The sequence below is a fragment of the Herbaspirillum rhizosphaerae genome, assembly GCF_001189965.1.
GTDB lineage: Bacteria > Pseudomonadota > Gammaproteobacteria > Burkholderiales > Burkholderiaceae_D > Herbaspirillum > Herbaspirillum rhizosphaerae.
Window position 1 is genome coordinate 227,542 of record NZ_LFLU01000003.1, and the last position, 111,976, is coordinate 339,517.

Consider the following 111,976-nt stretch of genomic DNA (forward strand, 5'->3'; position numbering starts at 1 on the left):
CGATTTGAGGCGTGTCGAACCGGGCGTCAGTTTCAGGCTGACCTGGCTGATTGCAATCGATCCGGCTATCCGCACATCTGCCGCCGCAAGTCGCTGAGATGCATACTGCACAGCGCTTTCGCCCGCGGCCAGGAGGTCGAAATACAAATCCGCAAGGCCGAGTTTGCTTTCCAGTACGCGCGCTGCCTTTTCGCCGAAACTCTGGCCGTCCCGATACGACGACGAGAGCAGTTGCGCCAGGCGCGATTCGCTCATCTCCGCCGCATCGCAAAAGGTCTTGCGGTCACCGCCGTAGTGGTCGGCAATGAGTGTCTGCAGCCGGCGGCGTCGATGTTCATGCATGTTCATGTCGGCATTTGAACGCATATTTAGCATTTGGTAAATTAGCTTTTGCTTGACTTGTGTGTAGCAAATGCTAAATTATCAATATGACACTGATTGCCTATCTCAATTCTTTACCGCCGGGAAAGCGCCGCGAACTTGCCGCACGTTGCGGTACGTCGTTCGAATACCTGCGCCAGATCGGCTACGGCAATCGGCCTTGTTCCCCTCTGATTGCGGTTTGCCTGGAGCGCGAATCGCAGGGCGTGATCACGCGCAAGATGCTGTTTCCCGATGACTGGAACAAGCTTTGGCCGGAGCTGGGAGGTGAGGAGATGGATGGCTGAATCTCATTTCCATGTTGATTTTCCTGAACCTGTTCTGACTGACGCCAAGATTTTTCTTCCCGTTTTTTGTGCCCGCTGATGTTCTCGCTCATGTCCCTGTTTTTCACAGCGCTGTGCCGTACTCCCGGAGCCTATGCGGCACAGGTGGCCTCACTGTTGCAGTTGTTTCCACGCGACGGGCGCGTTCCCGGAGCGGCGGCGCTGGCGCTGTTGTTGCTGGCGGCCGTGGCGATGGCGGTATTGCCGGCGATTTTTTACTGGCAATACAGGAATCGGCGCTGGTGGCCGCTGGCGACAGGACTGACGGCGTTCATTCTGATGCAGGACTACCTGATGCGGCAGGACAAAGGCAGTCTCGGTGAGACTTTTATCGGTGCGACGACCTTGTTCGGTTGTTTGTATCTTCCCCTCGTTGCCCTGTGGGAGGGCAATCGCCGTCTCGCCCGCATCATCGCCGGCGACGCTGCCGCATTGCCTTTGCATGCGTCCGAGCGCCTGATCCTGGTCGCCCTGGCGATACCGGTGCATCTGTTTTTGTTCATCGTCGTCAATGTCCTGGATATCCTTGACGCCCGGCTTTTGCAGCGCGGCGACGATGTTGTGAAATGCCTGTTCAGCTTCGCTCAGCCGGTCAATTTGCAGGCCTATCGCGATACGTTGACCATGCTGTTGGCCGCCGCGCCGGTGCTGTTGCTGGCGACGATGTTGGCGGCCTGGTTGCGCCGGCGGCGAAGCAATGACCTCGCGATGCCGTGGCAGCTGTATTGTGCGGCGTTGCCGGGGGTGTTGTGCAGCGGCCTGCTGCTGGCCTCGCTGTTCATGCGCTAGCGGGACATCGATGCCGGACGCCGGTATCAGATGGAATGGCGATGCCGATAAAAAAAGCCGTCATCGCAGAGATGACGGCTTCGCAAGTTACCGCGTCAGACGCTGTGAAACTTATGCGCGCGCTTTTTGCGCCTTCTTCGCCTGGTTCAGCAAGAACGTCGTCAGCAGCGGCACAGGACGGCCGCTGGCGCCCTTGGTCGCGCCGCCGCGCCATGCGGTGCCGGCGATGTCCAGATGCGCCCAGGTGTACTTCTTGGTGAAGCGTTCCAGGAAGCAGGCGGCGGTGACGCTGCCTGCCGGTTGACCGCCGATGTTGGCGATGTCGGCGAAGTTGGACTTCAGCTGTTCCTGATAAACATCCTGGATCGGCATGCGCCATGCGGTGTCGCCGCTGGTCTTGCCGGCTGCCAGCAATTCGTTGGCGAGCGCATCGTGGGCGTCGTCTTCGCGTGTGAACAGGCCGGAGTTGTGATGGCCCAGCGCCACCACGCAAGCACCTGTCAGCGTGGCGATATCGACCACGGCCGCCGGCTTGAAGCGTTCCACATAGGTCAGCGCATCGCACAGGATCAGGCGGCCTTCAGCATCGGTGTTCAACACTTCGATGGTCTGGCCCGACATCGAGGTCACGATGTCGCCCGGCTTGGTGGCGCGGCCCGACGGCATGTTTTCGCAGGTAGGGATGACGCCGATCACGTTGAGCTTCAGCTGCAGCTCGGCGATGGCGCGGAAGGTGCCCAGCACCGAAGCGGCGCCGCACATGTCGTACTTCATCTCGTCCATGGCTGCGCCCGGCTTGAGCGAAATGCCGCCGGTATCGAAGGTGATGCCTTTGCCGACCAGCACGGTCGGGGCTTCCTTGGCCTTGCCGCCCATGTGCTTGAGCACGATGAATTTCGGCGGCTCGTCGCTGCCGTTGGTGACCGACAGGAAGCTGCCCATCTTGAGCGCTTCCAGTTGCTTGCGGTCGAGCACTTCGACGCCCAGCTTGTATTCCTTGGCCAGCTTCTTCGCCGTATTGGCGAGGTAGGTCGGGGTGCAGACATTGCCCGGCAGGTTGGCCAGGTCCTTGCTCAGTTCCATGCCGTTGGCCAGCGCCACGGCTTCCGCCAGGCCGGTCTTGGCGGCGGCCGTCGCGGTGGCGGAGACGCCGACGGCGATCTTCTTGACGCCGGTCGGAGCAGGATCTTTCTTGCTCTTCATGGCGTCAGAGCGGTAATTGTTGTCGCGTGCAGCCAGCACCAGGGCGCGGATGGCCCAGGCAGCGTCGCGGCCCTTGATCTTGTCCAGCGGCAGCACGACCAGCGCATCGTTGGCGCCGACGGTTGTCAGCGCGCGCACGGCGGCTTGCGTTGCAGAGGAGAAACTTTTGTCTGCGATCTCTTCATCGGCGCCCAGGCCGACCAGCAGCACGCGTTCTGCGGCGACGCCGGTCAGGCCGCGCAGCAGCAGGGTGGTGCCGGGTTTGCCGGTGATGTCGCCGGATTTGAGCGCGCTGGCGATTGCGCCCATCTTGTCCAATGCTTGTGCAGCCGGTGTCAGCTTGCGGTTTTCAAAGACGCCAACCACGAGCGTGCCGGTCTTGGCAGCGGTGACGGAGGTTTTTGCGTCCAATGTTTTTATGCTAAAGTCCATCGCTTGTCCTTAGTTTGCTGTTTCGCTTCGTCTTCAGCAGTATTTGCTTCGGATTCTGCTTCATGTTTTTGCTTCGTTTTTTGTTTCATTTCCTGCTTCATTGACCCTTGTGATTATAAGCCCCGAATGATTTTTGAGCGCGCTCTTCGACGCGAATTGATGAGCACCGCCGGCGCAGTGTTCACAACGCTATTTACCATCATCCTCACCGTGATGCTGATCAAGATCCTCGGTCAGGCGGCCGGCGGACAGGTCAACTCGCAGGACGTGCTCGCGCTGATCGGTTTCCAGGCGCTGAACTACATGCCCATCATCCTGATCCTCACCGGCTTCATCTCGGTGCTGCTCGTTGTCACTCGCAGCTATCAGGATTCCGAAATGGTGGTCTGGTTCGCCTGCGGCCTGAGCCTGACGCGCTGGATCAAGCCGGTGCTGCGTTTCGGCTGGCCGATCATCCTGCTCACCGGCATCCTGAGCTTTGTCGCGACGCCCTGGGCCAACCAGCAAAGCGCGCAGTTCCGCGAACGGTTTGAAAAGCGCGAAGACATCGCCCGCGTTTCACCCGGCAAATTCCAGGAGTCGGCAACGGCCAACCGCATCTTCTTCGTCGAAGGTATTTCCGGCGACGCCAGCAAGGTCAAGAACATTTTCGTGAACACCTTCCGCGACGGCAAGAACAGTATCGTGGTCGCCAAAGAAGGCGAGATGGAAGTCGACAAGGATGGTGAAAAATTCGTCGTCATGAGCAAAGGCCGGCGCTACGACGGCGTGCCGACGCAACCCGATTTCCAGATGGTGGAATTCGAACGCTACGGCCTGCTGGTCGGCGGCCAGTCCCAGGCCGCAGCCGGCGAGAAATCGGTGCGGGCATTGCAAAGCTGGGACCTGCTGATGCAAAACAACAGCTTCAGCCGGGGCGAGATGCTGTGGCGCATGGCCTTGCCGCTGATGGCGCTGACGCTGATCCTGCTGGCGATTCCGCTGTCCTTCGTCAACCCGCGCGCGGGCCGCTCCATCGGCCTGCTGGTTGCGTTGCTGCTGTTCGTCGTCTATAGCAATACCGTCAGCGTGTTCCAGTCGTCGGTGGGACAAAACCGCATCTCGTTCATGCTGGGATGGTGGCCGCCGCATCTGGTGGTGGCGCTGATCGTGGTCGCGTTGTTCTTCTGGCGGCTGAAGGTCAACAGCCGCTATCACCCGGCCGTCCTGTGGTCCGGCATGCGCCGTGCGCTTACTCTGAAACGGCAGGGCTGATGAGAGTCTTACAACGTTATATCACCGCCGAGATCGTGCGCTCGGTGGCCTTTGCACTGGCTGCTTTTCTGGCGCTGTTTGCTTTCTTTGAACTGATGGGGCAGCTGGAAGCGGTCGGCCGCAACGGCTACCAATTGCAAACCGCGTTGCTGTATGTGGCAATGGGTTTGCCGGGCAACGTCTATGAACTGATGCCGACAGCGGTGCTGATCGGCACTATCTATGCCTTGGCGCAATTCGCCGCCAATTCGGAGTTCACCATCATGCGCGTGTCCAGCATGTCGACGCGCATGACTGCCAAAGCCCTGGCCAAGATCGGCTTGGGCTTCGCCATTTTCACGATCTTGTTCGGGGAACTGGTTGCTCCGAAAACGACCGAGTTCGGCGAGAAGCTCAAACTGCAGGCGCAAGGTTCTTCGCTGTCGCAACAATTCCGCTCCGGTCTGTGGGCCAAGGACGTGATCAAAGACGCCGGTCTCGAAGGCAATGTCATCGGCACGCGCTTTCTGAACATCCAGCGCATGACGCCTGACGGCATGCTGGAAGGCGTGAAGATCTACGAGCTGGACAAGGATTTCCACATGTCCGACATGATCGTTGCCGCGCGCGGCGATTATCAGGGCGATCATGTGTGGCAACTGACCGACGTGCAGAAGACGACTTTCATCACCGACAACAAGGCCAGCGCGATCACCTCGCCGATCACGACCAGCAAGAACAAGACGATCACCTTCGTTTCCGAGGTGACGCCGGAAATTCTGTCGGTGCTGTTTGCCGATCCGGACCGCATGTCGGCCTACGATTTGCGCGCTTACACCAAGCATCTGGAAGCCAACAACCAGCGCACCGAGCGCTATGAAATCGCGTTCTGGAAAAAGGTTGTCTATCCGCTGTCGATCTTCGTCATGATGGCGCTGGCGTTGCCGTTTGCGTATCTGCATTTCCGCGCCGGCGGCGTCAGCCTGAAGATCTTTACCGGCATCATGATCGGCGTCAGCTTCCAGCTGATCAACAATCTGTTCTCGCATCTGGGGCTGCTCAACAGCTGGCCGGCGCTGTTGACGGCGGCCTTGCCGAGCACCTTGTTCATGCTCATGGCGATTGTCGCGCTGCGCTGGGTTGAACGGCGTTGACCACGATGAAAAAATCGCTGATCCTGTTCGCGCACGGCGCCCGCGATCCCAATTGGGCCGAGCCGTTTCGCCGCCTGCGCGCGCTGACGCAGGCCAGCCTGCCGGAGGTGGCGGTAGAGCTGGCTTTTCTGGAATTGATGACGCCGGACTTGCCGCAGCTCGCCGCGCAACAGATTGCCGACGGCGCGCAGCAGGTGACGATCGTACCGGTGTTCTTGGGGCAGGGCGGACATGTCCGGCGCGATTTGCCGGTACTGGTTGAACAACTGCAGCAAGCACACCCCGGCATCCGATTTCAGGTGGCGGAAGCGGCCGGCGAAGATGCCGGCGTGCTGCAGGCATTGGCGAACTACTGCATCGCCAAAGTCGGTTCTTGATCGATCAGAACAAACGCGAACCGTCAGGCACGGCCTGATCGGGCGCGAACAACACCACTTCTCCCCGGGCATCCGGGAATCCCAGCGTCAACACTTCCGACATGAACTTGCCGATCTGCCGCGGCGGAAAATTGACCACGGCCGCCACTTGCTTGCCCACCAGTTGATCAGGCTGATAGTGCGCCGTGATCTGCGCGCTGCTTTGCTTGATGCCGATGGCCGGTCCGAAGTCGATCTTCAGCTTGTAGGCCGGTTTGCGGGCTTCAGGGAAGGCATCGGCGGAGATGACGGTGCCGATGCGGATATCGACCTTGAGGAAATCGTCGAAGGCGATCGGTGCGGCGGCGGGGGCGCTGGAGTCGTGTAACAGGTGCATGGGATGTGCTCAGAGAAATAAGCGTCGTTGCAGGGCGGTTCAGCTGCTGTTCAGTTGCGGTTGGCCAGCGCTTCTCCGATCATGACCAGCACCGGGCCGCTGCACTGGGTCAGGCCCTGTTCCAGCGTGCCGAGTTCCAGATCGAGGATGCGCTCGTTGTCGCGGCTGCAATTTTCCACTACCACCACCGGCGTCGTCCGGGCATACCCGAGCGACAGCAGGCGTTGCGCCGTCGCCGTCGCTTCGCGGCCGCCCATGTATTGCACCAGGGTGTCGCCGTTGGGCATGATGAATTCGCCCGGTTCGTCCGGCGCCGTGCTGGAGGTGAACAGGGACACGCTGCGGGCGATGCCGCGTTTGGTCAGCGGGCGCTGCGCCGACGATGCGGCTGCCAGCGCGGCGGTGATGCCTGGGACGATTTCGTAAGCAATATTCTGGCTGTCGAGCGCGCGCAATTCTTCATCGGCGCGGCCGAACAGCATCGGGTCGCCGCCTTTCAGGCGCACCACCAGGCGGTACTGGTGCGCACATTCGATCAGGCGTTCATTGATGACTTGCTGCGCAGTGGAGCGCTGGCCGCTGCGTTTGCCGACGGAGATCTTGACGGCTTGCGGGCACAGCTCCAGCATCTCTTCGGTGACCAGCGCATCGTGCAGGACGACATCGGCCTGGGCAAGCAGACGCGCCCCCCGCACGGTGATCAGGTCGGCTGCGCCGGGACCGGCGCCGATCAGATAGACCTTGCCGATGGGCTGGACGGATACAGGAGGCGTTGACAGATTGGCTGGGGCTGAGCTCATACGAAAAAATGAAAAAGATCGCAGCCCGGCTGATACCGGCTGCTGCGCGTTCCGTCCAAATCGGCGGGTAGAACGCGACAGCAGAGATTATCAGGCATCCAGGCGGATCATGCCAGCGGCAACCGTCTGATGCGTGACTTCATCGATCAGGATGAAGGCGCCGGTGGCGCGGATGGCGTCGTAGCTGTCCGCAGCAATCGGCTGTTGCACGTTGATGGAGACGCGGGCAATGTCGTTCAGCTTGAGCGATTCGGCCGGATGGCGCTGCTGCGTATTGATGTCGAGCAAGGTGTCGACCTTGGACACGCGCGCCGCTACTTGCTTGGTGGTGTGCTTGAGCCAGTATTTGCGGCGCGGATCGAGCGCATCTTCGGACAACCAGCACAGGTCGGCGTTGACGGTCTTGAGCAGCGTTGGCGCTTGCTCAGCGGATGCCAGCATGTCTCCGCGTGAAATGTCCAGATATTCGTCCAGCAGGATCGTCACCGACTGGCCGGCCGTTGCCGACTGCAGCGAACCGTCCAGCGTCAGGATGTCCTTGACCGTGGCGCTCTGGCCGCTCGGTTGCACCAGCAGCTTGTCGCCCTTGCTGACTTTGCCGGCTTCGATGCGGCCCATGTAGCCGCGGAAATCGTTGGCCTCATGGCCGTTGTGGCGCGCCACCAGTTGCACCGGGAAGCGGAACGGCTCTTCGTGCGCGTCTTCGTACACCGACAGCGACTCCAGCAGCTCGATCAGCGTCGGGCCCTTGTACCAGGACAACTTGTCGCCGGCGCTCACGACGTTGTCGCCGGCCAGTGCTGACAGGGGAATCGGACGCACGTCCTTCAAGCCCAGTTGCGCCGCGAATTCCTGATACGCGCCGACGATGCGGTCGTATACGGTCTGGTCATAGTTCACCAGATCCATCTTGTTGACCGCGACTACCACGTGCTGGATTTGCAGCAGGTGAGCGATGGTCGAGTGGCGCTTGGTCTGCGTCAGCAATTCCACGCTGCCGTCGTCACCTAGCTTGACCTTGGAGACGTCGATCAGGATGATCACCGCGTCGGCGGTCGAGGCGCCGGTCACCATGTTGCGAGTGTACTGCTCGTGACCCGGGGTGTCGGCAATGATGAACTTGCGTTTGGGCGTGGCGAAATAACGATAGGCCACATCGATGGTGATGCCTTGTTCGCGCTCGGCTTCCAGGCCGTCAGTGAGCAAGGACAGATCGATGGTGTCGCCCACGGTGCGCTTGTGCTTGGCGCGCGAGATGGACGCGAGCTGATCGGCGAAGATGCCCTTGCTGTCGAACAGCAGGCGGCCGATCAGCGTGCTCTTGCCGTCATCCACCGAACCGGCGGTGATGAAGCGCAGCAGGCCGCGTTCGTGCGAGGTTGTGTTCAGGTCTTTTTCGGCAACAGCGGCATTCATCAGAAATATCCTTCTTTTTTACGTTTTTCCATCGACGCTTCGGAGGTCTGGTCGTCCATGCGCGTCGCGCCGCGTTCGGTGATCTGGGTGACGGCGGTTTCGGCGATGATGGCTTCCACCGATGCGGCATCGGATGCCACCGGGCAGGTGCAGGAGATATCGCCGACAGTGCGGAAGCGCACGATGCGGTTCTCGACGGTTTCGCCTTCCTTGGCCGGGGTCAGGTCGGTCAGCGGCACCAGCAGGCCGTTGCGCGGGATCACCTGGCGCTCATGCGCGAAGTAAATCGGCGGCAGCGCCAGTTTTTCGCGGGCGATGTATTGCCAGACGTCGAGCTCGGTCCAGTTCGAGATCGGGAACACGCGCATGTTTTCGCCCGGATGGACGCGGGTGTTGTAGAGATCCCAGAGTTCCGGGCGTTGCGCCTTCGGATTCCATTGGCCGAACTCGTCGCGGAAGGAAAAGATGCGTTCCTTGGCGCGCGCCTTTTCTTCATCGCGGCGTGCGCCGCCGATACAGGCGTCGAACTTGAATTCTTCAATCGTTTCCAGCAGCGTCACGGCTTGCGCAGCGTTGCGCGAATCGGTCAGCGGATTGCGCAGGCGCACGGTGCCGCGCTTGATCGAATCTTCGACCGAGCGCACGACGAGCCTTTCGCCGAGTTCGGCGGCGCGCTGGTCGCGGAAGGAAATCACTTCCGGGAAATTATGGCCGGTGTCGATGTGCACCAGCGGGAACGGGAATTTGCCGGGGCGGAACGCCTTCTCGGCGATGCGCAGCAGCACCACGGAATCCTTGCCGCCGGAGAACAGCAGGGCAGGGTTGCTGCACTCGGCCGCGACTTCGCGCATGATGTGGATGGCTTCCGACTCCAGCCAGTCAAGATGACGGCTGCTGGCGTTGTCCAGGAAAAGTTGTTCAACTGCTGTGTTCATACGATGACCTTTGGTTCAAGTCGAATGTAAAACGGATATCGGAATATCGTGTACTGCGATGGCGGCAATACCGCGCATCGACATGTGTTGTTTGCTGCGGAAAAAATCAGGCCGGGGCGGTCTGCGACTTGATGCGGATCAGCTTGCCGTCCACCACGTGCAGGCCGCATTCCTTGGAGTCGGGATTTTCCCACCACCAGCGGCCGGCGCGCACATCCTCGCCCGGCTGGATGGCGCGGGTACAGGGTTCGCAGCCGATCGACGGATAACCCTGGTCGTGCAGCGGGTTGTACGGCACCTTGTGGTCGCGCAGGTATTGCCAGACGTCTTCTTCCGACCAGTCTGCCAGCGGATTGAACTTGGCCATGCCGTGCGCCGGATCGTCCTCCTGCACGTCGAGCGCCGCGCGGGTGACCGACTGCGCACGGCGCTGGCCGGTGATCCAGGATTTGTTGCCGGCGAGCGCGCGGTTGAGCGGCTCGATCTTGCGGATGCGGCAGCATTCCTTGCGCATCTCGACGCTGTCGTAGAAGGCGTTGAGACCGTTCTGCGCGACATATTGCTCGACGGCGGCAGGTTCCGGACGATACGGCGTGACGTCGTAGTCGTAGGTTTCCTTGATGGTGTCGAGCATGCCCAGCGTCTCTTTGTGCAGGCGGCCGGTTTCCAGCGTGAAGATGCCGATTTTGTCTTGCAACTTGCCGCGCAGGATCATGTCGGTCAGCACCATGTCCTCCGCCGCCATGCTGGAGGCGAACACGGCCGGGGTGTACTCGGCGGCGATCTTTTCCAGCGTGGCGCGGGTAGCTCCAATGAGCGCTTGCAAAGCTTGTTCGGACATGGCGTTACTCTCTCTTCCCTTGATTTGACAATTAATCGCGGGTGGCAACCGTCTCACGCTTGGCGCGACGGAACAGCGGGTTCTTCTCATCCCACGAGGTCTGGTACTTTTCCGAAAAATCGGTCAGGCCCTTCAAGGCATCGTGGATGTCTTTGTCGGCACGCACGGCGAAGGCGTTGAAGCCGACGCGCTGCATGTAGAACAACTGGTCGCGCAGCACGTCGCCGACGGCGCGCAGCTCGCCGGTGTAGCCGAGGCGGGCGCGCAGGTTGTAGGCGATGGAGTAACCGCGGCCGTCGGCGAACTTGGGGAAGTCCACGGCGATGACCTGGAACGGACCCAAATCGTCTTTCAGCTCTTCCGGACGCTCGTCGCTGGCAAACCAGACGCCGAGTTCCTTGCGACCTTGCAGCGCGGCGCGTTGCGCCTGCCATACCTTCAGCGGCACGATGATCTTGCCTGCGGGGACGGCGACGCCTTCCGGCGTTTCGCCTTCGGTCAGGCGCAGTACGGTCCAGTCATCGCTGATGACGACTTTGTCTTTAATCAGATTAGGCACAGACGTCTTCTCCAGTGACATGATCGGCTTTGATCGGGCTTGCATAGACGAAATCCTTGAACGGCGTGACGCCGACGCGGCGCACGGTGTCGATGAAACGTTCGTCTTCGATGCGTTGTTTGACATAGACCTGCAGCAGGCGGTCGATCACGGTCGGCATCTGATGCGCCGAGAACGACGGGCCGATGATCTTGCCGATGCTCGAGGTGTTGCCTTGCGCGCCGCCCAGCGAGACCTGGTACCACTCGGCGCCGTCCTTGTCGACGCCCAGGATGCCGATGTTGCCGACATGGTGGTGGCCGCAGGCGTTGATGCAACCCGAGATGTTCAGCTCGATGTCGCCGATGTCGTGCTGGAAGTCGATGTTGTCGAAACGTTCTGCAATGGCTTGCGCAATCGGGATCGACTTGGCGTTGGCCAGCGAGCAGAAATCGCCGCCGGGGCAGCAGATGATGTCGGTCAGCAGGCCGATGTTCGGTGTCGCCAGGCCGTGCGCCTTGGCTTCTTTCCACAGCGCGTAGAGTGCGCTTTGCTTGACGTCGGCCAGCACCAGATTCTGCTCATGCGTGACGCGCAGTTCGGAGAAGCTGTAGCGGTCTGCCAGGTCGGCGACGAAGTCCAGCTGGTCGGCGGTGATGTCGCCCGGCGGCACGCCGGTTTTCTTCAGCGACAAAATCGCGGCTGCATAACCGGGGACCTTGTGTTCCTTGACGTTGCGCTTGATCCAGTTGGCGAAGCCCTTGTCTTCGGCCTTCAGGCGCTCGTATTCAGCGTCCGCGGCCGGCAGGGTTTCATAGGCCGGCTCGGTGAAGTAGTTCGCCACGCGTTGCAGTTCTTCTTCGGTCAGCGTCGACGGGCCGTCCTTGATGTGCAGCCATTCTTCTTCGACCTGGCGCGCGAATTCTTCAGGGCCGATGGCCTTGACCAGAATCTTGATGCGGGCCTTGTAGATGTTGTCGCGGCGACCGTACTGGTTGTACACGCGCAAAATCGCTTCCAGATAGGACATCGCGTGCTTCCACGGCAGGAAGTCGCGGATCTGGCTGCCGAGGATAGGCGTACGGCCCATGCCGCCGCCGACCAGCACGCGGAAACCGACTTCGCCGGCTTCGTTCTTGATCACATGCAGGCCGATGTCGTGCACGGCAGTCGCCGCACGGTCTTGCTCGGAACCGCTGATGGCGATCTTGAATTTGCGCGGCAGGTAAGCGAACTCGGGGTGGAAGGTGCTCCACTCGCGGATCAGTTCGGCGTACGGACGCGGATCGACGATCTCGTCGGCGGCGACGCCGGCCAGTTCGTCCGAAGTGGTGTTGCGGATGCAGTTGCCGGAAGTCTGGATGGCGTGCATTTCGACCGTGGCGAGTTCGGCCAGGATGTCCGGCGACTCTTCCAGCTTGATCCAGTTGAACTGGATGTTCTGGCGTGTCGTGAAGTGACCGTAGCCGCGGTCGTACTTGCGCGCGATGTGGGCGAACATGCGGACCTGGCGCGACGCCAGCAGACCGTAGGGCACCGCGATGCGCAGCATGTAGGCGTGGCGTTGCAGGTACAGGCCGTTTTGCAGGCGCAGGATGCGGAATTCGTCTTCGATCAGTTCATCGGAGAGGCGGCGGCGCACTTGATCTCGATACTGTGCAACGCGCTCTTTGACGATCAGGTGATCGTATTGGTCATAGCGGTACATCTTGTGGTCCCTGTTAACGTCTTGTCGGAATCTTGCAGTCGAGATTCCGTGTGATTAAAAAACCTAAATCAGCCTACCAAACCAACTTCAAGGCAACGCTCGTCAGCGTAACTGCCAGCAGGCCACGCAAAAACTTCTCCGGTACCGCACGCGCAGCGAGCGAACCGATGGTGATGCCCGGCACCGAACCCAGCAACAAGGCGCCCAGCAGGCTCCAGTCGATCGAGCCCAGCCACCAGTGGCCGAATGCGGCGATGGCCGTCAGCGGTACCGCATACGCGATATCGGTGCCGGCGATCTCGGCGGGCGACAAGCGCGGATACAGCAGCACCAGCAGCGTGGCGCCGACGGCGCCGGCGCCGATCGACGAGATCGTTACCAGGATGCCGAGCACGGCGCCGGCCGCGATGGTTGCATTGGTCAGTTGCCGGCCTTGCAAGTGGCGCTCCGGATGGGCATTCAGCCATGCCTGAAGTTTACTCTTAAACAGCAGGGCGATCACGGTCAGGAAAACCGATACCGCGATGGAATAGCGAATGACGAGGCTGATGCTGTCGCTGACGGCGCCGAAATACTTCAGCAACAAGGTGGCGACCACGGCCGCCGGCAGCGCGCCGTAGGACAGGCGGCGCACGATGTCCCAGCGCACGGTGCCCTTGAAACGATGCGCAAACGTCCCGGCCGTCTTCGTTGCCGAAGCGAAAGCCAGGTCCGTGCCGACCGCCACGCTGGGGTGGATGCCGAACAGCAGCGTCAGTAAGGGAGTCATCAGCGAACCGCCGCCGACTCCGGTCAATCCGACCAGCAATCCGACAGCAAAACCGCTGACTACATAAGAAACAGTCATAACACCTCGTCTATAACAGGTCGAATCGTAATAAACTTAGGCCCTAAACCAAACTACTTACTATTTATTTGCTTATATGCACATTCGGCATATGCAAATACGGTCGCCGAGAATCGGCTCAAAGCCTTGTTGCGAGGCCGTGAGACCTCGCGCTACAGACATTGAACTGGTTTTGAATACATTGAAGGACGGGTCATGAATCTGCATCAATTCCGCTTCGTCAGGGAGGCGGTAAGGCAAAACTACAATCTCACCGAAGCCGCCAAGGCGCTGTACACCTCGCAGCCGGGCGTCTCCAAGGCCATCATCGAACTGGAAGAAGAACTCGGCGTCGATATCTTTACGCGTCACGGCAAGCGCATCCGCGGCCTGACCGAGCCGGGGCGCGCGGTGTTGCGCTCGGTGGAGCTGATCATGCAGGAAGTCGACGGCTTGAAGCGCATCGGCAAGGAATTCGCCGCCCACGACAGCGGCAGCTTCACCATCGCCACCACCCACACCCAGGCGCGCTATTCGCTGCCGAAGGTGGTGCAGGCCTTCACGCAGAAGTATCCCAAGGTCAGGTTGTCGTTGCTGCAAGGCAATCCCAAGCAGATTACCGAGATGGTGCGCAACGACCAGGCCGACATCGCCATCGCCACCGAGGCGCTGGCCTCGGGCGAAGGACTTGTCTCTTTGCCATGTTATCAATGGGAACATGTGGTCGTGGTGCCGCCCGAGCATCCCTTGCTCAAGTCCAAGAACCTGTCGCTGGAAGAAATCGCCAGCTACCCGCTGATCACCTACGACGCCGCCTTCAGCGGCCGCAGCAAGATCGACCACGCGTTCACCCTGCGCGACCTGAAACCGGACATCGTGCTCGAAGCCATCGACGCCGACGTCATCAAGACCTATGTCGAGCTCGGCATGGGCGTGGGCATCATCGCCGGCATGGCGTTCGACGGCGAGCGCGACCGCGGATTGCGCTCGATCCCCGCCGGCCATCTGTTCGGCACCAATGTCTCGCGCGTGGCGATCAAGCAGGGCGCTTACCTGCGCAGCTATGTCTACACTTTCATCGAATTGCTCGCCCCGACCCTCAATCGCAAGTTGATTGCGCAGGTCATGGAAGGCGAGAAGGACATGTACGAACTTTGACGAATTTTGATTGAGTTTGCTTGCAGTCTGTTTGCTGTAGCGCAGGCCGATGATCCGGAACTGATGCAATGATGCGAATGCTTGCCGGCCTGCATGGCCACACCTTGCGCCGTGTGCGCCGACTCTGGCTGCAATACGGGATACTCTGGACCGGAGCGGTGCTGGTCGGTCTGGTGGCGGTGATGTACGCCTGGCTGATTGATTTCGGCTTTGAGATGTTCCGCATGATGCAGCGCGGCCACGAATGGTTGCCGCTGATCCTGACGCCGGCCATGAGCGCCTTGTGCGTGTGGCTGACGCGGCGCTTCTTCCAGGGGGCGGAAGGCAGCGGCATTCCGCAGGTCATCGCCTCGCTCGGCGAAGAGGGCGAGCTGCATGCCAAGCGCGCCCCCAAACTGCTGTCCCTGAAAATCCTCGCCGGCAAGATCGGCGTGTCCTTCCTCGGCATCCTCGGCGGCTTCACCATCGGCCGCGAAGGACCGACAGTGCAGGTGGGCGCCGCCCTGATGTTCCAGATGCGGCGCTTTTACCCGCGGCCCAGCGCCTTGCTGGAAAAACGCCTGATCCTGGCCGGCGCGGCCGCGGGTCTGTCGGCCGCCTTCAATACACCGTTGGCCGGCATCGTGTTCGCGATTGAAGAGCTGTCGCGCAACTTCGAGCAGCGCGCCAGCGGCATCGTCATCACCACCATCATCTTTGCCGGCGTCGTCGCGCTCGGCCTGAACGGCAACTACACCTATTTCGGCACCATCAACGCAGGCAACGACAGTGCACGCGAGCTGATCGTCGCCGTGGTCGTCAGCGGCGTGCTGATGGGCGTGGCGGGTGGCATCTTTTGCTGGCTGCTGCTCAATACGCACAAATGGATTCCCGCGCCCTTGCGCACCTTGCGCGCCGAACGGCCGGTCATGTTTGGCGCATTGTGCGGGCTGGTCGTGGCGATTGTCGGCATCTGCGCCGGCGGCATGACCTTCGGCAGCGGCTATGCCGAGGCCAAGGGCCTGTTGAGCAATCAGACGCAATTGTCGGCGTGGTATCCGCTGGCCAAGATGGCGTCGATGGTGGGGTCGTACCTGCCGGGGATTCCGGGCGGCATCTTCGCGCCGTCGCTGTCGATCGGCGCCGGTTTCGGCAACCTGCTGCACATGGTGTTCGACCACACCTCGCTGTCGATGCTGATTGCGCTGGCGATGGTGGGCTATCTGGCGGCGGTGACGCAGTCGCCGATCACCGCCTTCGTGATCGTGATGGAGATGATCAACGGCCACGCGCTGGTGATTTCACTGATGGCCACAGCTTTGCTGGCCAGCCGGGTGTCGCGCTTCTTTGCGCCGCCGCTGTATGAGGCGCTGTCGGCGCGGTACGCGCCGCCGCATCACTGAAGATTGCCCTGGCCTGAGGCCATAAAAAAAGCTGAGACCGCGAACGGCCTCAGCTTTTTTATTTTGCTTCCGAGCTTTCTGTTCAGACTTGTGCGACAGCCTTGGCAGAGGAGCGGCAGCCTTCCAGCAGGAAGGACAAGCCCACCACCAGCACCAGTTCGCCCTCGGCGGAGCGCGCGGTACCAGTAATGCCGTTGGTCTGGATTGCGGTCAGCGGTTTGATGACCAGATCGGCGGTGCCTTCCACGGCTTCGACGCCGAGGATGTAAGGATGCGGCACAGCCATGACGATACCAACGCGTTCGCTGCCCGGCTCATAGCCGAGCACGCCGGCCAGCGAATGCACCGGCAGCGGACGGCCCTGGTCGCGCAACACCGGCGCGCCGCCGACTTCGTCGAAGTCGGCCGGCAATTCCACCACGCGTTCCACAACAGCCATCGGCAAGGCCAGCGCCGCACCGGCGGTGCGCACCAGCATGGTCGGGATGATCGACAATTCGATCGGCAGGCGGATCGAGAAGCGGGTGCCGACGCCCAGCGTGGAATCGATGCGGATCGTGCCGCGGTGTTTTTCCACCGCAGTCTTCACCACGTCCATGCCGACGCCGCGGCCGGACACGCTCGAGGCCACTTCCTTGGTCGAGAAGCCCGGCAGGAACACCAGTTGCAGTGCTTCGTCGTGGCTTTGCGCTTCGTGTTCGCCGATCAGACCCTTGCCGATCGCCTTCTTGCGCAGGAAATCGGGATCCATGCCCTTGCCGTCGTCGAAGATTTCAATCATGACGCTGCTGGCTTCCTGCCATGCCTTGAGCGAGATGGTTGCCTTGTTCGGCTTGCCGGCGGCGGCGCGGTCGGTTTCGATACCGTGATCGAGCGAATTGCGCAGCATGTGGACCAGCGGATCGTAGAGGCTGTCCACGACGACGCGGTCGACTTCGGTTTCCGCGCCGGAGATCGCCAGATCGACGTCTTTGCCCAGATCCTTGGCCAGTTCGCGCACCAGTCGCGGGAACTTCTGGAACAGGCGGCCGACCGGCTGCATGCGCGTCGACAGCGTGGCGCGTTGCAGTTCGCTGGAGTAGCGCGATGCACGGCCGAGCGTTTCGGCCAGCGTCGACATCAGCGAAGCGGCGGTGCCTTCGAACTTGAACTGTTGCAGCTTTTCCAGCAGCACGGCAGCCTGGTTGGCGGCCTGCACCGATTCGCCGGCAACTTCCAGCAGCGCGTCGAGCTTGCCGGCATCGATACGGATGCTTTCTTCCTTGGCGTTGCCGGGTTGGTTGTCGGTGGCACGACGGGCCGGAGGCGCTGCGGCAGCAGCCGGCTTCGGCGTGGCCGAGGGCAGCGATTTGGGATGGCTGGAGACCGCTGCGCTTTCTTCAGGCGCAGCGTCAGCGGACGCATCGGCAACAGCCGCCGCAGTCGCAGCCGCGCTGGCAGGTGCATCGCCTGCGCCGCCGGAAACCGCCTGATACAAGGCATTCCAGTCGAGCGAACCGTCTGCTCCGAGCACGCTGGCGCCGCCGTTGGCGGAAGGCGTCGACACCGCAGCAGGAGCTGCAGGCGCAGCAGCAACCGGAGCGGCCGCAGGCGCTGCCGCGACCGGCGCATCCTTGCCTTCGATGGCTTGCGTCAGAATGTCTTCCAGATCTTGCGGCATGGAAGCCAGGCTGGCAGGGTCGGCGCCGTTGGACAGCTCATTGAGCTGATCGGCGACAAAACCGCTGGCCTGCAACGCCGCTTCGATCGCCAGCGGCGTGACCGGCGCTTTGCCGTTACGCAGGGCGTCGAACAGGTTTTCCGTCAGGTGACAGGCCGATACCATGGCCGGCAGATTGACGAAGCCAGCACCACCCTTGATGGTATGGAAGGCGCGGAAAACCGCGTTGAGAATTTCCAGGTCGTCAGGATGACGTTCAAGAGTCAACAGATGCTCTTCAACGTTAGTCGCGAGGTCTAAGGCCTCAACGACAAAATCCTTGAGCATTTCGTCATCCATTAGAACCCCAGGTTAGCGAGTAAGTCATCCACATCATTCTGCACCATGGCCGAGCCTGGCGAGGAAGGGCCGTTCAGCAGCTCCACCGGTTTTTCAATCGCCGCCTTGACTTCCGGCGGCGCATTGTCGCGCAGCAGTTGCGCCAGCTCTCGTTCAGCAATGGCGGTGATGCCGACAATCTTTTTGATCAGTTGGCCGGTGATGTCCTGGAAGTCCTGCGCCATCATGATTTCCAGCATGCGGGCCTTTTCGACCTCGGTCGCTTCGATGACGGCGGCGGAGAATTTCTTGGAATCGTTGGCCAGGTTCTTGAATTCGTCGATGGTCATCTGACCTGCGAACAGGCGTGCCCAGCGATCGTCGATGTCCTTGGCCTTGCTGGCTAGCGCGTCCTGGGCTGGCATGCCGGCATCGATCGAATTGAGCACCTTGTTGGCGGCTTGTTCGGTCAGTGTGGCGACGTGTTCCAGACGGCCTTGTGCGTCGCCGATCTGCGATGCGACGTCCGATAGCGAGCGGTCATAGCCGAGTTCGCGCATGGAGTCGTGCAGCAGGCGGACGATGCCGCCCAGACGTTCGTACATGGGTTTGTCGGACTGATCTTCCACCGATGCAGCCGGGCTCGCGGACGAGGCGGGCGCCGCTGCTGCAGTCGCCGCAGGCAGCGATTGCGCCGAAATCTCGTCGAATAGTGCCTCTAAATCAACATCGTCACTCATGATCTTCTTTTCTCCATACAAATTTGATGCGTTATTTGCTTCTGCCGCAGATGCAGACAATCTTTCACAACTGAATTACATGGGGTTTCGACGAGATGGTCCGGTGATAGAAGCTCCTGTTCTGACAGATGGCTCAGGCAATGCATGTCGTCAATGGATATCGGCCGGGAACGCCAGACCTGTAGGACACGCGTCCGCCCAGTCTGCTTGCCGCACCGATGTTTACTGTTGCTGATTTCCCCGAGTGACGCCTCGGTCGAGGCGGACTCCCGCTATTTGTTGAACGGATTATAAGGCCCTGTCAAGCTGCTCCATCGGCGAAAAAGCGATGAAAATTCCCCATTTCAATGGCGTTATGACAGGGATGTTGGTTTGCAGACAATCTTACTGCAAGCGCCCTTTGTTTGTCACAACAGTTTGCCGGGAGTGGCGTTGCCGCATACAATTGCGCCGTTTTGGTGCTCGCCGGCGCATGCGCGCCCACAGTTGCGCGAGTTAAACGGGAAGTACGGCGCGGAGATGTCATCGTTGCATTGTCTCTCCGCCAACGTACGCTGCCCCCGCAACGGTAAGCAAGCGCTGTCGCCTCCGACAGCAGACTGCCATGGTTCGCCACTGTGCTTGTCCCGGCCGGAAGCAAAGCCCGGACGCATGGGAAGGCATGGCAGTCGGCGCGGCTGTTGTTTTTTCGGCCATTTTTTGCCTGCTTGCAGCCCGGATACCGGCCAGACGAGGGAAGGTCATACCTTCAAATTTAATCCGGCTTGCGGGGAGGCAGGCCGGAGGTGCTTATCAGAAACAGATCATGAAACATTCCGCTTTATCCTGGCGTGCCGTCGCCGGTCACGCCGTCGCGGCGTCTGCCGCCTTGCCGCTATGTTCAATCCAGGCTGCCGCAGCGCAAACCGCAGCAAACGCTGCAGCAGATGCCAATCTCACGCCGGTCGTGGTGACGGCGTCGCGCTTTCCCAACGACCCCGCATTCAGCCCGGTGGGGGCCACCGTCATCAGCGCCGATGAGATCCGCAACGCCGGCATCGACAACGTCAACGAAGCAATCCGCAAGCTCGGCGGCGTGTATGGCCGCCAGAGTCTGGCAGGGCCGGGAGACTACGCGCTCGACATGCGCGGCTTCGGCAGCAACGGCGATCAGAACATGGTGATCCTGATCGATGGCGTGCGCCTGTCGGAAAACGAATTGTCGACCGCCTTGCTGTCGTCGGTGCCCATCGACAGCGTCGAACGCATCGAGATCGTGCGCGGCGGTAGCAGCGTGCTGTACGGCGGCGGCGCTACCGGCGGCACGATACAGATCATCACCAAACGGCCGGCGGCCGACGCCGTGCACGGCGCCATCGTCGGCGAAGCCGGCAGCTACGGCCTGCGCAGCGGCCGCGCCAGCGTCTCCAAAGGATGGGACGGCTTTGCGCTCAACGCCGCCTACAGCAAACAGCACGCCGACAACTATCGCGACAACAACTACAGCAACCAGGAAAATTTCAGCGGCGCAGCCCAGTGGTTTTCCAATCAAGGCCGCTTCGGACTGCGCGTCGATCTGGCGCGCGCCAACTACGGTCTGGCCGGTTCGCTGTCGATGGCGCAATTCCTCGCCAATCCGCGCCAGGCGAGCAGTCCGAAGGACTACGGCGCTTACGACAGCGATCGCATCACTGCTTTCTTCGAACGCAAACTGGGCGCCTTCGATGTCGCTGCGGAGCTTTCCCATCGGGAGAAAATTTCCCGTTCCAGCTATAGCGGCGCCGCCGTCACCGAAGTGCGCAGCCGCACCACGCAATTCTCGCCGCGCCTGCGCCATGTCGCCGAAGGCCGCATGCTGAAGAATGAGCTGGTCGCCGGGATCGATTATTCCGAATGGCAGATCGGCAATGTCAACGGCAGCAGCGACGCCTCGCAGACGGCGCGCGCCGCCTATGTGCGCGACGAATTGCAGATCGCCGGGGACACGCGCATCGCGCTCGGCGTGCGGCGTGAAGTATTCGACAAGAAGAGTGTCGCCGGCGGCTACGACAAGGGGCAGGGCGTCAACGCCTGGGATGCGCAGGCAAGCCATGCGATCGTGCCTTCCGTGCGCATGTTCGGTAAGGCCGGGCAAAGCTATCGTCTGCCGACTGCCGACGAGAACGGTTTCACTGCATTGGCGACAGGGCAGATCCTCAAGCCGCAGACTTCGCACGACCTGGAGTTCGGCGCGACGCTGGGCGGCGCAGACAACAACGCCACGCTCAAGTGGTTCCGCCATCGTCTCAAGGATGAGCTGTTTTTCGATCCGACTGTCGGCGCGTTCGGCGCCAACGTCAACCTCGATCCGACCAAGCGCCAGGGCGTCGAGCTGGAAGCCGCTGCGCGCCTGAATCAGGACTTCAGCCTGAAAGCCAATTTCCAGCATGTCGTCGCCACCTTCACCGGCGGCCCCAATGCCGGCAAGGAAATGGTGCTGGTGCCGAAGAACACGGCATCCGCCCGCCTGAACTGGAATTACGGCAAGCAGACCGCCAACGCCGGCGTGCTGTGGGCGGCTGCACAGCGCTACGGCAGCGACTTCAGCAACACCTGCAATGCGCGCATGCCGTCGTACACCATCTTCGACGCGCGTTACGCCGTGCGGGTGAGCGCATGGGAGTTCGCGCTCACGGGCAGCAACCTGACCGGCAAGGATTATTTCTCGCAGGCTTTCGGTTGCGCCGGCGGTATCTATCCGGATAGCGGGCGTGCAGTAAAATTCACCGCACGTTACGACTTCTGACGTTATCTTCCAAGGACTTCATGCGCCGAGCAATCCTGCTGCTTTCCTGCCTGACGCTGCTCGCCGGGCTGGCGCTCGTGCTCTCAAGCCTGTGCGGCAGCACCGGTTGCCTGCGCCTGAACGGCGATCCGGACCACATCGCGATGCTGCTGCAATTGCGCGTTCCGCGCGCGCTGACGGCGTTCACCGTCGGCGCCTTGCTGGCGATGGCGGGCGCGCTGATGCAAGTCCTGTTGCGCAATCCGCTGGCGGAACCCTATGTGCTTGGCGTCTCCGGCGGCTCGGCGGCAGGCGCTTTGCTGGCGATGCTGCTGGCCGCTTCCATCAGCCTGCCGCGCCAGAATATTGCCGCTGTCGGCGCGGCGCTCGGCGCAGGCCTGGCCGTCGTGCTGCTGTTCGGCCTGGTCGGAAAATCGCTGCGCCGTCTTCCCGTGTCGCCGATGGCCGCCGGTCATCGTTTGCTGCTGACCGGCGTGATGCTGGCCGCCGGTTTCGGTGCGGTGATCACGCTGGTGCTGACACTGGCGGCCGATGCGCAATTGCGCGGCATGGTGTTCTGGCTCATGGGCGATCTGGAAGACAGCCGTTTCTTGCCGGTGGCGGCCATCGTCGCGCTGGCGGTGTTGCTGTGGTCGATGTGGAATGCGCCGCGCCTAAACCTGCTGGCGCGCGGCGAGAGTTTTGCCCAGTTGCTGGGTGTGCCGGTGGTGCGGTTGCGCGTGGCGACCTTGTGCGCAGCTTCGCTGGCGACTGCGGCGGCCGTGACGATGGCCGGGACGATCGGTTTCGTCGGCCTGGTAGTGCCGCACGGTTTGCGTCTGCTGATCGGCAACGATCAGCGCGTGTTGCTGCCGGCCGCGGCACTGGCCGGCGGCGGCGGTCTGGCGCTGGCCGATCTGGCGGCGCGCACCATCGTTGCACCGACGCAGTTGCCGGTCGGCGTCATTACCGCACTGATCGGCGTGCCGCTGTTTCTCTGGCTGCTGGGAAGGAGCCGCGCATGATGACGACGACTGCCGGGGTCTTGCTCAGCACCGAAAAACTGACGTTGCAGGCCGGTGGCGCAACGCTGCTGGCGCAGCTCGACTGGCAAGTCCACGCCGGCCAGTTCTGGTGCGTGCTGGGAAAAAACGGCATCGGCAAAAGCACCTTGCTGCACGCCGTTGCAGGCTTGCTGCCGCCAGCAAGCGGTCGCGTGCTTTCACCGGATGGCGATATTGCGCAAGCGACGCCGCAGCAACTGGCGCGCTGGCGCGGCTTGCAGGCGCAGCAGCAAATCGATGCGTTTTCCTGCAGCGTGCTGGACTGCGTCATGGCGGGTTTGCATCCTTATCGCGCGGGCTGGGGATGGCCTTCGGCTGAGGATCGCGCAGCGGCGTTGCAGGCGCTTTCACGGTTGGGGATGGCGGCATATGCCGATGCAGACGTGATGCGCTTGTCGGGCGGCGAGCGTCAGCGTGTCGAGATGGCGACCTTGCTGCTGCAGGCGCCGCAACTGTATCTGCTGGACGAACCCGCTTCGCACCAGGACGTCGCCGCGCAGCAGTTGGTGATGCGCATCATGCGCGAGCTGGCCGATGAGCGCCACGCGGTCGTCGCCAGCATGCACGACATCAATCTGGCGGCGCGGTTTGCCACGCACGTTTTGTTGATTGCGGACGAGAACGTCTGGCAGGGCGCTGCGGCAGAGATGCTGAGTCCCGAACTATTGAAAATCGCCTACGGCTGCGACTTCGACGTCGTGGAATCTGCCGCCGGCAGATGGCTGATGCCCGCTTCGCCGATGGCGTAAAACGGATCGCTATTTGATCTTGCGGCGGCTGCGCACGGTGTCGAGGATTTTGCAGACTTCTTCCGTGGCATCAAGGATGCGCGGGCCGGGACGGTTGAGCCAGTCGGCGTTGACGGTGAAAAGCGTATCGGCCGCCACCGCCTTCAGTTTGCCGAAACGCCGCCAGTTGTCCAGCGGATGGTCTTTGACGTCGTCGGGGGCGAGGATGGCGTCCGGATCGGCGGCGATGACTGCCTCGATGCTGACGGTGGGCGCAAGCTGCGGCAATCCGGCGAAGATATTGTTGCCGCCGCAGGTGCGCAACACATCCGACACCATATGCTTGCCGTTGAGCGTCATCAGCGGCTGTCCCCAGATCTGATAGAACACGCTGACCGGTTTGCGATCGCGATAGGTCTGGCTCAGGGCTTGCCAGCGCAGGCGGAAATCGGCAGCTGCCTGGTTGCCCTCGCGTTCCGTGCCGCTCAGCGCCGCCAGCCGTTCCAGCGAGCTTGCAATCGTTGCGTAGTCGGCCGGCTGGCTTTCGAATACCGGTATGCCGAAGGCGCGCAGCTTCTGCAATTGCGTTGCCGCATTGCCGCTGTGCCAGGCGACGATCAGGTCGGGTTTGAGGGTGAGGATTTTTTCGACGTCGACTGCACCGATGCGGCCGATGGACGCAACTTGTTGGGCAGCCGGAGGATAGTTGCTGTAGTTGCTGACGCCGATGACGTAAGCGCCGGCGCCGGCTGCGTAAAGAAGTTCGGTCGTGTGCGGCGACAGGCTGATGATGCGGCGAGCGGGGCGCTCAAGACGGACCTCGTTGCCGAGATCGTCCTTGACGCCGATGCCTGCTGCGGCGCTTGCGGTGGCGGCGCAGAGCGCCGTAACTATCCACGTCGCCCGCCACATCGCCCGCCATGTCGACGGCCGCGTCGGCAACAGCGGGCCACGCCGCATCAGATTTCCAGGTTGTCGATCAGGCGGGTCTTGCCGAGTTTGGCGGCGGCAACGACCACCAGCTGTGCGCCTTGTTCGAGCTCGGCGGCTGACGGCGCCTGCAAGTCCATGCGCTTGCGGATCGAGATGTAGTCGGGTTGCCAGCCGCGCTGCGCCAGTGCATCCATGGCCTTGCGTTCAAGCTGCGCAACATCCGGACGGCCGCCGCGCATTTCGTCGGCGACCTGATTGAGTACCTTGTACAGTTCCGGCGCTTCGGCGCGTTCGTCGGCCGACAGATAACCGTTGCGCGAGGACAGCGCCAGGCCGTCGTCGGCGCGCCAGGTTTCGGCGGCGATGATTTCGGTCGGCAGGGCAAACTGGCGCGCCATGTTGCGCACGATCATCAGTTGCTGGTAGTCCTTCTTGCCGAACACGGCAACCCGCGGCTGCACACAGGAAAACAGCTTGAGCACGACGGTGGTGACGCCGGTGAAGAAGCCGGGGCGGAACTCGCCTTCCAGGATGTTGCCGAGGTCGTCCGGCGGTTGCACGCGGTACTCTTGCGGTTCCGGATAGAGATCTTTCTCGGTCGGCGCGAACAGGACGTAGACGCCTTCTTTTTCCAGCTTCTCGATATCCGCCTGGAAGGTGCGCGGATATTTGTCGAAATCCTCGTTCGGTCCGAACTGCAGGCGATTCACGAAAATCGATGCCACCACCGGATCGCCGTGCGTGCGCGCCAGGCGCATCAGCGACAAATGGCCTTCATGCAGATTGCCCATGGTCGGGACGAAGGCGGTGCGCAGCTGGCCGCGCAGTTGATCGCGCAATTCTTCGATGGACGAGATGATTTTCATGTTGTGTTTCTTTGAGTGGGGTGCGGAGGCGGGCTGAGCAGATACTGAGCAAATACGGCAAGCTGAAAAATCAGCTCGGCGAATACGACAGCCGCACGTAAATCGGCGCGAAGGCTTCCGCCTGGGTGATCTCGATCAGGGTTTCCTTGGCCAGTTCGAGCAGGGCGATGAAGTTGACCACCACCACGGGCACACCGCGCATCGGATCGAACAGATCGGCGAACTCGACAAAGCGGGCCGATTGCAGGCGGCGCAGGATGCCGGTCATGTGCTCGCGCACCGACAGTTCTTCCCGGCTGATGTGATGGTGGGCGGTGAGTTTGGCGCGGCGCATGATGTCGCTCCACACCGATTGCAGGTCGTCGAGGTTGACGTCCGGCCAGCGGGTGACCACGGTTTGTTCGACGTAGACCTGGGTGCGCACGTAGTCGCGGCCGACTTGCGGCAGCGAATCGAGTTCTTGCGCGGCCAGTTTCATCTGCTCGTATTCCAGCAGGCGGCGGACCAGCTCGGCGCGGGGATCTTCGGCTTCTTCGCCGGTGTCGGCTTTCTTGACCGGCAGCAGCATGCGCGATTTGATCTCGATCAGCATCGCGGCCATGAGCAGATACTCCGCGGCCAGCTCGAGGTTGTGCTGGCGGATCTGATCGACGTATTCCAGATATTGCAGGGTCACCTGCGCCATCGGGATGTCGAGAATATTGAAGTTTTGCTTGCGGATCAGGTACAGCAACAGATCCAGCGGACCCTGGAAGGCTTCCAGGAACACTTCGAGCGCATCCGGGGGGATGTACAGGTCGGTCGGCAGCTTGAACAGCGGCTCGCCGTACAGTTTGGCGAAAGCGACGCCGTCGACCACATCCGGCGTCGTGTCCGGCTGGCCTGCCAGCGTCAGTTCAGCAGCGTCGGAGGATTGATTCCCGGCGTTTTCGATCATGCTCTGGCGAATCAGTGGTTTTGATAGACGTAGGGTTGTTGCTTGACGCGGGAATCCTTGTCGCGTGCGGTCGTGTCCAGATTCAGAGGCGCCTTGTCCCACAGCAGGGCGCGGCCGGCGCGTTGTTGTTCTTCCAGTTGCGGATTCTTTTCCTTGAGTTCGGCGATGAACTTGGTCGCTTCGGATTCGTAGGATTTGAAAAGTTTGAAGAATGGCATGGTTTTTCCTGGAAATTCTTATTAACTGGCTAATAGGCGCTATTCTACCCTGTCTTGAAGCCCGAGAATCAAAGATGGCAATGATGAGAAACAAGGTGTTGGCGTGGTGCATGGCCGCTTGCGCGGCGTTGCTGTCGCTGGGATGTGATCGCGACGGCAATCCCATACAGGAGTTCGGCTTGGACAAACTGAATAAAGGCGTCTCGACCGAGGCGGACGTACGCGGCGTCATGGGGCAGCCCGACAGCGTGCGGGAGGAAAGCGGCGAGCGCATTCTGGAATACCCGAAGGGGCCGCAGGGCGTGCGCACCTGGATGTTTCGCATCGGCGCCGACGGAAAATTGACAGACTATCAACAGGTGCTGACGGACGAAAACTTCGACAAGGTGCAAAAGGGCATGACGCGCGAGGAAGTGCGCAACATGCTTGGGCGGCCGCGCACCGTGGTGCCGTTTGCGCGCAAGCAGGAAGAAGTGTGGGACTGGAAATACCTGCACGTCCACGAAGAACGCCTGTTCAACGTGCATTTCGACATGCAGACCGGCAAGGTCGTGCGCATGTCGATTTCCGAGATTTCCGGGCACTGACCCTGCTGATCGTTCCGGTCGATATCAGGGCGGATGCGAATAGTCGCCGAATTCCTGCCGCGCCTGGGCCGCCACCGGATCGTCGCCGACGTTCATGCGGCTCCTGCGCAGCATGCCGGCGTCGTCCAGCACGGAATAGGCGGTTGAGCAGAACAGCGAATGCATGCGGCGCATGTCGCTGATCAGGTCCAGATGCAGCGAGCTGGTTTCGATGCTTTGCTGCGTTTCGCCGGCGAGGCGGATCAGGTGGGTCTTGGAATAGGCGCGTTCGAGATCGCGGAAGGCTTCTTTCTCCGCCAGCAGTTTTTGCGCGCTTTTCAGGTCGCCGTCGAGAAACACCGACAAGCCCAGTTGCAGGCTGGTTACCAGCCGCGCATGCATTTCGCAGACCTCGGTCATGCCGGCGTCGGAGAAGGTGCGCTGCGGCGCGATCTTCTTGTTCTCGATTCCTTTGACGATGCGTTCGATGATGTCGCCGGCCTGTTCCAGATTGATGGTCAGGGTGACGATGTCGGTCCAGCGGCGCACTTCCTTGTCATTCAGCTCTTCGCGCGAGACGCGCGCCAGGTACATCTTCACGGCGGTGTAGAGCTTGTCGACGTCGTCGTCGAGCTTGCGGATCTGTTGCGCACGCAACTGATCGTTGTTGCGGATGACCGGCAACAGGCTCAGCAGCATCTTCTCGATCAGGTCGCCGATACGCAGCACTTCACGCGACGCGTTGGCCAGCGCCAGCGAAGGCGTGTCGATGGCGCCCGGGTCGAGATGGCGGGCGGCGATGGCGGCGTCATCGTCTTTTTGCAACTCGGGCAGCAGGCGTGTGCACAGGCGCGCCATCGGATCGACCAGCGGCAGCAGCAGGCCGCAACGCACGGTGTTGTACAGCACGTGGAACGCCACCACGCCGAAGCGCAAGTCTTTGGTCAGCAGGCTGATCCACACTTCCAGATAATTGATGAAGGGCAGTACGACAATTGCGCCGGACAGCCGGAACAGCATGCTGCCCAGCGCCACGCGCCGGCCGGCCACGTTCTGGCTGGCGGCCGTCAGCAAGGCCAGGATGCCGCTGCCCAGATTGGCGCCGATCACCAGGCACAGCGCCACCTTCAGCGAGATGATGCCGGACGTCGCCAGCGTCGCCGCCAGCAGGACGGCGGCCAGGCTGGAATAGGTCAGCATCGCGAAGATGGCGCCGATCAGCGCATCGAGGACGATGTCGCCGGTCAGCGTCGAGAACAGCACCTTGATGCCCGCGCCCTGGATCATCGGCCGCGTGGCGGCGGTGATCATTTCCAGCGCCAGCAGGATCAGGCCGAGGCCGATCACGGCGCGCGCCATGCGCCCGATCGAGGTGTGGCGGCGCGACAGATAGACCACCACGCCGCCGAAAATCAGCAGCGGCGAAATCCAAGACAAGTCGAAGCTCAATACGCCCGTCATCAGCGCCGTGCCGACATCGGCGCCGAGCATGATGGTCAGCGCCGGCGTCAAGGTGACCAGGCCTTGGGCAACGAAGGAGCAGACGATGACGGCGGTGGCGTTGCTGCTCTGGACCAGGCTGGTGACGCCGACGCCGGCCAGGAAGGCGAGGCTGCGGCGCTTGATGCTGGTGCTCAGGATGCGGCGCAGCTGCGCGCCGTACACGCGCAGCACGTCGGTGCGCACGATGTGCGTGCCCCAGACCAGCAGGGCCAATGCAGAGAGCAGGTTGAGTAGGGTAGTCATGGCTCCAGCAAGTGTTGCGTCAGCTCAGCGAATCCGGCGCCGCTGGGCTGGTGCGTGATGAAACGGGGCGGATGCGGCAGGCGGCCGGCAAAGTTGAGCACGTTGGCCACGCCCACCGACAGCGGGAAATAGGCGAACATCGGCGCATCGTTGGGCGAGTCGCCGGCGAATACGCAGCGGCGGCGTTCGGCTTCGTCGTCCAGGTCGATGTCGTAGCGCTCCTGCATCATCAGGCGCGCCATGCTGAGTTTGTCGTAGTCGCCGAACCAGCCGTTGACGTGAATCGAGCTGATCTTGGCGGTCATGCCTGCGTCTTCCATAATCCTTACGATGCAATCGATTACATCAAGTTCCAAAGGAGAGACGTCTTCGCAGAAATCAATCGCGAGATCGTACTGGCGGCAGAACTGATCCGACGCAACGGCGCAGCCGGGGACGTCGCGCAGGATCTTGTCGCGCACTGCAGCAAGGCGCACCGTGTTTTCGCGCCGGATGCTTTCTTCCAGCAGATGACGGGTATGCAATTTTCCGGTGCCGCTGTCATGCCACATGTAGAGCGCGCCGTTCTCGCCGATGACGCCGTCCACCGGCCACATGCGTGCGATGTGATCGCACCAGCCGGCCGGACGTCCGGTCACCGGGATGACGCGCAGGCCGCTGCGCTGCAGCGACTCCAGCGCTTCGTATGCCTGGGCGCTGAGCTTGCCGTCCGTGGTCAGCGTGTCGTCGATGTCGGTGAAGACGGTGCGGACTTCTTTGGCCAGTGCCCGCGGCAATTGATTCAGCGCTTGCATGTCAGCTCCGGCGCGCGCAGCGTTCGTTGAACCAGGCGGCAAAATCGGCGCGCTGCTGTTCGCTCATGTGCAGGCCGCACTTGGTGCGGCGCCACAGCACATCGTCCGGCTGGTAAGCCCATTCATGCGTGATCAGATAGTCGACTTCGCGCTGCACCAGTCCGCCGCCGAAATCGCGGCCGAGTTCTTCCGGTGTTTGCGCTTCTTTCAGGATCACGTGCGCGTTGCGGCCGTGGCGGCCGAACAGGCGCGTCAGGAAATGGGCGTCGAGGCGGGCGTATTTCTTCTTCAGGTAATCCAGTTCCTGTGCGCGATCGGCGCGCTTGAACTTGCCGCCGGGCAGGGCTTCCTGGTTGGTCCACGAACCGCGGCGGGTCTTGGTCCAGGGCGCCAGTTTTTCCAATACGGATTCGGCGAGGCGGCGATAGGTGGTGATCTTGCCGCCGTAGACCGATACGCACGGGATGTTCCCGGCGTCTTGCAGCACCAGCGTGTAATCGCGCGTGACGGCGGAGGGGTTGTCCGACTCGTCGTCGAACAGCGGACGCACGCCGGCGTAGCGCCAGACGATGTCGGCGTGAGCGATCGGTTGGGCCAGGTATTGATTGACGGCGCGCAGCAGATAGGCTTCTTCTTCCGCGCTGATTTTGGCGCCGTTGTCCATGTTCTCTTGCGGGACGTCGGTGGTGCCGATCAGCGTGAACTTGTCTTCGTAAGGAATCATGAAGACGATGCGCTTGTCGTCGTTTTGCAGGATGTAGGCATGCTCGCCCGCGAACAGGCGCGGCACGATGATGTGGCTGCCGCGCACCAGCTTGACGGCGGCGTGCTTGCTGCCTTGCTCGGTCGGATTGAGCAGGTGGTCCATCTTCGCGACCCAGGGGCCGGCGGTGTTGACGATGGTGCGCGCGGTGACGCTTTGGCGTGCGCCGCTGATGCTGTTTTCCAGTTCGCATTGCCAGACGCCGTTGTTGCGTTTGGCGTCGGCAAGGCGGGTGCGGGCGAAGATGTCGGCGCCGTGTTCCTGGGCGCTTTGCAGATTCAGGATGACCAGGCGTGCATCGTCGACCCAGGCGTCGGAATAGGCGAAGCCGCGCGTGATGTCGGCGCGCAGGCCGCTGGGTGCATCCATGCGGTCCAGTTCGATGCCGCGTGAATGCGGCAGCGTGATACGGCCGCCGATATGGTCGTACATCCACAAGCCGAGACGGATCATCCAGCGCGGGCGCAGGCCTTTGACGTGCGGCATGACGAAACGCAGCGGCCAGGCGATGTGCGGCGCGATGTTGAGCAGGTGTTCGCGCTCGGCCAGCGCTTCGGCGACCAGGCGGAATTCGTAGTATTCGAGATAGCGCAGGCCGCCGTGGATCAGTTTGGTGCTGGCCGACGAGGTGGCGCCGGCGAAGTCGTTCTGTTCGCACAGGGCGACCTTCAGGCCGCGCCCGGCGGCATCGCGCGCGACGCCGGCGCCGTTGATGCCGCCGCCGATGATCAGGAGGTCGTAGGTTTCCGGACTGGCTGTAGGAGTCAGTGAGGTCATTGCTTTGCTCGCTTGCGGTTGGTTTTGTTGTTGGTTGTCGTATTCGCTGCTTCGCTTGCGGCGCTTGTTTCTTCCGGCTGTTCCAGCTCTTCCACCAGCAGTCTGGCGGTGGGTTCGTCGATCACCAGTTCGTTGATGTAGCCGCCGGCCAGCGCTGCACGCAGGCCGGGGATCTTGCCCTTGCCGCAGACCACGCAGATGGAATGCGCGGCGCGCTGGAAGCGATCCAGGTCCGGGCCGCTGCTGCGCGCATTCAATGCCACGTCTTTCCAACTGCCGTCTTCACGGAAGAACACCGTGGCGATGTCGCCGACCACGCCGTCCTTGAGGATGTCTTGCCGGTCGTGCTTGTCGAGATAGCCGCCGGTATGGATGTGGCTGCCGGTTTCCGCCGCGCCGATGCTGAACAGCAGGATGGAGGCGTTGTTCTGCAAGGTGCGGATGGCCTTGATGCTGCGTTCGCGCCAGAGCGCGTTGCGCGTGTCGGCGTAATCGAAAAACGCCGGCACCGGAAAGCTGTGCGCCTGCGCGCCGTAGTTTTGTGCGAAGCGCGAGACGATGGATTCGCCGAAAGTATTGACGATGTTGGCGCCGGCGCCGGAACCGTTGAGCTGGACGACGGCAACGCCATGGACATGCTTGGGCACAAGGTTCTCGGCGATGGCGGCGACGGTGTTGCCCCAGGCCAGGCCGATGACGGTGGAGGGCAGCACCAGCGAGTTCAGGTAGGCGGCGGTGTGTGCGGCAACGCGCTGCATGCTTTCGCGTTCGTTGGCCGATGCCGGCACCGGCACCACCTGGATCGAGCGCAACGCATAGTGTTTCCTGATGACAGCCTCGAGATTGCCGGACAGCTCCAGCGGATCATGCACGCGGATTTCGACCAGGCCGTTTTCCATGGCGTAGGACAGCAGTCGCGACACGGTCGCGCGCGAGGTGCCCATCTCTTCCGCGATGGCGGCCGTGGTCATGTTCTGGAAGTAATACAGACGCGCCACGCGGACGGCGGAATGCGCGATGCTCTGACGATCTGCTGTAGCCATATTCTGATTTGGACAAATGATCATTTGTGTTGAACGTTTGTACAATAATCCAACTGGCCGCAGAAATCAAGCCGCAGGCAGGGGCTTGTGGTGCATCGGTATAGCGTGGCGGGTCGTCCGAAAAATGACGTATGGAAACGATGAAGGAAAGCTGATGGACGGCGGACGGACGTAAAAAAACCGCTATGCGCCGGCAAATGCGGGCGGATAGCGGCTTGAGATATGGAGAGGTCTGCTTAGTTGCGCAGCCAGCGGCGCATCACGATGGGCGAGGGCTCCATCGGATTGGCGCGGGTGTATTCCAGTTCCGGTGCGATTTCAAAACCGAAGGCGGCGTAGACGTCGAGCAACTGACCCTGGTCGGTCCTGACCGCCAGGCGCAGTTCGCCGATGTCGGCCGCCAGCGCGCGGTGGATCAGCGCTTCCATCAGGTGCTGCGACAGGCGTTCGCCGCGATAGCTTGGCAGAATGCCCATGCGCAGGATTTCCCAGACGTCGAGCTCGGTATCCAGCGGCAGCCAGCGCACCGAGCCGGCCGGCACGTTGTCGCGCAGCAGAACGAAGCCGCCGCCGCGCTGCAGGTCTTCGGCGACGCGTTTCGGGTCTTCGCGGTGGCCGCTGGAACTCGGCGCCACCTTGTTGGCCCAGCTGCCGCGCGTGATTTCGGCGATCAGTTCGGCATCGTCGACGGTGGCTTCGCGGATCAGGAGATCGATGTCTGACATGGTGCGCCGTATCGGATTAACGAACCCGCATGCCAGGCTCGGCGCCCGGCCATGGGTTCAACACATAGATGCCCGGCTTGGCTTTTTCGTCCTTGGCGGAGGCGGCCAGCACCATGCCTTCGGAGATGCCGAACTTCATCTTGCGCGGCGCCAGGTTGGCGACCATGACCGTCAGCTTGCCGACCAGCTCTTCCGGCTTGTAGGCCGAAGCGATGCCGGAGAACACGTTGCGCATGCGGCCTTCGCCGGCGTCCAGCGTCAGGCGCAGCAGCTTGGTCGAGCCTTCGACGGCTTCGCAGTTCACAATCTTGGCGATGCGCAGGTCGATCTTGGCGAAATCGTCGATGCTGATTTCGGGGGCCAGTTCTTCGATGCCGGCATCTGCCGTTTCGGGGGCGGCGGCGGCATCGGAGGCCGCCGCTTCAGGCGCATCGAACAGCGCGTCGAGCATCTTCGGGTCGACGCGTTGCATCAGGTGGGCGTACGCGTTGATGACGTGGCCGTCAGGCAGCGCAGTTTGCACGTCGGTCCAGCTGAATGGCGTAACGTTGAGGAAGCCTTCCACCTGCGCGGCCAGTTGCGGCAGCACCGGTTTCAGATACACGGTCAGGATGCGGAAGGCTTCCAGCAGGCGGCTGCAGACTTCATGCAGTTGCGCGTCCTTGGCGCTGTCCTTGGCCAGTTCCCACGGCTTGTTGGCGTCGACGTAGGCGTTGATGACGTCGGCTTGTTCCATGATCGCGCGCAGGGCCTTGCCGTATTCGCGTTGCTCGTACAGCGCCAGGATGTCCGGTGCGATGCCGCGTAGTTTCGCCAGGAAGGCGTCGTCGGCAGTCGCCCATGCGGTCGACAGCTTGCCGTCGAAACGCTTGGCGATGAAGCCGGCAGCGCGGCTGGCGATGTTGACGTATTTGCCGATCAGGTCGGCGTTGACGCGCGCCACGAAGTCGTCCGGGTTGAAGTCGACGTCTTCGACCTTGGCGTTCAGTTTGGCGGCGATGTAATAACGCAGCCATTCCGGATTCATGCCGATGTCGAGATAGCGCAGCGGCGAGATGCCGGTGCCGCGCGACTTGGACATCTTCTCGCCGCTGACGGTGATGAAGCCGTGCGCGAACACGTTGTTGGGCACCTTGCGGCCGGCGAACTTCAGCATGGCCGGCCAGAACAGGGTGTGGAAGTAGGTGATGTCCTTGCCGATGAAGTGATACTGCTCGGTCTTGTCGTCGACCATGAAGGCGTCGAAGTCGCGGCCGATCTTGCCGAAATAATTCTTCAGCGACGCCAGGTAGCCGATAGGCGCGTCCAGCCAGACGTAGAAATACTTGCCCGGCGCGTCGGGGATTTCAATGCCGAAGTAGGGAGCGTCGCGGCTGATGTCCCAGTCGCCCAGGCCGGTATTTTCTCCATCCTTGCCGTCCAGCCATTCACGGCATTTGTTGGCCACTTCCGGCTGCAGGCGGTTGTTGTCCAGCGCCCATTCGCGCAGGAAGGCGACGCACTTCGGATCGGACAGCTTGAAGAAGAAATGTTCCGACGACTTCATCACCGGCGTGGCGCCGGAGAGGGTCGAGTAGGGATTCTTCAGGTCGGTCGGCGCATACACGGCGCTGCAGTTTTCACAGGAGTCGCCGTACTGGTCCTTGGTGCCGCACTTCGGGCATTCGCCCTTGATGTAGCGGTCCGGCAGGAACATGCTTTTGACCGGATCGAAGAACTGATCGATGGTCTTGGTGGTGATCAGCTTGGCATCGTCGCGCAGCGCGCGGTAGATGTCTTGCGACAGCTGATGGTTTTCTTCGCTGTCGGTCGAGCTCCAGTTGTCGAAGGCGATATGGAAGCCGTCCAGGTATTGCTTGCGGCCGGCCGCGATGTTGGCGACGAACTGCTGCGGCGTCACGCCTGCTTTTTCAGCCGCGATCATGATCGGTGCGCCGTGGGCGTCGTCGGCGCCGACGAAATGGACTTCATGGCCCTGCATTCGTTGGAACCGGACCCAGATGTCGGCCTGGATGTATTCCATGATGTGGCCGATGTGGAACGCGCCGTTGGCGTAGGGGAGGGCGGTGGTAACGAAAAGTTGGCGTGGCGATGAAGTGCTCATTGGCAATGCTTGCTGGGTGGGTGAAAAGAAAAGAGGGTCATTTTAGCAGCCGCGAGGCTTTTGGCGCAGGCTTGATGGACAAACAAGGCGCAAACCGCAGTCGCCGCAGCGCCGGTTTGATGTCTTTAAGGCAACTTTTGGCGGGCAAGCCTTTGTCGATCGGTCTGTGACGGCGGCGCGATTGGTTTAGACTTGCGGGTGTCTTTCAAGGAGAGGTAATGAGCATCACCACCGAAGCAGTCAAAACAGCGCTTTCCCAGGTCGTCGACCCCAACACCGGCAAGGATCTGGTGGCAGGCAAATCGATCAAGAACATCCAGCTCGATGGCGCCGATGTCGCCTTCGACGTCGAATTGGGCTATCCCGCCAACAGCCAGATCGAACTGATCCGCAGCGCCGCCGAGGCAGCCGTGCAAGGCGTGGCCGGCGTCGGTTCGGTCAAGGCCAACGTGTATTTCAAGATTGTTGCGCATGCAGTGCAGCGCGGCATCAAGCTCAAGTCCAACGTCAAGAACATCATCGCGGTGGCGTCCGGCAAGGGCGGCGTCGGCAAGTCGACCACCGCCGCCAACCTGGCGCTGGCGCTGGCCGCCGAGGGCGCGCGCGTCGGCATCCTGGACGCCGACATCTACGGCCCTTCGCAGCCGATGATGCTCGGTATCGACGCCAAGCCGGAAACCAAGGACGGCAAAACCATGGAGCCGCTGGAAAACCACGGCCTGCAGGTGTCGTCCATCGGTTTCATGATCGATCCGGACGAGCCGATGGTGTGGCGCGGCCCCATCGTCACGCAAGCCTTGCAGCAACTGCTCGACCAGACCAACTGGCGCGATCTGGATTACCTGATCGTCGACATGCCGCCGGGCACCGGCGACGTGCAACTGACGCTGTCGCAAAAGGTGCCGGTCACCGGAGCGGTGATCGTGACCACGCCGCAGGACATCGCCTTGCTGGATGCGCGCAAGGGCCTGAAGATGTTTGAAAAGGTCGGCATCCCCATCCTCGGCATCGTGGAGAACATGAGTACGCATATCTGTTCCAACTGCGGCCATGCCGAAGCAATCTTCGGCAGCGGCGGCGGCGAGAAGATGTGCGCCGACTTCAACGTCGATTTCCTCGGCGCCTTGCCGCTGACGATGGCGATCCGCGAGCAGACCGATTCCGGCCGTCCGACCGTGGTGGCCGAGCCGAACGGGCCGGTTGCGGAAATTTACAAGAACATTGCGCGCAAGGTCGCTGTCAAAGTGGCGGAAAAAGCCAGGGACATGACCAGCAAGTTCCCCAGCATCGTGATCCAGAACGATTGACCTGAAACTGCTGATGCGGCTGGAATGCCGGTGACGCCTGCAGGGGTTGTCGGCGTATCTTGCCTGCATGTCCGGCCTTTTTGCCGTCGCTGTATTTGACCAATGTAGTGTATTGAGGAGACATGTAATGACAACCCTGGCATCGCGTTTGATTCAAACCTTGTTCTGTTCGGCTGTGCTGCTGGTATCGGCAGCATCGACGGCATCCCTGGCGCAGGCGGCGGATCCTTCCGTTTCCTTCACCGCGCCGATGGACGGCGCCACCGTCACCAGCCCGTTCGATGTCAAGTTCGCTGTCTCCGGCATGGAAATCAAGCCGCTGGGCGACATGACCCCGAACACCGGCCATCACCACCTGCTGATCAACACGGGGCCGATCCCCAAGGGCGCGCCGATTCCGATGGACGACACGCACCTGCATTACGGCAAGGGGCAGACCGAAGCCAAGATCACGCTGCCGCCGGGCAAGTACACCCTGACCATGCAATTCGGTGACGGCGCGCATCAATCCTATGGTCCGGCCATGAGCAAGACCATCAATATCACCGTCAAGTAAATCCCGCCCGGCGCGCAGCATGATTCCATGACTGCGCCCGACGCGGTAAAATGGCGGCTTTCCGATCAGACTGACAACGGCTTTGGCGTTCCAAGGCCGTTTTTATTTATCATGACATCCACAGACCAGACTGCTCCTTCCGCCGAATCCGTCCCGACCCAGGTCCGTACCCGCTTCGCCCCCAGCCCGACCGGCTATCTCCACCTGGGCGGCGCGCGTACGGCCTTGTTCTCGTGGGCCTATGCACGCCGTTTCGGCGGCACCTTCATCCTGCGTATCGAAGACACCGATCTGGAACGTTCCACCCCGGAAGCGGTGCAGGCCATCATCGACGGCATGCAATGGCTGGGTCTGGAGCATGACGAAGGCCCGTTCTATCAGATGAAGCGCATGGAGCGTTACCGCGAAGTCGTGGCGCACATGCTGCAACAGGGCACTGCTTATTATTGCTATTCCTCGCCGGAAGAAGTCGAAGCCATGCGCGAGCGCCAACGCGCCGCCGGTGAAAAGCCGCGTTACGACGGCACCTGGCGTCCTGAGCGCGGCAAGACCTTGCCGGACATCCCGGAAGGCCGCAAGCCGGTGGTGCGCTTCCGCAATCCGCTCGACGGCGACGTGACCTGGGACGACGTGGTCAAGGGCCCGATCACGATTTCCAATCGCGAGCTGGACGACCTGGTGATCGCGCGTCCGGACGGCACGCCGACCTACAACTTCTGCGTCGTGGTCGATGATTGGGACATGAAGATCACCCACGTGATCCGCGGCGACGACCACGTCAACAACACGCCGCGCCAGATCAACATTCTGAAAGCACTCGGCGGCACGCTGCCGCTGTACGGCCACGTGCCGATGATCCTCGGCGCCGACGGCGAGAAACTGTCCAAGCGTCACGGCGCTGTCAGCGTGATGGATTATCCGGCGCAAGGTTTCTTGCCGGAAGCCATGCTCAACTATCTGGCGCGTCTGGGCTGGAGCCACGGCGACGAAGAAATTTTCTCGATGGAACAATTCTGCAAATGGTTCGACCTCGACCATCTGTCGAAGTCGCCGGCGCAATTCAATCCGGAAAAGCTGGCCTGGCTCAACAATCACTACATCAAGCTGGCCGACAACGAGCGCCTCGCTGCGCTGGTGCGTCCGCTGCTGGAAAAAGAAGGCGCACAGTTCGACGGCGCGCCGGCGTTGGCGCACACCATCGCGCTGCTCAAGGAGCGCGCCAACACGGTGAATGAACTGGCGCCGGCCGTCATGATGTTCTATCGCCAGCCGGCACCCGATGCTGCACTGGTGACGCAACACATCACCGACGCCATCAAACCGGCGCTGCAAGACTTCGCCGTACGCTGTGCGACGGTGGAGTGGAACAAGGCTGCACTGGGCGCGATGATCAAGGAAGTGCTCGCCGCCCACACGCTGAAGATGCCGCTGCTGGCGATGCCTTTGCGCCTGATCGTTGCTGGTCAGTTGCAGACGCCGGCAATCGATGCGGTGCTGGAATTGTTCGGTCGTGAGGTCGTGCTGGCGCGTTTGCAAAACTATTTGTAATAAAGAAGAGGGTTTTTCCGAAAACCCTCTTGCTATTTACCAATGCATGTTGCATAATCTCGCTTCTTCGCAAGGGGGTATAGCTCAGCTGGGAGAGCGCTTGCATGGCATGCAAGAGGTCAGCGGTTCGATCCCGCTTACCTCCACCAGCGACTCAGTAGTAACTGAGTAGTAGAAGTAAAGTAGTAAATGCTAGTAATAAACTGTGATGCCACACAGTCGGTAGTAAGGTAACAGCTGCGGGACAACACAATGTCCCCATCGTCTAGAGGCCTAGGACATCACCCTTTCACGGTGAGTACGGGGGTTCGAATCCCCCTGGGGACGCCAGCGTTATCGAGTACTATCTGAATTACTGCAACCGGACAATTGTCCCCATCGTCTAGAGGCCTAGGACATCACCCTTTCACGGTGAGTACGGGGGTTCGAATCCCCCTGGGGACGCCAAAATAAAAATGCCCGCTTTGCGGGCATTTTTTTTTGACGTCACCAAGTGATGTGCCTGCGCACATCACGCGGGGGATTCGAAGGGTTTCGCCTGCTGGCGAAACCGCGGCCTGCCGAAGGTAGGCGAATCCCTCGGACGCGCAGCGTTCGTTAGCCGGCGGGCGATAACGCTGAAAAGAAAATAATCCCAAGAACAAACAGCAATGTTTCGGCAAAGCCGAAACGAGCCCGTCCGCAAAGCGGACGAAGCCGACGCCAAATCCAACGTAGTCATTAATCAACCCAAGAACAGCAGCGAAGTTCCGGCAAGCCGGAACCAGCAGCGCGCCCGCAAAGCGGGCGAAACCGGCGTGCGATACAACGCGGTAGTCAGCTAAATCCATCAGACGAAAAAACACCATCGCGCCAGCACACTGCAAGCGTCAACGCCGTAAGCCGCCATCACCAGCAACGCCACTGGATTCTCGCGTTCGCGAGAACGACAGCGTGGAGAATAGAGAGGACGATCGCATCCATGTCTCAATCCATCAATCCATCAGATCACCACCAAATCAGCAATTCTTCAGCCCACTTTTTCTCGCCCAGCATATCGCTCTCCCGCAAACCAAACTTTGTCCTCCCAAAGACAAACCATCTCCCCATTTCCCGCTAATCTCCCTCCTCAAATTCCACCAAGTCCATTTTTCTTTTACTATCTCCGCATAGCCGCACCAAAACCAGACGCCCAAAGCGCACCGAAGAACCAACACCGAAGGAGTCCGCCATGAGCCAAGCCGCCGATCTCGTCATCGACGCGCGTGGGGTAGCAACCGTCACCCTGAACCGCCCCGAAGTCCACAACGCCTTCGACGACCTGCTGATCGCGCATCTGATCGATCTGATCGCTCAGGCCAGAAACAATCAGCAAGTCAAGGTATTGGTGCTGGCCTCGACCGGCAAATCCTTTTCCGCCGGCGCCGATCTCGGCTGGATGCGCCGCATGGCCGATGCCTCACGCGAAGACAACATCAAGGACGCGCATCAGCTGTCGGCCTTGATGGAAAGCCTGAACAATTTTCCCTGCCCGACGGTCGCCAAAATCCAGGGCACGGTCATGGGCGGCGGTGTCGGCCTGGTAGCTTGCTGCGATATCGCCGTCGCCAGCGACAATGCGTTCTTTGCCCTGTCGGAAGTCAAGCTGGGACTCGCGCCTGCCGTCATCAGCCCGTATGTGATCGCCAAGATCGGCGTCTCGCAGGCGCGCCGTTATTTCGTTTCGGCAGAACGTTTCTCGGCCATTCGCGCCGCCGCCATCGATCTCGTGCATGAAGTGGTGCTGGTGACCGAACTCGACGCCAAGACCGAGCAGATCGTCGCCACGCTGCTGGCCAACGGCCCGCAGGCCATGCGCCGCGCCAAGGAGCTGGCGCAAGTGGAAAACCCGCTGCCGTGCACGCCGGCGCTGCGCGACTACACCACGGGCGTGATCGCCGATCTGCGCGCTTCGGAAGAGGGCAAGGAAGGGCTGCGCGCCTTTCTCGAAAAGACGCAACCAGGCTGGATCGCCAAACACTGAGCCGGCATCTTTGCCTGCATCAAAAAGAAAAGCCGCCGTCCATTGCAGACGGCGGCTTCTTTTCATCGTAAGGAAATCCTAGAGCTTGATTTCCGTACCCAGCACCTTGAGGAACTGCGCCAGCCATTCCGGATGTGCAGGCCATGCCGGCGCGGTCACGAAATTGCCGTCGGTGACGGCGCTGTCGACCGGGATCTCGGCGTAATGACCGCCGGCCAGTTTGACTTCCGGCGCGCATGCAGGATAGGCCGAGATCTTCTTGCCTTCGATCACGCCTGCCGCAGCCAGCAATTGCGCGCCGTGGCACACGGCGGCGATCGGCTTCTTCGCTTCGGCGAAGTGGCGCACCATGGCAATCACCTTGGCGTCCAGGCGCAGATACTCGGGCGCACGGCCGCCGGCGATGACGATGGCGTCGTATTTGGCCGGATCGACGTCGTCGAAGCCGGCGTTCAGCGCAAACTGATGGCCGGGCTTTTCGGTGTAAGTCTGGTCGCCTTCAAAGTCGTGGATGGCGGTCTTGATCTTGTCGCCGGCTTTCTTGCCGGGGCAGACCGCGTGTACGGTGTGACCGACCATTTGCAGCGCCTGGAACGGCACCATGGTTTCGTAATCTTCGGCAAAGTCGCCCGTCAACAATAGAATTTTCTTTGCTGCCATGCTGATCTCCTTGGTTGCGAGCCGATTGCCGGCTCGTTGAGGTGGTTTCACTTCGGTCTTGTGCGCGCTGGTTACGCGTTCTCATTCATCCAGGTCATCTGACGCGACTTCCCCATTAAAAATTCCTTGTTCGGCTCCATGCAGTCGCGCAGATAACTCCACAGCGCGGAAACTCTTGCCACATGGCGCTGTTCGCTGGCGGCGACGAGCCAGAACGAACGCATGATTTGCACCTCGTCGGGCAGCACCGGCACCAGATCGTCGGACTGCTGGGCGAGGAAGCAGGGCAGGATCGCCAATGCCTGGCCGCTGCGCGCCGCCGTGTACTGCGCGATGACGCTGGTGCTGCGGAAGGCGCGGAAGGCTTCCGGCGCGATGTTTTCCTTGTAGCGCAATTCCTCGCTGAAGACCAGGTCGTCGATGTAGCCGATGAAGTTGTGGCGTTCCAGGTCGGCGACCTTGCCGATGGCGGGGTGATTCTCCAGATAGCCCGGCGTGGCGTAGAGCTTCAGGGCATAGTCCGCCAGTTTCGTGACAACGTAATTACCGCTGACCGGCCGCTCGATGGTAACGCTGATGTCGGCCTCGCGCTTGGATAGATTGACGAAGCGCGGCATCGGCAGCATGTCCACCGAGATGTGCGGATTGCGCGCGCAGAAGTGGGCGATATGCGGCGCCAGCACAAAGGTGCCGAAGCCTTCCGTGGCCCCCAGCCGGACCTGGCCGGACAGCAGGCGGTTGTGGCCGCCCAGCTCTTCGGCGGCGGCGTAGACGGTGCTTTCGATCTTTTCGGCGTATTCGACCAGGCGGTAGCCGTCGGCGGTCAGGCTGTAGCCGTGGTTGTTGCGGTCGAACAGCTGGCTGCCGACCTGTTCTTCGAAGCGTTTGATGCGGCGCGATACGGTCGAGTGATCGATGCCCAGTTTCTTGGCGGCATCGACCAATCCCTGACTGCGCGTGAGTTCCAGGAATACTCGCAGGTTGTCCCAATCCAGCATGGCGTCTCCATTTGTGCCGTTTTGTTTGGACTTTGCAATTATGCAAAGGCATTTTGAATTATTGGTTATTGTAACGATATTAACGCACATGCAAAATGAGTCTCGAAATCGCCGCAGAGCAATTTCAGAAAACATATAACGAGGAGACTCCATGCAAAAAAACATCCGTGCCGCCCTGGCAATGGCTGCGCTTTCCCTGACCTGTATTTCCGCCGCCGTGCAGGCGCAAAACTCCGACACCGTCAAAATCGGCATCCTGACCGACATGTCCGGTCCTTACTCCGCCATGGGCGGACAGGGCTCGGTGGTCGCCGCCAAACTGGCGATCGAGGATTGCCTCAAGGCCGAATGCAAGGGCATGAAAATCGAGGTGCTGTCCGCCGACAACCAGAACAAGCCCGACGTCGGCGTCACCCGCGCCCGTGAATGGCTGGACCGCGACAAGGTCGAGGCGATTGCCGACCTGACCAATTCGTCGGTGGCGCTGGCGGTGCAGAAGCTGATCAAGGAAAAGGGCGGCATCGCCATGTACAGCGGCCCGGCAACCGGTGCGCTGACCACGGCTGAGTGCGCGACGAACGGCTTCCACTGGATGTTCGACACTTATTCGCAGGCAGCCGGCGCAGCGGCCGCGCTGACCAAGCTGGGCAACAAGTCCTGGTATTTCGTCACGGTGGATTACGCCTTCGGCCACTCGCTGGAGAAAGACGCCTCCGACGTGGTCAAGGCCAACGGCGGCACTGTGGTCGGTTCCGTGCGCCACCCGCTGAACGCTTCGGACTTCTCGTCCTTCTTGCTGCAGGCCCAGGCTTCCAAGGCGCAAGTGATCGGCCTGGCGGACGGCGGCACCGATGTCGTCAACGCCATCAAGCAAGCACGCTCGTTCAGCGTCGGCGACAAGAACCAGCGTCTGGTGGCCTTGCTGGTGTTCCTGTCCGACGTCCACGCGCTCGGTCTGGATGCCGCACAAGGCCTGGTCTACACCGACGGTTTCTACTGGGATTACGACGAACAGACGCGCGGCTTCTCCAGGCGTTTCGAAGCGCAGTTCAAGAACAACAAACCGACCATGGTGCAGGCCGGCGTGTATTCCAGCGTCTATCACTTCCTGAAGGCCCGCGCGGCGGCCAAGACCTCGGACTGGAAGGTTGTCTCGCAAAAGATGCGCGAGATCCCGATCAGCGACGTCGTCATGCGCAACGCCTCCATCCGTCCTGACGGCCGCGTGATTCACGACATGTATCTGTACCAGGTCAAGTCGCCGGCCGAATCCAAGGCGCCCTGGGATTATCTGAAATTGTTGTCGACCATTCCGGCACAGCAGGCTTTCCGTCCGATGGATGCCGCTTGCCCGCTGGTCAAATAAATCAAGCAAGGATTCACGCTTTCCCGGGAGTCGGGTGTCGACATTGCCAGTCATCTCCGACCCGATTTCCGGCTTCTACTTCATCACTATGGAAAACGCATCATGAGCCAAGCCAACATTCCTAACGTTCCCCTCTACATCAACGGCGAGCACGTGCAGTCGACTTCGAAAGAATGGCGCGACGTGCTCAATCCGGCCACGCAGGAAGTCGTGGCGCGCGTGCCGTTTGCGACCAAGGAAGAAGTCGACCGCGCCGTCGCCAATGCCAAGGAGGCCTTCAAGACCTGGCGCAACACCTCGCTCGCGCAGCGCATGCGCATCATGCTCAAGTTCCAGCAACTGCTGCGCGACAACATCACACCGCTGGCTGAACTGATCACGCGCGAACACGGCAAGACCCTGCCGGACGCCGAAGGCGAAGTCATGCGCGGCCTGGAAGTCGTTGAGCACGCCTGCTCGATCACTTCGCTGCAACTGGGCGAGCTGGCCGAGAACGTGGCCGGCGGCGTCGACGTCTACACCATCCATCAGCCGATCGGCGTGGGCGCCGGTATCACCGCGTTCAACTTCCCGGTGATGCTGCCTTGCTTCATGTTTCCGATCTCGGTCGCCTGCGGCAACACCTTCGTGCTCAAGCCGTCCGAACAGGATCCGACCTCGTCGCTGTTCCTGGTGGAACTGGCCAACAAGGCCGGCCTGCCGCCGGGCGTGTTGAACGTGGTGCATGGCGGACCTGACGTCGCCAACATGATCTGCGACCATCCCGATATCAAGGCGGTGTCCTTCATCGGCTCGACCAACGTCGGCACCCATATCTATCGCCGCGCCAGCGAAGCCGGCAAGCGTGCGCAGTGCATGATGGGCGCCAAGAACCACTGCATCGTGCTGCCTGACGCACCGAAGGATCAGGCCATCAACAACTTGCTCGGCGCGGCATTCGGCGCCGCCGGTCAGCGTTGCATGGCGAACTCGGTGGTGGTGCTGGTCGGCAAGACCAAAGAATGGATTCCGGAAATCGTCGAGCGCTCCAAGGCCATGAAGGTCGGCCCGGGCAGCGATCGCAAGGCCGATGTCGGCCCGCTGGTTTCCAAGGCCGCCAAGCAGCGTGTTGAGCGCCTGATCGGCGTCGGCGTGGAGCAGGGCGCCAAGCTGCTGCTGGATGGCCGCAATTGCAAGGTGGCGGGGCATGAAGACGGCAACTTCGTCGGCCCGACCGTATTTACCGGCGTCAAGGCCGGTATGGACATCTACGAACAGGAAATCTTCGGACCGGCGATGTGCATCGTCGAAGTCGAAACCCTGGACGAAGCCATCGCTTTCATCAACGCCAACCCGAACGGCAACGGCACCTCAATCTTCACCTCGTCGGGTTGGGCTGCACGCAAGTTCCAGAACGAAATCGACGTCGGCCAGGTCGGCATCAACGTGCCGATTCCGGTGCCTGTGGCGTATTTCAGCTTCACCGGTTCACGCGCCTCCAAGCTCGGCGATCTGGGCCCGAACGGCAAGCAGGCCGTGCTGTTCTGGACACAGACCAAGACCGTGACGGCGCGCTGGTATGCGCCGGATGAAGAAGCCGGTCAGGTCAATACCACGATTTCGCTGAAATAAAGCGCATCTGAAAAGGAGAACAACATGAGCGCCGATATTACTTTCATTGGCCTGGGCAACATGGGTTTGCCGATGGCGCAGAATCTCGTCAGGGCGGGGTACTCGGTCAGCGGCCATGATCTGGTCAAGGCCAGCGTCGACAAGCTGGTCGAGACCGGCGGCGTGACCGAAGCCGACGCCATGGCGGCAGTCGCCAAGGCCAAGGTGGTGATCACCATGCTGCCGGCCAGCAAGCATGTGGAATCCATCTACCTCGGCGACAAGGGCATCCTGGCCAACATCAAGCCCGGCACCTTGCTGATCGACTGCTCGACGATTGCGCCGGAAAGCGCGCGCAAGGTCGCCGCCGCAGCACTGGAGAAGGGCTTCACGATGCTCGATGCGCCGGTCTCCGGCGGCACCGGCGGCGCGACGGCCGGCACGCTGACTTTCATGGTCGGCGGCACCGACGACGGTTTCGGTCTGGCCAAGCCTTATCTGGAAAAGATGGGCAAGGCGATCTATCACGCCGGCGCCAGCGGCAGCGGGCAAACCGTCAAGGTCTGCAACAACATGCTGCTGGGCATACTGATGATCGGCACCTCGGAAGCGATCCGCCTCGGCATCGCCAACGGCATGGACCCCAAGGTCCTGTCGGAAGTGATGTCCAAGAGCTCGGGCCGCAACTGGACACTGGAAGTCTACAACCCTTGTCCCGGCGTGATGGAAAACGCGCCGGCATCGAAGGGCTATGCCGGCGGCTTCGGCGTCGACCTGATGTTGAAGGATCTGGGGCTGGCGGTAGAGAACGCCTTGGCCACCGGCAGCAGCGTGCCGATGGGCGCGCTGGCGCGCAATCTCTACGACATTCACAGCAAGTCGGGTGCAGGCGGATTGGATTTTTCCAGCGTGTTCAACATGTTGGCGAAAGCGAAGTAGCAGGGAAGCAGTTGCTGTAATGCTGTGCGCCGTGGCGGGGGAAACGACACGGTTTGCAGTCTCCAGTTGGTGCCGGATCTGGCGCGGATTTCTTTCGGGATTTCCGCGCCTTTTTTATTCCCGCAAACGAAAACGGCGTCATCGCTGACGCCGCTTCGGGAACGATGCCGTGAGAAATTACTTTTTCACTTCATCTTCAATATGCGCTTTCACGATGCTGGCGAAATCGCTGTCTGCAATGAAGCCCAGCGCCTTTGCGCGTTTTGCTTCAAAGTCGCCCGGCCACGAATTGACGATGCGCTTGATGGCTTCGTCTTCCTTCCATTCGATCAGCTTGACGACGTCGGCGCCGGCCACTTGTTCCAGCGCATCGACCATCTGGCGCACAGTGACCGACAAGCCGTCGATGCTGAGGAAGCGCGCCAGGCCGAGATCGGCGCCGTTGATTTCGTGGCCGTGGATCAGGTTGTCGATCGCCTTGCGCGGCGACATCAGCCACATGCGGGTCTCAGGGCTGACCGGGCACACAGAGGGCTGGCCGTTGAGCGGTTCGCGGATGATGCCGCTGGCGAAGCTCGACGCCGCCTTGTTCGGCGCGCCGGGACGCACGGAAATAGTCGGCATGCGCAGCGCGCGGCCATCGATGAAGCCCTTGCGGCTGTAATCGTTGACCAGCAATTCGCCCATCACCTTTTGCGCGCCGTAGGAGCTTTGCGGCATCAGCAGCGCGTTGTCCGGCACTTGCGCCGGCAGGGCGCCGCCGAACACCGCCACCGAACTTGTGAACACCACGCGCGGCTTGCTGCCCAGCGCACGGGCGCGTTCCAGGATGATGCGGGTGGCGTCGAAGTTGATCTTCATGCCGAGTTCGAAATCGGCTTCGGCGTGGCCGCTGACGATGGCGGCGAGATGGAAGATCGATTGCGTGTCCTTGGTGATGACGCGCTCGATGACGGCGGCGTCGGCGATGTCGCCGACCACCGATTCAATGCGCGCATCGTCGAAGCCTTGTGCTGCGACCACGTCGAGCAGGGTGATGCGGCTGATGGTTTGCTGCTTGCCGTCGCTGCCGGTCAGCTGACCGCGTTTGAGCAATTGACGCGCCAGACGGCTACCCAGAAAGCCGGCGCCGCCGGTGATGACGATATGCATGAATATTCTCCTGAGCCTGTCTCGGGGCCTGCTGCGAGGCCATGAACAGGTTTGTTAGTTAAGTGAAATCTTAAAGTTGTCATACAACTTTGCTGCCAGTGTAAAAAGAAAGCGGTATCATGTCAATCAACATGAAAAATACTCAGCTTTCCAAAAACACTTCCCGGGCGTCGCAGGCAGCGGGCGCCGATTCGGCCAAAGGAACCCTGGCCGATCGCGTCACATCGACCTTATACGAGCAGATTCGGCAGGGCGACTTTGCTCCCGGCGCGCGCATGCCGTCGGAGAACGAGCTGACCGAACGTTTTCAGGTCAGCCGCACCGTGATTCGCGAAGCGATCTCACGGCTTAAATCGGAAGGCCTGGTCGGTTCGCGCAGAGGCAGCGGCACCGTCGTCCTGGCGCCGAACAACGCTACGCCGTTCCGGCTCGACATCGATGTGCAGGATTCGATCCAGGCGGTGCTGCGCGTGATTGAGTTGCGGCGCGGCGTGGAAGGCGAGATGGCGGCGCTGGCGGCGCAGCGGCGCACCAAAGCGCAGAATCAAAGCATCCGGCAAGCGTTGAAGAGCATCGACAAGGCGGTGAGCGAGGGGCGGGACGGCGTGGAGGAAGACTTCGCCTTTCATGCCGCCATCTCCGCAGCGGCGCATAACCCGCTATACACGTCCTTGCTGGAATTCCTGAGCCAGTTCCTGCAGGCGGCGATTCGGGTGGCGCGCATCAACGAAGCGCGGCGCGAAGATTTCGGGCAGCAGGTTCGCAACGAGCACGCCGTGATTGCGCAAGCCATTGCCGATGGCGATGCCGACGCCGCGCGCGCAGCAGCGTTACGTCACATGGAGAATTCTGCGGTGCGCATTCAGGCTGCCGATACAGAGTTCTGGGCCAGCGAGGGCGGCAAGGCGGCGCGGCGTCTGGCGCAGACCAAGGGGCTGGAATAATGCGCAGACCGGCGCAAAAGAATATTGCCGCCTGGCCGGTCCGGTTGCGATCGGTGTGCTGCCGATCAGGCTGCGAGTTCCTTCTTCAGGGCCGGTGCGGAAAGGTGAGCCACTTCAAAGATTTTGCTGCCCTGCGATAACGCGGGGCGTGTTTGCCACAGCGATATTTTCATCAGCTTCCACGCATTGGTGTCCAGCCCGAGAAAGACAGAATGCAGGCCGTGTTCGTTGACCATCGCTTCTGCATCGACAGCATGCAGCGCGCATAACTCGGCCAGATCGACGTCGGCCGGGATGTCGATGAATTGCTGGGTTGCGAAGACCGGCGTTTGCGCGATGGCCGGTCCTTTGAAGAACGCGACTTTATTCCAGCGTTGCACAACCGGGCGACCGTACTTGGCGACGACCGCGCGAAACGCATCCGACAGCAGGAAATCGCTCATGCCGTCGAGTTCGTCCCAGAGATAGAAGGGCGTATAGCGCGCCGGATTTCCATCGATTGCATCGGCGACGAGGAAGGCCTTTGTATAGAGTCCCGGCAATTGATCGAAGCGGCTGCCGATTTCCCTTACGCGCGCTCTGACAGGTTCTGCGTCGGCGACGTCAAATCCGTATTGCATTGCGAACATGGTGTTCTCCTTGAGTTAAAAATGGAGTGTCGATGAATCAGGCTTGCGCTTGTCGGGTGGTGGCTGCCGGCAAAAAGCGAAAAGCAGGCCTCTTTATATAATTAGCAATACAACTATCTGGCATAAAAATAAGCGCAACAATGCGCATGAAACATCACTCAAGGGCTGAGCGTACATCTCTGATTTTCAGTACGGCATCGGCAAATTCTTCCTTGCCCAGAATCTTGCGAATCTTCTCCGCCGCACCGCCTGCCGACGCATTCAACGGTACTTTGATTTCAACGGCGGCGGCCGTCGGATAAACCGAGATTTCCCGGCCGTCGCCTTCCGTCCTGCGCCGCTCCAGCAAACCTTTTTGCTCCAGCGTGTCCAGCGCGCGCGTGGTGGTGGAACGCGCAATGGCAAGCTCTGTCGCCAGTTCGCTTTGCAGCATGCCGGGCCTGTCGATGATGGCTCTGAGCATGAAGCCCTGCGGCGCCGTCAGGCCGAAGGGGGCGAATGCTTCCGCCCACTCGCGCTCGAGCCGGCGGGATAATGCTGCGGTATTGAAATAGAGGCAGTGATCAAACATGGATCTACGATACTGCAATTTAGTTCGCAATGCAACTATATGTGAAAAATGATGAGCTCAATGGCATGCGCCGGCTATGGTGAGCTTGGGATTGATGTGCAGCAGACGCCTGGCGTTGTGCGGGAGCAGGGCGTAACAGAGACGGAGGAGGATGAAAAAAAGCCGCAAGATCGCGGCTTTTTTGCTTGCACGTCTGAATCACTGAAATCAGTTACGAACGACTTTCTTGTATTCGTTGGTGCGTGTGTCGATTTCGATCTGGTCGTCCTGGCTGACGAACAGCGGGACCATCACGACGATCTGATTCGCTTCAATTGCATTTTCGATCTTGGCTTCTTTCAGGACGTTGCCCGAAGTGTTGCCCTTGACTGCAGGTTCCGAGTACACGACCTGACGCACGATGGTGGTCGGCAGTTCGACGGAGATTGCCTTGCCGTCGTAGAAGACTGCTTCGCATTCCATGCCGTCTTTCAGGTAACCCAGGGCGTCGCCCAGGTTTTCGCCTTCGATTTCGAACTGGTTGTATTCGGAATCCATGAACACGTACAGCGGATCGGCGAAGTAGGAGTAAGTCACTTCCTTCTTGTCCAGCACGACCACGTCGAACTTGTCGTCGCCGCGGAACACGTTTTCTTGCGGGCTGTTGGTCAGCAGGTTCTTCATCTTCCACTTGTAAGTGAAGCCGGTGCGGCTCGAACCGTTGACGTCGGAGCGCAGGACGATCATTGGCTTGCTGTCAACCATAATGATGTTGCCGACGCGAATTTCTTTTGCAAATTTCATAGCGAATATACGTAAAAAGTAGGTTGCGTAAAAATCTTCTGTAGCCTACTGGCAAAAAACACCGCAAGCCCACGTACGATTAAATTGTTGATGCATTGATGCGTAAAAATTAGCCCTATATTTTAACCTAATTTTTTACCGCTTCAGACTCTCGGCGGAACAGTTTCTGCAAACTTCAGCAAATTCGTCGCCAAATCGCCGTTTGCCAGCAACACTCGCTCCCAATCCATGGACAGCCTGGCAATGTTTGGCAGGTCGGCCTGCATGTTGCGCCATAGCGCCGCGATGTCGATGCCGTCGCCGGTCGCGCCGTTCCAGGCCAAGGCCAGCGCCGTCAGACTCGGCGTTGCCGCCGGCGAGGTGCTAAGGAAAGCCTTCAGCTTGACGTGGTGCAAGTTCTCGTCTTGCGGATAGATATGCCAGATGAAGGGTTTGGCAGCCCATTGCGCGCGCACGAAAGAATCTTCGCCGCGCACGAAATTGACGTCGCAGGCCCACAGTAATTTGTCGTAGTCGGGCTGCGGCACGAAGGGAAGGACGCGCACGGTCAGGGCGCCACGCGTAGCATGCGCCCCCGCGGTCGACGGCTGGCCGAGAAAGTCCGTCACGGCATCGCCGCCGACGCCTTCCGGCACCAGGCAGAGGACGGCTTGCCCGCTTGCTTGCCACGCCGCGAACAAGGCCGCGATCGGCGCCTGCGGGTAGCAGAACAGCGATACCTTGAGCGCGCGCATCTCTGTCTCGGTCACGCCGAACTGCGCCAGGAAATCGCTGGCGGCGCGCGGATCGGCAAGGAAGGCCTCGCGTTGCGCAATCAGGCCGGACTCGAGTTGCAGGCCGCCGGTGCGCCGGTTGAATCCGGGAAAGAAAAAATACTTCGTCAACGGCAGTTGCGGATGCGGCGAGGGCAGCGTGTGGCAGCCTTCCACCCAGGTTTCTGCCGTCAGGCCTTCCAGATTCAGCCACACCGGACGCGGCGCGCATTCCGACATTGCCTTGATATAGCCGGGCGGGATGTCGCAGGCGAAGAACTCGACAACGATGTCGGCCACATCGCCGGCGGCAAACACGCCGTTCTGATCGCGCCAGTGTTGCACGGCGATGCCTTGGACATCCTGTACATCGGCGCTGCTGTCGACCTCCGGGCAGATGCTCCTGAAGCTCGCCAGATCGTCCACCCATAAGGTCACGGCGACGCCATGCTCATGCGCCAGTTGCCGCGCCAGTCGCCAGCAGATGCCGATATCGCCGTAGTTGTCGACGACCTTGCAGAACAGGGTGAGCGAGATGGCGTGAGAGGTCTGCGAGGATGTTGTCGAATGCATTTCCGGCGTGTTCGGGAGGTTGGATGGCAAGCAATAAGTATCATCAATAAGCGGCATTTTTGCAGCCGCAATCATGCTGGTCCGCATGATACAGGGGATTCGCGGCGGCGCAGAATGCCGTTGCACGCAGGGCCGTTGAACTCACGATGCGAGGAAGCCGCCATCTGCCGCCAGCACGTGGCCGACAACATAAGACGCTGCGCCGGATAGCAGCCATAGCACGGCTTCGGCGACTTCTTCCGGTTGCCCCATGCGTTTGAGCGGCAGGCCGGCGGCCACTGCGGACATGTCGGCGATGCCCGATGAGAGCATCATGTCGGTGACGACCCTGCCCGGGGCAATGGCGTTGATGCGAATGCCGTGGGGCGCGTATTCCATGGCAGCCGAGCGCATCAGTGAAATGGCGGCGGCCTTGGAGGCGGAGTAGAGCGCAAGCCCGGGATTGGGATTGCGCACGCCGCTGACGGACGTATTGATGACGATGCTGCCATGGCCGCGCGCCAGCATGGGCGGCAATTGGTATTTCATGCACAGAAACACGGCGCGGACATTGGCATCGAAGATGGCGTCGTAAACTTCGGGGTCCTGCGCGTGCAGGGATGCCCGCCGTTCCTGGCGACCGGCGTTGTTGAAGGCGGCATCCAGGCGTCCGAATTGCGCCAGTACGGTGTCGATCAAGCGCCGGACGTCGCTTTCCTGCATGACGTCGGTTTGTACATAAAGGCTATGTGCGCCGGCGGCGCGGCATTCGGCGACGACGGCTTCTCCCTCCGATCGACGCCGGCCGGCAATCACTACGGCGCTGGCGCCTGCGTGCGCCATGCGGATCGCCGCGGCGCGACCGATGCCGCTGCCGCCCCCGGTCACCAATGCGACTTGTCCGGCCAGGTTGTTCGGGCTGGTACGCCACTCATTTTTCGCCATCGTTTCCATGGTATTTCTCCTGAGGAAAGCATGTTGATCGTAATGATTATTTTGCGATTTATAGTTGTATAATACAACTATGTGAAAAGAGGGATGGAAAATATGCAAAAAGCAGGCTCTTCACCGGATTTTTCTTTTGTCGACGGCATCCGTACCGCTTCGCGTCGGATGGTGCGCGAGCTGGGTTTCATGCAATCCACGCTGGCGGCGACCGACTATCCGCCGTCCGCAGTACACGCCATTATCGAGATCGGTGCGCGCAAATCGATGAGCGCCGCCCAGCTTGCCGAATTCCTCGGTCTTGAAAAATCCAGCGTCAGCCGTATGGTGCGCAAGCTGATTGAGGCAGGGGAATTGCAGGAGCAGGCCAGCGACCTCGACGGCCGTGTCAAATGGCTGGCATTGACGCCGCAAGGCCGGCGCACGCTGACTGCCGTGCAGGCGTTCGGCCGCAAGCAGGTTGTCGGTGCGCTCGAACAATTGAGCGCAGATCAGCAGGACACCGTGGCGCAAGGACTGAGCGTCTATGCGCAGGCGCTGGAAGCGCGCCGATCGGGCGCGGGCGTCGTGCAGGCCGACGAGATTCGCATCGTCGCCGGCTATCAGGCCGGCGCGATCGGCCGCATGGTTCAGATGCATGCAATGTTTTATGCGCGCAGCGTCGGTTTCGGCAGCTTCTTCGAGAGCAAGGTGGCGGCTGGCATGGCGGAATTCGTGCCGCGCCTTGAGCATACTCGCAATGGTTTGTGGCTGGCGATGCAAGGTCAGCGCATCGTCGGATCGGTGGCCATCGACGGCCAGGATCTGGGCGACAACAAGGCGCACCTGCGCTGGTTCATTGTCGATGATGGCCTGCGGGGCGCGGGCGTGGGGCGACGCCTGATGGATGCAGCGATGGCGTTCTGCGATGCGCAGGGATTTACCTCGGTGCAGTTGTGGACTTTTCAGGGACTCGATGCGGCGCGTCGTCTGTATGAGAGCTACGGCTTTCAGCTCAAGGAAGAGTGGCCGGGCGTGCAGTGGGGCAAGGAGATGGTGGAACAGCGTTTCGAGCGGTGAAGTGGATCGGATGGGCGATCAACTTGCCCATCCGCAAGTTTGTTGTATTTTTAAATTCATGCAGATTTTTATTTAAATTGCTTGCAATTTAATTTTTGGCTATGTATTATTCACTCCATGGCAAACGCAAACACATCGACGACACCGGCAGCAGCGATTGATCAGGCTCTCATGCTTGAAAATCAATTGTGCTTCGCCATGTACTCGGCGTCGCTGGCGATGACCAAGGTGTACAAGAAGATACTGAAAGACATCGACCTGACGTATCCGCAATATCTCGTGATGCTGGTCTTGTGGGAAAAGGACGAAGTCACGGTTTCCGATCTGGGCGGCAAGCTGTTCCTCGATTCGGGCACCCTGACGCCTTTGCTCAAGCGCATGGAAACGATGGGTTTGCTGCATCGTGCCCGTGACGTGGAAGACGAGCGCCGCGTGGTGGTGCGCCTGAGCCAGGAAGGCCGCGCTCTGCGCAAGCGAGCGATAGCGGTTCCGGAGCGTCTGATGTGCTCCTTGCCGCCGCTGGAACAAGTTGCTAATCTGCGTGAACAGCTGAAAGTGCTGCGCAAGGGTTTGCTGGATGACGCAGACGATTAAGCCGTACGGGTTTGCCGTTTTCACGATTGCTGTCGTTGCATGAATGACAGTAATCGGTAGGTAGCAGAAGTGAGTTTTATCGCATATTATTTATATTGTTAGCAATTTTATTGTTTGAAATTTGTTTGTAATTCATTGTTAATTTAATCGATGCTCCCCGGCATCATTCTTCATACCACTCGAAAGGAATCAAAATGAAAATCGAAAAAGCACTCTACCAAGCGACTGCAACAGCAACCGGCGGCCGTGAAGGCTCTGCCAAGTCGTCCGACGGCATCCTGGACGTCAAGCTGACCACACCGAAAGAACTGGGCGGCGCTGGCGGTGCAGGCACCAATCCTGAACAACTGTTTGCAGCCGGTTATTCGGCTTGCTTCCTGGGCGCACTGAAGTTCGTCGGCGGCCAGGAAAAGGTTGCGATTCCAGCGGATGCCAGCATCACCGGCACAGTCGGCATCGGCACCATCCCAGGCGGTTTCGGCATCGAAGCGGCACTGAACATCTCCCTGCCAGGTCTGGACCGCGCCGTTGCGCAATCGCTGATCGAAAAGGCGCATCAGGTTTGCCCATACTCGAACGCGACACGCGGCAACATCAACGTCACACTGACATTGGTATAAGCCGGCTGCCAGCTGACTGTATCGCTGGATGTAAAAACGCCCTTCCTGGAAGGGCGTTTTTCATTGTTGCGATTTACGATAGCGGGGCGCCTCAGGCGCCGCTCACGCCGGCGCCAGCCTGAAGTCGTAACGCAAGGCTGCCGTCGCCGCCGCAATCGTATTGCCGCGTGCAGTCACGCCTGCGGCTTGCGTTTCAAGCTTGCAGATCAAGGCGTCTTTCACGCCGAACACCACGTCTGAATCAAGGTAAGGGTCCTCGGCCAGGAACAGGTGCGTCACCAGTGTGTCGCAACCCGGTGCGCTGATCATGAAATGCACGTGCGCCGGACGATAAGGATGGCGGCCTTGCGCATCCAGCATCTTGCCGACCGGGCCATCGTTCGGGATGGGATAAAACGCCGGCACGATGGAGCGAAACCAGAAATTGCCGTCGCGGTCGGTGACGAAGCGCGCACGGTCGCTCAGATGCTGCAGGCCATCCTGGCGCTGCACATCGTAGTAGCCGTCGCTGTCCGAATGCCAGACATCGACCACGGCGCCGGCGATGGGTGTGCCGTCGAGCGCGGCAACGCTGCCTTCGACCAGCAACGGCGCGCCGTCGGCATCGTGCGAGATCATGTCGCCCAGCGCATGTTGCCGTGCATTCTCAACATAGAACGGACCCAGCACCGTGGTTTGCGTGGCGTCTCCGGGATGGCGGTGGTTGATGGCGTCGACCAGCATCGACGCGCCCAGCGTATCGGACAACAGAATGAATTCCTGGCGCGTGTCGCTGCACATCTGTCCGGTCGCGGTGAGAAATTCGATGGCCGCCAGCCACTCTTGCTGACTGGGTTCGACTTCCTGGATCAGCGCGTGCAGATGGCGGACCACGGCTTCGCTGATCTGGCGCGTGCGCGGCGAGGCGGTGTTTTGCAGGCGCTCCAGCACGGCGCGGGTGATATTGTTTTCGTCAAAATTTCGCATGGTCTCTTCCTGCTCTTCCTGTTTTTCCTGTTAATGCAACTCAGCTGGCCGGCGCCTCGCCGGCCCAGGCGCGCGCCAGCATGGCGGCGATGGCTTGCTGTTCCAGCGGGCGCGGGTTCCAGTAGGCGTCTTGCATGACCAGTTCAGCCGCGCGCGCAACGCCGCTTTCCGGCATGCCGATATCGCGCAAGGCTAGCGGCGTATCCAATTGCTGCGCCAGCGCATGCATGCCGCGTACGGCATCGTCGGTACCGAGCGCATCGGCGATCACGCGCATGGCTTGCGGCGCCGCCGGCGCGTTGTAGGCGAGCGCATGCGGCAGCATGACGGTATGCGTGGGCGCATGCGGCAAATCGAAGGTGCCGCCGAGCACGTGACAAATCTTGTGATGCAAGGCCATGCCGACTGCACCCAGGCAAGTGCCGCACAGCCAGGCGCCGTATTGCGCGTCGCTGCGGGCGGCCAGGTCATCCGGCTGCGCGACCACGCGCGGCAAGCTGCGCGCCAACGCGCGTATGCCTTCGGCCGCCATCAGCGAAACGATGGGGTTGGCGTCCTTGGCGTACAGCGCCTCGACGGCATGCGCCAGCGCGTTCATGCCGCTCGTGGCGGACAAGGCGGGCGGCAGCGTCAAGGTCAGGTTGACGTCGTAGATCACGACCTCCGGCAAGATGCGCGGCGAGCGTTGCGTGGTCTTGAGGCCGTTTTCGGTCTGGCCGAGGATGGCGGTGACTTCCGAGCCTGCGTAAGTGGTCGGCAGCACCACCTGCGGCAGGTCGGTGCGCAAGGCCAGCGCTTTGCCGAGGCCGATGGTGGAGCCGCCGCCCAGGGCCACGATGCTGTCGCATTGCTGCGCCTGCAGATAGGCCAGGGCTTTTTCAGTGACGGCGACCGGCGTATGCATGACTGCTTCGGTGAAGCTGCCGCCGTAGAGTTCGCCCAGTTGCTGCGCGATTTGTTCCGCCAGCTGCTGCTGTGCCGGCGTCGATAAAATCAGTGCGCGCCGGCATCCGAGACGGCGCAGCTCGTCGGCGATTTCCGCCGCGCGGCCGGCGCCGAACAGGATGCGCGCCGGCGCTGCATTATAGGTAAAGCTCTGGGAGGCAAAGCTGAAGGTCATGATGCTGTCCGTTCAAGGAATGTGCCGATACCGCGCTACTCTACACGGGCGCGGCAACAAGACTAGTTGAAGTGGTAATCGACCTGGTGCCGCGCGATGCGGATGTCGCCTATCTGCTGCTTGGCGGCGGCGTGGGCTGGATGTTGCTGATAGACGGCCAGCGCTTCGGGACTGTCGAATTCGCTGAACAAGACGACGTCGCAGGCATAGTCTGCCGCGCTGTAGTCGATGCCGATTTCAAGCTTGAGCAAACCGGGAATCGCACCGCTTGCGGCGAGCGCCTCAAAGGCTTGTTTCAGGATCGCAAGGTTGGCTGCGTGCCCGGGGCTGCCGCGTGTACCGGCCACGTCCCACATCACGATGTGTCTCACTTTCATTATTACCTCATGGTTTTTGGGTAATATAGTTGATCAAATAATGAAAAAGAATGCCTTGTTTGAAATTCTTATTTTCATTTTATGAAAAACTGAGTGTGAAATCCTGAAACCCTGACTCCCCGACCCCGAGCGCAAAGACCCCATCATGGATCGCTGGACCGAATACGAATTGTTCGTCAACACCGCCGAACTCGGCAGTCTCTCCAAAGCTGCCGAGCAGATGGACATCTCCAACGCCACGGCCAGCCGCTACCTCGCTTCGCTGGAGCAGCGCCTGGGGGCGCGACTGATCGAGCGCAATACGCGTCGCCTCATGCTGACCGAAGCCGGCGAACATTTTTGCCGCAGCTGCAAGGCCGTGCTGGCCGAGATCAGCGACGCCGAAGCCGCCGTCAACGCGACCACGGTCGCCGCCAGCGGCACCTTGCGCATCACCGCCTCGCTCTCGTTCTGCCTGAAGCACATCACGCCCTTGCTGCCGGAATTCACGCAGCGCTATCCTGACATCGAAGTCCAGATCGTCGCCGCCAATCGTTATTTCGACCTGATTGAAAGCGGTATCGACATCGCCATCCGCACGCGCGAATTTGAGCCCGACTCCGCCATCACGGTGCGCAAACTGGCCAGCACGCCGCGCGTGTTGGCGGCCTCGCCGGCTTACCTGCGACAACACGGCACTCCCGCCGCGCCGGACCAACTGGCGAGTCATAAGCTGCTGCTCTATACCTATGCCAACAACATGAACGAGCTGCGCTTCACGCGCAAGGGCAAAAGCGCCAATGTGCGCGTGCGCCAACTGCTGGAAGCCAATGACGGGCAGATCCTGCGCGCCGCTGCGCTCGACGGTCTGGGCATTCTGGTGCAGCCGAGCTACATCGTGCATGAGGACCTGGAAGCAGGGCGATTGATCAAGATCATGCCGGACTGGGAGTTGCCGGTATTGGCGATCAACATCGCCTATCAAAACCGGCGGCACCTGCCGGGCAAGGTGCGTGTTTTCATCGATTTCCTGGTCGAGCATTTCAGGCGCGTCGACTATGAAAAACGCTGGAAGGGTGCGGAGCGATAAGCATGCCGACGGCGCGCTGCCTGCCGCCGGCATGCATGGTTAAGGTAGAAGCGGCAAGCTTGCGGATTTGTTATTGCAGCAGGTAATGCCCGCTTCAGCTGCGCAAGCGATTGAGCATCGCCGGCACGATGCGGCGGTGAAACGGTTTGATCACCTCAAGATAGACACGGCCGAGCAACTGATTGGTGCGTACAACAGTCGTCACCGTCAGCTGCGCCGACAGCTCCGCGGTGCCGGGCTCGCGCCGCACCCAGATCCGGAAATCCAGGTGTTTGTCGTCAAAGCCCAGTTGCACCTGTTCTTCGCTTTGCGCCACTATCGGAAAGCCCGCTACCGACGATGATGCCGAGGATGCATCGCCATCGATATGCAAGCCGGCCTGCTTCAGGCCAAACAGGGCAACCACACGATTGCGGGTCGCCAGCAGCAGCGATACCCATTCGGGCGTGCGGCTGAACATTTGCCGGGTCAGCTCGCCGGCCGACAAGCGACTTTGTTCATCGGTTAGCGCGATACGGAAAGTGTCCGCAAAGCCGGCGCCGGGCAGCGCTTGCAACAGCGCCGGATCGGTGGCGGCAAGGCGCGCTGAATGAGATGAGCATGCAGAGGTTGCGCTCATGATGGCCTCACTTTGTACCGGGACCAGGACGAGGGCCAGGAGCAGAACCAGAAATGGCGCCGGGGGTGGGGCGTTTTTTGGCGAGCTCAGCTTTGGCGTTGGCCGAAGCAAAGCGCTCATTGGTTTCATCCTCCTTGCGGCGGCCGAAGGCGTAGTTGGCTTCGAGCCACATGACGTTGATGATGCCGAAGGCCAGCGCCAGGCCGACGCCGAGTATCCAGGCGAAATACCACATGATGTTCTCCTTCTCTGAATCAGTTATTCAGTCAATTAGTAAGCGGTGTGTTCGTTATCGGCGATGTGCTTGAGCGTCACCTTGCCGCGCATCACGCGATATACCCAGGCCGTGTACAGCATGATCAGCGGCAGGAAGAACAACACCAGCCAGAACATGATGCCCAGCGTTTTCTGGCTCGATACGGCGTCCCAGACGGTCAGGCTGCTGCGTGGATCCAGCGACGACGGCAGGATGAACGGGAACATCGCCGTCGCTGCCGTCAGGATGATGCCGGCCACGGCGATGCCGCTGCAAATGAAGGCCAGGCGCGCCTTGCGCCAGGCGCCGAACGCAGCGACCAACAGCAATGCAACGATCGCGACGACAGGAATTGCTTTGGTTTCAGGCCAGCGCACATAGTTGTCCATCCAGGCGCCCGAAGTGATTTCCACCGTTTTCGCCAGTGGCATGAAGGCTGAGTTCGCGCTCGGCATGGAGGTGATGCTGTAGCCGTCGATGCCGCGTGCCACCCAATAACCGCCGATCACGAACAGCGCGAGCGTCGCCAGCGAGGCGTAGATGGCGATCTTGCGAACACGTGCGGCGATTTCCGCTTCGGTCTTCACCATGGCGAAGGTCGCGCCATGTGTCAGCAGCATCGCTACGCTCATCAGACCGGCCAGCAGGCCGAAGGGATTGAGCAGCTGGAAGAAGTTGCCGGTGTATTCCACGCGCATGGTGTCGTCGTAGTGGAAGGGCACGCCCAGCAGCAGATTGCCGAACGCCACGCCGCAGATCAGCGGCGGTACGATGCCGCCGGCGAACAGGCCCCAGTCCCAGGCATTGCGCCAGCGTGGATCGGCCACCTTGCTGCGGTAGTCGAAGCCGACTGGGCGGAAGAACAGCGAAAACAGCAGCACCATCAGCGCAATGTAAAAGCCCGAGAACGCCGTCGCATACACCAGCGGCCAGGCCGCGAAGGTGGCGCCGCCCGCGGTGATGAACCAGGTCTGGTTGCCTTCCCAGGTCGGGCCGATGGAATTGATCAGCACGCGGCGCTCGGCGTCGGTCTTGCCGACGAAGGGCAACATCATGCCGACGCCGAAGTCGAAGCCGTCGGTCAGGGCGAAGCCGATGATCAGCACGCCGACGAATGCCCACCAGATGATTTTTAAAGTTTCGTAATCGAAGATCATGATTGTTTCCTTGGATATTCTTCTGCAATCAACGGCTTGGTTTCGGCAGCGGCGGGCGCGGAGGCGTCCTTGTCGGGGCGGCCGGTTTCTTGTCCAGCAGCTCCCAGTGGTACTTGCCGGTGTGCAGGCTGCTTGGGCCGCGCTTGGCGTACTTCACCATCAGCACCATCTCGACCACCAGCAGGAAGGTGTAGAACAGGATGAAGCCGGCCAGGCTGAAGTACAGGCTCGACGGTTGCAGGGTCGACGCCGACAGGTGCGTGGGCAGGATGCCGGCGATGGTCCACGGCTGACGGCCGTATTCGGCAACGATCCAGCCCAGTTCGGCGGCGATCCATGGCAGCGGGATGCTGAACACCGCCAGGCGCAGCAGCCAGCGTTGCGGCGCAAGCTGCTTGCGGATCAGGAAGTAGAACGAGGTTGCGAAGATGAACAGGAACAAGATGCCCAGCGCCACCATGCCGCGGAACGACCAGAACAGCGGCGCCACATTCGGGATGGTGTCGTCGACCGCCTTGGCGATCTGTTCCGGCGTGGCATCGATTACGTTCGGCGTGTATTTCTTGAGCAGCAGACCGTAGCCGAGGTCATGCTTGAGCTTGTCGAACTCGGCGCGCGCCGCCGGCGATTTGTCGCCCGACTTCAGCCGCGTCAGCGCTGCGTAGGCCAGCATGCCGTTGCGGATGCGGACTTCGTGTTCCTTCTTCAGGTCCTTGATGCCGACCACCTGCGTATCGACCGAGCGTGTTGCGATCAGCCCCAGCACATACGGCACCTTGAATGCGTAGTCGGTGCGTTCGTTCTTGCTGTCCGGCATGCCGAACACGGTGATGCCGGCAGGGGCGGGGTGGGTTTCCCACTCGGCTTCGATGGCGGCCAGCTTGACCTTGTTGACCTCGCCTGCGGTGTAACCGGATTCGTCGCCGAGCACGATCACCGACAGCGTCGACGCCAGGCCGAACCCGGCAGCAACGGCAAACGAGCGCAAGGCGAATTGGGTGTCGCGCGCCTTGAGCAGGTAGTAGGCCGACACGCCCAACACGAACATCGACGCCGTCACATAACCCGCGGCCACGGTGTGCACGAACTTTACCTGCGCCACCGGATTGAAGATCACGTCGGTCATGCTGACCAGTTCCATGCGCATGGTTTCGAAATTGAATTCGGCGCCGACCGGATTGTTCATCCAGCCGTTGGCGATCAGGATCCACAGCGCCGACAGGCTGGAGCCAAGCGCCACCAGGAAGGTCACCATCAAATGCTGCACGCGGGTGAGGCGGTCCCAGCCGAAGAAGAACAGGCCGACGAAGGTCGATTCGAGGAAGAACGCCGCCATGCCCTCGATCGCCAGCGGTGTGCCGAAGATGTCGCCGACGTAGTGCGAGTAATACGACCAGTTGGTGCCGAACTGGAACTCCAGCGTGATGCCGGTAGCCACGCCCATGGCGAAGTTGATGCCGAACAGCTTGCCCCAGAAACGGGTCATGTCCTTATAGATCGGACTGCCGGTCATGACATACACGGCCTCCATGATGACCAGGATCCAGGACAAGCCCAGGGTAAGCGGAACAAACAGGAAGTGATACAACGCCGTCACGGCAAACTGCAGCCGCGACAGACTGACGACCTCGTCAATGGGAAGCATGGGTGACCTCGGAAGTGGATGTAAATGTGGAGACGGCGCTTGTCGTTATTGTTGGTGCAGTGACTGCGGTGGCAGGCGCCGGCGCCAGCAGATGCTGCTCCACCTGTTCGGTGGGCATGCGCATCTTTTTGGCTTGTGGTTCAGAGAAAAAAGTTTTTGCCAGCACGGTCAGGATCGCAATCTTGACCAGCAGGATCAGCGCGATTTCAGCGCCGAGCGGCAATTGCGTGAGACGAGGCAGGCGGGACAGACGATGAATACGGAGCAACCATGTGGGCCTGGGCATGCTTCACTCCTTATCCGGAGAGTCGGAAAACGCTTGTTCAGAGGCATCCTTGCCGGCCTTGCTGCCGGTTTTATCGCTACTGCCACTAAAGCGGAATTTATCTTTGACGTCCAGCAATTTCTTGATCTTTGAACCCATCTTCATCAGCGATGACAGCGTCTCCGGCGACAGCCGCTGCACGTCGTCGAACCAGGAGCTGGAGAGCTCGATCAGGTCGTACATTTCGCGCATGCGTTTTTGCGCGTGCTTGTCGTCCGGATTGGCCGGGGTTTCCAGCAGCGCATCGCGCAGCATGGACAGCGTCGGCTCGATTTCGCGGCGGCGACGTTCTTCCAGCAAGGCCTTGAAAATGTCCCAGATATCCTTGGGCGGCTCGAAATACTCGCGGCGATCGCCGGGCTGATGCAGCAGCTTCACCAGCCGCCAGGATTGCAGTTCTTTCAGTCCCATGCTGACATTCGAGCGGGAAAAGCTCAGATATTCGGCGATTTCGTCGGCATTGAGCGGTCTTGCCTGCACATACAGCAAGGCGTAAATCTGCCCGACGGTGCGGTTGATGCCCCAGCGGCTGCCCATTTCGCCGAAGTGAAGGATGAAGCGCTGCATCAGCGGGCTGAGTGTATTAGGTTCCATGACTTATTGAATTTTCAGTAATTACTGAAATATACGATAATTCGAAAATTTAGACAATCGGAGTATTGCGCAAAGGTTCACGCAAAGCTTTGCGCCAGATCATGGGAACGCGGTTTAACGCCAATCAGTGAAGAAGCCGAACGGAAGAGCGTTTTGTCGTGGCGAACCGGCGACAAATCGCGATAAATCGGGTTTCCTGAATTTTTGGGCGGATAAAAAGACGAAAAATGTACTCCGACTCTGATCAGGATCAGGAGAACGCACCATGGATCAGAGTCTGCATCAGCCGAGAAAACCTCATTTCATCCGCAAGCTGCCCAACGAGAGCCGCCTGCAGCAAGCCTGGCAATTGAGCAAAGGCGCGGTAAGCGCCTGGCTCGACGACTTTGCGCCCAGCATGGGCGCGGCGATCGCGTATTACACGATTTTTTCGCTGGCGCCGATGCTGGTGATCGCGATTGCGGTGGCCGGCATGATTTTCGGCCACGACGCCGCGCAGGGCGAAATCGTCGGCCAGATCGAGGGCATCGTCGGCGTCGAAGGCGCGATGGCGGTACAGGGTTTGCTGAAATCGGTCAGCGAGCCGCGCGACGGCGTCATTGCCGCCGGCCTCGGCATCGTGACGTTGACGATCGGCGCCACTGCCGTGTTCGCCGAGTTGCAAAGTGCGCTTGACCGCATCTGGCGTGTGCCTGCAGTGCCGCGCGAGAGCGGCATCCTGCCCCTGATCCGCAAGCGCTTGCTGTCGTTCGGATTGATTCTCGGGCTGGGATTCATGCTGACGATCTCGCTGGTCGCCAGCGCCGGCCTGGCCGCCTTGGGGAAATGGTGGGGCAGTTGGTTCACCGGCTGGGAGATCCTGCTGCAAGTCCTCAATTTCCTGATCTCATTCGCGGTCTTTACGGGGCTATTTTCGATGATCTACAAATACATGCCGCGCGTAAGCCTGTCCTGGCACGACGTGCGCACCGGCGCCATCGCGACCACGCTGCTGTTCATCATCGGCAAATACCTGATCGGCCTCTATCTCGGCCGCACCGGCATGAGCTCCGGTTTCGGCGCAGCAGGTTCGTTTGCGCTGTTGCTGGCCTGGATCTATTACTCGGCGCAGATTTTTCTGCTGGGGGCGGAGTTCACCTGGGTGTATGCCAACCGATACGGATCGCGCTCGACATCGGCAGCGGCTTCGGCCGAACATTTGGCTGCACCGCAAAGTTAGCATCGGCGCCGGCGCCGATGCACCGGAACACGCTTGCGTGTTAACATCCGGCGCATGAATAACGACGCCATCGCCCAGGCCTATCTGTATTTCCAGCACGGCCAGCTGGAAGCCGCGCACGCCATCTTGCAACCGCTTACGCTGGGCGCCGCCGATTTCAACCTGCTGCATTTGTCCGGCGCGGTGGCCGCCGGCCTCGGGCTGCACGACCAGGCGATCGACTGGTATGTCCGCGCACTGGCGCTCAAGCCCGGCGATCTCGCCGTCAGCTACAAGCTCGGACGTGTATTTTATGAAGCCGGACGGCGTACGGAAGCGCTGAGCCTGTATCTGCAACTGATCGCCTCCGGCGTGCAGCATGCCGACATCTATGTTGCCGCAGCGCTGTTGCTGCAAGATGCGCAACGCAACGACGAAGCGCTGCAGACGCTGGAACACGCCCTGCGCCTGGCGCCGCAAAACGTGGAGATCTGGTATCGTCATGCGGTAGCGCTGGGGCGGCTGCAACGCCATGCCGACGCTTTGCAAAGCATCCAGCAGGCAATTTCACTGGCGCCCAATAATCTGCAATATCGCCTCGATCTGGCATTGACGCAATACCGACTGCATCGCAACGAGGATGCATTGCTGTGTATCGATCAACTGCTGTCGGCGGCGCCAGATTCAGCCGATGCATGGGCATGCCGGGCGGCCGTGTTGAGCCGTCTGTGCCGTTATGAAGAGTCCATCGCCTGCAGCGAAAAGGCGCTCGCGCTGCAACCCGGCGACGCCGACTCCAGCGTCAACCTGGCGCTGACCAGCCTGACGCTGGGCATGCTCGGCAAGGCATGGCCGCTGTACGAATCACGTTGGCAGGGTGAGTCGGCCGATCCGGCGCGGCATCAGGACATCCCCCGCTGGAACGGCTCGCACGAGGTCGGCGGCAAGACGATTTTGCTGTGGGCCGAGCAGGGCCTGGGCGACACCATCCACTTTTGCCGTTACGCACAGCAAGTCGCAGAACTCGGTGCGCAGGTCGTTCTGGAAGTCCCGGCGACCCTGGAAAAACTGATTGAAACGCTTGCCTCCAACGGCCGCATTCAGGTCATCGCCGCCGGCGACGCCATTCCGCGAGTCGATCTGCAATTGCCGCTGATGAGCTTGCCCGGCGTGTTCAACACCACGTTGGAAACGATTCCGTCCCGATCTTCTTATCTGCATGCCGATACCTCGAAGCAGGCGCAATGGCAGGTTTCGCTGACGCCGAAAAAACATCTTCGCGTCGGCATCGTCTGCTCCGGCAATGCCGGCAACCACAACGACCGGCGCCGCTCGATCCCGCTGGAGGCTTTCGGACCGCTGCTTGTTGCGGGCGACGACATCGATTTCATCCTGCTGCAACCGGAAATCCGCCAGCGCGACGAAGCTTTTCTGCAAGCCCATCCCGCCATTCTCTGGCCTGCGCCGCAACTGCGGGCCTTCGACGACACCGCTGCGTTGATCGCCAATCTGGATTGCGTGATCGGCGTGGATACCGCCGCCATCCATCTGGCCGGGGCGCTCGGCGTGCCGGTGTGGGTGCTGCTCTCGAAGGCAGCGGACTGGCGCTGGTTTCTGGCGCGTGATGACAGTCCGTGGTATCCGTCGGCGCGCTTGTTCAGGCAAGACGCCGCCGATGATTGGAACGACGTTATCAGTCGCGTGCGTCAGGCTTTGACGACAACGTTCGCGCAGGCAAAATGATCAGTGCTGGCGGTCCGGGAAAAACAGGCTGAAACTGATCCAGCCGTCGCCGGTACATGCCACCGCCGCCGTCCCGCCATGCAGCGTCATGATGGCTTTGACGATGGCCAGGCCGAGGCCGTTGGATTCGGTGTATTCGCTGCGTGATTTGTCGCCGCGGTAGAAGCGGTCGAACATGCGTTCCATCTGTTGCTGCGTCATGGCGGCGCCGCGATTTTCGACGGCGATGGTGACGCCGTCGGCGCTGGTTTGCACTCTGATGCGGATCGCGGTTCCTGCTTCGCCGTAGCGCACGGCGTTGACCACCAGATTGCTGACCGCGCGCCGCCACATGATCAGGTTGGCGCGGCAGGCGATACCTTGGTCGGCGGTCACTTCAAACTGCATGTCGCGTTCCGCGGCAACGCCTTCGAAGTAATCGGCGATCTTGTGTAACTCGTCGGCCAGCGCGATCGGGGTGCTGTCCACCGAAAGATCGGCATGGTCGGCCTGCGCCAGGAACAGGATGTTTTCAATGATGCGCGACAGCCGCGTCAGCTCTTCCAGATTCGATTCCAGCAGCTGTTCATATTCTTCCACGTTGCGGCGCTTGCCCAGGGTCACCTGCGTCTGTCCCATCAGGATATTGACCGGCGTGCGGATCTCGTGCGCCAGATCGGCGGAAAATTGCGACAGATGTTCGTAGCCGTTTTCCAGGCGATCGAGCATGGCGTTGAGGGCGCTGGCGAGCTGGCGCAACTCGGCCGGCGCGTCTTCTTCGCGCAGGCGGGTGCTCAGGTTGGTCGGCGTGATTTCGGCAGCGCGCCGGCTCATGCGCGTGAGCGGCATCAGGTCGCGGCGCAGTACGGCGAAGCCCAGCACGGCGGTCAGCAGCACCGTCAGCGCGACCGCCGCGACCACGCGCCACAGGTACACCGTCATCATGCGCGACTCTTGCGTCATGACGTAGGCGGCGACGATTTCCACCGTGTCGTTGTGATTGCCGACATCGGCCAGCGCGGCCACCCAGCGCACGCGCACGCCGTCGGCGCGCATGCCGTCGTGCAGCGAGGTGATCGCCAGCGGCATGCCGATGGCGACCGGCGTCATCGGCGGCGGGGTCAGGTTGTCGGGATTGATGTTGATGAAGGGCGCATCGCCCTGGCGGCGGAAGATGCGCACGTCCTGTTCGTTGCCCAGCATGCTTTCAAATAGCGCCGGACGCTGTTCCATCTGCTCGACGTTGTAGAGATCGTGCAGCAGGTTGCGGAAATGTTCGACGCGGCCGATCAGCGTGTAGTCGGCGCGAATCTCCAGCGACTGCCGCGCCGAGTTGTAGAGGTACATGCCCAGGCCGGTGACGACCAGGCAGGCAATCAGCGCGAACAGGGCGCTGACGCGGAAGGCCAGCGTCCAGGAACGCCAGGGTTTCATGCCGATGCTTTCATGGCGTTTCCGAGAACATGTAGCCGATGCTGCGCACTGTGTGGATCAGTTTCTTTTCGAAAGGGGCGTCGATCTTGGCGCGCAGCCGCTTCACGGCGACGTCGACGACATTGGTGTCGCTGTCGAAATTCATGTCCCACACCTGCGAAGCGATCACCGAGCGCGACAGCGCTTCGCCGCGGCGCTTGATCAGCAGGTGCAGCAGCAGGAATTCCTTGTTGGTCAGCACGATGTTGACGCCTTGCCGGGTCACCTTGTGGCGCACGTGGTCCAGTTGCAGGTCGGCGACCTGGTACACCTCGGCGTCGCGCGTGACGCCGCGGCGCAACAGGGTGCGGATGCGCAGCACCAGTTCGGTGAAAGAGAAGGGCTTGACGAGGTAGTCGTCGGCGCCCAGTTCCAGCCCGCGGATGCGATCGTCGACCTGGTCACGCGCCGTGAGGAAGATCACCGGCAGGTCGCGCTTGGCGCGCAGCGCGCTCATGACTTGCCAGCCGTCGGTGCCGGGCAGCATGACGTCCAGCACGACCAGGTCGTATTCCTGCTCCATCGCCATGTGCAGGCCGTCGGTGCCGTTGCGCGCCAGATCGACCGTATAGCCGGACTCGCGCAGACCTTTTTTGAGGTAGTCGCCGGTTTTGGGGTCGTCTTCAATGACAAGGATGGCCATGCTGGGTTCCAGGTGAGCGTTGCTGCGATGTTGCTGAATAGTTGCCAGTTGCAGGATGCACGTTACATGGGGGCATTCTAACAACTCGCCATGGCCTGATCGATGACAAATTTGTCATCAAAATGCCATCTTGATGACACTGCCGATGCTCTAGGATGATCGTGCGAGAAAAGTCTTTCGCCTTCCGGGATATGATTTACCTGCGATCCACAAATTGTTTGTTGCGCTGTGTGTCGTCTCAGGTGCCCCCGGGCAACAGACCGAACCCATTCATTATTTCAGGAAAACGCCATGCTGATCAAAATCCGCCCCGACCAGATCGATATTCCTCTTGCTTCGGAAATCACGCCGCAGGAAGTCTTTGCCTCGCGCCGGGCCTTCATCGCCAAAATGGCGGCAGGAGCCATCGCCGGCAGCGGTCTGGGCCTGATCGGATCGGGCAGCGCGTATGCCCAGTCGGCCACGGCCCGCAAGCTGGCCGCCAAGCTCAACAGTTCGTATGCGGTGATGGACAAGCCGACCGCCTATCAGGACGCGACCACCTACAACAACTACTACGAATTCGGCACCGACAAGTCGGATCCGGCCAAGACGGCAGGCACGCTCAAGACCAATCCCTGGACCGTCAGCATCGAAGGCGAAGTGAAGAAACCTTTCACGCTGGACCTGGATGCACTGACCAAACTGGCGCCGCTGGAAGAGCGCATCTATCGTTTGCGCTGTGTGGAAGGCTGGTCGATGGTGATCCCCTGGATCGGTTATTCGCTGTCGGCCTTGATCAAGAAGGCCGATCCGACCGGCAACGCCAAGTATATCGAGTTCGTCACGCTGGCCGACAAGAAGCAGATGCCGGGCTTGTCCGATCCTATTCTGCAATGGCCGTACACCGAAGGCTTGCGCATGGACGAAGCCAATCATCCGCTGACCTTGCTGACGCTGGGCATGTACGGCGAAGTGCTGCCGAACCAGAACGGCGCGCCGGTGCGCGTGGTGGTGCCATGGAAGTACGGTTTCAAATCGGCCAAGTCCATCGTCAAGATCCGCTTCCTCAAGGAACAGCCGAAGACCGCCTGGAACATGTATGCCGCGCAGGAATACGGCTTCTATTCCAACGTCAATCCCAACGTCGACCATCCGCGCTGGTCGCAGGCCACCGAGCGCCGCATCGGCGAAGACGGCTTCTTCGCGCGCAAGCGCAAGACGCTGATGTTCAACGGCTATAACGACGTTGCAGGTCTGTACACCGGCATGGATCTCAAGAAATACTTTTAAGCAGGGCAGGAAGATGAACGCATTGAACACATTGAAAACCCTCTCGACGCGGCAGGTTCTGTACCTGCGCAACGTCTTGTTCGTGCTGGCCTTGCTGCCGCTGGCGCGGCTGGTGCTGTTCGTGTTTCTGGACAAGCTCGGCGCCAATCCTATCGAGTTCATCACGCGCAACACCGGCGACTGGGCGCTGTATTTTCTGACGATCACGCTGGCGGTCACGCCGCTGCGCCGCCTCACGGGATGGAACTGGCTGGTGCGCCTGCGCCGCATGCTGGGCTTGTACGCGTTCTTCTATGTGTTCCTGCATTTCACGATCTTCTTCTGGCTCGATCATTTCTTCGACTTTCAGGAAATGTGGAGGGACATCGTCAAGCGGCCTTTCATCACCGTCGGCGTGCTGGCGTTCGCGTTGCTGATTCCGCTGGCGGTCACCAGCACCAATGCGATGGTGCGCCGGCTCGGCGGTAAGCGCTGGCAGTGGTTGCATCGGCTGACCTATGTGATCGTGCCGCTGGGCGTGCTGCATTTCTGGTGGGTCAAGGCAGGCAAGAATTTGCTGGCGCAGCCGATTCTGTTTACGGCCATCGTGGCGGCCTTGCTGCTGATGCGCATCCTGTCGCAAAAGAATCGCCAGCAACTGGCGCAATTGTTTTCCCGGCGTGATGCCGGTGTGGGTTTCGTGAAAGAGAGTAAATGATGAAAGACCATTTTAAGAAATTCGGTTTGCCCGCGTTGCTGGCGGCAGTCGCACTGACGATGCAGATTTCGCCGTCGCAAGCGGCGGAATCGGCCTTCAAGATCCCAGCGCCGAAAAGCGCGCCGGCGGCTGCTACGGCAACAAGCGAAACCGTGGTCCTGGCGGGCGGTTGCTTCTGGGGCGTGCAGGCGGTGTTCCAGCACACGCTCGGCGTGACCAGCGCAGTGTCGGGCTATGCCGGCGGCAGCAAGGAGAATGCGCACTACGACATGGTCGGTTCCGGCTCCACCGGACATGCCGAGTCGGTCAAGGTGACCTTCGATCCGCGCAAGATCTCGTACGGCAAGATCCTGCAAATCTACTTCTCCGTCGTGCATGATCCGACGCAACTGAATCGCCAGGGGCCGGATACGGGAACGCAATATCGTTCCGCGATCTTCTATCAGAGCGACGACCAGAAGCGCATTGCCGCCGACTATATCGCCCAGCTCGATGCGGCCAAGGTCTATCCGGCGCGCATCGTCACGCAGCTGACGCCCTTGCAGCCGGCGGCCTTTTATCCGGCTGAAGATTATCACCAGGATTTCGCCACGCTGCATCCGCAGCAAGGCTATATCGCGCGTTACGATTTGCCCAAGATCGAGAATTTCAAACAGATGTATCCCTCCGACTATCGCGCCGCGCCGGTCACCGTCTTCCGCAATTGATTTGTCCTGATTGCTTCCGCTCCTCCGGGCGGAAGCATGACAAATTTGTCACCGCTTTGTCATCCGTTTAACCCGGCCCGGCCCCCAAACTGTTGGTATGTGCTGCTTTCAGGCGAGTTCGCCTGCAGGGCTGCATTGATGCGATCAACAGAACAAGAGGAGGTTTGAATGCAAACAACATTGACGACGGTGAACCGTCTGGGGCGTTTGATGCAGCCGCACCGTCATGTGGCCGTCGCAGCCGTGGTCGCCAGTTCGGTGGTGATGGCGGCGGTGTTCTTATGCACCAGCAGCAATGCCATCGCCCAGGATATGCAGGGCATGCAGGGGATGCACCATCAGCATGGCGCAGAGCAGGCGACTGCTTCCAAAGAGGCGCCACCGGTATTCATCGCCAGCACCGCGAAACCGTTTGCCGGTTTGATGGACGACGCCATGGCCGTCATGGACCACGGCATGACGCATGCGCCGATGAACGGCAATGCCGAGCACGATTTCATCACCATGATGATGCCGCATCACCAGGGCGCGGTGGACATGGCCAAGGCGGTGCTGCTGTATTCCGACGATCCCGAGATCCGCAATCTTGCGCTCGGCATCATCACCGAACAGCAGAACGAAATCCGCGTGATGCAGGCATGGCTGCAGCGTCATGGAGACAAGATCGGCAAGACAGGCAAATAGATTTTCACGCAGTCGTTTTTTGCATTCTTCTTTTACACCAACACCAGGGACAACATCGACATGAAAAAAATTTCTCTCATCGCCAGCGCGGTGTCAGTATTGTTTGCTCAGGCGGCGTGGGCGCTGCCGTCGGCGCAAGACCGGGTCTATACCGCCGACCAGAACAGCAACACCGTGACCGTCATCAATCCGGCCACCAACACGCTGGTCGGCCAGATCCGCCTGGGCAATCCGCGCCCCGACGTGTTGTCGCCGCTGTACAAGGGACAGATCAACGTGCATGGCATGGGTTTTTCGCCGGACCACAAGACCTTGCTGGTCGTGTCCAACGGTTCCAACTCGGTGACCTTCATCGACACGGCCACCAATCAGGTCAAGGGCGTTACCTATGTCGGCCGCTCGCCGCATGAAGGTTTCTTCAGCGCCGACGGCAAGGAAGTATGGGTGGTGGTGCGCGGCGAGGATTACATCTCGGTGATCGATCCGGTCAGTTTCAAGGAAACGCACCGCATCCAGACCGGCGTCGGTCCGGGCATGGTGCAGTTCATGCCGGACGGCAAACTGGCGTTCGCGGTATCGAGCTTCACGCCGCAGGTCGATGTCATCGACGTCAAGTCGCATCAGGTGATCAAGAAGATCGACGTGGTCAGTCCGTTTTCGCCTTTCCTGCAATTCACGCCGGATTACAAGGAAATGTGGATGACGCACAAGGATGTCGGCAAGGTTACCCGCATCGATACCAAGACGATGGAAGTGACCGGCGTCATCGATACCGGCTTCATCACCAACCATCTGGCGTTTGCCAAGGTCGACGGCAAGGTGCTGGCGTATGTCACGATCGGCGGCGAGAACGTGGTCAAGGTATTCACCACCGACAAGGCGGCAAAGCTGGTGGCGACCATTCCAACCGGCGCGTTGCCGCACGGGATCTGGACCTCCGACGACAGCAGCCGCATCTATGTGGGACTGGAAAATGGCGACGGCGTCGAAGTCATCGACCCGGCCAGCAACAAGGTGATCGCGCATGTCGGCGGCGGCCAGGCGCCGCAGGCGCTGGTGTATCTGTCGCATGTGGCGGGCGCCGACGGCGGTACGGCCAACCTGGTGCCGCGCGTGAACAGCGATCCGCTGAACATCCGCCTGCAACCGGTGGTGCAGTCTGCCGAACCGGCGCGCGGATTTGTCGTGTCGCGCAATCTGGGCGTGATCGATGCACTGGAAGTGTCGCTGTTCAAGCTCAAACCGCAGACCACTTACAGCGTCTATCTGGATGGCCAGCCGGCGCCGGTGGCGCGTTTCCTCACGGATGCCAAAGGCGTCGCCAACGGCACCGCCATCGGTCCCTTGCGCGAGCCGGCAGCGCCAGGCGCATCAGCCCCCGCCGGCGCAAGCCGCATCATCGTGATGGAAGGCAATCAGCCGGCCGACGCCGCCAAGGCGGTGCTGGTCGAGATGAAGCAGTAACTGATCGTAAAAAATCAGGCTGGTGTGAGCGGGGCGGCCGGGAACAGATAGCGGCGACGCATCAATCCCGGAATCTCCGCCGCCGGCAGCGGGTGCGAGATGTAATAACCTTGCACCTCGTCGCAGCCGAGCGCTTGCAGCAGTTGCAGTTGCTGTTCGGTTTCCACGCCTTCGGCCACGACCGTCATGTGCAGGGCATGCGCCATCGAGACGATGGCGTTGAAGAATACTTCTCCTTCGGCGCGCACGCCCAGCTCGGCGGTGAAGGCCTTGTCGACTTTCAGCACGTCGAGGTCGAGGCGCTGCAATTGTGACAGCGAGGAGTAGCCGGTGCCGAAATCGTCGACCAGCAGCTTGATGCCCAGCTCCTGGAAAGATGCCAGTTCTTCGGCGATTTCAAGCGTGTCGGCCATCATGCAGGACTCGGTCAGCTCGATTTCCATTTGCGCCGGATCGATGGCGTAATCCCTGAGCGCCGCGGCGATGATGCTGTTGAGATTGCCCTGGTTGAGCTGGCGCGACGATACGTTGACCGAGGTCGGCAGCGCCGGCAGTCCGGCCGCCTTCCATTGCGCCAGTTGCGCGCAGGCCTTGCGGATGATCAGTTCGCCGAGCTTGAGGATCAGGCCGGTTTCTTCCGCCACCGGGATGAACTCCAGCGGCGACACCATGCCGCGCACCGGATGCTGCCAGCGCGCCAGCGCTTCCATGCTGCAAAACTCGCCGGTCGCGGTGTTTACGCGCGGCTGGAAGTGCAGGATGAACTCGTCGCGTTCGATCGCCAGGCGCAGGGCATTTTCATTTTCCAGTTTGATCTGCAGGCGTTCGGACAATTGCGGCTGATAGAAACGGAAGCGTTTCTTGCCGTCTGATTTGGCCGCGTGCATGGCGGTGTCGGCGTGTTTGAGCAGGGTGTCGACGCTGTCGCCGTCGCGCGGATACATGCTGATGCCGATCGACAGGCTGACTTGCAGCACGTTCTGGTTGGACAGCATGATGGGCCGGGAAAAGGCTTGCAGAATGCTTTCGGCAAGCTGGGCTGCGTCTTCGATGCTGCCGTTTTGCTGCTGGATGATGGTGAAGGCGTCGCCGCTGAAACGAACCAGTTCGTTCTTCATCGGCGATTGCTGACGCGGATTGTCGGGCGCCGACGCGGCGGCTGCGACGTTGGCGGCCAGCAGATCCTGTAGGCGCTGCGTGACCGATTGCAGCAGCATGTCGCCGCTGGAGTGGCCCATGGTGTCGTTGATGTTCTTGAAGTCGTCCAGGTCGAGAAACAGCACGGCAAAGCCGCGCCGCTCGCTGGCGGCCTCGTTGAGCACCTTGTGCAAATGGTCGATGACCCAGTGGCGATTGTGCAGTCCGGTCAGGTCGTCGGTGTTGATCTGTGCCAGCAAGGCCAGCTCATGCGCCTTGGCCTCGCTGATGTCGCGCACCGTAATCGCCAGGCCGAGCTTGTTGCGCACCATCTTGCGATGCAGCCAGGTCGCCGTCAGCGGGCTGTCGTCGGGGATCATGTACTCGTCTTCGTAGTAGCCGACGTCCATGGCTTGCAGAAACGTCGGCATCAGTTTGGGGAAGTACATCGGCGAATAGTGGCGCGACATGTAGCTGCCGATGAACTCGGCCTTGTTCTTGCCGAACACCGTGGCGCCGCGTTCATTGCAGTCGAGCACCTCGAAGTCGATGACGATGCCGTCCCGGTTGCGCACCGCGCGCCACATGTAGAAGCCGTCGTTGCCGCCTTCTGTGACTACGCCGTAGGCTTCGCGCGCTTTTTCCGTTTCGCGCTTGCGGATGGCCAGGCGCAGCGACAGCAGCGTACCGACCACGGCGCACAGCGCCAGGAAGACGGAGCAGGCGATGGCGATGACGGTGTAGTCGCTGGAACGTTCGCGGAAGGCGGCGTAGATGTCCTTGGTCGACATGCCGGTCACCGCGAGCAGCGGATAGTCATGCAACGCATGCCACGACACGATGCGCTCTTCGCCGTCGGTGAAGAGCGATCCGGGCATGACGCTCACGCCGCTGTCGCCGTCAAAGGACGGCACGGTCTTGAACATGATCTGGTGCGCCATGGTTGCTTCGGATGTGCGCGAGACCAGCGGTGCGCCATCCCGTTTGAACAGCGACATGAAATCATTCCTGCCGATGGCGGAGTCGTCTTGCGAAGGCGCAAGAAAGGCCGGCTCGACGGCCACCATCACCAGGCCGTTGAAGGAGCCGTCGGCAGCATCGAGGCGACGCGAGAAACGGATCAGCGTGCGCATCGAGCGCAATCCGACCGATGGATTGCTGATGAGCAATCCGGTGTGCGGATGGTTCTTGTGCGTGATGAAGTAGTCGCGCTCGGCAACGCTGGCGAGATTGTTCAGCGGCAGGGAACTGGTCTTGAGGACGCCGTCGCGATCCGAGATGGTGGCGTACAGCAGCGCCGAGGTCGGGTAGAGCCCCTGGCGTTGCTGGTCTTCGACACTCAGGTGGCCGTTGGTGTAGGCCCAGTAGTACTTGAGGTTGAGCGTGATCTGATCGATCTGGGAGACGGAGCGGGTCAGCTGGTCGGCATACGATTTCGAATGCGCGCGCGCCTCCTGCATGGCGGTCTTGCCGATTTCCGCTTCGCGTTCGCCGAGACGCGATAGCAGCAGGGACCACATCAGCATGGCGAGAAGCAGGCAGCCGACAGGCCACGAAAGAATACCGAGAACTTTGAGTAAACGCTTCTTCACTGTCGTCTGCTTATAGAGTGTTGTCTCGTGATGATGGGATGGCACATGATGTGTGATCGGCCCGGGACAGCGATTCTTGAATCTCTTTTTTTCTTGCTCTGAGTCGAACAGATTTGATATTGAGAAATGATTATATAGAAACGTTCCTCTGGTTTATATGATTCTGCGTTCAGTGATGCAGATGTTTGTCGCTACCGTTTGGTAGGCATGAAGGCAGCCGGCGGCATTGTCCGCATTGTGGGCTTGAGGATCGTTTGCCGGTGGGCGAGTGACGCCGGTCAAGCCGCGGTTGAGCAGGCATTAAGCGCGGCCGCCGTGGCGTCGGCGGCGTTGAGCATCGGGCGCTCAGTGCAGGCCGGAGGTTTTCTTGCAGTTCCAGATCCTGACGCCGAGGGCACACCAGATCAGGAAGATCACCATGTTGGCCGGCAGCCAGACCAGCTGCAGCCAGACGTAATAGCGCACCCATTCGCTCCAGTGCTCGGCGTGCTGCACGTTGCCGAGTGCGACGACGGGCATCGTTCCCTGGAAGCTGACGTACTGGCTCCAGCCGGCGACGACGATGATGGGGAGAATCAGGAAACTCCAGAAGAACCAGGTGCGATGCACGCGCACGCGGCAAGGATGGATGCCATGCGCGGCATGCTCGTGGCCATCGTGACCATCGCGGTCGTCGTGATCGCTGCGATGATGGGTCAGGTTGACTGTGTGGTTTGCGACATCGTTCTGCATAGTGCCCCCGCATTTGCAAACTGGCTTGATTGAATTTGTTCGGTTTCTTATTTCTTCGCAGCGCTATTGCATGGGATTACGTCACGATAGCAGGCGCGCCGACCGGCAGGCGTTCAGTCCATAGGAGACAGCGATGCGTCGCCGGCAGGTCGTGTGCGAAACACGCGACAGGTGCGATTGCGAGTCTTTGCAAGGGGACCGTTTGCCGCGACAGGGCGATGCAGACACGGGTAAAAGCGTCTGTACAAGCGTCGGCACGGGCGCGCTGCACAAGTGCATGCGATTCTCTGGCTGACCGGGAGCAGCCAAACGGTGACAAGGCATTTGCGGTTCTCGCTGAGGTGTCAGATCTGCCCCTTCTTGTCGCAAGCTGGAATAACACTCGCAACAACCCTGGCAGACAAGTTTGTTATGTAATAGGAAAAACAAGACGATACGTTTCGTCTTGAATTCTAGGTGCAAAATTCCTACGACGCAACAAAACTTGCGAGAATGTTGTTAAATTAATTCGTTTTTTGGTGTTGCGGGGTGATGCCGTCGAGCACCAGGGCGATGTGCAAATCGATATGACGCTCGTCGATACCTGCATGGCGCATCAGCATACGTTGGATGATAGGACCGTAGAGCAGGTCGAAGATGACGTCGAAGTCGAGGTCTTCCTTGAATTCACCGTTCTTGATGCCGCGCAGCAATACCTGTTTGGCTGCGCCGCGACGCGGATCGAGGAAGTTGTCGTTGAAGAGACGCATGGTTTCTTCGTCGAATTGCGACAGGCCGATCATTTCGCACACCACGCGACCGGTCTTGCCGCGGTACAGCTTGGCCAGCTTGCGGATCTGGTTTTCGATGTCGTGACGCGCCGATTCCGTCTCCGGAAAAGCCACGTTGGGGCCGACTTCACGCAGCAATGCTTCCATCGCCAGCGAACTCTTGTTGGGCCACCAGCGGTAGATGGTCGCCTTGCCTACACCCGCGCGCGCAGCCACGCCCTCAAGCGAGAGCTTGTCGAACCCGATTTCGTCCAGCAGGACACACGTGGCGTCGAGGATGGCGTCATGGGTTGCTGGATTGCGGCGTCTGCCTGTAGCTGGATCAGGCATATAGGTGAGAGAAATGGTCATGCTCCAATTAGGATAGTGCAGTCTGTCTACAGCCTATATCGGTCACATACGTCACAACTTGAGAAAGAAACGGCTCCTGCGTCAAATTTCATAACATTTTTTTACATACTGCCGAGAACGGGCAGTCGGCCGCTGGGACGACACGCATCAGGTAAGGCTAGCGTCGGCGGTGATAGAACTAAAGTAAGGCGCGGCCTGGGTCTTCACAGTGCGTCGAAAATTGCGATACGGCAATGCGGGTGCGAGGGAGTTGCCGCCGGACAGGCGACACAGCATTCAGCGCCGTGCAAGCAGGCTTTTGCCCGATTCGTTGATAAAGATCAGCAAGCCCATCAGCAGCAGGAACGCGGCCAGCAATCCTGTCGCATTGAGCAGTACGTGCGGATAACCGAGTTCATTGACGTTGATGAACGGGTAGGGATAGAAGCCTGACATGCCGCCGCGCCACAAGGTGATGAACAGATACGACAGCGGATAGATCAGCCACAGCAGGCTGCGCTTCAGGCTGGGCTGGAAGCGCGGCACGAAAAAAATCCAGTACACCATCGACAGCAGCGGCGTTACCGTATGCAGGCTTTCGTTGACCAGCGCGCGAAAGCCGGTCGGCTGCCACAACTGGCGCAGCAGGACGTTGTAGGCGATGCCGACGAAAATAATGTAGGCTACGACGGCCGTTGTGACCTGCGGCTTGCGGAAAAAAACGCTGACCGGATTGTCGCCGCGCAGGGCCAGCGCAGAAAAGCCTATGGCGCTAAGCAGGATAGTCAGATTGGTCAGATAGCTCGACAAACGCGCCACGCCGTCCATCACGGTCATGCCGCGCACCAGCACGCGGTCGATGGTGATATCGGTCTGGGCGCTCAGGGCAAACCAGCTGATGGCGGCAATCAGCAGCGCCAGCATGCAGGCGATATTGGAGAGTTGACGGTCGGGGAAAATTTCAGCGGACAGGGTTGGTTCGGGCGTAGACATCGGCGGGCAGAAGAAAAGGCGTCGGAGGCAAGAATCGGTAGCAGGCGCGAGCGAAAGCTCAGCGAGCATTGAATCACGATATGGAGTGGCGCGGGGACATATTGTTCCCGCAGGACGGCCTGTTCGCAGCTTTTTACACTTGCTTGCTTCGTTGCTTATTTCATTTGCTCATTTCATTTATTCACGCGCCTGGTCAGACAAAAACGAAGTCTTCATTCTGATTCGGCACCAGGCGGATGGTTTGCAGCAACTGGAACAAGAGCGACGCCCCGATGGGCAGAGTGATGACGCCAATAGTAACCCACATGATTTTCTCCCTGTTTAGCACGATAGTGCGAAATTTGCGTAAAAAAATGCCAAAACGAACTTCTTCACGGAAACGATCCGGCGACCCGGCAGGCGTGCCGCCGGACAGAAATCAACCGTGGTAATTGAAACTGCGATACGTCGAAATCAGCCGCTCGTAGGCTGTCTGCACGCGCTCCAGCGCTTTGGGATCGCGCAGGAAGCGGGCATCGTGCATCAGTCCGACCATCAGGCAGTACAGCTCGAACACCAGTTGCTCCGGATCGGTGTCCGGGCGCAGCTGGCCTTCTTCCAGCGCCTGTTCCACCGTCCGGTGCAGCATGCCGCGCCATTGCATGATGTTTTGCTTGATGCGATCGCGCATCGGATTGTCGACGTCGTCGTACTCGAAGGCGCCGGCGATATACAGGCAACCGACTTCATTGCTGGTGCGCCGCAGCCAGTTGCGGATCATTGCGCTCAGGCGCGGCAGCCCGCGCGGCAAGGTCATGGCCGGCTTGAAAATTTCTTCGACGAAACGGCGGTCGAATTCATCCAGCACCGCCTGCTGTAAGGCCTCGCGCGAACCGACACGCGAGAACACGCCGCTCTTGCTGATGCTCAGGCGCTTGGCGACTTCGCCCAGCGACAAGGCTTCCAGGCCTTCGTTTTGCGCCATTTCCAGGGCGGTATCGACGATGGCGGCAAGGGTGAGTTCGCTTTTGGCGGTACGGGTAATGACGGTATCCATGTGCGTCAATTTAGCACGTGTATGCGAAATGTAAAGAAGCTTCTCAAAAAATAACGATGATGCGTAGAACTACGGTAGCGATCCGTTGCAAGTCAATGCGAATAATGCCGCATGGAAATTATTTGCCGGCTTCCGGCAGCAGCCGTTGCAGCGCGGCCGATGTTTCCGCATCGGCGGGGAAGAAACATTCCATCGCCAGCTCCGACAAGGTGATGTCGACCGGCGTGCCGAAAATCGTCGTCGTGCTGAAAAACGAAAGCAGGCCGTGTTCCGTCTGCAACTGAAACGGCACGGCCACGGCGGCGTAGGGCGAGAGCGTGTGCTCGGCTGCGGACGCGTCATGCTCGGGCGCCGGATAGGCGAGCAACTCCTTGTTCAGATCGATCAGAACGGGATCGGCGCTCAAGGCAATCTGCTGGCGCAGGCGATCCAGCATGTGCTGCCGCCATTCGGCGAAGTTGGCGATGCGCGGCGCCGGCCCTTGCGGATGCAGCGTCAGCCGCATGACATTGATGGGCGCCTGCAGCAGCATCGGTGCCACGCCGGTCAGCAGCAAGGGAACGATGCGATTGGCGGAGACCAGGTTCCAATGCCGGTCGACCGCCAGCGCGGGAAACGGCTCGTGCCCGGTGAGGATCTGATCGATGGCTTTGCGCGCCGCCAGCAGCGCGGGATCGTCCAGCGCACGCTCGGGAAACAGCGGCGCGAAGCCGCCGGCCATCAGCAAGGCATTGCGTTCGCGCAGAGGAATGTCGAGGCGTTCCGCCAGGCGCAACAGCATGTCGCGGCTTGCCTGTGAGCGGCCGGTTTCGAGAAAGCTCAGATGGCGTGTCGAAATTTCCGCTTCGCAGGCGAGGTCGAGCTGGCTCATGCGGCGACGCACGCGCCACGCGCGCAACATGTCGCTGACCGGCCGTGCGGAGGGGGAGGATGCAGGGAGCGTAGGTGTCGAGATCATGTGCCGATCATAGCGTATCGATGCGCGGCGTCACATTACCTGCGAGGTAATTGTCCGGCGCCGGGGCTTGGGCAATGATGTGCCTGACGCTGCGTTTGCCGTACTGCAGGACGCGCCGGCCAGCGATCGCATTTCCCGCTTTCAACCTTCTTTATATGGAGTTCAGCATGACACATCCGACATCTCATACCGATCTGGCCGCCGCCGGCGAGCAAATGAACACGCTGGTGGATCTTTATATCGCGGTCTGGAACGAAACCGACGCCGCACGCCGCGCCGGCCTGATCGCCGAGATCTGGACCGCCGACGCCAGCTATCGCGACCCCCTGATGCAAGGCGACGGCCACGCCGGCATTTCGCAATTGGTGGCCGCGGTGCACGAGCGCTTTCCGGCTTTCCGTTTCAGCCGTATCGGCGAACCGGATTTTCATGGCGCGCACCTGCGCTTTTCCTGGGCGTTGGGTCTGGACGGCGAAGAAGCGATGATCAAAGGAACCGACTTTGCGGTGCTGGAGCAAGGACGGCTGCGCAGCGTGACCGGTTTCCTGGATCAGGTGCCGGCCTGAGTCGGCGCAGGTGGTTCAGGCAGGTTCGGATAAGGCGGCGACGCTTGCTCGTACAAGCGCCGCCGCTCGATCGGATCATGGTGCGTTCAGGATGCGCTGCACACGTTCGGCGCTGGCCGGGTGGCTGGACAGGTAAGGCGGCACGCCGTGGCCGGAGGCTTCCTTCTCGCCCAGTTTTTCGAAGACATAGGCCAGCTTCTGGCGGCTCATGCCATTGGCCTTGAACAGGGCGATGGCATAGTCGTCGGCTTCGCGCTCAACGTCGCGCGAATACTTCATGTCGAGCAAGACGGTCGGTATGTTGGCGATCACCGCCGAGACGTCGCCGAACAGCACCGTCGCCGCTGCGCCGATGGCCGAACTCTGGATCAGCCTGCGCATCAGATGGCGTCCCTGCAGATGGCCGAGTTCATGCGCCAGCACGCCCATGACGGCGTCGTCGTCGTTGAGCAAGGTCACGATCTCGTCGGTCAGCACAATCTGGCCGGAGGGCAGGGCAAAGGCGTTGGGGCCGATGCGGCTCTTGCGGAACACGATCTCATACGGCGGCAGCTCATTCATTTGCGCCATCGGCGCCGTCAGCATCGTGAAGCGTGCCGCGATGGCCGCTTGTTGTGCAGCCGGCAGCGCAGTCGGCGCCAGGATATGTTTATCGAGGAAATCCAGCGCGCCGTCGCCGATGCGCTGTTCGACGCTGACGGGCAGCGAGTGCGCAATCAGACCGGAGGCGGCCGGCAGCAGATAGAGATAGCTCACGGCCAGCACCGCGATCAGCGCGGCCGCGGCGGCCAGCGTTGCGCGCCAGTTCTGCTGCATGCGCACCACCAGCGAATCGCGATGGCTGGTGCTTTCCAGCAGGGCGGCGAAGGCGGCCTGATCCTGGATTTCCAGATAGGCGCCATCGGGATAGGTCACCTTGCGCGCGGCGCGGCTGAGCCTTTCGGATACTCGCAATTGAGCAATCGGGCACACGCGCTCAACTGGCGCTGTATCCGTATCGCCGGCGTTCTGTCCACTGCCGTAAATCCGCGCCATGCCGTCAATCACCTCCAGCGTGACGACATGGCGGCGCGAGGTTTTACCGTCGAAATAAAAAGCGGCGACTGCTGTCGTCATAGCGATAAATCGAAGTCGAGCAAGTCCGTCATGCCTTCGCCCATGGCCGATCCCGACGGTTCGTTATCAGCGATGAACTCATCGAGGCTGCCGGCGGGATGCAGGCTCATCGACTCGATCCGGTAGCGCAGCGCGCGGATCTGGGCGAACGGCGTGTACAGGCCCAGGGTGCAAACGATGCCGATGATGTTGGTGAAGGCGATGAACATCATGCGGCCCCAGCGCATCCCGCTGTGAAAGCGGTGCTCGCCGAGCCTGGTGTGATTCCAGATCAGGTTTTGCATCAGCGTCAGGAACAGCGGATACATCAGGAAAGTCCAGGCATACAGCGCCAGGATCACCAGCACGAATGAAAAGACATGGCCCGCGCCGAACGATTGATCGCTCATGAACGGATAGGCGCTGGCGCCGACCGTGAGCAAAATGGCAATGAAGCCGGCGAGATAGATGCCGAAACCGATCAGGTAGGTCTTGTAAAACGCGCCCACGGAACCGGTGAAAGAAAAGTGACTGGCGCCGAAGCGCGACTCGGTGTGCTGAAAACGCTTGATGCGCTGATGCGTGAACGGCGTCAGCAAATACAAGGTGAAGAAGGTCAGCAGCGGCAGCCACAGATACACCTTGTACGCGCCCGCAGCGTTGCCGCGAAAGCCGAAACGGATGCCGCGGTAGCTGGTGTTGTAGAGCTTGAACTGCAAGCTGCGCCAGATCAGCCAGGGCATCGCCGCCAGGAAGGCGATCAGCACCAGCAGGCCGAGCAGCGGGTTGAGCTTGAACGCGAACTGATAGCCGAACAGCAGCACCACGGTGATGACGCGGCCTTTGAGGATCGCCATCGGATTGCCGTGGTATTCAAAGCTGGTGCCAGCGACCGTGGTGTTGTCATAAAAATAACGCAGCCGTCTTACCTTGGCCCAGGCGGAATAAATTCCCAGCGTCACCACCGACAGCAGCAGGTTGACGATCCAGATGCGGAAGTATTCGGAGCCGCGTCCGCTGAAAGAAAATGCTTCCACCGCAGGCGGCGCTGAAAAATCGGGGCTGGCAGGGAAATCGGGCTGGCCGGGTTGCTCGAAAGTGTCGCTCATGTGTTCCCCATCAGTTTGTTTTTGAAATGGATTGATCCTTCTGAAGTGGGCCAAAGAATCTCTTGCCGCCTTCAAAAAGTCAAGCGCGCGCGGCGACATGTTCAGCCGAAGAGGGTGTTTGAAGTGCGTGTTTATTCACGATGATGCGTCGTCAAAAAAATGTAACAGGGCTTGCATTGTTTTGGTTCGTCGCGGTGACTGCGAACTCATTGACTGAGATGACGGCGACCTCGTCCGATCACGACGACAAGTCGCGATCATGAGATTGAAATCGGCAGCAATTAGCGTCGGCAGAAAATATCTGCGCGGTTAAATCGGCACGAAAAATCAGCCGCGAAAAAACGTGATGGGAAGCTGCGCGAAAAATATTTACGCCCCCATTTCACTGTTACAAAATTCTCGTGAACTTTCTATTTATTGATGTGCCGAAACGCTGAGATCGTTGCACAGCTCGTGTCCTTCAACATCAGTCGGCATCAGCTTTTCAGCGATCTCGTCCTCCGCGGCGAAGATGTTCATCGCGATTGAAAAATTGGATGAGCGCATCGCCGATTCGTTTTATCAGTGCCACGTCTTGCACCGCACATTTATCTTCAGGAGATACCATGCTTCGCTCAGAAACTCTCTTTGGCAAACGAGAAGCCAATTCGCCAAATTCCCCTTTCAGCGCCAGTAACAATTTGACGCAACCGGGCGTATCCAATGTGACCAAGACGACCAATACTCCATCCTCTTCCACTACTCCGCCATCAAGCTCCGGATCCAACGAAATGGGCAGCAAACTGATCGTCGGTCCCAACATCAAGCTGAAGGGCGTCGAGATCAATGATTGCGACACGCTCGTGGTGGAAGGCCGCGTCGAAGCGACGATGGATTCGCGCGTGATCCAGATCGCAGAAAAGGGCGCCTTCAAGGGTTCGGCGGAAATCGACCTGGCGGAAATCCGCGGCGACTTCGACGGCGAGCTGACCGTGCGCCAGAAACTGGTGATCTACTCCAGCGGCAAAGTGTCGGGCAAGATCCGCTACGGCAAACTGGTCATTGAAGAAGGCGGCCAGCTCAGCGGCGACGTGCAGGTCGGCGGCGCAGCGGAACAGCGTGAACTGTTGCAGGCCAAAACTGCGTAATTCCTCCCATACGTCAGCCAACGCGCCCATTCCGGCGCTTCATCTGTCGTCGCACTGAAGGCCGTTTGCAGCATCGGCGGCTGTTTTTTGTTTTTTCATGAAAAATGAAGCCTTCCGGGCGGCGTCCGGACGGTTTTATTGCCGTTGCTCTTGCAGTTGACTGCGGAGCCGGGTCACTGTGCGCGAAACACGTCTTCGCGGCGCCTTGCTGCGGATTCGTGCGCGATCTGGCGCGATCCCGATACCGGGGCGGCTTCTTGCGTGCATCGGCGGTCTGGTTTTACGACTGTTTTTGCTGATCGGGTCCGCCAGTGGCGGGGCCGGGGCTTTGTGCGCATGCGCCGGGCGTGCGACAATAGCGATTTTCGTCTTTTGCGATGCTCTTTTGCTGCATTCCGGAAACATGCCTGGCACATGCCGCATGCGACTGAGATGCCCTGAGCGGCGGACGACGGTGTTTTTAAGATCGACTATGGCCCACCCGGAATACATTCTCACCATTTCCTGTCTCGACCAGCGCGGCATCGTGCATCGCGTGTCGGGCTTCCTCGCCGACCACGGCTGCAACATCATCGATTCGGCGCAGTTCGGCGATGCGCAATCGAAACTGTTCTTCATGCGCGTGCATTTTTCCTCGGAAGACGCCGGCGTCGCCGATGAAACGCTGCGCGCCGATTTCGCCGTGCTGGGCGGCCTGCTCAACATGGACTGGCAGCTGCACGACGCCGCCAAGAAACCGCGCGTCATGTTGATGGTGTCCAAGATCGGCCATTGTCTCAACGACCTGCTGTTCCGCTACAAGAGCGGCCTGTTGCCGGTGGAGATTCCGGCAATCGTGTCCAATCACACCGATTTCTACCAACTGGCGGCGAGCTACAACATTCCGTTCCATCATCTGCCGCTGGCCGCCGGCGCATCGGAAGACGCCAAGCTGGCGCAGGAAGCGCGCATCCTCGAAATCGTCGAAACCAACCAGATCGATCTGGTGGTGCTGGCGCGTTACATGCAGATCTTGTCGCCGTCGCTGTGCAGCGCGCTCAAGGGCCGCGCCATCAATATCCACCATTCCTTCCTGCCCAGCTTCAAGGGCGCCAAGCCTTACTATCAGGCCCATGACCGCGGCGTGAAGCTGATCGGCGCTACCGCCCACTTCGTCACCAGCGACCTGGACGAAGGTCCGATCATCGAGCAGGGCGTGGAACGCGTCGATCATTCGATGGGTCCGGATACGCTGACCGCCATCGGCCGCGATATCGAGTCGGTCGTGCTGGCGCGCGCGGTGAAGTGGTTCACCGAGCACCGTATCCTGCTGAACGGTCACAAAACGGTCATCTTCAACTGATCCAGGCTTGGGGTGTGCCTGATTGAGCCTGAAAAGGGCCTAAAACAAAGGCAAACCGAGTCTTTCAACGCCGGCGCAGATCCTGTCTGCAGCCGGCGTTTTTGCGTCTGCAGCCGGGGTTTCTGCCGGACGTCGCGCCGGGCTTCCCATTTTCGGCGAAAAAGCAGGCTCAGGGCGGGAATCCGCAGCGTTCTCGTATGGCAATGCGTCAACGATTCGGCCATAATGCCGGTGGAGCAAGAATCTCGCGTTTTATCGATATTTTTGCGAAATAAATTTCGCGCCACGTTGCTTATGCCGCCTATGCCGTTGCGCCGTATCTCTTCTTCAGGAAAGCCTGCTCAGCATGAAAAATTGGACGATCAAACAGCGACTACTCAGCAGTTTTGCAGTCATCCTGATCCTGATGGTCATCATGGCGACAGTCGCTTCCACCCGCCTGGCGAAGATCGACGACGAAGCCACCAGCCTGCGCCAGGATTCCACTCCCGGCCTGTACTACAGCACCATGATCAACGCCGCCTGGTATGAAAACCTGCTGCTGGGCCAGCAGATCGCGCAGGTTGACGAAAGCGACGCCGCGCGCCAGGCCGACATCGCGCTCTTGCGCGCCAACGGCGAGCGCCTGAATCACCTGCAGGAAGAGTACGACAAGTCCGTCTACAACGCGCGCGACCGGGCGTTGTTCGAGCAGTTCAAGCAGGCGCGCATGGCTTATCGCCAGATCCAGCAAGACATCCTGAAGATGGATTTGTCCAGCCCGAGTCCTGCGGTCAACAAGGTCATCGCCGAACAGTTGCGTCCGGCCTGGCGTACCGGCTATGCCCTGACGCAAAAGATGGTCGAGATCAACAAGACCATTTCCGACGACTCCGCGCAACGTATTACCGATGCCGTCACCCAGGCCAAGACCAGCATGCTGATTTCCGTGATTGCCGCGGTAGCGGCGGCGATCGTGTGCGGCTATTTCCTGCTGCGTGCGATCACCGGCCCGATGGAGCGCCTGATGGGCATCCTCGACGTGATGCGCGCCGGCGATTTTTCGCAGCGTCTGTATTTTGAGCGCCGCGATGAGTTCTCGCATCTGGCGGCGGGGTTCAACCGCATGACGGACGAATTGACCGCGCTGGTGGGGCAGGCGCAGAAGTCTTCGGCCCAGGTGTCGACCTCGGTGACCGAAATCGCCGCTACTTCCAAGCAACAGCAAGCCACCGCGGCCGAGACCGCGGCAACGACCACTGAAATCGGCGTGACCTCGCGCGAAATCTTCGCCACCTCGCGCGACCTGGTGCGCACCATGAATGAAGTCTCGCTGGTCTCCGAGCAGGCGGCGACGCTGGCAGGCAGCGGCCAGAGCGGCCTGACGCGCATGGAAGACACCATGCAGGACGTCATGGACGCGGCCGGTTCGGTCAGCGGCAAACTGGCCATCCTCAACGAGAAGGCAGGCAACATCAACCAGGTCGTCACCACCATCACCAAGGTCGCCGACCAGACCAATCTGCTCTCGCTCAACGCCGCCATCGAAGCGGAAAAAGCCGGCGAATACGGCCGCGGCTTCTCGGTGGTCGCCACCGAAATCCGCCGTCTCGCCGACCAGACTGCGGTTGCCACCTATGACATCGAACTGATGGTCAAGGAAATTCAGTCGGCGGTCGCCGCCGGCGTGATGGGCATGGATAAATTCTCCGATCAGGTGCGCCGCGGCATGTCCGAAGTGCAGCAGGTCGGCACCCAGCTGTCGCAGATCATTGCGCAGGTGCAGGCGCTGGCGCCGCGCTTCCAGGTGGTCAATGAAGGCATGCAGGCGCAGGCCAACAGCGCCGAACAGATCAACCAGGCGCTGCTGCAACTGAGCGAAGCCGCCCAGCAGACCGTCGAATCGCTGCAGCAATCGAGCCAGGCTATCGACGAACTGAACCTGGTGTCCAACGGTTTGCGCAACGGCGTATCCCGCTTCAAGGTATCGGCCTGATGATAGTGATGGCGATGACTGCAACACGGACAACACGAGCCTGAGCATGCTTTTCTTGATCTTTCAGATCGGCAATGATCGATACGCCCTGGACAGCAACCAGGTCGAGGTCGTGTTGCCGCCTGCGCCGTGCAAGCAAGTGCCGGATGCGCCAGCCTGGGTGCGCGGCATCTTCAGCCATGACGGCCGCAATGTGCCGGTGCTGGACATGAGCATGCTGGCGCTCGGCCAGCCCGCAGCGCAACGCCTGAGTACGCGTCTGGTGCTGACGCATTACACGCCGGCAGGGCAGGAGCCGCAGTTGCTCGGCCTGATCGTTGAAAAAGCCACCGATACCCTGCGTTGCGACGCCGAAGATTTCACCGCATCGGGTCTGCTGCACGAGAACGCGCGTTATCTCGGTCCGGTCATGCGGCATCAGGGCGAACTGATCCAATGGATCAAGGTCGACGACATGCTGGACGACGCCGTACAGGCATTGTTGTTTCCGGAAGAGAGCAGGGCATGAGCGCGCAGCTTCATCACGGCAACCACGGCCTCGGCAACAGCGCCGCCAACGCCCAGGTGATTGAGCAGATCGCCGCCATGCTCAAGCAGCATATGGGGCTGGATGTCGCCGCCGTCGGCAGCTCGCTGATCGAGCGCGGGGTGCGCGAGCGCATGAGCCAGCTTGCACAGAACGATATCTACGGCTATCTGCATACCTTGCAATCGGGCGTGGGCGAATTGCAGGAGCTGATCGAACTGGTGGTCGTGCCGGAGACATGGTTCTTCCGCGACCGCGAGGCAATCCTGGCCGTGGCGCGCCTGGCGCGTGAAAAAATCGTGCGCTCGCCGACTGCCAACGTACGGATTCTGAGTCTGCCGTGCTCGACCGGCGAGGAGCCGTATTCCATCGCCATGGCGCTGCTGGATGTCGGTGTGCCGGCGGGGCAGTTCCGCGTCGATGGTATCGACATTTGCAAACGCTCGCTGTCGATCGCGCAGCGCAGCATCTACGGCCGCAACTCTTTCCGCGGCAAGCAGCTGGAGTACCGCGAGCGGCATTTTTCTGTGTACGACACCACCGCATCGGCCTTGTCGGAAGAAGTACGCCGCCAGGTCGGTTTTCGCCACGGCAATATGCTGGCCGGCGATTTTCTGGTGAACGAAGCTCCCTACGATTTCATTTTTTGCCGCAACGTACTGATCTATTTCGATCGCGACGTGCAGGCGCAAGCCGTCAAGGTGCTGGAGCGTCTGCTTGGGCAGGACGGTTGCATTTTTGTCGGACCCGCTGAAGCGGGCATCATGTTGCGCCCGCATATCGAATCGATCGGCATTCCGCTGACCTTCGGCTTTCGCCGCAAAGCGGTGACGGTGCCAAAAGCAGAGGTCATGCCTGCGCTGCCGTCGTTGGCGAAACCGATCGCGCCCGCCTGGATGCCGACGTCGGCGCCGGTTCGGGAACGTAGCAAGACGGCCGCACCACTGCCGGTCGCCAGGCCTGCCATTGAGAAAATTGTCATGCCGGCGCAAGACGACTTGCTCACCCGTGCACGCACCTGCGCCGACCGGGGCGAGCTGGCGGAAGCGGAAGCCTTGTGCGCACAGCACCTGCGCGCCGCCGGTCCGAACGCCGGCGCTTACTACCTGCAAGGCTTGATCAACGACGCGCGCCAGGATACGGCGACCGCCTTGCAACTCTATCGCAAGGCCATTTACCTGCAGCCGGATCATCGCGACGCCTTGCTGCACCTGTCCGGTTTGCTGGCGGCGCAGGGCGATGTCGCCGGCGCACAGCGTTTGCAGCAGCGCGCCGAGCGCGCCCAACTGAAACAGGGTAACGAGGAGCAGCCGCATGTCTGAGGTTTTGCAAACGACACCGGCATTGGACGTGGTCGTCGACGACTGCTGGAATCGCATCGGCGTGCGCGGCGACAACAGCTGCCCGAAGCTCCAGGACTATTTTCGCTGCCTGAATTGCCCGACCTTTGCCGCCGCCGCGTCGGCTTTGCTGGATCGGCCCGTGTCGGCGGCAGGCGTTCAGCTGTCAGGCAATGCGCAATTGCCGCCGGCGGCCAAGGGCATGGGCAAGGACACGCTCAGGCGCGGCCGCGGCGACGCCACGGCATCGATGCTGGTGTTTCGTATCGGCGAGGAATGGCTGGGTTTGCCGACCACGGCTATTGTCGAGGTAATTGAAGCGCGGCCGGTTCATTCGCTGCCGCATCAGGCCAACCATGCGGTGCTGGGACTGACGAATATTCGCGGCGCGCTCAAGATTTGCGTGTCGCTGGGACGCATGCTGGGTATCGGCGTCGACAGCGCCCATGCCGGTCAGCGCTTGCTGGTGGTGGCGCATGAAGAGCAGATACTGGCGTTTCCCGTCAATGAAGTCTCGGGTGTGCATGCTTATGCCGCCGACGCTGCGCAATCGCCGCCGTCCACCGTCGTGCACACGGGCGCCACCTATACCCAGGCCGTGATCGACTGGCGCGACAAGAAAGTCGGCCTGCTGGATTGCGGCCTGTTGTTCTATGCCTTGAATCGGAGCCTGACATGAGTTCGACCGATATCCGGCAGATGACCATGCTGGAATTATTCCGGCATGAAGTGGAAAGCCAGGTGCAGGTGCTCAACGCCGGTTTGCTGGAGCTTGAGCGCAGCGGCGACCACAGCGACCGCGAGGCCTTGCTCGAACCATTGGAAGCATGCATGCGCGCAGCGCATTCGCTCAAGGGCGCGGCGCGCATCATCAGTCTCAACGCCGGCGTCAATGTGGCGCATGTGATGGAAGACTGCTTCGTGCTGGCGCAGCAGGATAAATTGCGTTTGCGGCGGCGACAGATCGATGCGCTGTTCAAGGGCGTCGATTTGCTGACGCGCATCGCCAACGCGCCGGGCGACGATGAAACCTGGGGCGAGCATGCTGGCAAGGTTGAAATCGACACCTTCATGCTGGCGCTGAGCACCGCCATGGCGGATGGCGGCGACGACCGGCCTGAGCCTGCCGCAGCTCCCGCCATGATTGAAGCAAGCGCCGCCGTACCCGTACCGGCGCCCGTATCAGCGGCGGAACCGGAGCCGGAGCAGGCAAGCGAGGCCGCGGCAACCGCATCGACGGCGTATGTCGACCGGCGCGAGCAGCGGGAGTCGCGCGATGCCGCCTCGCCCAACGGCGTGCGTTCGGTACGCGTCAGCGCCGACAATCTGGACCGCCTGCTCAGCCTGAGCGGCGAGTCGCTGGTGGAGTCGCGCCGCCTGAAGTCGTTTGCCGCGTCGATGCTGCGCCTCAAGCGCATGCAGCGCGAAGCCGCCCAGGCGCTCGATCTGCTGCAGCAAAAAATGACCGGCGGCGATGAAGCCGCGCACGTGGCGCTGGCGGAAGTGCGTACGCTGATGGTGCAGTCCCAGCACATGGTCGGCGATCAGCTGGCCGAACTGGAAATGTTCGACCGCCATTCCGTCAACCTGTCGCAGCGCCTGTATGAAGAAGCGCTGGCTTGCCGCATGCGTCCGTTTGCCGACGGCACCGGCGTCGGCTCGGGCAACTACGCCCGCATGGTGCGCGACGTCGGCCATACGCTGGGTAAATCGGTGCGGCTGGAGATCGTCGGCAACGCCACCCAGATCGACCGCGACATCCTGGAAAAACTCGATGCGCCCATCGGCCATCTGCTGCGCAATGCGGTAGACCACGGCATCGAATCGCCGCAGCAGCGTGCGCTGGCCGGCAAGCCGGAGCAGGGCAAGGTGACGCTGGAAGCGCGCCATAGCGCCGGCATGCTGCAGGTGAACGTGATCGACGACGGCGCCGGCATCGATTTCGATCGTCTCAAGCAAATCATCGTCAGCCGCAAGCTGTCGACCGCAGAGATCGTGGCGCGCCTGAGCGAGTCGGAGCTGCTCGATTTCCTGCTGCTGCCGGGTTTCAGCCTGCGCGACACCGTGACCGATATTTCAGGCCGCGGCGTCGGTCTCGATGTGGTGGCCGACATGCTCAAGCAAGTGCGCGGCACCGTGCGCATCACCAGCACGGCAGGACAGGGCACGCGCTTCCAGCTGCAGCTGCCGCTGACCTTGTCGGTGATCCGCAGTCTGCTGGTCAGCATCGACAACGAGCCCTATGCTTTTCCGCTGGCTTACGTCAATCGCACGCTGGAGCTGCAACGCGATCAGCTGGATGTGCTCGAAGGCTATCAGCACTTTCATTTCGAGGGTCGCCAGATCGGCCTCGTCAGCGCGCATCAGATCCTGCAAAAAGGCGAGTTGCGCGCCAGGGGCGACTCCGTCATGGTGGTGGTCATCGGTGACAACGAAAACACCTACGGCCTGGCGGTCGACCGTTTCCTCGGCGAGCGCATGCTGGTGGTGCAGGCGCTGGATTCGCGCCTGGGCAAGATCCCCAACGTGCAGGCCGGCGCCCTGATGGAAGACGGTGCGCCGGTGCTGATTCTGGATGTGGCCGACATGCTGCGCTCGGTCGAGAAGCTCAGCGTCTCCGGCCAGCTTGAGAACGTGCAGCACGCCGCCAGCGAAGACGCCGGCGCCGCCCGCAAGAAAGTGCTGGTGGTCGACGATTCGCTGACCGTGCGTGAGCTGGAACGCAAGCTGCTGGTCAATCGCGGCTACCAGGTCACCGTAGCGGTCGACGGCATGGACGGCTGGAACGCTGTGCGCACCGAAGCATTCGATCTGGTCATCACCGACATCGACATGCCGCGCATGGACGGCATCGAGCTGGTGACGCTGATCCGGCAGGCGGCGCATCTGCGCACCTTGCCGGTGATGATCGTGTCTTACAAGGACCGGGAAGAAGATCGTCAGCGCGGCCTGGAAGCCGGCGCAGATCATTATTTCACCAAGAGCAGTTTCCACGACGAGACCCTGTTGCAGGCCGTGGTGGATTTGATCGGAGCCGCCTGACGTGAAGATTGCAATCGTCAACGACGTACCCATGGTGGTCGAGATTTTGCGGCGGGTGCTGGCCGAATGGTCGGAGCACCAGTTGCTGTGGGTGGCGCAGGATGGCGCTCAGGCGGTGGAATTGTGCGCCTGGCAATTGCCGGACCTCATCCTGATGGACATCGTCATGCCGCATCTCGACGGCGTCGAAGCAACGCGCCGCATCATGCAGAAGACGCCTTGTCCTATCCTGATCGTGACGGCCGATATCGGCGCCTGTGCCGATCAGGTGTACCAGGCGCTCGGTTACGGCGCGCTGGATGCCGTCGATACGCCGGCCCTGTCCGGCAGCGACTGGCGCCAGGGTTCGGCGGTACTGATGGAAAAGATCGCCCGCATCGGCCGCATGGAACGCAAGCCGGCCGCCTTGAAAACGACGCCGAAGCGCGAGCCTGGCGTCGTCAAGCCGTCGGCGCTGACGCCGGTCTTGTCGGCGCCGGCAGGCGTATCCGACAAGCTGGTGGCGATCGGCGCCTCGGCCGGCGGGCCGGGTGCGCTGGCGTCGATCTTGCGGGAATTGCCCAAGGATTTCCCGGCCGCCGTGGTGATCGTCCAGCATATCGACCCCGGCTTTGCCGGCGGCATGGCAGGCTGGTTGCAGCAGCAGACCGGCTTGAAGGTGCGCGTGGCGCAGGAGGGCGACCGGCCGCAATGCGGCGCCGTGCTCATGGCCGGCACCAACCAGCATCTGTTGTTCAGGAATCGCGACAGTCTCGGCTACATGCCGGAGTCGCCGGAGGATGTCTACCATCCTTCGATTGATGTGTTTTTCCAGAGCGTGGTCCGGCAGTGGCGCGGCCAGGCTGTGGGGGTATTGCTGACCGGCATGGGGCGCGATGGCGCCGTCGGTCTCAAGGCCATCCGCGATGCGGGGTATCACACCATCGCGCAAGACCGGCAAAGCAGTTCCGTCTACGGCATGCCGAAGGCGGCTGCGGCGCTCGATGCCGCCACCGAAATTTTGCCTCTCGGCGACATCGCCAAGGCATTGGTCAGTCAATTTACGTAATAAAGGAACGACAACATGGAGTCTCCGACTCTCAACCATAACGACGACAGCGAGCTGGGCATACAGCTGCCGTCGGCGGATTACAAGATCATGGTGTTGCTGGTGGACGATCAGGCCATGGTCGGCGAAGCCATTCGCCGCGCCTTGCTGAGCGAATCCGACATCGACTTCCACTATTGCCCGCGCGCCGAAGATGCCGTGCGCGTCGCCGAGAAAACCCAGCCCACCGTGATCTTGCAAGATCTGGTCATGCCCGGCGTCGACGGCCTCACGCTGGTCAAGCAGTACCGTTCCAATCCGCTGACCATGGACATCCCCATCATCGTGCTGTCGAGCAAGGAAGATGCGCTGGTCAAGCGCGACGCCTTCGCCACCGGCGTCAACGACTACATGGTGAAGCTGCCGGACACGATCGAGCTGATTGCGCGCATTCGCTACCATTCGCGTTCGTACAATAATCAGCTGCAACGCGATGCCGCTTACCGCGCACTGCGCGAGAGCCAGCAGCAATTGCAGAAGACCAATTTCGAACTGCAGCGCCTGACCAATACCGACGGCCTGACCGGCATCGCCAACCGCCGCTATTTCGACGACTATCTCAACGCTGAGTGGAAGCGCGCCAAGCGCGTGCAGCAAGAGATTTCGCTGCTGATCATCGACGTCGACAACTTCAAGCTGTACAACGACAACTATGGCCACGTCGCCGGCGACCAGGTGCTCAAGAGCGTGGCGCGCGCCATGGAAGCGAGCGCGGTGCGCTCATCCGATCTGAGCGCGCGTTTCGGCGGCGAAGAATTTACCGTGATTTTGCCGAGTACGGATGACGCCGGCGCGATCGCCGCGGGAGAAAAATTGCGCGAGATGGTGGAAGCGCTGCACATCGGTCATGCCCATTCCACCACCGGCGAATGGCTGACCGTGAGCGTCGGCGTGGCGACGATGATTCCGAAAGACGAGCAGACCCAGAGCGATCTGATCCGCCTGGCCGACAAACGTCTTTACAAGGCCAAACAGCAAGGCAAGAATCGCGTGATCTCAACGGGCGACTGAAAGCCGCTTAGCGTGTCTTCACGCTGCACTCGCTGCAATAACTGAAACGCCTGCGACAGGATCCTTGCATGGATTCCATCGCAGGCGTTTTTTATCGAGGTGGATTGTTAGCCGGGATATTGCTCGCGCATCACGCGCTTGTTGAGTTTGCCGACGCTGGTGCGGGCAAGCTCGCTGACAAACTCGATGCGGTCCGGCACGCCGTATTTCGAGATCACGCCGTCTTCGGCCGCCGCCAGCACCAGCTTGCGAATGTCGTCGACGCTGACTTCCGCGGCCTGGCCGGCCTTGAGCACCACCAGCGCCACCGGGCGTTCGCCCCATTTGGCGTCCTTGATGCCGATGACGGCCGTTTCCGCCACGGCCGGATGGCGCGCGATGATCTCTTCGATTTCCAGCGAGGACACCCATTCGCCGCCGGTCTTGATCACATCCTTGATGCGGTCGGTCACCTGCAGGTAGCCGCGCCGGTCGATGTTGCCGATGTCCTGCGTATGCAGCCAGCCGCCTTCCCACAGATCTTTCGACGCGTCCGGATTGTGCAGGTAGCCCTGCGTCAGCCACGGGGCGCGCACCACGACTTCGCCGGTGCTCTTGCCGTCGTGCGGGCAATCGTTCATCTCGCCGTCGACCGTGCGCAAGGCCACCAGCGGCAGCGGGCGGCCGGTCTTTACGCGTGTGGCGACGTCCTGCTCCGTACCGAGTTCTGCGGTCGGCACGTGCGCCAGCGACAGGATGGGGCAGGTCTCCGACATGCCGTAACCGGTGAACACGTCGATGCCGCGCTCGCGCGCCGTCTGCGCCAGCGCGCTGGTCATGGCGGAGCCGCCGATGATCATCTTCCATTGCGACAGATCGATATCCTTCGCGGCGGGCGCGCTCAGCACCATGTGCAGGATGGTCGGCACGCAATGCGAGAAGGTGACTTTTTCGGTGGCGATCAGTTTCAGGATGGTGTCGGGTACATAGCGGCCGGGATAGACCTGCTTGAGTCCGGCCATGGTCGCCACATACGGCAAGCCCCAGGCGTGCACGTGGAACATCGGCGTCAGCGGCATGTAGACGTCGTCGCGATGCAGGCGTCCCTGTTGCGGCGCCAGCGCAAGTCCTGCGGTCACGGCCAGCGTGTGCAGCACCAGTTGGCGGTGGCTGAAGTAGACGCCCTTGGGCATGCCGGTGGTGCCGGTTGTGTAGAAAGTGGTGGCGCGTGCGTTTTCGTTGAAGTCGGGGAAATCGCACTTGGGCGAGGCCTGCGCCAGCAAGTCTTCATATTCGCCGGCAAAGCCGGGGCCGCGCGGCGCAGGCGTGCCGTCATCGGTGATCAGCACGCAGCGCGTGAGCGTGGTCAGTTCGCCGCGGATCTGCTTGAGCACCGGCATGAAGTCCGAATTGACCAGCAGCACGTCGGCCTGCGCGTGGTTCAGCGTATAGGCGATCTGTTCCGGCGACAGGCGCACGTTGACGGTTTGCAGCACGTAGCCGAGCATCGGGATGGCGAAGAAGCATTCCAGATAGCGGTGGCTGTCCCAGTCCATCACGGCGACCGTATTGCCGGGCTGCAGGCCCAGTTCGCGCAGCATGTTGCCCAGGCGCTGGATGCGTTCGTACAGGTCGGTATAAGTATGGCGGCGCTGGTTGGCGATGCCGTAGACGATTTCCTGATCGGGCGCAGTCGCCAGCGAGGAGTGGAGCAACTGCTTGATCAGCAGCGGGTAGCCGTAGGCCTCGGGCGTGGTGTCGATGATGTGGGCGCTCATGGGGTCTCCTGTCGTTGTTGTAAGAACGCGTTCACGATCAGATCGCGAACGCGTTCCGCGGGACGGGAGCGATGGCCTGCTTCCCGTCCTCATGTTCAGTTGACTGATGATAGCCCGGTTTGCTGTCGCCAGTCTTACTTCGCAGGAACAAGTTCGATGCTGGTGACGGTCAGCGCGCCGTTGTTTTTCTCCGCGGTGAAGAGCACCTGGTCGCCGGCCTTGACCTTGCCCAGCATGTCCGGCGATGCAACCCGGAACACCATGGTCATGCCCGGCATGTCCAGGTTGGGAATCTCGCCGTGACGGATGGTGATCTTGCCGGCATCGGTATCGACCTTGCGGATTTCACCGCTGACTTTGGGGGCAGCGTTGCTCTGCGCGGCGGCGGGCATTTCGTGGTGCATGGCATCCGTTTTCATTTCTTGCGCAGCGGCGGGCAGGACCGGTGAAAGCGCTGCAAGCAACATGCTGCTGACGATGATGTATTTCATATTTTCCTCTCTGATTGGCGAATCGGTATCAGTGCTTGTGTAGACCCTCGGCGGCCACCACGGTGACGCTGCCTTTCATGCCGGCGTCGTAGTGGCCCGGTTGCAGGCAGGCGAAATTGACGGTGCCGGCCTGCGTGAACTGCCAGATCAGTTCGCCGCTCTTGCCTGGCGCCAGGCTGATCTGGTTGTCGTCGGCGTGTTCCATTTCCGGATTTTTCAACATCGCGGCGTAGTGCGCCTTCAATTGCGTTTCGGTGCCGAAGACCAGTTCATGTCTGAACTTGCCGCTGTTGCTGACGACGAAGCGTATCGTGTCGCCGGCTTTCACTTTCAATGTCTCCGGCGTGAAGCGCATGTTGTCGCGCATGTCGACCTTGATGGTGCGCGTGACCTTGCCGGCGGCGCCGGGCTGGCCGAATACGTCGTCGGCGTGTTCAGCATGTCCGGCGTGTTCAGCGTGGTGAGGCGGCATGCTTGCCATGTTTTGCGCGGCGGCATGGAATGCGGCTGCGGCCAGCACGGCAGCAATGAAAAGATTTTTGGTCTGTACAGGTTTCATGGTTTTTCCTTGGTCAGTGTTGATGATTACGCCGGATTACGGTGACGGCGTCGCCGTCCGCGCCGGTTTTTTTATCGGGTGCGGAAGCCGCCGGTTGTTCGGCGCCGCGCCATTCGTAGGCGACCGAGCCGGGCGGCGCTTTGTACCAGCCGGGGTCGCGGTAATCGTTGCGGGCCAGGTTTTTGCGCACCTTGACCACGCTGAACATACCGCCCATCTCCAGCGATCCGTATGGGCCGCTGCCGCCCATCATGGGCAGCGTGTTGACAGGCAGCGGCATTTCCATCTCGCCCATGGAGCCGCCTTTGTCGCCCATCGCCATGTAGTCGGGGATGAGCCGGTTGATCTTTTTCGCCAGGTCGCGCTGGTCGACGCCGATCATGGTCGGCACGTTGTGGCCCATGGCGTTCATGGTGTGGTGCGCCTTGTGGCAATGCAGCGCCCAGTCGCCTTCTTCCGTCGCGTCGAATTCGATGGCGCGCATCTGGCCCACCGCAACGTCGGCGCTGACTTCGGGCCAGCGTGAAGCAGGCGGCGTCCAGCCGCCGTCGGTGCCGGTGACGACGAATTCATGACCGTGCAGGTGGATGGGATGGTTGGTCATCGTCAGGTTGCCGACGCGGATGCGCACGCGGTCGTTTTGCCGCACCGGCAGCGGATCGATGCCGGGGAAGGCGCGGCTGTTCCAGGTCCACAGGTTGAAGTCGAGCATGGTGTTGACCTTGGGCGTGGCGGCGCCGGGATCGATGTCGTAGGCGTTGAGCAGGAACACGAAATCGCGATCCACGCGCATGAAGTCAGGATTTTTTGGATGCGTGATCCAGAAGCCCATCATGCCCATCGCCATCTGCACCATTTCGTCGGCATGGGGGTGATACATGAAGGTGCCCGCGCGCCGCGCCGTGAATTCGTAGACGAAGGTCTTGCCCGGCGGGATGCCCGGCTGCGTCAGCCCGGCGACGCCGTCCATGCCGTTGGGCAGGCGTTGGCCGTGCCAGTGCACCGAGGTGTGTTCCGGCAGCTTGTTGGTGACGAAGATGCGCACCCGGTCGCCTTCCACGACTTCAATCGTCGGGCCGGGACTCTGCCCGTTATAGCCCCACAGATTGGCTTTCATGCCCGGTGCGATTTCGCGCACCACCGGCTCGGCGACGAGGTGGAATTCCTTGACGCCGTTGTTCATGCGCCAAGGCAGCGACCAGCCGTTGAGCGTGACGACGGGATGAAAGGGACGGCCGTTGGGCGGCACCGGCGGCGCTTGCGTGCCGGCGCTGTGTTGCGTGGCTGCTTCCGGCAGCGAGGCGGCGCCGATGCGCGTGACGGCGGTGGCGCCGACGGCTCCCACGGCGAGTGCAGAGCCTTGCAGGAAGGCGCGTCGGCTAAATGTGTTGGTGGAATCAGTCATGGATTTTTCCTTCAGTCTGGTTCTGCACCGATGTCGGCCCGCCCAGCGCCAGTTGCAAATCGCTGTCGGCGATCCAGTAGTCGCGCGCGGCATCAATAGCGGCGTTGACGGCATTGGCTTGTTCGCGCGCGTCGGCCAGCAGTTCGAACACGCTTGCCAGCATGCCGTTGTAGCGCAGCAGGTATTCGTCGGAGATGCGCTTGCGCAGCGGCACGACTTCATCCTGGTATTGGCGCGCCAGTAGGTAGGCATGCTGCTGCACAGCATAGGCGCTGCGCACTTCCGATTGCGCCTGCACGGCGCTGGCGGCGAGACGATGCACTGCCTGCATGTAGATCGCCTCGGCCTTGGCGATCCGTGCGCCGCCCCAGTCGAACAAGGGGATTTCGATGCCGGCCTGGTAACCGATCTCGGCCGGCTTGCTGCTTTCCGCATTGCGCACGTAGCCGAGATCGAGCACGTTGACGAAGCGCGTGGCTTTGGTCAGGCCGAGCGAGCTTTGCAGCGCGGCGACTTCCAGCCTGGCCGATTGCACGTCGAGACGTTGCTCCATCGCGATTTGCTCGACGTTGTCGAGCGTGACGGCGTTTTTCGGCAAATCGGGCAGGCGAGCCGGTAGCTGCAAGGCGCCGTCCTGCTTGCGCAGGCCGAGCAAACGCATGAGGCTCTCGTTCTCTTGCACGGCTTGCGTGCGGGCGCGCGTCAGCTGCGCAGACGTCTCCAGATAAAAGGCCTGTTCGCGCGCGGCGTCCAGTTGCGAGAAATTGCCTTGCTTGGCCATGCGTGCGGCCAGTTCATGTGCGACTTCAGCGGCCTGGCGCACCTGCTCCTGATAGCGCACGCTCTGGGTTGCAGCGATGCTTTGGTAGTAGGCTTTGCGCGTCATCGCGGCGGTGCGCAGCATGGCGTCGGTGAGCTTCAGTTTGGTCTGCCGGAAGCGGCGCGCTTCGATGCGGGAAGCCGCCGGCATGGTCAGCAAGTTCATCACTGAAAACGTCAGGCTGCGCTCGATCTTGATGTCGTCGCCGGTGTGCGTGCGGCCGAAACTGAAGCCGGGATTGGGCAGTCGTCCGGCTTGCACCAGATCCGCTTCGGCAATGCCGAGCTCGCTGTAGGACGCTTGCAGTTCGCGATTGTGGAGCAAGGCGATCTGCACGGCGTCGTCGACGCTGAGCGGCTTGGCCAGCATGGCGCGCACGCGTTGCGCGACATCGTCGACATCCTGTTCGGAGCGGCTCCAGCCGGTTTGTTTGTTCAGCCGCTGCTGTGCGGCCTGGTTGACGGCGTCAAAACCGCCGTCGTCGCTGAAGCTCGCACAGCCGCTCAGCACAAGGGCGAGCAGCGGCGGCGCGAGTTTGCGCAATGGGGGAAATGCATTCATGTAAGCCTCGTGCAAACGAAGTGTTCACCGGCGGGAAGTGCAATGCCGGAACGGTTGCAGGAAGCTGCGGGCGGCGCATGCGAACGTGCTCCGCTCAGGCAGCTTCAGCGATTACACGGGCAGTGAAGGGGGCCGTTCGGGATTTTCCGGCGTATAGCCGACGAAGCCATGTTGAACCATGGCGACATGGATGTCTGCCGCGACGGGCAGGTTGATGAGCTTGTCCAGCGCCAGCGGCAGGATGGCGCCGATGGTGCAGACGCTGCAGGAGCTGCACGAAGCGGCGGACGCCTTGTGCAGATGTGGCATGGCGTGATCGGTGGCGGGGCCGGTGTCGGCCTGCGCTCTCATGTTCGTGTCGTGCATGCTGTGCATCGCATGCATGCCATGGGCAGAGTGTTCGTCCATGGAGAAGGCGGGCGCCGCTGCTTCATGGATTGCCGGCGTCTGCGGCGAGGTCGCGCAACCCATCTGCAGCGCGGCAGCGAATCCCTGAACGGGAATCGCAAAGGCCAGCAGCCAGAGCAGGAAGATTTTTACGCGCGAAGTCATGAGCAATAGTGTAGCACCGCTTGAAAATGGACTCGTTATTTTACGAGGATCGTTTCGAAATTCGTTGCAAGATTCGTGACGGGCACTATCGGACGTGGTCCGGTATAAGCCGCACGCGGCCGGATCAGTTCGCCGCTGGCGCGTTGCTCAAGCGCTTGTGCGATCCAGCCCATGCCGCGTCCCAGTGCAAACAGGCCGAACGCCGCACCGACCGGCAGTTGCAGATGGCGCCGCACCGCGACCAGGGCAAAGTCGACCGAGGGATGATGGCCGATCAACGCGTATGCCGCCTTGATCATCTCTTGCCATGCAGGATGCTGCGGGAGGATGTCGTCGAGCAAGGCGATCGCGCGCACGTCGCCGCCGGGATACAGGTGATGGCCGAAGCCCGGCAGGTCTTCGCCGCGCGCCAGCCGTTGTTGCATCTTGTCGGCAATCAGTGCGCCGTCGTTTTGTGCGCCTATCTCATCGAACATGGCTTCGCCGCGCGCCGTCGTGCCACCGTGTTTGCCGCCGGTGAGCGCCGCCAGTCCGGCAATCACCGAAGCGCGCAGACTGGTGCCGGTGGAAGCCACACAGCGCGCCGTGAAGCTGGAGGCGTTGAGCTCGTGATCGGCGCACAGCACCAGCGCCATGCGCACCAGCGCGGCGCCTTGCGCGTCGAGCTTCCAGGCTTTGGCGCATTGTTCGTGGATAGGCGCCGCACTCGGCCGCGTGCCGAGCAGGCTGGCGGCGAGCAGGCGCATGAGTGCGCCGCAGCCTTCGGCCATGCGCTCCGGCGAGCTTTGCCAGGCGGCGGTGGCGGCGTCGTCGCTGGCGATGGTGAACAGGGGCAGCAGCGATTCTTCGGCGCGGCGTCCGGCGAAGTGTCTGAGCATGCCGGCATAGGCGGCATGGACCGGCACATCGCGGGCCGCGAAGGCTTGCGTCGCATCGCAATTCCACAGCAGGGCGGCGACGTCTTCCACGCTGTGTGTCGCGGCGAGGGCGACGGCGTCATGGCCGCGATAGTAGAGCCGGCCGTCTTCGATCAGCGTGATGCCCGACTCCAGCACCGGCAAGCCCCAACTGAGCGTGGCCTTGGCGACTTCTTTCGGTTTGCGGCCGCGCGTGCGCTGGGTCGCGAGGCGTTTGACTTCTTCTTCGAGATAACGGCTCTCGCGCACCTTGTTGTCGGTCTGGGCAGTCAGCAGGCCGCGGCTGACATAGGCGTACAAGGTCTGGCGCGACACGCCGAGCGCAGCGGCGGCTTCGGCGGAACTCAGGTAAGCAGGCATGGTGTCGACAGAAAAATGAAGAGTTTATGTTGATTAATTTAATCAATATTGACAATTAAAGCCAGCGGAATATGCTTCAGCCATCGTCACTTATTTTCATGATGCGAGGTCCGGTATGTCCACTTTGTCTGCTGTTTCCGAAGCAAGCGCGCGCGGTTTCCTGCGCGACATCTGGCTGGCCGCCAAGGGCGAGCCGCATCATCTTGAACAGGTGCAACTGATCGGCAGCGGCAGCCTGCCGTCGATTTTTGCCGTCACCGATCTGGCCGTGGGAGCCATCGCCGCCGCCGGTCTTGCCGTGGCCGAACTGATAGAGGCGGCCGGCAGCGATGCCGCCGACGTGCAAGCCGATCGCCGGCTGGCCTCTTTCTGGTTCGGCACCTCATTGCGGCCGCAGGGCTGGGAAGCGCCGGCCTTGTGGGATGCGGTGGCCGGCGATTATCAGGCAGCGGACGGCTGGATCCGCCTGCATACCAACGCGCCGCATCATCGTGCTGCGGCATTGACGGTGTTGGATGCAACGGTCGATCGCGCGGCAGTTGCAGCAGCAGTGGCCGGGTGGTCAGCGCAAGAGCTGGAGACCGCCGTGGTCGCCCAGGGCGGCTGCGCGGCGGCCATGCGCACGATGGATCAGTGGCGCGTGCATCCGCAAGGCGCAGCGGTCAGCAGCGAGCCCTTGCTGCACATCGCAGAGGGACCGGCGGCGCCGCAGCCCGACTGGCGTGTCGGCAAACAACGTCCCCTGCAAGGCATCCGCGTGCTGGATCTGACGCGCGTGCTGGCGGGGCCGACGGCGACGCGTTTCATGGCCGGTTTCGGGGCCGACGTGTTGCGCATCGATCCTGCCAGTTGGGACGAGCCCGGCGTGGTGCCGGATATGGTGCCGGGCAAGCGCTGTGCGCGGCTCGATCTGCGTAGCTCGCTGGGGCAGGAAATCTTTACGCAATTGCTGGCGCAGGCCGACGTGCTGGTGCACGGCTACCGTTCGGATGCCCTGGCCGGCATGGGCTTCGATGTGGAAAACCGTCGTCGCATCAATCCGGCGCTGGTCGACGTCAGTCTCGATGCCTACGGCTGGAGCGGACCGTGGAAGACGCGTCGCGGTTTCGACAGCCTGGTGCAGATGAGCAGCGGCATCGCCGAAGCGGGCATGCGCCAACTCGGACGCGACAAGCCGACGCCGCTGCCGGTGCAGGCGCTCGACCATGCGACCGGTTACCTGATGGCGACGGCGGCGATACGCGGACTGACGCAAAGACTGAAGAGCGGCAAGGGCGTGGAAGTGCGTACTTCGCTGGCGCGCATGGCGCAGTTGCTGGCGACGGGATCGGGGCAGCAGGTCGATGCCGTGCTCGCGCCTGAAAACAAGGACGATCTGGCGCCGGCGATCGAGCAGACATTCTGGGGGCCGGCGCAACGCCTGCGCGGTGCGGTGACGGTTGGCGGCGCAGGTGGTGCAGCCATGGCGTGGGACCGTCCGGCTGCGCCGCTGGGTTCGGCGCAACCGGCGTGGTAGGCAGCGTTAGAGCGAGCGCACCAGGCGCAGGCCGTTGAAGACCACGATCAGGCTGGCGCCCATGTCGGCGAACACCGCCATCCACAGCGAGCTTTCGCCGGCCAAGGCCAGCACCAGGAAAACCGCCTTGATGCCGAGCGCAATCGTGATGTTTTGCATCAGCACGCGATGGGTCTTTTTGCTCAGGCGGATGAAGTCGGGAATCTTGCGCAGGTCGTCGTCCATCAGCGCGACGTCGGCGGTTTCCAGCGCGGTATCGGTGCCGGCCGCGCCCATGGCGAAACCGATCTGCGCGCGCGCCAGCGCCGGGGCGTCGTTGATGCCGTCGCCGACCATGCCGACGTAGCCGTGTTTGGCGATCATGTCGCCGACGGCGTCGAGTTTGTCGTCCGGCAGTTGATCGCCGCGCGCATCGTCGAGTTGCACGACATCGGCGATGGCGCGTGCGGTATGCGCATTGTCGCCGGTCAGCATGGTGACGCTGACGCCGAGTTTCTTCAGTTGCGCAATGGCGTCGCGGCTGCTGTCGCGCACTGTGTCGGCAACCGCCAGCAGCAGTTGCGCCTGGCCGTCGCGGCACAGGATGGTGGTGGTCTTGCCTTGTTTTTCCAACGCCAGCAAACGTTCTTCCAATGCCGGGCTGCACATGCCGAGTTCATGCACCAGGCGATGATTGCCGAGATAAAAGGCGCTGTCGCCGATGCGGCCTTGCACGCCGCGTCCGGTCAGGGCTGCAAAGTCGCTGACGTCTTCTGCCGCCGCACCGGCTTGCTGCGTTTTCCAGTGTATTTTCCAGTACTCTGCAATCGCGGCCGACACCGGATGGTCGGAACGCAGCGCCAGGCTGGCTGCATGTGTCAGCAGACTGGCTTCATCGCCGTCCGACAAGCGTTGCACGTCGGTGACCACCGGCTTGCCGTGCGTGATGGTGCCGGTCTTGTCGAGCGCCAGCGCCTTGAGCAGCCGGCCTTGTTCCAGATACACGCCGCCCTTGATCAGGATGCCGTGGCGCGCCGCCGCGGCCAGTCCGCTGACGATGGTCACCGGCGTGGAAATCACCAGCGCGCAAGGGCAGGCGATCACCAGCAGCACCAGCGCCTTGTACAGCCACGGATAGAAGGGCGCGCTCAACAGCAGCGGCGGCAACACCGCCACCAGCACGGCCACCGCCACTACGGCAGGGATGTAGTAGCGCGCGAACTGATCGACAAAGCGCTGCGTCGGCGCGCGCTGGCCTTGCGCCTGCTGCACGCTCTTGACGATGCGCGACAGCGTCGATTCGCTCTGCACGGCGGTCACGCGATAGTCGAAGGCGCTGTTGCCGTTGACGGTGCCGGCAAACACCTGATCGCCGGCTTGCTTGGCGACCGGCATGCTCTCGCCGGTGATCGGCGCCTGATTGATTGACGGTTGTCCTTGCGTGACGATGCCGTCGAGCGGAATACGCTCGCCGGGCTTGACGCGCACTTCCGTATCGATCGCCACCTGTTTGGCGGGGACGCCGGTCCAGACGCCATCCTGCAAGACTGTCGCTTCATCTGGCGACATGGCCATCAATCCCGCGATGGCGTTGCGGGCGCGATCCAGCGACAGCGATTCGATCATTTCCGCCAGCGTGAACAGCACGATCACTACCGCTGCCTCAGGCCACTGGCCGATGATCGCCGCACCGATGACGGCCAGCGACATGAGAAAGTTCATGTTCAGCGACAGATGACGTAGCGCGATCCAGCCTTTTTTCAGCGTGTCGACGCCGCCGACGGCGATTGCAAACAGCGCCAGCGCGATGACGGTCAGCGAGCGGTCGTTGCCGGTGTTCCAGGCCACGACTTCGGAAGCCAGCGCGGCGACGGCGGCGACGCCGACCATGATCCATTTGCGTGCCGGGATGGCGTAGGATGCGCTGTGATCGTCACCGTCGGCGCCGGCAGTGGCGTCCAACGTATCGCTCTTGACCTTGGGCAGCATGTCGAGCGCGGCGAGCGTGGTCACGATGGGTTCCACCGAGGGCAGGCGATGCTGCACCGTCAGCTCGCGCTGGATCAGGTTGAACTGCATCGCGGCGATGCCGTCCATATGGGAGAGGCGTTCGCGGATCAGCTTTTCCTCGGTCGGGCAATCCATCTTCTGGATGAAGAAGACGGCTTCTTCGGCGTCTTTCAGGCCGGCCGGTTTGGTGTTGTCGGCGGTGGACATGGCTGCGCCATGATCATGCGCGTGAGCGTGCTCATGATTGTGCTTATTGCTGTGATTATGTCCGTGATCGTGATGACTGCAATTCGACATGCGTGCTCCTGACAAGCAATATATTGGGGCTTGCTGTATATTAAAAACCCTGAAGCAGCTACAGGGTCAAGCCTTTAATAACCCTGCTTTTAGCCGGGTTTCATTTTTGAGGGAGTAGGCAATGGACAGCTTGAAGATAGGCGAACTGGCGGCGCGCACCGATTGTCCGGTGGAAACCATCCGCTATTACGAGCGCGAGGCTTTGTTGCCGGAGCCGACCCGTTCGCAGGGCAATTACCGCCTGTACGGCGACAGCCACGTTGAGCGCCTGCAATTCATCCGCCACTGCCGTTCGCTCGACATGACGCTCGACGAGGTGCGCAGCCTGCTGCAATTTCGCGATGCGCCGGAAGACAACTGCGGAGAGGTCAACGCCTTGCTCGACAAGCACATCGGCCATGTCGCGCAGCGCATCAGTGAGTTGAAGAAATTGCAAACGCAATTGAAGGGATTGCGCGCGCAATGCGACAGCGCACAGGCGGTCAAGGATTGCGGCATCTTGCAGGGATTGGCCAACATGGGCGACGACAGCAAGCCGGTGAATCTGGGCAGCCACGGCAGCGGCTGTCATTAAGTAACTTTTCTCTGTTTTTTTCGACGAACGCTCGCGGTCGGACATTTTCTAACAGTCTTCCTGCAGCACGGGTGCTGCAGGAAACTTGTGTTTATGTACATCCGACAAAGGACGTTTGTGAAAGAGTTTCATTTAAGCGGCTCCGCCAGCGCAGCCGGCTCGATGCGTGTCGCTTTTCCGCGTGCGCACGTATTTAGCATCAAGGGCGATTGCAGTCTGGGACCTCTCGATGATGGCATTGCGAGAGCGGCTTTCTGGAATACGTTATACGGCGAGGAACATGGGTTCGAGGATGACTGCGGAGAACCGGTAACCGACTATTTCGCTCCCTGGCGCGAGCTGCAATCCATGTTCGAATCAACGCGCGATCATGGCGAGACTTACAGGATATATATCTGGCATAGCGCTAGCGGAGCGGAATACATATTTGTGAGGATGGCCTGCCATTGGCTGGCCGACAGCGGTCACCATCTGTATTCGGTCGCGGTGCCGGCACTGGACGGCGTTCATGCAACAGCTGCATGGTCGCCCAAGCAGTTGAAGAGGCAGATTGTAAATGCCGTACCGATATTGCCTTCAGTGCGCCGGCAATGGTCGCAGGAATTCACCGCCATCGCCGCGCGGCCGGAGATGCTGCGAGAGTGTGATGAGGCAGGCCTGCTGCATTTTCGCGAGATGCATGTGCATGACGATTATTTGCTGACGTATTGCCCGGCGCAATGGTGTAAGGCTGCAAAAGTCGTGGGTGAGGCGAATGGGCATGCCGATCCGCATTGGGTGAATTGCAATGCGTTCTGGAATTCGCGCTTGCTCCATCTCATCGATACCGGGCGCGTCGAGGCGGAAGGCGATCTCTCTGCCCTGCAGTGGTATCGCGTGCGCAGGAAATAAAACGCGCCAGACTGCCGGCAGTCTGGCATCGATGCTATACGAGATTGCCCAGAATGCTGTCCATCGCCCAGCTCGTATGCGCCGCCGAGCGGCCGGTCGACGGATGTTTGCCGGTGCCGCGCAAATGGTCGTGCATCTTGCGCACGTGATGGAGCTGGATGTTTTCCGGATGGGCAATCTCCAGTTGCTGCGTGCCGCCGGCATTGGTCAGCGTCAACGGCATATCGCCGAAAATCGAAAAAACGATCTTGCCTTCGCTGCCGGTGATCTCGACGTGGTCGATGCGCTCGAAGCTGCCGAAATTCCAGCTGCCGCTGCCGGTCACGCCGGAGGCATGCAGCCAGCTTGCGCTCACCGCATCCTTGGCGGAGTACAGTCCCTGCTGATTGGCGCTGCTGCCGGAAGCTTCCAGCATGTCGCCGAAATAGTGCGCGAACAGATTCAAGCCATGACTCGCCAGATCGTCGAAGTAGCCGCCCGGTGCAATCGTCGCATCGGTGCGCCAGTTATCGGCGCGACCGAGATCGGCGAGCGAAGGCGTGCGGCTGAACTGCCAGCTGACATGCCGCACCGCGCCTATCTTGCCTTCGTTGATCCAGCTCCTGATCTGCGCAAAGCGCGGCAGCGAGCGCCGGTAGTAGGCGACGAACAGCGGCAGGTTGCGCTCTTCGAAAGCGGCGCAGATGCTCAGGCACGCGTCGTAGCTCGGCGCCATCGGTTTTTCGATGCAGCAGGGTTTGTTCGCCGCCGCCACCTTGAGGGCGTAATGCAGATGCGTGTCGGGCGGCGTGGCGATGTAGACGGCGTCGATGTCGGGATCGGCGATCAGCGCGTCGGCGTCGCTGTAGTGTTTCGCCACGCCATGGCGCTGCGCATAGTCGGCGGCCTTGCCGGCGTCGCGGCGCATGACGGCATGTAGCGCGAAGCCGGGGGTCTTCTGATAGGCCGGACCGCTCTTGCGCTCGGTGACGTCGCCGCAGCCGATGATGCCCCAGCGGATGGTGTCGGGAAGATCGGTTTTTATCATGATGATCGATTCTTGTCGTATGGTCGGCGCTGATGGTGCCGGCCGGCGTCTTCAGATCGCACCATTACATCACGTCGCGTGCGCGCTGGGAAGCTCTGCGCCGAGCGCATCGAGTATCGGGCAATCCGGACGGTTGTCGCCATGGCAATCATGCGCAAGATGTTGCAGCGTCGACTTCATGGCTTGCAGTTCGCGGATCTTTGCGTCCAGCTCGGCGATGTGCTCGTTGGCCAGTTGCTTGACCTTGCGGCTCGGGCGAGACTGGTCCAGCCACAGTCCCATCAGGTCGGCGATCTGTTTCATCGAAAAGCCCAGCACGCGGCCTTGCCGGACAAAGCGCAGCAGATGCACGTCGCGCTCGCTGTAGATGCGGTAGCCGGCATCGGTGCGCGCGGCCTTGGGCACCAGGCCGATGTCTTCGTAATGGCGGATCATCTTTGCGGACACGCCGGATGCCTGTGCCGCGTCGCCGATATTCATGCTCATGCTGATTTTCCTTTAACGTCGTGCGGCCGCCAGCGCTTCAGCAGCAAGGCGTTGCTGACCACGCTCACGCTCGATATCGCCATCGCGGCGCCGGCGATCATCGGATTCAATAACCCGAAGGCCGCCAGCGGAATGCCGACGATGTTGTAGATGAAGGCCCAGAACAGGTTCTGGCGGATCTTGTCATAGGTGCGCCGCGAGATGTCGATGGCATCGGCCACCAGCGCCGGATCGCCGCGCATGAGCGTGATGCCGGCCGCCTGCATGGCGACGTCGGTGCCGGTGGACATGGCGATGCCGACGTCGGCCGCCGCCAGCGCAGGGGCATCGTTGATGCCGTCGCCGACCATGGCGACGCACTGCCTGTCCTTGCGCAAGTCCGTGATCGCCTGCGCCTTGTCGCCCGGCAGGACATTGGCGTGGAAGTCGTCGAGACCCAGTTCCTTCGCCACGTGCGCCGCCGCGCCCTGATTGTCGCCGCTTAGCATGACGGTGCGGATGTGCAGTTGATGCAGCCGGGCAATGGCTGATCGCGCGCTGCTTTTGATGGTGTCGCCGAAGGCCAGCAGCCCGAGCAGCTTGACGCCATGATCGCTATCTTCCTGCGCCAGCCATGAAATGGTGCGGCCTTGCAGCTCCAATTTGTTTGCAAGCGCTTCGAGTTCCGGCTGGCTGTCCGGCGCTGCGCCGAGTTCCTGCATCCAGCGCGCGCTGCCGAGATAGCTTTGGCGGCCATCGATCAGCGCCTGCGTGCCGCGTCCGGGTACAGCCTTGCTGTCGCCGGCATCGATCGGATGCAGCGCCTTGTTGCGCGCCGCATCCATGACGGCATGCGCCAGCGGATGTTCGCTGTGGCGTTGCAGGGCGGCAGCGAGGCCGAGCAGCTTGTCGTCGTCGTGATCGACGGCGTGCAACGCCGCCAGCACCGGCTTGCCTTCGGTCAGCGTGCCGGTCTTGTCGAAGGCGACGGTGCCGATGCGATGGGCGATTTCCAGCGCTTCCGCATCCTTGATCAGAATGCCGTAACGCGCCGCCACGCCGGTGCCGGCCATGATCGCCGTCGGTGTCGCCAGGCCGAGCGCACAAGGGCAGGCGATCACGAGCACCGCGACGGCGTTGAGCAGCGCCTGTTCCCAATTGTCGCCGATGAGGCCCCAGCCTATCAACGTCAGCAGCGCCAGCACCAGCACCACCGGAACGAATACGGCGCTGACCTGATCGACCAGGCGCTGTATCGGCGCCTTGGCCGCCTGCGCGTGTTCGACCATGCGGATGATGCGCGCCAGCACGGTCTCGGCGCCGATGGCGACGGTTTCGATCAGCAGCAGGCCGTCGCCGTTGATGGCGCCGGCGGTGACCTTGTCGCCGGGCTGTTTTTCCATGGGCAGGCTTTCGCCGGTGAGCATGGATTCATCCAGATGGCTGAGGCCTTCCTGTACGAGGCCGTCAACCGCCACGCGTTCGCCGGGACGCACGACGACCAGGTCGCCGATGCGGATGGACGACAGCGCAACTTCGCTGTCGACGCCGTCGCGCCGCACCGTCGCTTTGTCGGGACGCAGTGCATTGAGCGCGCGGATGGCATCGGCGGTCTGGCGCTTGGCGCGCGTTTCCAGCCATTTGCCGAGCAGTACCAGCGTGATCACGGCGGCCGACGCTTCGAAGTAGAAGTGGGCTGCGCCATGGCCGCCGTGTGGGTTTATCGATTGATTGAACAACTGATACAGCGACAGGCCGTAAGCGGCGCTGGTGCCGAGCGCCACCAGCAAGTCCATGTTGCCGGTGTGCGCTTTGACGGCGCGCCAGCCGGCACGGTAGAAGCGCGCCCCCAGCCAGAACTGCACCGGCGTCGCCAGCAGCAGTTGCCAGATGCCGGGCAATTGCCACGCTATGCCGAAGGGCATGAGCAGCATCGGCAGCATCAAGGGTGTGGTCAATATCGCAGCAACCGCGACCGGCCACCACGTCGGCAAGGCAGGGCGCGTCGGTTCCGTCTGTGCAATGGCCGGTAGTGTGGCGTTGTAGCCGGCGCGTTCGACGGCGGCGATCAGGATGTCCACGGGCACCGTGCCGGTGGTGGTCAGCGTCGCCTTTTCGCTGGCGAGGTTGACGGAGACTTCGCTGACGCCGGGAATTTTATGCAGCGCTTTCTCGACGCGGCCGACGCAGGAGGCGCAGCTCATGCCGGCGATGTCGAGTGTGATTTCTTCTTGCCTGACGTCGTAGCCGGCCTTGTGGACGGCAGCGATCAACTGATCGGCATGCACGCCGGATTCGGCTTGCACGGTGGCCCGCTCGGTTGCCAGGTTGACGCTGACATCGCGCACCGAGGGCACGGCGCGCAGGGCTTTTTCGACACGGCCGACGCAGGAGGCGCAGGTCATGCCTTCGACGGCGAGCGTCAGTTCCTGCAGGCGGGGTGAAGCGATGGAGGTGGGCATGGTGGACTTAGTGGACATGATGCTCTCATTGACGGTTTGATCATGGGTTGAGCATGATCCTTCCCATCATGGTAAGGTCAAGGCTTATTTTGACACGATTGGCGAGAATACGTGCTTGACCTTGCCCGCGGGGGAAGGTTTAAGCTGGCTTCATTCTCATCAACTGAAAAAAGGAAAGCATCATGCTGACATTCAAGGTCCAGGATATGACCTGCAACCACTGCGCGAGCGCCATCACGCGTGCCGTGAAGGAAGTGGACGCCAACGCCAGAGTCGACGTTCAGGTTGCCGAAAAGCGCGTCAACATCGACAGCGGCATGGCGGCTGCGGAATTTGCGGAAGCGATCAAGGAGGCGGGCTATACGCCGGTAGCGGCGTAACGCCTGGCTACTTGCTCAGCAAGCGCATCGCCCGTTCCAGACCCTCGATCGTCAGCGGAAACATGCGCTGACTCATCAGTTGCTGGATGATGGCGATCGATTGCCGGTATTGCCACAGGCCTTCCGGCTCGGGATTGAGCCAGGCGAAGTTGCTGAAGGTGCTGGTGAAACGCTGCAACCAGACCGCGCCGGCTTCGGCGTTGTTGTATTCGACCGAGCCGCCGGGCTGGACGATTTCGTAGGGGCTCATGGTGGCGTCGCCGACGAAGATCAGTTTGGTGTCCGGCGAGTACTTGTGCAGCAGGTCCCAGGTCGGGAAGCGCTCGGCATGGCGGCGGCGATTGTTCTTCCACACGTAGTCATAGACGCAGTTGTGGAAATAGAAGAACTCCATGTTCTTGAATTCGGTCTTGGCGGCGGAGAATAATTCTTCGGTGCGCGCGATGTGATCGTCCATCGAGCCGCCGACGTCAAACAGCATCATCACCTTGATGTTGTTGCGCCGTTCCGGCTGCATCTTGATATCGAGGTAGCCGGCATTGTTGGCGGTGGCGCGGATGGTGTCGTCTAGCGCCAGTTCCTCTTCGGCGCCGTCGCGTGCGAACTTGCGCAGGCGGCGCAGCGCGACCTTGATGTTGCGCGTGCCGAGTTCGCGTTCGCTGTCGTAATCCTTGTAGGTCCGTTCGTCCCACACCTTCACCGCGCTGCGGTTCCTGCTCTCGCCGCCGATGCGGATGCCTTCCGGGTTGTAGCCGCTGTTGCCGAAGGGCGAGGTGCCGCCGGTGCCGATCCACTTGTTGCCGCCTTCGTGGCGCTCGTGCTGTTCCTTGAGCAATTCCTTGAGCCGGTCCATCAGCTTGTCGTAGCCGAATTTCTCCAGCGCCGCTTTTTGCTCCGGCGTGAGTTCGCGCTGCAGGCGTTTCATCAGCCAGTCGAGCGGGATCTCGGGATTCTTGTCGAAGATGGTTTCTATGCCTTTGAAGTAGCTGCCGAAGGCCTTGTCGAATTTGTCGTAATTGGCTTCGTCCTT

106 protein-coding genes, 3 tRNA genes and 1 riboswitch (2 of these 110 running past the window's edge) are annotated in these 111,976 nt (G+C 61.1%); of the genes, 47 read left to right on the plus strand and 62 right to left on the minus strand.

What is annotated here, in order from left to right; translation table 11 throughout:
• Positions 1-342, minus strand: partial view of a S24 family peptidase gene (locus AKL25_RS06495; RefSeq protein ID WP_240475664.1) — the 5' portion only. 357 nt of this gene lie to the left of the window's left edge; the window shows 342 of its 699 coding nt (coding positions 1-342); it begins with the start codon at positions 340-342; the stop codon falls past the left edge of the window.
• A gap of 86 nt (positions 343-428) precedes the next feature.
• On the opposite strand from AKL25_RS06495, the gene AKL25_RS06500 reads away from it, so the two are divergent.
• Both AKL25_RS06500 and AKL25_RS06505 read left to right on the plus strand, forming a co-directional pair.
• Entirely contained in the window at positions 429-668 is a 240-nt protein-coding gene (locus tag AKL25_RS06500; protein WP_050476825.1) for a transcriptional regulator, read from the plus strand.
• Between the two features lie 90 nt (positions 669-758).
• Entirely contained in the window at positions 759-1,496 is a 738-nt protein-coding gene (locus AKL25_RS06505; protein ID WP_157050515.1) for a hypothetical protein, read from the plus strand.
• A gap of 111 nt (positions 1,497-1,607) precedes the next feature.
• Here the strand turns inward: AKL25_RS06505 and AKL25_RS06510 are convergent, their stop codons facing one another.
• The gene (locus AKL25_RS06510) at positions 1,608-3,131 is read right to left on the minus strand and encodes a leucyl aminopeptidase (protein WP_050476827.1); all 1,524 of its coding nucleotides are present in this window, start codon (positions 3,129-3,131) and stop codon (positions 1,608-1,610) included.
• Between the two features lie 126 nt (positions 3,132-3,257).
• Here AKL25_RS06510 and lptF point away from each other — a divergent pair, with 126 nt between their 5' ends.
• Genes lptF through AKL25_RS06525 form a run of 3 tightly spaced genes read left to right on the plus strand, consistent with a single transcriptional unit; the run spans position 3,258 to position 5,895 of the window.
• Positions 3,258-4,385 carry an LPS export ABC transporter permease LptF gene (lptF, locus tag AKL25_RS06515; RefSeq protein ID WP_050476828.1) on the plus strand — a complete coding sequence of 376 codons (1,128 nt, stop codon included), beginning with the start codon at positions 3,258-3,260 and terminating at the stop codon, positions 4,383-4,385.
• Positions 4,385-5,518: an LPS export ABC transporter permease LptG gene (gene lptG, locus AKL25_RS06520; protein WP_050476829.1), complete on the plus strand. Its 1,134-nt coding sequence runs from the start codon at positions 4,385-4,387 to the stop codon at positions 5,516-5,518. The genes lptF and lptG overlap by 1 nt, the downstream gene beginning before the upstream one ends.
• A gap of 5 nt (positions 5,519-5,523) precedes the next feature.
• Complete coding sequence (locus AKL25_RS06525) at positions 5,524-5,895, plus strand: sirohydrochlorin chelatase (RefSeq protein WP_050476977.1); 372 nt, start codon at positions 5,524-5,526, stop codon at positions 5,893-5,895.
• 4 nt (positions 5,896-5,899) lie between these two features.
• Here AKL25_RS06525 and AKL25_RS06530 read toward each other — a convergent pair whose 3' ends face one another.
• From AKL25_RS06530 to AKL25_RS06565, 8 genes are all read right to left on the minus strand, one after another.
• On the minus strand, positions 5,900-6,271 hold the full coding sequence (locus AKL25_RS06530) for a tRNA-binding protein (RefSeq protein ID WP_050476830.1): 372 nt from the start codon (positions 6,269-6,271) through the stop codon (positions 5,900-5,902).
• Between the two features lie 50 nt (positions 6,272-6,321).
• Positions 6,322-7,071, minus strand: a complete 750-nt coding sequence (gene cobA, locus AKL25_RS06535) for a uroporphyrinogen-III C-methyltransferase (protein WP_050476831.1) — start codon at positions 7,069-7,071, stop codon at positions 6,322-6,324.
• A gap of 90 nt (positions 7,072-7,161) precedes the next feature.
• Entirely contained in the window at positions 7,162-8,487 is a 1,326-nt protein-coding gene (locus AKL25_RS06540; RefSeq protein WP_050476832.1) for a sulfate adenylyltransferase subunit 1, read from the minus strand.
• Positions 8,487-9,422 carry a sulfate adenylyltransferase subunit CysD gene (gene cysD, locus AKL25_RS06545; RefSeq protein ID WP_050476833.1) on the minus strand — a complete coding sequence of 312 codons (936 nt, stop codon included), beginning with the start codon at positions 9,420-9,422 and terminating at the stop codon, positions 8,487-8,489. The genes AKL25_RS06540 and cysD overlap by 1 nt, the downstream gene beginning before the upstream one ends.
• A gap of 106 nt (positions 9,423-9,528) precedes the next feature.
• Complete coding sequence (locus tag AKL25_RS06550; RefSeq protein WP_050476834.1) at positions 9,529-10,263, minus strand: phosphoadenylyl-sulfate reductase; 735 nt, start codon at positions 10,261-10,263, stop codon at positions 9,529-9,531.
• Positions 10,264-10,294: 31 nt separating this feature from the next.
• Complete coding sequence (locus tag AKL25_RS06555; protein WP_050476835.1) at positions 10,295-10,822, minus strand: DUF934 domain-containing protein; 528 nt, start codon at positions 10,820-10,822, stop codon at positions 10,295-10,297.
• Positions 10,815-12,509 carry a nitrite/sulfite reductase gene (locus AKL25_RS06560; protein WP_050476836.1) on the minus strand — a complete coding sequence of 565 codons (1,695 nt, stop codon included), beginning with the start codon at positions 12,507-12,509 and terminating at the stop codon, positions 10,815-10,817. The genes AKL25_RS06555 and AKL25_RS06560 overlap by 8 nt, the downstream gene beginning before the upstream one ends.
• 73 nt (positions 12,510-12,582) lie before the next feature.
• On the minus strand, positions 12,583-13,356 hold the full coding sequence (locus AKL25_RS06565; protein WP_050476837.1) for a sulfite exporter TauE/SafE family protein: 774 nt from the start codon (positions 13,354-13,356) through the stop codon (positions 12,583-12,585).
• A 195-nt stretch (positions 13,357-13,551) separates the two neighbouring features.
• Between AKL25_RS06565 and AKL25_RS06570 the strand changes: the two genes are divergently transcribed.
• Entirely contained in the window at positions 13,552-14,493 is a 942-nt protein-coding gene (locus tag AKL25_RS06570; protein ID WP_050476838.1) for a CysB family HTH-type transcriptional regulator, read from the plus strand.
• Between the two features lie 68 nt (positions 14,494-14,561).
• Positions 14,562-15,875, plus strand: coding sequence for a chloride channel protein (locus AKL25_RS06575; RefSeq protein ID WP_050476839.1), 1,314 nt, complete (start codon positions 14,562-14,564; stop codon positions 15,873-15,875).
• 82 nt (positions 15,876-15,957) lie between these two features.
• Here AKL25_RS06575 and AKL25_RS06580 read toward each other — a convergent pair whose 3' ends face one another.
• Positions 15,958-17,874: a chemotaxis protein CheA gene (locus AKL25_RS06580; protein WP_050476840.1), complete on the minus strand. Its 1,917-nt coding sequence runs from the start codon at positions 17,872-17,874 to the stop codon at positions 15,958-15,960.
• The gene (locus AKL25_RS06585; RefSeq protein ID WP_050476841.1) at positions 17,874-18,593 is read right to left on the minus strand and encodes a protein phosphatase CheZ; all 720 of its coding nucleotides are present in this window, start codon (positions 18,591-18,593) and stop codon (positions 17,874-17,876) included. Before AKL25_RS06585 ends, AKL25_RS06580 begins: the two co-directional genes overlap by 1 nt.
• Positions 18,594-19,032: 439 nt before the next feature.
• Positions 19,033-19,337, plus strand: a riboswitch (cobalamin riboswitch).
• 61 nt (positions 19,338-19,398) lie between these two features.
• On the opposite strand from AKL25_RS06585, the gene AKL25_RS06590 reads away from it, so the two are divergent.
• From AKL25_RS06590 to AKL25_RS06600, 3 genes are read left to right on the plus strand one after another with little or no spacing between them, the layout of a single operon-like run.
• The gene (locus tag AKL25_RS06590) at positions 19,399-21,357 is read left to right on the plus strand and encodes a TonB-dependent receptor family protein (RefSeq protein WP_083444597.1); all 1,959 of its coding nucleotides are present in this window, start codon (positions 19,399-19,401) and stop codon (positions 21,355-21,357) included.
• A 20-nt stretch (positions 21,358-21,377) separates the two neighbouring features.
• Positions 21,378-22,361 (plus strand): FecCD family ABC transporter permease, encoded by a 984-nt coding sequence (locus AKL25_RS06595; RefSeq protein WP_205627219.1) that lies wholly within the window; start codon positions 21,378-21,380, stop codon positions 22,359-22,361.
• Entirely contained in the window at positions 22,358-23,149 is a 792-nt protein-coding gene (locus tag AKL25_RS06600) for an ABC transporter ATP-binding protein (protein WP_157050518.1), read from the plus strand. Before AKL25_RS06595 ends, AKL25_RS06600 begins: the two co-directional genes overlap by 4 nt.
• A gap of 9 nt (positions 23,150-23,158) precedes the next feature.
• Here AKL25_RS06600 and AKL25_RS06605 read toward each other — a convergent pair whose 3' ends face one another.
• From AKL25_RS06605 to AKL25_RS06620, 4 genes are all read right to left on the minus strand, one after another.
• Positions 23,159-24,040, minus strand: a complete 882-nt coding sequence (locus AKL25_RS06605; protein WP_050476981.1) for a cobalamin-binding protein — start codon at positions 24,038-24,040, stop codon at positions 23,159-23,161.
• 47 nt (positions 24,041-24,087) lie between these two features.
• Complete coding sequence (gene panC / locus AKL25_RS06610; RefSeq protein WP_050476842.1) at positions 24,088-24,927, minus strand: pantoate--beta-alanine ligase; 840 nt, start codon at positions 24,925-24,927, stop codon at positions 24,088-24,090.
• 70 nt (positions 24,928-24,997) lie between these two features.
• Complete coding sequence (locus AKL25_RS06615) at positions 24,998-25,864, minus strand: segregation and condensation protein A (protein WP_007875673.1); 867 nt, start codon at positions 25,862-25,864, stop codon at positions 24,998-25,000.
• An 11-nt stretch (positions 25,865-25,875) separates the two neighbouring features.
• Positions 25,876-26,082, minus strand: coding sequence for a DUF3460 family protein (locus AKL25_RS06620; protein WP_050476843.1), 207 nt, complete (start codon positions 26,080-26,082; stop codon positions 25,876-25,878).
• A gap of 74 nt (positions 26,083-26,156) precedes the next feature.
• Here AKL25_RS06620 and AKL25_RS06625 point away from each other — a divergent pair, with 74 nt between their 5' ends.
• Complete coding sequence (locus AKL25_RS06625) at positions 26,157-26,669, plus strand: outer membrane protein assembly factor BamE (protein WP_050476844.1); 513 nt, start codon at positions 26,157-26,159, stop codon at positions 26,667-26,669.
• 24 nt (positions 26,670-26,693) lie between these two features.
• Here AKL25_RS06625 and AKL25_RS06630 read toward each other — a convergent pair whose 3' ends face one another.
• The 6 genes from AKL25_RS06630 to metG all read right to left on the minus strand — a co-directional run bounded on the left by AKL25_RS06630 (position 26,694) and on the right by metG (position 34,600).
• The gene (locus AKL25_RS06630) at positions 26,694-28,394 is read right to left on the minus strand and encodes a Na/Pi cotransporter family protein (protein ID WP_050476845.1); all 1,701 of its coding nucleotides are present in this window, start codon (positions 28,392-28,394) and stop codon (positions 26,694-26,696) included.
• Positions 28,391-29,188 (minus strand): HAD-IIB family hydrolase, encoded by a 798-nt coding sequence (locus tag AKL25_RS06635; protein WP_050476846.1) that lies wholly within the window; start codon positions 29,186-29,188, stop codon positions 28,391-28,393. Before AKL25_RS06635 ends, AKL25_RS06630 begins: the two co-directional genes overlap by 4 nt.
• A gap of 1 nt (position 29,189) precedes the next feature.
• Positions 29,190-30,728: a glycerol-3-phosphate dehydrogenase gene (gene glpD / locus AKL25_RS06640; protein WP_050476847.1), complete on the minus strand. Its 1,539-nt coding sequence runs from the start codon at positions 30,726-30,728 to the stop codon at positions 29,190-29,192.
• The gene (locus AKL25_RS06645) at positions 30,725-31,771 is read right to left on the minus strand and encodes a sugar-binding transcriptional regulator (protein ID WP_050476849.1); all 1,047 of its coding nucleotides are present in this window, start codon (positions 31,769-31,771) and stop codon (positions 30,725-30,727) included. Before AKL25_RS06645 ends, glpD begins: the two co-directional genes overlap by 4 nt.
• Before the next feature lie 236 nt (positions 31,772-32,007).
• Entirely contained in the window at positions 32,008-32,487 is a 480-nt protein-coding gene (locus tag AKL25_RS06650; protein ID WP_050476982.1) for a GNAT family N-acetyltransferase, read from the minus strand.
• 25 nt (positions 32,488-32,512) lie between these two features.
• Positions 32,513-34,600 (minus strand): methionine--tRNA ligase, encoded by a 2,088-nt coding sequence (gene metG, locus AKL25_RS06655; RefSeq protein ID WP_050476851.1) that lies wholly within the window; start codon positions 34,598-34,600, stop codon positions 32,513-32,515.
• A 218-nt stretch (positions 34,601-34,818) separates the two neighbouring features.
• On the opposite strand from metG, the gene apbC reads away from it, so the two are divergent.
• The 7 genes from apbC to AKL25_RS06690 all read left to right on the plus strand — a co-directional run bounded on the left by apbC (position 34,819) and on the right by AKL25_RS06690 (position 40,013).
• A complete protein-coding gene (gene apbC, locus AKL25_RS06660; RefSeq protein ID WP_050476852.1) occupies positions 34,819-35,907 on the plus strand; it encodes an iron-sulfur cluster carrier protein ApbC in 1,089 nt (362 codons plus the stop codon).
• 127 nt (positions 35,908-36,034) lie between these two features.
• The gene (locus tag AKL25_RS06665; RefSeq protein WP_050476853.1) at positions 36,035-36,463 is read left to right on the plus strand and encodes a DUF4399 domain-containing protein; all 429 of its coding nucleotides are present in this window, start codon (positions 36,035-36,037) and stop codon (positions 36,461-36,463) included.
• A gap of 111 nt (positions 36,464-36,574) precedes the next feature.
• The gene (gene gltX / locus AKL25_RS06670; protein ID WP_050476854.1) at positions 36,575-38,011 is read left to right on the plus strand and encodes a glutamate--tRNA ligase; all 1,437 of its coding nucleotides are present in this window, start codon (positions 36,575-36,577) and stop codon (positions 38,009-38,011) included.
• A gap of 73 nt (positions 38,012-38,084) precedes the next feature.
• Positions 38,085-38,160 (plus strand) — tRNA-Ala (locus tag AKL25_RS06675).
• A gap of 105 nt (positions 38,161-38,265) precedes the next feature.
• Positions 38,266-38,341, plus strand: a tRNA-Glu gene (locus AKL25_RS06680).
• A 41-nt stretch (positions 38,342-38,382) separates the two neighbouring features.
• A tRNA-Glu gene (locus AKL25_RS06685) sits at positions 38,383-38,458 on the plus strand.
• Between the two features lie 763 nt (positions 38,459-39,221).
• Positions 39,222-40,013, plus strand: a complete 792-nt coding sequence (locus AKL25_RS06690) for an enoyl-CoA hydratase-related protein (RefSeq protein ID WP_050476855.1) — start codon at positions 39,222-39,224, stop codon at positions 40,011-40,013.
• Positions 40,014-40,091: 78 nt separating this feature from the next.
• On the opposite strand, the gene AKL25_RS06695 is transcribed toward AKL25_RS06690, so the two are convergent.
• Complete coding sequence (locus AKL25_RS06695; RefSeq protein WP_050476856.1) at positions 40,092-40,673, minus strand: DJ-1/PfpI family protein; 582 nt, start codon at positions 40,671-40,673, stop codon at positions 40,092-40,094.
• A 71-nt stretch (positions 40,674-40,744) separates the two neighbouring features.
• Positions 40,745-41,671, minus strand: coding sequence for a LysR family transcriptional regulator (locus AKL25_RS06700; protein WP_050476857.1), 927 nt, complete (start codon positions 41,669-41,671; stop codon positions 40,745-40,747).
• A gap of 151 nt (positions 41,672-41,822) precedes the next feature.
• Here AKL25_RS06700 and AKL25_RS06705 point away from each other — a divergent pair, with 151 nt between their 5' ends.
• The 3 genes from AKL25_RS06705 to mmsB all read left to right on the plus strand — a co-directional run bounded on the left by AKL25_RS06705 (position 41,823) and on the right by mmsB (position 45,566).
• Positions 41,823-43,037: an ABC transporter substrate-binding protein gene (locus AKL25_RS06705; protein WP_157050520.1), complete on the plus strand. Its 1,215-nt coding sequence runs from the start codon at positions 41,823-41,825 to the stop codon at positions 43,035-43,037.
• Between the two features lie 102 nt (positions 43,038-43,139).
• Positions 43,140-44,648 carry a CoA-acylating methylmalonate-semialdehyde dehydrogenase gene (locus tag AKL25_RS06710; protein WP_050476858.1) on the plus strand — a complete coding sequence of 503 codons (1,509 nt, stop codon included), beginning with the start codon at positions 43,140-43,142 and terminating at the stop codon, positions 44,646-44,648.
• A gap of 24 nt (positions 44,649-44,672) precedes the next feature.
• Positions 44,673-45,566: a 3-hydroxyisobutyrate dehydrogenase gene (gene mmsB, locus AKL25_RS06715; RefSeq protein WP_050476859.1), complete on the plus strand. Its 894-nt coding sequence runs from the start codon at positions 44,673-44,675 to the stop codon at positions 45,564-45,566.
• 177 nt (positions 45,567-45,743) lie between these two features.
• Here the strand turns inward: mmsB and denD are convergent, their stop codons facing one another.
• A complete protein-coding gene (denD, locus tag AKL25_RS06720; RefSeq protein WP_050476860.1) occupies positions 45,744-46,718 on the minus strand; it encodes a D-erythronate dehydrogenase in 975 nt (324 codons plus the stop codon).
• Positions 46,719-46,837: 119 nt separating this feature from the next.
• On the opposite strand from denD, the gene AKL25_RS06725 reads away from it, so the two are divergent.
• A complete protein-coding gene (locus AKL25_RS06725) occupies positions 46,838-47,662 on the plus strand; it encodes a FadR/GntR family transcriptional regulator (protein ID WP_083444598.1) in 825 nt (274 codons plus the stop codon).
• Positions 47,663-47,727: 65 nt separating this feature from the next.
• On the opposite strand, the gene AKL25_RS06730 is transcribed toward AKL25_RS06725, so the two are convergent.
• The 5 genes from AKL25_RS06730 to AKL25_RS06750 all read right to left on the minus strand — a co-directional run bounded on the left by AKL25_RS06730 (position 47,728) and on the right by AKL25_RS06750 (position 51,903).
• Entirely contained in the window at positions 47,728-48,291 is a 564-nt protein-coding gene (locus AKL25_RS06730) for a DUF4865 family protein (RefSeq protein ID WP_050476861.1), read from the minus strand.
• A 154-nt stretch (positions 48,292-48,445) separates the two neighbouring features.
• The gene (locus tag AKL25_RS06735) at positions 48,446-48,862 is read right to left on the minus strand and encodes a MarR family winged helix-turn-helix transcriptional regulator (protein ID WP_050476862.1); all 417 of its coding nucleotides are present in this window, start codon (positions 48,860-48,862) and stop codon (positions 48,446-48,448) included.
• Between the two features lie 207 nt (positions 48,863-49,069).
• Entirely contained in the window at positions 49,070-49,645 is a 576-nt protein-coding gene (locus AKL25_RS06740; protein WP_050476863.1) for an elongation factor P, read from the minus strand.
• Between the two features lie 143 nt (positions 49,646-49,788).
• Positions 49,789-50,970, minus strand: coding sequence for an elongation factor P maturation arginine rhamnosyltransferase EarP (gene earP / locus AKL25_RS06745; protein ID WP_050476864.1), 1,182 nt, complete (start codon positions 50,968-50,970; stop codon positions 49,789-49,791).
• A 141-nt stretch (positions 50,971-51,111) separates the two neighbouring features.
• Positions 51,112-51,903 (minus strand): SDR family NAD(P)-dependent oxidoreductase, encoded by a 792-nt coding sequence (locus tag AKL25_RS06750; RefSeq protein ID WP_050476865.1) that lies wholly within the window; start codon positions 51,901-51,903, stop codon positions 51,112-51,114.
• Between the two features lie 93 nt (positions 51,904-51,996).
• On the opposite strand from AKL25_RS06750, the gene AKL25_RS06755 reads away from it, so the two are divergent.
• The 3 genes from AKL25_RS06755 (at position 51,997) to AKL25_RS06765 (ending at position 54,167) form a co-directional block, all read left to right on the plus strand.
• Positions 51,997-52,953 (plus strand): bifunctional helix-turn-helix transcriptional regulator/GNAT family N-acetyltransferase, encoded by a 957-nt coding sequence (locus tag AKL25_RS06755; RefSeq protein WP_050476985.1) that lies wholly within the window; start codon positions 51,997-51,999, stop codon positions 52,951-52,953.
• Positions 52,954-53,070: 117 nt separating this feature from the next.
• Positions 53,071-53,547 carry a MarR family winged helix-turn-helix transcriptional regulator gene (locus AKL25_RS06760; protein ID WP_050476866.1) on the plus strand — a complete coding sequence of 159 codons (477 nt, stop codon included), beginning with the start codon at positions 53,071-53,073 and terminating at the stop codon, positions 53,545-53,547.
• A gap of 194 nt (positions 53,548-53,741) precedes the next feature.
• Complete coding sequence (locus tag AKL25_RS06765; RefSeq protein WP_050476867.1) at positions 53,742-54,167, plus strand: organic hydroperoxide resistance protein; 426 nt, start codon at positions 53,742-53,744, stop codon at positions 54,165-54,167.
• 102 nt (positions 54,168-54,269) lie between these two features.
• Here the strand turns inward: AKL25_RS06765 and AKL25_RS06770 are convergent, their stop codons facing one another.
• The 3 genes from AKL25_RS06770 to AKL25_RS06780 all read right to left on the minus strand — a co-directional run bounded on the left by AKL25_RS06770 (position 54,270) and on the right by AKL25_RS06780 (position 56,630).
• Complete coding sequence (locus tag AKL25_RS06770; RefSeq protein ID WP_050476868.1) at positions 54,270-55,133, minus strand: intradiol ring-cleavage dioxygenase; 864 nt, start codon at positions 55,131-55,133, stop codon at positions 54,270-54,272.
• Between the two features lie 40 nt (positions 55,134-55,173).
• Positions 55,174-56,253, minus strand: a complete 1,080-nt coding sequence (locus tag AKL25_RS06775; protein WP_050476869.1) for a maleylacetate reductase — start codon at positions 56,251-56,253, stop codon at positions 55,174-55,176.
• 62 nt (positions 56,254-56,315) lie between these two features.
• A complete protein-coding gene (locus AKL25_RS06780; RefSeq protein WP_050476870.1) occupies positions 56,316-56,630 on the minus strand; it encodes a Dabb family protein in 315 nt (104 codons plus the stop codon).
• A 145-nt stretch (positions 56,631-56,775) separates the two neighbouring features.
• On the opposite strand from AKL25_RS06780, the gene AKL25_RS06785 reads away from it, so the two are divergent.
• The gene (locus AKL25_RS06785) at positions 56,776-57,699 is read left to right on the plus strand and encodes a LysR family transcriptional regulator (RefSeq protein ID WP_050476871.1); all 924 of its coding nucleotides are present in this window, start codon (positions 56,776-56,778) and stop codon (positions 57,697-57,699) included.
• Between the two features lie 94 nt (positions 57,700-57,793).
• Here the strand turns inward: AKL25_RS06785 and AKL25_RS06790 are convergent, their stop codons facing one another.
• The 6 genes from AKL25_RS06790 to AKL25_RS06815 are packed head-to-tail and all read right to left on the minus strand — an operon-like array spanning position 57,794 to position 62,295.
• Positions 57,794-58,318: a DUF2867 domain-containing protein gene (locus AKL25_RS06790; protein ID WP_050476872.1), complete on the minus strand. Its 525-nt coding sequence runs from the start codon at positions 58,316-58,318 to the stop codon at positions 57,794-57,796.
• A gap of 7 nt (positions 58,319-58,325) precedes the next feature.
• Positions 58,326-58,553, minus strand: coding sequence for a cytochrome bd-I oxidase subunit CydX (gene cydX / locus AKL25_RS24805; RefSeq protein WP_050476873.1), 228 nt, complete (start codon positions 58,551-58,553; stop codon positions 58,326-58,328).
• 35 nt (positions 58,554-58,588) lie between these two features.
• The gene (cydB, locus tag AKL25_RS06800) at positions 58,589-59,731 is read right to left on the minus strand and encodes a cytochrome d ubiquinol oxidase subunit II (RefSeq protein WP_050476874.1); all 1,143 of its coding nucleotides are present in this window, start codon (positions 59,729-59,731) and stop codon (positions 58,589-58,591) included.
• Between the two features lie 28 nt (positions 59,732-59,759).
• On the minus strand, positions 59,760-61,376 hold the full coding sequence (locus tag AKL25_RS06805) for a cytochrome ubiquinol oxidase subunit I (RefSeq protein WP_050476875.1): 1,617 nt from the start codon (positions 61,374-61,376) through the stop codon (positions 59,760-59,762).
• Positions 61,363-61,662, minus strand: coding sequence for a cytochrome oxidase putative small subunit CydP (cydP, locus tag AKL25_RS06810; RefSeq protein ID WP_050476876.1), 300 nt, complete (start codon positions 61,660-61,662; stop codon positions 61,363-61,365). Before cydP ends, AKL25_RS06805 begins: the two co-directional genes overlap by 14 nt.
• Positions 61,663-61,665: 3 nt before the next feature.
• The gene (locus tag AKL25_RS06815) at positions 61,666-62,295 is read right to left on the minus strand and encodes a GbsR/MarR family transcriptional regulator (RefSeq protein WP_050476877.1); all 630 of its coding nucleotides are present in this window, start codon (positions 62,293-62,295) and stop codon (positions 61,666-61,668) included.
• Between the two features lie 265 nt (positions 62,296-62,560).
• Here AKL25_RS06815 and AKL25_RS06820 point away from each other — a divergent pair, with 265 nt between their 5' ends.
• Entirely contained in the window at positions 62,561-63,514 is a 954-nt protein-coding gene (locus AKL25_RS06820) for a YihY/virulence factor BrkB family protein (RefSeq protein WP_050476878.1), read from the plus strand.
• 33 nt (positions 63,515-63,547) lie between these two features.
• On the plus strand, positions 63,548-65,236 hold the full coding sequence (locus AKL25_RS06825) for a tetratricopeptide repeat protein (protein ID WP_240475665.1): 1,689 nt from the start codon (positions 63,548-63,550) through the stop codon (positions 65,234-65,236).
• On the opposite strand, the gene AKL25_RS06830 is transcribed toward AKL25_RS06825, so the two are convergent.
• Entirely contained in the window at positions 65,237-66,649 is a 1,413-nt protein-coding gene (locus tag AKL25_RS06830) for a heavy metal sensor histidine kinase (RefSeq protein WP_050476880.1), read from the minus strand. It lies immediately after the preceding gene.
• Positions 66,650-66,659: 10 nt separating this feature from the next.
• Positions 66,660-67,331, minus strand: coding sequence for a heavy metal response regulator transcription factor (locus tag AKL25_RS06835; protein WP_007878153.1), 672 nt, complete (start codon positions 67,329-67,331; stop codon positions 66,660-66,662).
• 291 nt (positions 67,332-67,622) lie between these two features.
• Between AKL25_RS06835 and msrP the strand changes: the two genes are divergently transcribed.
• From msrP to AKL25_RS06860, 5 genes are all read left to right on the plus strand, one after another.
• Positions 67,623-68,603 (plus strand): protein-methionine-sulfoxide reductase catalytic subunit MsrP, encoded by a 981-nt coding sequence (msrP, locus tag AKL25_RS06840; RefSeq protein ID WP_050476881.1) that lies wholly within the window; start codon positions 67,623-67,625, stop codon positions 68,601-68,603.
• A gap of 13 nt (positions 68,604-68,616) precedes the next feature.
• A complete protein-coding gene (locus AKL25_RS06845) occupies positions 68,617-69,300 on the plus strand; it encodes a protein-methionine-sulfoxide reductase heme-binding subunit MsrQ (protein ID WP_050476882.1) in 684 nt (227 codons plus the stop codon).
• Positions 69,297-70,007, plus strand: a complete 711-nt coding sequence (gene msrA, locus AKL25_RS06850; RefSeq protein ID WP_050476883.1) for a peptide-methionine (S)-S-oxide reductase MsrA — start codon at positions 69,297-69,299, stop codon at positions 70,005-70,007. The genes AKL25_RS06845 and msrA overlap by 4 nt, the downstream gene beginning before the upstream one ends.
• A gap of 264 nt (positions 70,008-70,271) precedes the next feature.
• Positions 70,272-70,691, plus strand: a complete 420-nt coding sequence (locus AKL25_RS06855) for a DUF305 domain-containing protein (RefSeq protein ID WP_083444605.1) — start codon at positions 70,272-70,274, stop codon at positions 70,689-70,691.
• 60 nt (positions 70,692-70,751) lie between these two features.
• Positions 70,752-72,155 carry a YncE family protein gene (locus tag AKL25_RS06860; RefSeq protein WP_050476884.1) on the plus strand — a complete coding sequence of 468 codons (1,404 nt, stop codon included), beginning with the start codon at positions 70,752-70,754 and terminating at the stop codon, positions 72,153-72,155.
• Positions 72,156-72,169: 14 nt separating this feature from the next.
• Here the strand turns inward: AKL25_RS06860 and AKL25_RS06865 are convergent, their stop codons facing one another.
• The 6 genes from AKL25_RS06865 to AKL25_RS06890 form a co-directional block, all read right to left on the minus strand.
• Positions 72,170-74,884: a bifunctional diguanylate cyclase/phosphodiesterase gene (locus tag AKL25_RS06865; protein WP_050476885.1), complete on the minus strand. Its 2,715-nt coding sequence runs from the start codon at positions 74,882-74,884 to the stop codon at positions 72,170-72,172.
• Between the two features lie 345 nt (positions 74,885-75,229).
• Positions 75,230-75,616, minus strand: a complete 387-nt coding sequence (locus AKL25_RS06870) for a hypothetical protein (protein ID WP_050476886.1) — start codon at positions 75,614-75,616, stop codon at positions 75,230-75,232.
• Positions 75,617-76,119: 503 nt separating this feature from the next.
• Positions 76,120-76,737, minus strand: a complete 618-nt coding sequence (locus AKL25_RS06875) for a TetR/AcrR family transcriptional regulator (RefSeq protein WP_050476887.1) — start codon at positions 76,735-76,737, stop codon at positions 76,120-76,122.
• A 276-nt stretch (positions 76,738-77,013) separates the two neighbouring features.
• The gene (locus tag AKL25_RS06880; RefSeq protein WP_050476888.1) at positions 77,014-77,709 is read right to left on the minus strand and encodes a Pr6Pr family membrane protein; all 696 of its coding nucleotides are present in this window, start codon (positions 77,707-77,709) and stop codon (positions 77,014-77,016) included.
• Between the two features lie 418 nt (positions 77,710-78,127).
• The gene (locus AKL25_RS06885) at positions 78,128-78,745 is read right to left on the minus strand and encodes a TetR/AcrR family transcriptional regulator (protein ID WP_050476987.1); all 618 of its coding nucleotides are present in this window, start codon (positions 78,743-78,745) and stop codon (positions 78,128-78,130) included.
• A 118-nt stretch (positions 78,746-78,863) separates the two neighbouring features.
• Complete coding sequence (locus AKL25_RS06890) at positions 78,864-79,703, minus strand: helix-turn-helix domain-containing protein (protein ID WP_050476889.1); 840 nt, start codon at positions 79,701-79,703, stop codon at positions 78,864-78,866.
• Positions 79,704-79,870: 167 nt separating this feature from the next.
• On the opposite strand from AKL25_RS06890, the gene AKL25_RS06895 reads away from it, so the two are divergent.
• Positions 79,871-80,269 (plus strand): nuclear transport factor 2 family protein, encoded by a 399-nt coding sequence (locus AKL25_RS06895; RefSeq protein WP_240475666.1) that lies wholly within the window; start codon positions 79,871-79,873, stop codon positions 80,267-80,269.
• A 75-nt stretch (positions 80,270-80,344) separates the two neighbouring features.
• On the opposite strand, the gene AKL25_RS06900 is transcribed toward AKL25_RS06895, so the two are convergent.
• The 3 genes from AKL25_RS06900 to AKL25_RS24740 form a co-directional block, all read right to left on the minus strand.
• On the minus strand, positions 80,345-81,385 hold the full coding sequence (locus AKL25_RS06900) for a M48 family metallopeptidase (protein ID WP_050476890.1): 1,041 nt from the start codon (positions 81,383-81,385) through the stop codon (positions 80,345-80,347).
• Positions 81,382-82,473 carry a YjgN family protein gene (locus AKL25_RS06905; protein WP_050476891.1) on the minus strand — a complete coding sequence of 364 codons (1,092 nt, stop codon included), beginning with the start codon at positions 82,471-82,473 and terminating at the stop codon, positions 81,382-81,384. The genes AKL25_RS06900 and AKL25_RS06905 overlap by 4 nt, the downstream gene beginning before the upstream one ends.
• Before the next feature lie 414 nt (positions 82,474-82,887).
• A complete protein-coding gene (locus AKL25_RS24740; RefSeq protein ID WP_276203005.1) occupies positions 82,888-83,019 on the minus strand; it encodes a hypothetical protein in 132 nt (43 codons plus the stop codon).
• A gap of 59 nt (positions 83,020-83,078) precedes the next feature.
• On the opposite strand from AKL25_RS24740, the gene AKL25_RS06910 reads away from it, so the two are divergent.
• From AKL25_RS06910 to AKL25_RS06950, 9 genes are all read left to right on the plus strand, one after another.
• Positions 83,079-83,600 carry a bactofilin family protein gene (locus tag AKL25_RS06910; RefSeq protein WP_050476892.1) on the plus strand — a complete coding sequence of 174 codons (522 nt, stop codon included), beginning with the start codon at positions 83,079-83,081 and terminating at the stop codon, positions 83,598-83,600.
• A 472-nt stretch (positions 83,601-84,072) separates the two neighbouring features.
• The gene (purU, locus tag AKL25_RS06915) at positions 84,073-84,942 is read left to right on the plus strand and encodes a formyltetrahydrofolate deformylase (RefSeq protein WP_050476893.1); all 870 of its coding nucleotides are present in this window, start codon (positions 84,073-84,075) and stop codon (positions 84,940-84,942) included.
• A 346-nt stretch (positions 84,943-85,288) separates the two neighbouring features.
• Entirely contained in the window at positions 85,289-86,917 is a 1,629-nt protein-coding gene (locus AKL25_RS06920; protein ID WP_050476894.1) for a methyl-accepting chemotaxis protein, read from the plus strand.
• 46 nt (positions 86,918-86,963) lie between these two features.
• Positions 86,964-87,425, plus strand: coding sequence for a chemotaxis protein CheW (locus AKL25_RS06925; RefSeq protein ID WP_050476895.1), 462 nt, complete (start codon positions 86,964-86,966; stop codon positions 87,423-87,425).
• Positions 87,422-88,765, plus strand: a complete 1,344-nt coding sequence (locus tag AKL25_RS06930; protein ID WP_050476896.1) for a CheR family methyltransferase — start codon at positions 87,422-87,424, stop codon at positions 88,763-88,765. The genes AKL25_RS06925 and AKL25_RS06930 overlap by 4 nt, the downstream gene beginning before the upstream one ends.
• Positions 88,758-89,462, plus strand: a complete 705-nt coding sequence (locus AKL25_RS06935; protein ID WP_050476897.1) for a chemotaxis protein CheW — start codon at positions 88,758-88,760, stop codon at positions 89,460-89,462. Before AKL25_RS06930 ends, AKL25_RS06935 begins: the two co-directional genes overlap by 8 nt.
• On the plus strand, positions 89,459-91,825 hold the full coding sequence (locus tag AKL25_RS06940) for a hybrid sensor histidine kinase/response regulator (protein ID WP_050476898.1): 2,367 nt from the start codon (positions 89,459-89,461) through the stop codon (positions 91,823-91,825). The genes AKL25_RS06935 and AKL25_RS06940 overlap by 4 nt, the downstream gene beginning before the upstream one ends.
• Before the next feature lies 1 nt (position 91,826).
• Complete coding sequence (cheB, locus tag AKL25_RS06945) at positions 91,827-92,873, plus strand: chemotaxis response regulator protein-glutamate methylesterase (RefSeq protein ID WP_050476899.1); 1,047 nt, start codon at positions 91,827-91,829, stop codon at positions 92,871-92,873.
• A 15-nt stretch (positions 92,874-92,888) separates the two neighbouring features.
• Positions 92,889-93,923 (plus strand): diguanylate cyclase, encoded by a 1,035-nt coding sequence (locus tag AKL25_RS06950; RefSeq protein WP_050476900.1) that lies wholly within the window; start codon positions 92,889-92,891, stop codon positions 93,921-93,923.
• Positions 93,924-94,030: 107 nt separating this feature from the next.
• Here AKL25_RS06950 and AKL25_RS06955 read toward each other — a convergent pair whose 3' ends face one another.
• The 7 genes from AKL25_RS06955 to AKL25_RS06985 form a co-directional block, all read right to left on the minus strand.
• Positions 94,031-95,680, minus strand: coding sequence for a fatty acid--CoA ligase (locus tag AKL25_RS06955; protein WP_050476901.1), 1,650 nt, complete (start codon positions 95,678-95,680; stop codon positions 94,031-94,033).
• 134 nt (positions 95,681-95,814) lie between these two features.
• Positions 95,815-96,084, minus strand: coding sequence for a copper-binding protein (locus AKL25_RS06960; RefSeq protein WP_240475673.1), 270 nt, complete (start codon positions 96,082-96,084; stop codon positions 95,815-95,817).
• 115 nt (positions 96,085-96,199) lie between these two features.
• The gene (locus tag AKL25_RS06965) at positions 96,200-96,730 is read right to left on the minus strand and encodes a cupredoxin domain-containing protein (protein WP_050476902.1); all 531 of its coding nucleotides are present in this window, start codon (positions 96,728-96,730) and stop codon (positions 96,200-96,202) included.
• Positions 96,731-96,743: 13 nt separating this feature from the next.
• Entirely contained in the window at positions 96,744-98,135 is a 1,392-nt protein-coding gene (locus AKL25_RS06970; protein ID WP_050476903.1) for a multicopper oxidase family protein, read from the minus strand.
• A complete protein-coding gene (locus AKL25_RS06975; protein WP_050476904.1) occupies positions 98,128-99,516 on the minus strand; it encodes a TolC family protein in 1,389 nt (462 codons plus the stop codon). Before AKL25_RS06975 ends, AKL25_RS06970 begins: the two co-directional genes overlap by 8 nt.
• 111 nt (positions 99,517-99,627) lie before the next feature.
• Complete coding sequence (locus AKL25_RS06980) at positions 99,628-100,068, minus strand: hypothetical protein (RefSeq protein ID WP_050476905.1); 441 nt, start codon at positions 100,066-100,068, stop codon at positions 99,628-99,630.
• Between the two features lie 35 nt (positions 100,069-100,103).
• Positions 100,104-101,345, minus strand: coding sequence for a citrate synthase (locus tag AKL25_RS06985; protein ID WP_050476906.1), 1,242 nt, complete (start codon positions 101,343-101,345; stop codon positions 100,104-100,106).
• A gap of 115 nt (positions 101,346-101,460) precedes the next feature.
• Here AKL25_RS06985 and AKL25_RS06990 point away from each other — a divergent pair, with 115 nt between their 5' ends.
• Positions 101,461-102,861 carry a CoA transferase gene (locus AKL25_RS06990; protein ID WP_050476907.1) on the plus strand — a complete coding sequence of 467 codons (1,401 nt, stop codon included), beginning with the start codon at positions 101,461-101,463 and terminating at the stop codon, positions 102,859-102,861.
• Between the two features lie 6 nt (positions 102,862-102,867).
• Here AKL25_RS06990 and AKL25_RS06995 read toward each other — a convergent pair whose 3' ends face one another.
• Positions 102,868-105,147, minus strand: coding sequence for a heavy metal translocating P-type ATPase (locus AKL25_RS06995; RefSeq protein WP_050476908.1), 2,280 nt, complete (start codon positions 105,145-105,147; stop codon positions 102,868-102,870).
• A gap of 121 nt (positions 105,148-105,268) precedes the next feature.
• On the opposite strand from AKL25_RS06995, the gene cadR reads away from it, so the two are divergent.
• Entirely contained in the window at positions 105,269-105,721 is a 453-nt protein-coding gene (cadR, locus tag AKL25_RS07000; RefSeq protein WP_050476909.1) for a Cd(II)/Pb(II)-responsive transcriptional regulator, read from the plus strand.
• A gap of 93 nt (positions 105,722-105,814) precedes the next feature.
• Positions 105,815-106,612, plus strand: coding sequence for a DUF3658 domain-containing protein (locus AKL25_RS07005; protein WP_050476910.1), 798 nt, complete (start codon positions 105,815-105,817; stop codon positions 106,610-106,612).
• A gap of 34 nt (positions 106,613-106,646) precedes the next feature.
• On the opposite strand, the gene AKL25_RS07010 is transcribed toward AKL25_RS07005, so the two are convergent.
• The 3 genes from AKL25_RS07010 to AKL25_RS07020 all read right to left on the minus strand — a co-directional run bounded on the left by AKL25_RS07010 (position 106,647) and on the right by AKL25_RS07020 (position 110,584).
• Positions 106,647-107,639, minus strand: a complete 993-nt coding sequence (locus AKL25_RS07010) for a Gfo/Idh/MocA family protein (protein ID WP_050476911.1) — start codon at positions 107,637-107,639, stop codon at positions 106,647-106,649.
• Between the two features lie 69 nt (positions 107,640-107,708).
• Complete coding sequence (cueR, locus tag AKL25_RS07015) at positions 107,709-108,119, minus strand: Cu(I)-responsive transcriptional regulator (RefSeq protein WP_050476990.1); 411 nt, start codon at positions 108,117-108,119, stop codon at positions 107,709-107,711.
• Positions 108,120-108,121: 2 nt separating this feature from the next.
• Entirely contained in the window at positions 108,122-110,584 is a 2,463-nt protein-coding gene (locus AKL25_RS07020) for a heavy metal translocating P-type ATPase (RefSeq protein WP_050476912.1), read from the minus strand.
• Between the two features lie 164 nt (positions 110,585-110,748).
• Between AKL25_RS07020 and AKL25_RS07025 the strand changes: the two genes are divergently transcribed.
• Positions 110,749-110,946 (plus strand): heavy-metal-associated domain-containing protein, encoded by a 198-nt coding sequence (locus AKL25_RS07025; protein WP_050476913.1) that lies wholly within the window; start codon positions 110,749-110,751, stop codon positions 110,944-110,946.
• Between the two features lie 7 nt (positions 110,947-110,953).
• Here the strand turns inward: AKL25_RS07025 and AKL25_RS07030 are convergent, their stop codons facing one another.
• Positions 110,954-111,976: the 3' portion of a vWA domain-containing protein gene (locus tag AKL25_RS07030; protein ID WP_050476914.1), read on the minus strand. The gene runs 147 nt beyond the window's last position; only the last 1,023 of its 1,170 coding nucleotides appear in the window; its start codon lies off the right edge, out of view — the gene reads right to left on this strand; its stop codon occupies positions 110,954-110,956.

What these genes read in the sequence shown, in the direction of transcription:
- AKL25_RS06500 (WP_050476825.1), top strand. Translation starts at nt 429, where the DNA reads ATGACACTGATTGCCTATCTCAATTCTTTACCGCCGGGAAAGCGCCGC.
- AKL25_RS06505 (WP_157050515.1), top strand. Translation starts at nt 759, where the DNA reads ATGTCCCTGTTTTTCACAGCGCTGTGCCGTACTCCCGGAGCCTATGCG.
- AKL25_RS06510 (WP_050476827.1), bottom strand. Translation starts at nt 3,131, where the DNA reads ATGGACTTTAGCATAAAAACATTGGACGCAAAAACCTCCGTCACCGCT.
- lptF (WP_050476828.1), top strand. Translation starts at nt 3,258, where the DNA reads ATGATTTTTGAGCGCGCTCTTCGACGCGAATTGATGAGCACCGCCGGC.
- lptG (WP_050476829.1), top strand. Translation starts at nt 4,385, where the DNA reads ATGAGAGTCTTACAACGTTATATCACCGCCGAGATCGTGCGCTCGGTG.
- AKL25_RS06525 (WP_050476977.1), top strand. Translation starts at nt 5,524, where the DNA reads ATGAAAAAATCGCTGATCCTGTTCGCGCACGGCGCCCGCGATCCCAAT.
- AKL25_RS06530 (WP_050476830.1), bottom strand. Translation starts at nt 6,271, where the DNA reads ATGCACCTGTTACACGACTCCAGCGCCCCCGCCGCCGCACCGATCGCC.
- cobA (WP_050476831.1), bottom strand. Translation starts at nt 7,071, where the DNA reads ATGAGCTCAGCCCCAGCCAATCTGTCAACGCCTCCTGTATCCGTCCAG.
- AKL25_RS06540 (WP_050476832.1), bottom strand. Translation starts at nt 8,487, where the DNA reads ATGAATGCCGCTGTTGCCGAAAAAGACCTGAACACAACCTCGCACGAA.
- cysD (WP_050476833.1), bottom strand. Translation starts at nt 9,422, where the DNA reads ATGAACACAGCAGTTGAACAACTTTTCCTGGACAACGCCAGCAGCCGT.
- AKL25_RS06550 (WP_050476834.1), bottom strand. Translation starts at nt 10,263, where the DNA reads ATGTCCGAACAAGCTTTGCAAGCGCTCATTGGAGCTACCCGCGCCACG.
- AKL25_RS06560 (WP_050476836.1), bottom strand. Translation starts at nt 12,509, where the DNA reads ATGTACCGCTATGACCAATACGATCACCTGATCGTCAAAGAGCGCGTT.
- AKL25_RS06565 (WP_050476837.1), bottom strand. Translation starts at nt 13,356, where the DNA reads ATGACTGTTTCTTATGTAGTCAGCGGTTTTGCTGTCGGATTGCTGGTC.
- AKL25_RS06570 (WP_050476838.1), top strand. Translation starts at nt 13,552, where the DNA reads ATGAATCTGCATCAATTCCGCTTCGTCAGGGAGGCGGTAAGGCAAAAC.
- AKL25_RS06575 (WP_050476839.1), top strand. Translation starts at nt 14,562, where the DNA reads ATGATGCGAATGCTTGCCGGCCTGCATGGCCACACCTTGCGCCGTGTG.
- AKL25_RS06580 (WP_050476840.1), bottom strand. Translation starts at nt 17,874, where the DNA reads ATGGATGACGAAATGCTCAAGGATTTTGTCGTTGAGGCCTTAGACCTC.
- AKL25_RS06585 (WP_050476841.1), bottom strand. Translation starts at nt 18,593, where the DNA reads ATGAGTGACGATGTTGATTTAGAGGCACTATTCGACGAGATTTCGGCG.
- AKL25_RS06590 (WP_083444597.1), top strand. Translation starts at nt 19,399, where the DNA reads ATGAAACATTCCGCTTTATCCTGGCGTGCCGTCGCCGGTCACGCCGTC.
- AKL25_RS06595 (WP_205627219.1), top strand. Translation starts at nt 21,378, where the DNA reads ATGCGCCGAGCAATCCTGCTGCTTTCCTGCCTGACGCTGCTCGCCGGG.
- AKL25_RS06600 (WP_157050518.1), top strand. Translation starts at nt 22,358, where the DNA reads ATGATGACGACGACTGCCGGGGTCTTGCTCAGCACCGAAAAACTGACG.
- AKL25_RS06605 (WP_050476981.1), bottom strand. Translation starts at nt 24,040, where the DNA reads ATGTGGCGGGCGACGTGGATAGTTACGGCGCTCTGCGCCGCCACCGCA.
- panC (WP_050476842.1), bottom strand. Translation starts at nt 24,927, where the DNA reads ATGAAAATCATCTCGTCCATCGAAGAATTGCGCGATCAACTGCGCGGC.
- AKL25_RS06615 (WP_007875673.1), bottom strand. Translation starts at nt 25,864, where the DNA reads ATGATCGAAAACGCCGGGAATCAATCCTCCGACGCTGCTGAACTGACG.
- AKL25_RS06620 (WP_050476843.1), bottom strand. Translation starts at nt 26,082, where the DNA reads ATGCCATTCTTCAAACTTTTCAAATCCTACGAATCCGAAGCGACCAAG.
- AKL25_RS06625 (WP_050476844.1), top strand. Translation starts at nt 26,157, where the DNA reads ATGGCAATGATGAGAAACAAGGTGTTGGCGTGGTGCATGGCCGCTTGC.
- AKL25_RS06630 (WP_050476845.1), bottom strand. Translation starts at nt 28,394, where the DNA reads ATGACTACCCTACTCAACCTGCTCTCTGCATTGGCCCTGCTGGTCTGG.
- AKL25_RS06635 (WP_050476846.1), bottom strand. Translation starts at nt 29,188, where the DNA reads ATGCAAGCGCTGAATCAATTGCCGCGGGCACTGGCCAAAGAAGTCCGC.
- glpD (WP_050476847.1), bottom strand. Translation starts at nt 30,728, where the DNA reads ATGACCTCACTGACTCCTACAGCCAGTCCGGAAACCTACGACCTCCTG.
- AKL25_RS06645 (WP_050476849.1), bottom strand. Translation starts at nt 31,771, where the DNA reads ATGGCTACAGCAGATCGTCAGAGCATCGCGCATTCCGCCGTCCGCGTG.
- metG (WP_050476851.1), bottom strand. Translation starts at nt 34,600, where the DNA reads ATGAGCACTTCATCGCCACGCCAACTTTTCGTTACCACCGCCCTCCCC.
- apbC (WP_050476852.1), top strand. Translation starts at nt 34,819, where the DNA reads ATGAGCATCACCACCGAAGCAGTCAAAACAGCGCTTTCCCAGGTCGTC.
- AKL25_RS06665 (WP_050476853.1), top strand. Translation starts at nt 36,035, where the DNA reads ATGACAACCCTGGCATCGCGTTTGATTCAAACCTTGTTCTGTTCGGCT.
- gltX (WP_050476854.1), top strand. Translation starts at nt 36,575, where the DNA reads ATGACATCCACAGACCAGACTGCTCCTTCCGCCGAATCCGTCCCGACC.
- AKL25_RS06690 (WP_050476855.1), top strand. Translation starts at nt 39,222, where the DNA reads ATGAGCCAAGCCGCCGATCTCGTCATCGACGCGCGTGGGGTAGCAACC.
- AKL25_RS06695 (WP_050476856.1), bottom strand. Translation starts at nt 40,673, where the DNA reads ATGGCAGCAAAGAAAATTCTATTGTTGACGGGCGACTTTGCCGAAGAT.
- AKL25_RS06700 (WP_050476857.1), bottom strand. Translation starts at nt 41,671, where the DNA reads ATGCTGGATTGGGACAACCTGCGAGTATTCCTGGAACTCACGCGCAGT.
- AKL25_RS06705 (WP_157050520.1), top strand. Translation starts at nt 41,823, where the DNA reads ATGCAAAAAAACATCCGTGCCGCCCTGGCAATGGCTGCGCTTTCCCTG.
- AKL25_RS06710 (WP_050476858.1), top strand. Translation starts at nt 43,140, where the DNA reads ATGAGCCAAGCCAACATTCCTAACGTTCCCCTCTACATCAACGGCGAG.
- mmsB (WP_050476859.1), top strand. Translation starts at nt 44,673, where the DNA reads ATGAGCGCCGATATTACTTTCATTGGCCTGGGCAACATGGGTTTGCCG.
- denD (WP_050476860.1), bottom strand. Translation starts at nt 46,718, where the DNA reads ATGCATATCGTCATCACCGGCGGCGCCGGCTTTCTGGGTAGCCGTCTG.
- AKL25_RS06725 (WP_083444598.1), top strand. Translation starts at nt 46,838, where the DNA reads ATGTCAATCAACATGAAAAATACTCAGCTTTCCAAAAACACTTCCCGG.
- AKL25_RS06730 (WP_050476861.1), bottom strand. Translation starts at nt 48,291, where the DNA reads ATGTTCGCAATGCAATACGGATTTGACGTCGCCGACGCAGAACCTGTC.
- AKL25_RS06735 (WP_050476862.1), bottom strand. Translation starts at nt 48,862, where the DNA reads ATGTTTGATCACTGCCTCTATTTCAATACCGCAGCATTATCCCGCCGG.
- AKL25_RS06740 (WP_050476863.1), bottom strand. Translation starts at nt 49,645, where the DNA reads ATGAAATTTGCAAAAGAAATTCGCGTCGGCAACATCATTATGGTTGAC.
- earP (WP_050476864.1), bottom strand. Translation starts at nt 50,970, where the DNA reads ATGCATTCGACAACATCCTCGCAGACCTCTCACGCCATCTCGCTCACC.
- AKL25_RS06750 (WP_050476865.1), bottom strand. Translation starts at nt 51,903, where the DNA reads ATGGAAACGATGGCGAAAAATGAGTGGCGTACCAGCCCGAACAACCTG.
- AKL25_RS06755 (WP_050476985.1), top strand. Translation starts at nt 51,997, where the DNA reads ATGCAAAAAGCAGGCTCTTCACCGGATTTTTCTTTTGTCGACGGCATC.
- AKL25_RS06760 (WP_050476866.1), top strand. Translation starts at nt 53,071, where the DNA reads ATGGCAAACGCAAACACATCGACGACACCGGCAGCAGCGATTGATCAG.
- AKL25_RS06765 (WP_050476867.1), top strand. Translation starts at nt 53,742, where the DNA reads ATGAAAATCGAAAAAGCACTCTACCAAGCGACTGCAACAGCAACCGGC.
- AKL25_RS06770 (WP_050476868.1), bottom strand. Translation starts at nt 55,133, where the DNA reads ATGCGAAATTTTGACGAAAACAATATCACCCGCGCCGTGCTGGAGCGC.
- AKL25_RS06775 (WP_050476869.1), bottom strand. Translation starts at nt 56,253, where the DNA reads ATGACCTTCAGCTTTGCCTCCCAGAGCTTTACCTATAATGCAGCGCCG.
- AKL25_RS06780 (WP_050476870.1), bottom strand. Translation starts at nt 56,630, where the DNA reads ATGAAAGTGAGACACATCGTGATGTGGGACGTGGCCGGTACACGCGGC.
- AKL25_RS06785 (WP_050476871.1), top strand. Translation starts at nt 56,776, where the DNA reads ATGGATCGCTGGACCGAATACGAATTGTTCGTCAACACCGCCGAACTC.
- AKL25_RS06790 (WP_050476872.1), bottom strand. Translation starts at nt 58,318, where the DNA reads ATGAGCGCAACCTCTGCATGCTCATCTCATTCAGCGCGCCTTGCCGCC.
- cydX (WP_050476873.1), bottom strand. Translation starts at nt 58,553, where the DNA reads ATGTGGTATTTCGCCTGGATACTCGGCGTCGGCCTGGCGCTGGCCTTC.
- cydB (WP_050476874.1), bottom strand. Translation starts at nt 59,731, where the DNA reads ATGATCTTCGATTACGAAACTTTAAAAATCATCTGGTGGGCATTCGTC.
- AKL25_RS06805 (WP_050476875.1), bottom strand. Translation starts at nt 61,376, where the DNA reads ATGCTTCCCATTGACGAGGTCGTCAGTCTGTCGCGGCTGCAGTTTGCC.
- cydP (WP_050476876.1), bottom strand. Translation starts at nt 61,662, where the DNA reads ATGCCCAGGCCCACATGGTTGCTCCGTATTCATCGTCTGTCCCGCCTG.
- AKL25_RS06815 (WP_050476877.1), bottom strand. Translation starts at nt 62,295, where the DNA reads ATGGAACCTAATACACTCAGCCCGCTGATGCAGCGCTTCATCCTTCAC.
- AKL25_RS06820 (WP_050476878.1), top strand. Translation starts at nt 62,561, where the DNA reads ATGGATCAGAGTCTGCATCAGCCGAGAAAACCTCATTTCATCCGCAAG.
- AKL25_RS06830 (WP_050476880.1), bottom strand. Translation starts at nt 66,649, where the DNA reads ATGAAACCCTGGCGTTCCTGGACGCTGGCCTTCCGCGTCAGCGCCCTG.
- AKL25_RS06835 (WP_007878153.1), bottom strand. Translation starts at nt 67,331, where the DNA reads ATGGCCATCCTTGTCATTGAAGACGACCCCAAAACCGGCGACTACCTC.
- msrP (WP_050476881.1), top strand. Translation starts at nt 67,623, where the DNA reads ATGCTGATCAAAATCCGCCCCGACCAGATCGATATTCCTCTTGCTTCG.
- AKL25_RS06845 (WP_050476882.1), top strand. Translation starts at nt 68,617, where the DNA reads ATGAACGCATTGAACACATTGAAAACCCTCTCGACGCGGCAGGTTCTG.
- msrA (WP_050476883.1), top strand. Translation starts at nt 69,297, where the DNA reads ATGATGAAAGACCATTTTAAGAAATTCGGTTTGCCCGCGTTGCTGGCG.
- AKL25_RS06855 (WP_083444605.1), top strand. Translation starts at nt 70,272, where the DNA reads ATGGCGGCGGTGTTCTTATGCACCAGCAGCAATGCCATCGCCCAGGAT.
- AKL25_RS06860 (WP_050476884.1), top strand. Translation starts at nt 70,752, where the DNA reads ATGAAAAAAATTTCTCTCATCGCCAGCGCGGTGTCAGTATTGTTTGCT.
- AKL25_RS06870 (WP_050476886.1), bottom strand. Translation starts at nt 75,616, where the DNA reads ATGCAGAACGATGTCGCAAACCACACAGTCAACCTGACCCATCATCGC.
- AKL25_RS06875 (WP_050476887.1), bottom strand. Translation starts at nt 76,737, where the DNA reads ATGACCATTTCTCTCACCTATATGCCTGATCCAGCTACAGGCAGACGC.
- AKL25_RS06880 (WP_050476888.1), bottom strand. Translation starts at nt 77,709, where the DNA reads ATGTCTACGCCCGAACCAACCCTGTCCGCTGAAATTTTCCCCGACCGT.
- AKL25_RS06885 (WP_050476987.1), bottom strand. Translation starts at nt 78,745, where the DNA reads ATGGATACCGTCATTACCCGTACCGCCAAAAGCGAACTCACCCTTGCC.
- AKL25_RS06890 (WP_050476889.1), bottom strand. Translation starts at nt 79,703, where the DNA reads ATGATCTCGACACCTACGCTCCCTGCATCCTCCCCCTCCGCACGGCCG.
- AKL25_RS06895 (WP_240475666.1), top strand. Translation starts at nt 79,871, where the DNA reads ATGACACATCCGACATCTCATACCGATCTGGCCGCCGCCGGCGAGCAA.
- AKL25_RS06900 (WP_050476890.1), bottom strand. Translation starts at nt 81,385, where the DNA reads ATGACGACAGCAGTCGCCGCTTTTTATTTCGACGGTAAAACCTCGCGC.
- AKL25_RS06905 (WP_050476891.1), bottom strand. Translation starts at nt 82,473, where the DNA reads ATGAGCGACACTTTCGAGCAACCCGGCCAGCCCGATTTCCCTGCCAGC.
- AKL25_RS24740 (WP_276203005.1), bottom strand. Translation starts at nt 83,019, where the DNA reads ATGCGCTCATCCAATTTTTCAATCGCGATGAACATCTTCGCCGCGGAG.
- AKL25_RS06910 (WP_050476892.1), top strand. Translation starts at nt 83,079, where the DNA reads ATGCTTCGCTCAGAAACTCTCTTTGGCAAACGAGAAGCCAATTCGCCA.
- purU (WP_050476893.1), top strand. Translation starts at nt 84,073, where the DNA reads ATGGCCCACCCGGAATACATTCTCACCATTTCCTGTCTCGACCAGCGC.
- AKL25_RS06920 (WP_050476894.1), top strand. Translation starts at nt 85,289, where the DNA reads ATGAAAAATTGGACGATCAAACAGCGACTACTCAGCAGTTTTGCAGTC.
- AKL25_RS06925 (WP_050476895.1), top strand. Translation starts at nt 86,964, where the DNA reads ATGCTTTTCTTGATCTTTCAGATCGGCAATGATCGATACGCCCTGGAC.
- AKL25_RS06930 (WP_050476896.1), top strand. Translation starts at nt 87,422, where the DNA reads ATGAGCGCGCAGCTTCATCACGGCAACCACGGCCTCGGCAACAGCGCC.
- AKL25_RS06935 (WP_050476897.1), top strand. Translation starts at nt 88,758, where the DNA reads ATGTCTGAGGTTTTGCAAACGACACCGGCATTGGACGTGGTCGTCGAC.
- AKL25_RS06940 (WP_050476898.1), top strand. Translation starts at nt 89,459, where the DNA reads ATGAGTTCGACCGATATCCGGCAGATGACCATGCTGGAATTATTCCGG.
- AKL25_RS06950 (WP_050476900.1), top strand. Translation starts at nt 92,889, where the DNA reads ATGGAGTCTCCGACTCTCAACCATAACGACGACAGCGAGCTGGGCATA.
- AKL25_RS06955 (WP_050476901.1), bottom strand. Translation starts at nt 95,680, where the DNA reads ATGAGCGCCCACATCATCGACACCACGCCCGAGGCCTACGGCTACCCG.
- AKL25_RS06960 (WP_240475673.1), bottom strand. Translation starts at nt 96,084, where the DNA reads ATGCACCACGAAATGCCCGCCGCCGCGCAGAGCAACGCTGCCCCCAAA.
- AKL25_RS06965 (WP_050476902.1), bottom strand. Translation starts at nt 96,730, where the DNA reads ATGAAACCTGTACAGACCAAAAATCTTTTCATTGCTGCCGTGCTGGCC.
- AKL25_RS06970 (WP_050476903.1), bottom strand. Translation starts at nt 98,135, where the DNA reads ATGACTGATTCCACCAACACATTTAGCCGACGCGCCTTCCTGCAAGGC.
- AKL25_RS06975 (WP_050476904.1), bottom strand. Translation starts at nt 99,516, where the DNA reads ATGAATGCATTTCCCCCATTGCGCAAACTCGCGCCGCCGCTGCTCGCC.
- AKL25_RS06980 (WP_050476905.1), bottom strand. Translation starts at nt 100,068, where the DNA reads ATGACTTCGCGCGTAAAAATCTTCCTGCTCTGGCTGCTGGCCTTTGCG.
- AKL25_RS06985 (WP_050476906.1), bottom strand. Translation starts at nt 101,345, where the DNA reads ATGCCTGCTTACCTGAGTTCCGCCGAAGCCGCCGCTGCGCTCGGCGTG.
- AKL25_RS06990 (WP_050476907.1), top strand. Translation starts at nt 101,461, where the DNA reads ATGTCCACTTTGTCTGCTGTTTCCGAAGCAAGCGCGCGCGGTTTCCTG.
- AKL25_RS06995 (WP_050476908.1), bottom strand. Translation starts at nt 105,147, where the DNA reads ATGTCGAATTGCAGTCATCACGATCACGGACATAATCACAGCAATAAG.
- cadR (WP_050476909.1), top strand. Translation starts at nt 105,269, where the DNA reads ATGGACAGCTTGAAGATAGGCGAACTGGCGGCGCGCACCGATTGTCCG.
- AKL25_RS07005 (WP_050476910.1), top strand. Translation starts at nt 105,815, where the DNA reads ATGTACATCCGACAAAGGACGTTTGTGAAAGAGTTTCATTTAAGCGGC.
- AKL25_RS07010 (WP_050476911.1), bottom strand. Translation starts at nt 107,639, where the DNA reads ATGATAAAAACCGATCTTCCCGACACCATCCGCTGGGGCATCATCGGC.
- cueR (WP_050476990.1), bottom strand. Translation starts at nt 108,119, where the DNA reads ATGAATATCGGCGACGCGGCACAGGCATCCGGCGTGTCCGCAAAGATG.
- AKL25_RS07020 (WP_050476912.1), bottom strand. Translation starts at nt 110,584, where the DNA reads ATGTCCACTAAGTCCACCATGCCCACCTCCATCGCTTCACCCCGCCTG.
- AKL25_RS07025 (WP_050476913.1), top strand. Translation starts at nt 110,749, where the DNA reads ATGCTGACATTCAAGGTCCAGGATATGACCTGCAACCACTGCGCGAGC.